General features: G+C 74.3%; 96 protein-coding genes and 3 pseudogenes (2 of these 99 cut by a window edge). 64 read left to right on the forward strand and 35 right to left on the reverse strand.

Features of this window, described 5'->3' with window-relative positions; translation table 11 throughout:
- From AC5L3C_RS34940 to AC5L3C_RS34955, 4 genes are all read right to left on the reverse strand, one after another.
- Positions 1–272, reverse strand: partial view of an alkaline phosphatase D family protein gene (locus tag AC5L3C_RS34940; protein ID WP_493653095.1) — the start only. 1,393 nt of this gene lie to the left of the window's left edge; the window shows 272 of its 1,665 coding nt (coding positions 1–272); it begins with the start codon at positions 270–272; its stop codon lies off the left edge, out of view.
- A 208-nt stretch (positions 273–480) separates the two neighbouring features.
- Positions 481–1,230: a metallophosphoesterase family protein gene (locus tag AC5L3C_RS34945; protein WP_493653096.1), complete on the reverse strand. Its 750-nt coding sequence runs from the start codon at positions 1,228–1,230 to the stop codon at positions 481–483.
- Positions 1,227–1,514: a BON domain-containing protein gene (locus tag AC5L3C_RS34950; protein WP_493653097.1), complete on the reverse strand. Its 288-nt coding sequence runs from the start codon at positions 1,512–1,514 to the stop codon at positions 1,227–1,229. The genes AC5L3C_RS34945 and AC5L3C_RS34950 overlap by 4 nt, the downstream gene beginning before the upstream one ends.
- A 21-nt stretch (positions 1,515–1,535) precedes the next feature.
- Complete coding sequence (locus AC5L3C_RS34955) at positions 1,536–2,231, reverse strand: nucleotidyltransferase family protein (RefSeq protein WP_493653098.1); 696 nt, start codon at positions 2,229–2,231, stop codon at positions 1,536–1,538.
- A 268-nt stretch (positions 2,232–2,499) separates the two neighbouring features.
- On the opposite strand from AC5L3C_RS34955, the gene AC5L3C_RS34960 reads away from it, so the two are divergent.
- Positions 2,500–3,096 carry a hypothetical protein gene (locus AC5L3C_RS34960; RefSeq protein WP_493653099.1) on the forward strand — a complete coding sequence of 199 codons (597 nt, stop codon included), beginning with the start codon at positions 2,500–2,502 and terminating at the stop codon, positions 3,094–3,096.
- 22 nt (positions 3,097–3,118) lie between these two features.
- Positions 3,119–7,438, forward strand: a complete 4,320-nt coding sequence (locus AC5L3C_RS34965) for a cation-translocating P-type ATPase (protein WP_493653100.1) — start codon at positions 3,119–3,121, stop codon at positions 7,436–7,438.
- Between the two features lie 63 nt (positions 7,439–7,501).
- Here AC5L3C_RS34965 and AC5L3C_RS34970 read toward each other — a convergent pair whose 3' ends face one another.
- Positions 7,502–8,698 carry a hypothetical protein gene (locus AC5L3C_RS34970; protein WP_493653101.1) on the reverse strand — a complete coding sequence of 399 codons (1,197 nt, stop codon included), beginning with the start codon at positions 8,696–8,698 and terminating at the stop codon, positions 7,502–7,504.
- Positions 8,699–8,790: 92 nt separating this feature from the next.
- Here AC5L3C_RS34970 and AC5L3C_RS34975 point away from each other — a divergent pair, with 92 nt between their 5' ends.
- The 16 genes and pseudogenes from AC5L3C_RS34975 (at position 8,791) to AC5L3C_RS35050 (ending at position 27,295) form a co-directional block, all read left to right on the forward strand.
- Positions 8,791–9,750, forward strand: a complete 960-nt coding sequence (locus tag AC5L3C_RS34975) for an ABC transporter substrate-binding protein (protein ID WP_493653102.1) — start codon at positions 8,791–8,793, stop codon at positions 9,748–9,750.
- A gap of 86 nt (positions 9,751–9,836) precedes the next feature.
- Positions 9,837–10,802: pseudogene (locus AC5L3C_RS34980) on the forward strand (FecCD family ABC transporter permease); the annotation flags it as partial.
- 518 nt (positions 10,803–11,320) lie between these two features.
- The gene (locus AC5L3C_RS34985) at positions 11,321–12,328 is read left to right on the forward strand and encodes a FecCD family ABC transporter permease (protein WP_493653103.1); all 1,008 of its coding nucleotides are present in this window, start codon (positions 11,321–11,323) and stop codon (positions 12,326–12,328) included.
- 31 nt (positions 12,329–12,359) lie between these two features.
- On the forward strand, positions 12,360–13,181 hold the full coding sequence (locus AC5L3C_RS34990; RefSeq protein WP_493653104.1) for an ABC transporter ATP-binding protein: 822 nt from the start codon (positions 12,360–12,362) through the stop codon (positions 13,179–13,181).
- Positions 13,182–13,240: 59 nt separating this feature from the next.
- The gene (amiA, locus tag AC5L3C_RS34995) at positions 13,241–13,354 is read left to right on the forward strand and encodes a streptamidine family RiPP (RefSeq protein WP_240661371.1); all 114 of its coding nucleotides are present in this window, start codon (positions 13,241–13,243) and stop codon (positions 13,352–13,354) included.
- 93 nt (positions 13,355–13,447) lie between these two features.
- Entirely contained in the window at positions 13,448–14,269 is an 822-nt protein-coding gene (locus AC5L3C_RS35000; RefSeq protein ID WP_493653105.1) for a hypothetical protein, read from the forward strand.
- Positions 14,266–15,750 carry a CocE/NonD family hydrolase gene (locus AC5L3C_RS35005; RefSeq protein WP_493653106.1) on the forward strand — a complete coding sequence of 495 codons (1,485 nt, stop codon included), beginning with the start codon at positions 14,266–14,268 and terminating at the stop codon, positions 15,748–15,750. Before AC5L3C_RS35000 ends, AC5L3C_RS35005 begins: the two co-directional genes overlap by 4 nt.
- Positions 15,747–17,123, forward strand: coding sequence for a YcaO-like family protein (locus AC5L3C_RS35010; RefSeq protein WP_493653107.1), 1,377 nt, complete (start codon positions 15,747–15,749; stop codon positions 17,121–17,123). Before AC5L3C_RS35005 ends, AC5L3C_RS35010 begins: the two co-directional genes overlap by 4 nt.
- Before the next feature lie 7 nt (positions 17,124–17,130).
- Positions 17,131–18,195: a nitroreductase family protein gene (locus tag AC5L3C_RS35015; RefSeq protein ID WP_493653108.1), complete on the forward strand. Its 1,065-nt coding sequence runs from the start codon at positions 17,131–17,133 to the stop codon at positions 18,193–18,195.
- A complete protein-coding gene (locus tag AC5L3C_RS35020; RefSeq protein ID WP_493653109.1) occupies positions 18,192–19,931 on the forward strand; it encodes an ABC transporter ATP-binding protein/permease in 1,740 nt (579 codons plus the stop codon). Before AC5L3C_RS35015 ends, AC5L3C_RS35020 begins: the two co-directional genes overlap by 4 nt.
- Positions 19,928–21,691 carry an ABC transporter ATP-binding protein gene (locus tag AC5L3C_RS35025; RefSeq protein ID WP_493653110.1) on the forward strand — a complete coding sequence of 588 codons (1,764 nt, stop codon included), beginning with the start codon at positions 19,928–19,930 and terminating at the stop codon, positions 21,689–21,691. Before AC5L3C_RS35020 ends, AC5L3C_RS35025 begins: the two co-directional genes overlap by 4 nt.
- A 988-nt stretch (positions 21,692–22,679) precedes the next feature.
- The gene (locus tag AC5L3C_RS35030; protein WP_493653111.1) at positions 22,680–23,753 is read left to right on the forward strand and encodes a zinc-dependent alcohol dehydrogenase family protein; all 1,074 of its coding nucleotides are present in this window, start codon (positions 22,680–22,682) and stop codon (positions 23,751–23,753) included.
- 136 nt (positions 23,754–23,889) lie between these two features.
- Positions 23,890–24,492: an Rv1733c family protein gene (locus AC5L3C_RS35035; RefSeq protein ID WP_493653112.1), complete on the forward strand. Its 603-nt coding sequence runs from the start codon at positions 23,890–23,892 to the stop codon at positions 24,490–24,492.
- Positions 24,493–24,641: 149 nt separating this feature from the next.
- The gene (locus AC5L3C_RS35040) at positions 24,642–26,366 is read left to right on the forward strand and encodes a SulP family inorganic anion transporter (protein ID WP_493653113.1); all 1,725 of its coding nucleotides are present in this window, start codon (positions 24,642–24,644) and stop codon (positions 26,364–26,366) included.
- A complete protein-coding gene (locus AC5L3C_RS35045) occupies positions 26,363–26,785 on the forward strand; it encodes an ATP-binding protein (protein ID WP_125509424.1) in 423 nt (140 codons plus the stop codon). Before AC5L3C_RS35040 ends, AC5L3C_RS35045 begins: the two co-directional genes overlap by 4 nt.
- 147 nt (positions 26,786–26,932) lie before the next feature.
- On the forward strand, positions 26,933–27,295 hold the full coding sequence (locus AC5L3C_RS35050; RefSeq protein ID WP_493653114.1) for an ArsR/SmtB family transcription factor: 363 nt from the start codon (positions 26,933–26,935) through the stop codon (positions 27,293–27,295).
- A 1,018-nt stretch (positions 27,296–28,313) separates the two neighbouring features.
- Here the strand turns inward: AC5L3C_RS35050 and AC5L3C_RS35055 are convergent.
- Positions 28,314–28,967: a class I SAM-dependent methyltransferase gene (locus AC5L3C_RS35055; protein ID WP_493653115.1), complete on the reverse strand. Its 654-nt coding sequence runs from the start codon at positions 28,965–28,967 to the stop codon at positions 28,314–28,316.
- Between the two features lie 144 nt (positions 28,968–29,111).
- Here AC5L3C_RS35055 and AC5L3C_RS35060 point away from each other — a divergent pair, with 144 nt between their 5' ends.
- Positions 29,112–29,564 (forward strand): flavodoxin family protein, encoded by a 453-nt coding sequence (locus tag AC5L3C_RS35060; RefSeq protein ID WP_493653116.1) that lies wholly within the window; start codon positions 29,112–29,114, stop codon positions 29,562–29,564.
- Between the two features lie 83 nt (positions 29,565–29,647).
- Here the strand turns inward: AC5L3C_RS35060 and AC5L3C_RS35065 are convergent, their stop codons facing one another.
- Complete coding sequence (locus AC5L3C_RS35065) at positions 29,648–30,766, reverse strand: YihY/virulence factor BrkB family protein (RefSeq protein ID WP_493653117.1); 1,119 nt, start codon at positions 30,764–30,766, stop codon at positions 29,648–29,650.
- Positions 30,767–30,854: 88 nt separating this feature from the next.
- Here AC5L3C_RS35065 and AC5L3C_RS35070 point away from each other — a divergent pair, with 88 nt between their 5' ends.
- The 3 genes from AC5L3C_RS35070 (at position 30,855) to AC5L3C_RS35080 (ending at position 34,788) form a co-directional block, all read left to right on the forward strand.
- A complete protein-coding gene (locus tag AC5L3C_RS35070; protein WP_493653118.1) occupies positions 30,855–31,487 on the forward strand; it encodes a GNAT family N-acetyltransferase in 633 nt (210 codons plus the stop codon).
- 346 nt (positions 31,488–31,833) lie between these two features.
- A complete protein-coding gene (locus AC5L3C_RS35075; protein ID WP_493653119.1) occupies positions 31,834–32,508 on the forward strand; it encodes a lytic polysaccharide monooxygenase auxiliary activity family 9 protein in 675 nt (224 codons plus the stop codon).
- A gap of 282 nt (positions 32,509–32,790) precedes the next feature.
- Entirely contained in the window at positions 32,791–34,788 is a 1,998-nt protein-coding gene (locus AC5L3C_RS35080; RefSeq protein WP_493654156.1) for a DUF1996 domain-containing protein, read from the forward strand.
- A gap of 59 nt (positions 34,789–34,847) precedes the next feature.
- On the opposite strand, the pseudogene AC5L3C_RS35085 reads toward AC5L3C_RS35080, so the two are convergent.
- Together AC5L3C_RS35085 and AC5L3C_RS35090 are read right to left on the reverse strand one after the other, a co-directional pair.
- Positions 34,848–37,080, reverse strand: a pseudogene (locus AC5L3C_RS35085) (MMPL family transporter).
- Positions 37,081–37,271: 191 nt separating this feature from the next.
- Positions 37,272–38,186 (reverse strand): DUF4232 domain-containing protein, encoded by a 915-nt coding sequence (locus AC5L3C_RS35090; RefSeq protein ID WP_493653120.1) that lies wholly within the window; start codon positions 38,184–38,186, stop codon positions 37,272–37,274.
- A 139-nt stretch (positions 38,187–38,325) separates the two neighbouring features.
- On the opposite strand from AC5L3C_RS35090, the gene AC5L3C_RS35095 reads away from it, so the two are divergent.
- Positions 38,326–38,514, forward strand: coding sequence for a hypothetical protein (locus AC5L3C_RS35095; RefSeq protein WP_493653121.1), 189 nt, complete (start codon positions 38,326–38,328; stop codon positions 38,512–38,514).
- 53 nt (positions 38,515–38,567) lie between these two features.
- On the opposite strand, the gene AC5L3C_RS35100 is transcribed toward AC5L3C_RS35095, so the two are convergent.
- Positions 38,568–41,129 (reverse strand): SpoIIE family protein phosphatase, encoded by a 2,562-nt coding sequence (locus AC5L3C_RS35100; protein ID WP_493653122.1) that lies wholly within the window; start codon positions 41,127–41,129, stop codon positions 38,568–38,570.
- 165 nt (positions 41,130–41,294) lie between these two features.
- Between AC5L3C_RS35100 and AC5L3C_RS35105 the strand changes: the two genes are divergently transcribed.
- Entirely contained in the window at positions 41,295–41,876 is a 582-nt protein-coding gene (locus tag AC5L3C_RS35105; RefSeq protein ID WP_493653123.1) for an AMIN-like domain-containing (lipo)protein, read from the forward strand.
- A 30-nt stretch (positions 41,877–41,906) separates the two neighbouring features.
- Here AC5L3C_RS35105 and AC5L3C_RS35110 read toward each other — a convergent pair whose 3' ends face one another.
- Positions 41,907–42,572 carry a GAF and ANTAR domain-containing protein gene (locus tag AC5L3C_RS35110; protein ID WP_493653124.1) on the reverse strand — a complete coding sequence of 222 codons (666 nt, stop codon included), beginning with the start codon at positions 42,570–42,572 and terminating at the stop codon, positions 41,907–41,909.
- 196 nt (positions 42,573–42,768) lie between these two features.
- On the opposite strand from AC5L3C_RS35110, the pseudogene AC5L3C_RS35115 reads away from it, so the two are divergent.
- The 7 genes and pseudogenes from AC5L3C_RS35115 (at position 42,769) to AC5L3C_RS35145 (ending at position 48,502) form a co-directional block, all read left to right on the forward strand.
- A pseudogene (locus tag AC5L3C_RS35115) lies at positions 42,769–43,564 on the forward strand (restriction endonuclease).
- Between the two features lie 52 nt (positions 43,565–43,616).
- Entirely contained in the window at positions 43,617–43,883 is a 267-nt protein-coding gene (locus AC5L3C_RS35120; RefSeq protein WP_493653125.1) for a hypothetical protein, read from the forward strand.
- An 86-nt stretch (positions 43,884–43,969) separates the two neighbouring features.
- Entirely contained in the window at positions 43,970–44,872 is a 903-nt protein-coding gene (locus AC5L3C_RS35125) for an oxygenase MpaB family protein (RefSeq protein ID WP_493653126.1), read from the forward strand.
- A gap of 60 nt (positions 44,873–44,932) precedes the next feature.
- Positions 44,933–45,439 carry an SRPBCC family protein gene (locus AC5L3C_RS35130; protein ID WP_493653127.1) on the forward strand — a complete coding sequence of 169 codons (507 nt, stop codon included), beginning with the start codon at positions 44,933–44,935 and terminating at the stop codon, positions 45,437–45,439.
- Complete coding sequence (locus AC5L3C_RS35135) at positions 45,432–47,081, forward strand: phytoene desaturase family protein (RefSeq protein ID WP_493653128.1); 1,650 nt, start codon at positions 45,432–45,434, stop codon at positions 47,079–47,081. The genes AC5L3C_RS35130 and AC5L3C_RS35135 overlap by 8 nt, the downstream gene beginning before the upstream one ends.
- A gap of 78 nt (positions 47,082–47,159) precedes the next feature.
- Positions 47,160–47,624, forward strand: a complete 465-nt coding sequence (locus AC5L3C_RS35140) for a hypothetical protein (protein ID WP_125509456.1) — start codon at positions 47,160–47,162, stop codon at positions 47,622–47,624.
- Complete coding sequence (locus AC5L3C_RS35145; protein WP_493653129.1) at positions 47,621–48,502, forward strand: SDR family oxidoreductase; 882 nt, start codon at positions 47,621–47,623, stop codon at positions 48,500–48,502. The genes AC5L3C_RS35140 and AC5L3C_RS35145 overlap by 4 nt, the downstream gene beginning before the upstream one ends.
- 195 nt (positions 48,503–48,697) lie before the next feature.
- Here the strand turns inward: AC5L3C_RS35145 and AC5L3C_RS35150 are convergent, their stop codons facing one another.
- From AC5L3C_RS35150 to crtI, 3 genes are read right to left on the reverse strand one after another with little or no spacing between them, the layout of a single operon-like run.
- Positions 48,698–49,705, reverse strand: a complete 1,008-nt coding sequence (locus tag AC5L3C_RS35150; protein ID WP_493653130.1) for a DUF5914 domain-containing protein — start codon at positions 49,703–49,705, stop codon at positions 48,698–48,700.
- Entirely contained in the window at positions 49,702–50,709 is a 1,008-nt protein-coding gene (locus AC5L3C_RS35155; protein WP_493653131.1) for a phytoene/squalene synthase family protein, read from the reverse strand. Before AC5L3C_RS35155 ends, AC5L3C_RS35150 begins: the two co-directional genes overlap by 4 nt.
- Positions 50,706–52,235, reverse strand: coding sequence for a phytoene desaturase family protein (gene crtI / locus AC5L3C_RS35160; RefSeq protein WP_493653132.1), 1,530 nt, complete (start codon positions 52,233–52,235; stop codon positions 50,706–50,708). The genes AC5L3C_RS35155 and crtI overlap by 4 nt, the downstream gene beginning before the upstream one ends.
- Positions 52,236–52,508: 273 nt before the next feature.
- Here crtI and AC5L3C_RS35165 point away from each other — a divergent pair, with 273 nt between their 5' ends.
- Genes AC5L3C_RS35165 through AC5L3C_RS35175 form a run of 3 tightly spaced genes read left to right on the forward strand, consistent with a single transcriptional unit; the run spans position 52,509 to position 56,122 of the window.
- Positions 52,509–53,750 carry a lycopene cyclase family protein gene (locus AC5L3C_RS35165; RefSeq protein WP_493653133.1) on the forward strand — a complete coding sequence of 414 codons (1,242 nt, stop codon included), beginning with the start codon at positions 52,509–52,511 and terminating at the stop codon, positions 53,748–53,750.
- Positions 53,751–53,801: 51 nt separating this feature from the next.
- Entirely contained in the window at positions 53,802–54,533 is a 732-nt protein-coding gene (locus tag AC5L3C_RS35170) for a class I SAM-dependent methyltransferase (RefSeq protein ID WP_493653134.1), read from the forward strand.
- Positions 54,530–56,122 carry an FAD-dependent oxidoreductase gene (locus tag AC5L3C_RS35175; RefSeq protein ID WP_493653135.1) on the forward strand — a complete coding sequence of 531 codons (1,593 nt, stop codon included), beginning with the start codon at positions 54,530–54,532 and terminating at the stop codon, positions 56,120–56,122. Before AC5L3C_RS35170 ends, AC5L3C_RS35175 begins: the two co-directional genes overlap by 4 nt.
- A 43-nt stretch (positions 56,123–56,165) precedes the next feature.
- On the opposite strand, the gene AC5L3C_RS35180 is transcribed toward AC5L3C_RS35175, so the two are convergent.
- From AC5L3C_RS35180 to AC5L3C_RS35200, 5 genes are all read right to left on the reverse strand, one after another.
- On the reverse strand, positions 56,166–57,248 hold the full coding sequence (locus AC5L3C_RS35180; RefSeq protein ID WP_493653136.1) for a cobalamin B12-binding domain-containing protein: 1,083 nt from the start codon (positions 57,246–57,248) through the stop codon (positions 56,166–56,168).
- Positions 57,245–58,864, reverse strand: coding sequence for a PP2C family protein-serine/threonine phosphatase (locus AC5L3C_RS35185; protein ID WP_493654157.1), 1,620 nt, complete (start codon positions 58,862–58,864; stop codon positions 57,245–57,247). Before AC5L3C_RS35185 ends, AC5L3C_RS35180 begins: the two co-directional genes overlap by 4 nt.
- Before the next feature lie 176 nt (positions 58,865–59,040).
- The gene (locus AC5L3C_RS35190) at positions 59,041–59,721 is read right to left on the reverse strand and encodes an adenosylcobinamide amidohydrolase (RefSeq protein ID WP_493653137.1); all 681 of its coding nucleotides are present in this window, start codon (positions 59,719–59,721) and stop codon (positions 59,041–59,043) included.
- An 86-nt stretch (positions 59,722–59,807) separates the two neighbouring features.
- Complete coding sequence (locus AC5L3C_RS35195) at positions 59,808–60,218, reverse strand: ATP-binding protein (protein WP_493653138.1); 411 nt, start codon at positions 60,216–60,218, stop codon at positions 59,808–59,810.
- An 84-nt stretch (positions 60,219–60,302) separates the two neighbouring features.
- Positions 60,303–60,455, reverse strand: a complete 153-nt coding sequence (locus tag AC5L3C_RS35200) for a hypothetical protein (protein WP_493653139.1) — start codon at positions 60,453–60,455, stop codon at positions 60,303–60,305.
- A 349-nt stretch (positions 60,456–60,804) separates the two neighbouring features.
- On the opposite strand from AC5L3C_RS35200, the gene AC5L3C_RS35205 reads away from it, so the two are divergent.
- Positions 60,805–61,254 (forward strand): hypothetical protein, encoded by a 450-nt coding sequence (locus AC5L3C_RS35205; RefSeq protein ID WP_493653140.1) that lies wholly within the window; start codon positions 60,805–60,807, stop codon positions 61,252–61,254.
- Positions 61,255–61,368: 114 nt separating this feature from the next.
- The gene (gene pgm / locus AC5L3C_RS35210) at positions 61,369–63,009 is read left to right on the forward strand and encodes a phosphoglucomutase (alpha-D-glucose-1,6-bisphosphate-dependent) (protein WP_493653141.1); all 1,641 of its coding nucleotides are present in this window, start codon (positions 61,369–61,371) and stop codon (positions 63,007–63,009) included.
- 58 nt (positions 63,010–63,067) lie between these two features.
- Here the strand turns inward: pgm and AC5L3C_RS35215 are convergent, their stop codons facing one another.
- Positions 63,068–63,583, reverse strand: coding sequence for a hypothetical protein (locus tag AC5L3C_RS35215; RefSeq protein ID WP_493653142.1), 516 nt, complete (start codon positions 63,581–63,583; stop codon positions 63,068–63,070).
- Between the two features lie 262 nt (positions 63,584–63,845).
- Here AC5L3C_RS35215 and AC5L3C_RS35220 point away from each other — a divergent pair, with 262 nt between their 5' ends.
- The 9 genes from AC5L3C_RS35220 (at position 63,846) to AC5L3C_RS35260 (ending at position 73,536) form a co-directional block, all read left to right on the forward strand.
- Positions 63,846–64,931 (forward strand): PP2C family protein-serine/threonine phosphatase, encoded by a 1,086-nt coding sequence (locus tag AC5L3C_RS35220; RefSeq protein WP_493653143.1) that lies wholly within the window; start codon positions 63,846–63,848, stop codon positions 64,929–64,931.
- A gap of 33 nt (positions 64,932–64,964) precedes the next feature.
- Positions 64,965–65,492 carry a MarR family winged helix-turn-helix transcriptional regulator gene (locus AC5L3C_RS35225; RefSeq protein ID WP_493653144.1) on the forward strand — a complete coding sequence of 176 codons (528 nt, stop codon included), beginning with the start codon at positions 64,965–64,967 and terminating at the stop codon, positions 65,490–65,492.
- Positions 65,493–65,633: 141 nt separating this feature from the next.
- Positions 65,634–66,626: an alpha/beta fold hydrolase gene (locus AC5L3C_RS35230; RefSeq protein ID WP_493653145.1), complete on the forward strand. Its 993-nt coding sequence runs from the start codon at positions 65,634–65,636 to the stop codon at positions 66,624–66,626.
- Between the two features lie 60 nt (positions 66,627–66,686).
- Positions 66,687–67,088, forward strand: coding sequence for an AraC family ligand binding domain-containing protein (locus AC5L3C_RS35235; RefSeq protein WP_493653146.1), 402 nt, complete (start codon positions 66,687–66,689; stop codon positions 67,086–67,088).
- A gap of 74 nt (positions 67,089–67,162) precedes the next feature.
- Positions 67,163–68,428, forward strand: coding sequence for a glycosyltransferase family 4 protein (locus AC5L3C_RS35240; protein WP_493653147.1), 1,266 nt, complete (start codon positions 67,163–67,165; stop codon positions 68,426–68,428).
- On the forward strand, positions 68,425–69,246 hold the full coding sequence (locus AC5L3C_RS35245) for a transferase (RefSeq protein ID WP_493653148.1): 822 nt from the start codon (positions 68,425–68,427) through the stop codon (positions 69,244–69,246). The genes AC5L3C_RS35240 and AC5L3C_RS35245 overlap by 4 nt, the downstream gene beginning before the upstream one ends.
- A 97-nt stretch (positions 69,247–69,343) precedes the next feature.
- A complete protein-coding gene (locus tag AC5L3C_RS35250; protein WP_493653149.1) occupies positions 69,344–70,459 on the forward strand; it encodes a substrate-binding domain-containing protein in 1,116 nt (371 codons plus the stop codon).
- 150 nt (positions 70,460–70,609) lie between these two features.
- Entirely contained in the window at positions 70,610–71,641 is a 1,032-nt protein-coding gene (locus AC5L3C_RS35255; RefSeq protein WP_493653150.1) for a hydroxyacid dehydrogenase, read from the forward strand.
- The gene (locus AC5L3C_RS35260; protein ID WP_493653151.1) at positions 71,638–73,536 is read left to right on the forward strand and encodes a DUF2264 domain-containing protein; all 1,899 of its coding nucleotides are present in this window, start codon (positions 71,638–71,640) and stop codon (positions 73,534–73,536) included. The genes AC5L3C_RS35255 and AC5L3C_RS35260 overlap by 4 nt, the downstream gene beginning before the upstream one ends.
- A 16-nt stretch (positions 73,537–73,552) precedes the next feature.
- On the opposite strand, the gene AC5L3C_RS35265 is transcribed toward AC5L3C_RS35260, so the two are convergent.
- Positions 73,553–74,254, reverse strand: coding sequence for a hypothetical protein (locus AC5L3C_RS35265; RefSeq protein ID WP_493653152.1), 702 nt, complete (start codon positions 74,252–74,254; stop codon positions 73,553–73,555).
- 456 nt (positions 74,255–74,710) lie between these two features.
- Between AC5L3C_RS35265 and AC5L3C_RS35270 the strand changes: the two genes are divergently transcribed.
- The 5 genes from AC5L3C_RS35270 (at position 74,711) to arfA (ending at position 80,543) form a co-directional block, all read left to right on the forward strand.
- On the forward strand, positions 74,711–75,565 hold the full coding sequence (locus tag AC5L3C_RS35270; RefSeq protein ID WP_493653153.1) for a L,D-transpeptidase family protein: 855 nt from the start codon (positions 74,711–74,713) through the stop codon (positions 75,563–75,565).
- A 237-nt stretch (positions 75,566–75,802) separates the two neighbouring features.
- The gene (locus AC5L3C_RS35275; RefSeq protein ID WP_493653154.1) at positions 75,803–77,089 is read left to right on the forward strand and encodes an ABC transporter substrate-binding protein; all 1,287 of its coding nucleotides are present in this window, start codon (positions 75,803–75,805) and stop codon (positions 77,087–77,089) included.
- A gap of 10 nt (positions 77,090–77,099) precedes the next feature.
- Positions 77,100–78,116: a carbohydrate ABC transporter permease gene (locus AC5L3C_RS35280; protein WP_125509509.1), complete on the forward strand. Its 1,017-nt coding sequence runs from the start codon at positions 77,100–77,102 to the stop codon at positions 78,114–78,116.
- A complete protein-coding gene (locus AC5L3C_RS35285) occupies positions 78,116–79,006 on the forward strand; it encodes a carbohydrate ABC transporter permease (protein WP_125509511.1) in 891 nt (296 codons plus the stop codon). The genes AC5L3C_RS35280 and AC5L3C_RS35285 overlap by 1 nt, the downstream gene beginning before the upstream one ends.
- A 37-nt stretch (positions 79,007–79,043) precedes the next feature.
- Positions 79,044–80,543 (forward strand): arabinosylfuranosidase ArfA, encoded by a 1,500-nt coding sequence (gene arfA, locus AC5L3C_RS35290; protein WP_493653155.1) that lies wholly within the window; start codon positions 79,044–79,046, stop codon positions 80,541–80,543.
- A gap of 78 nt (positions 80,544–80,621) precedes the next feature.
- On the opposite strand, the gene AC5L3C_RS35295 is transcribed toward arfA, so the two are convergent.
- From AC5L3C_RS35295 to AC5L3C_RS35310, 4 genes are all read right to left on the reverse strand, one after another.
- Entirely contained in the window at positions 80,622–81,671 is a 1,050-nt protein-coding gene (locus tag AC5L3C_RS35295; protein ID WP_493653156.1) for a LacI family DNA-binding transcriptional regulator, read from the reverse strand.
- A 15-nt stretch (positions 81,672–81,686) separates the two neighbouring features.
- Positions 81,687–83,252, reverse strand: coding sequence for a glycoside hydrolase family 43 protein (locus tag AC5L3C_RS35300; RefSeq protein ID WP_493654159.1), 1,566 nt, complete (start codon positions 83,250–83,252; stop codon positions 81,687–81,689).
- Positions 83,253–83,428: 176 nt separating this feature from the next.
- Positions 83,429–84,427, reverse strand: a complete 999-nt coding sequence (locus tag AC5L3C_RS35305) for an MASE1 domain-containing protein (protein WP_493653157.1) — start codon at positions 84,425–84,427, stop codon at positions 83,429–83,431.
- 52 nt (positions 84,428–84,479) lie between these two features.
- On the reverse strand, positions 84,480–85,310 hold the full coding sequence (locus AC5L3C_RS35310; protein ID WP_493653158.1) for a PP2C family protein-serine/threonine phosphatase: 831 nt from the start codon (positions 85,308–85,310) through the stop codon (positions 84,480–84,482).
- Between the two features lie 194 nt (positions 85,311–85,504).
- Between AC5L3C_RS35310 and AC5L3C_RS35315 the strand changes: the two genes are divergently transcribed.
- Positions 85,505–85,855, forward strand: a complete 351-nt coding sequence (locus AC5L3C_RS35315; RefSeq protein ID WP_493653159.1) for a hypothetical protein — start codon at positions 85,505–85,507, stop codon at positions 85,853–85,855.
- Between the two features lie 17 nt (positions 85,856–85,872).
- Here the strand turns inward: AC5L3C_RS35315 and AC5L3C_RS35320 are convergent, their stop codons facing one another.
- On the reverse strand, positions 85,873–86,214 hold the full coding sequence (locus tag AC5L3C_RS35320) for a VOC family protein (RefSeq protein WP_493653160.1): 342 nt from the start codon (positions 86,212–86,214) through the stop codon (positions 85,873–85,875).
- 145 nt (positions 86,215–86,359) lie between these two features.
- On the opposite strand from AC5L3C_RS35320, the gene AC5L3C_RS35325 reads away from it, so the two are divergent.
- Complete coding sequence (locus tag AC5L3C_RS35325) at positions 86,360–88,411, forward strand: discoidin domain-containing protein (protein WP_493653161.1); 2,052 nt, start codon at positions 86,360–86,362, stop codon at positions 88,409–88,411.
- A gap of 8 nt (positions 88,412–88,419) precedes the next feature.
- Here the strand turns inward: AC5L3C_RS35325 and AC5L3C_RS35330 are convergent, their stop codons facing one another.
- Together AC5L3C_RS35330 and AC5L3C_RS35335 are read right to left on the reverse strand one after the other, a co-directional pair.
- The gene (locus AC5L3C_RS35330) at positions 88,420–90,000 is read right to left on the reverse strand and encodes a glycerol-3-phosphate dehydrogenase/oxidase (protein WP_493653162.1); all 1,581 of its coding nucleotides are present in this window, start codon (positions 89,998–90,000) and stop codon (positions 88,420–88,422) included.
- Positions 89,997–90,605, reverse strand: a complete 609-nt coding sequence (locus AC5L3C_RS35335; RefSeq protein WP_493653163.1) for a TetR/AcrR family transcriptional regulator — start codon at positions 90,603–90,605, stop codon at positions 89,997–89,999. Before AC5L3C_RS35335 ends, AC5L3C_RS35330 begins: the two co-directional genes overlap by 4 nt.
- Positions 90,606–90,679: 74 nt before the next feature.
- Between AC5L3C_RS35335 and AC5L3C_RS35340 the strand changes: the two genes are divergently transcribed.
- Both AC5L3C_RS35340 and AC5L3C_RS35345 read left to right on the forward strand, forming a co-directional pair.
- On the forward strand, positions 90,680–92,272 hold the full coding sequence (locus AC5L3C_RS35340; RefSeq protein ID WP_493653164.1) for an FAD-binding oxidoreductase: 1,593 nt from the start codon (positions 90,680–90,682) through the stop codon (positions 92,270–92,272).
- Between the two features lie 62 nt (positions 92,273–92,334).
- A complete protein-coding gene (locus AC5L3C_RS35345) occupies positions 92,335–93,216 on the forward strand; it encodes a YegS/Rv2252/BmrU family lipid kinase (protein WP_493653165.1) in 882 nt (293 codons plus the stop codon).
- 28 nt (positions 93,217–93,244) lie between these two features.
- Here AC5L3C_RS35345 and AC5L3C_RS35350 read toward each other — a convergent pair whose 3' ends face one another.
- Positions 93,245–93,691 carry a hypothetical protein gene (locus AC5L3C_RS35350; RefSeq protein ID WP_493654161.1) on the reverse strand — a complete coding sequence of 149 codons (447 nt, stop codon included), beginning with the start codon at positions 93,689–93,691 and terminating at the stop codon, positions 93,245–93,247.
- A gap of 261 nt (positions 93,692–93,952) precedes the next feature.
- Here AC5L3C_RS35350 and AC5L3C_RS35355 point away from each other — a divergent pair, with 261 nt between their 5' ends.
- The 4 genes from AC5L3C_RS35355 to AC5L3C_RS35370 all read left to right on the forward strand — a co-directional run bounded on the left by AC5L3C_RS35355 (position 93,953) and on the right by AC5L3C_RS35370 (position 97,370).
- Positions 93,953–94,390 carry a Fur family transcriptional regulator gene (locus tag AC5L3C_RS35355; protein WP_125509534.1) on the forward strand — a complete coding sequence of 146 codons (438 nt, stop codon included), beginning with the start codon at positions 93,953–93,955 and terminating at the stop codon, positions 94,388–94,390.
- 32 nt (positions 94,391–94,422) lie between these two features.
- Positions 94,423–96,654, forward strand: coding sequence for a catalase/peroxidase HPI (katG, locus tag AC5L3C_RS35360; protein WP_493653166.1), 2,232 nt, complete (start codon positions 94,423–94,425; stop codon positions 96,652–96,654).
- Positions 96,655–96,783: 129 nt separating this feature from the next.
- Entirely contained in the window at positions 96,784–97,014 is a 231-nt protein-coding gene (locus tag AC5L3C_RS35365) for a hypervirulence associated TUDOR domain-containing protein (protein WP_493653167.1), read from the forward strand.
- A 5-nt stretch (positions 97,015–97,019) separates the two neighbouring features.
- A complete protein-coding gene (locus tag AC5L3C_RS35370; RefSeq protein WP_493654162.1) occupies positions 97,020–97,370 on the forward strand; it encodes a DUF3140 domain-containing protein in 351 nt (116 codons plus the stop codon).
- 62 nt (positions 97,371–97,432) lie between these two features.
- Here AC5L3C_RS35370 and AC5L3C_RS35375 read toward each other — a convergent pair whose 3' ends face one another.
- Positions 97,433–100,687 (reverse strand): family 78 glycoside hydrolase catalytic domain, encoded by a 3,255-nt coding sequence (locus tag AC5L3C_RS35375; RefSeq protein ID WP_493653168.1) that lies wholly within the window; start codon positions 100,685–100,687, stop codon positions 97,433–97,435.
- Between the two features lie 260 nt (positions 100,688–100,947).
- On the opposite strand from AC5L3C_RS35375, the gene AC5L3C_RS35380 reads away from it, so the two are divergent.
- Entirely contained in the window at positions 100,948–101,358 is a 411-nt protein-coding gene (locus AC5L3C_RS35380; protein ID WP_493654163.1) for a hypothetical protein, read from the forward strand.
- A 318-nt stretch (positions 101,359–101,676) separates the two neighbouring features.
- Here the strand turns inward: AC5L3C_RS35380 and AC5L3C_RS35385 are convergent, their stop codons facing one another.
- Together AC5L3C_RS35385 and AC5L3C_RS35390 are read right to left on the reverse strand one after the other, a co-directional pair.
- Positions 101,677–102,744, reverse strand: coding sequence for an aldo/keto reductase (locus tag AC5L3C_RS35385; RefSeq protein ID WP_493653169.1), 1,068 nt, complete (start codon positions 102,742–102,744; stop codon positions 101,677–101,679).
- Between the two features lie 59 nt (positions 102,745–102,803).
- Positions 102,804–103,532 carry an SDR family oxidoreductase gene (locus AC5L3C_RS35390; protein WP_493653170.1) on the reverse strand — a complete coding sequence of 243 codons (729 nt, stop codon included), beginning with the start codon at positions 103,530–103,532 and terminating at the stop codon, positions 102,804–102,806.
- Positions 103,533–103,681: 149 nt separating this feature from the next.
- Here AC5L3C_RS35390 and AC5L3C_RS35395 point away from each other — a divergent pair, with 149 nt between their 5' ends.
- Entirely contained in the window at positions 103,682–104,245 is a 564-nt protein-coding gene (locus AC5L3C_RS35395) for a TetR/AcrR family transcriptional regulator (protein ID WP_493653171.1), read from the forward strand.
- A gap of 59 nt (positions 104,246–104,304) precedes the next feature.
- Here AC5L3C_RS35395 and AC5L3C_RS35400 read toward each other — a convergent pair whose 3' ends face one another.
- The 3 genes from AC5L3C_RS35400 to AC5L3C_RS35410 are packed head-to-tail and all read right to left on the reverse strand — an operon-like array spanning position 104,305 to position 109,484.
- Positions 104,305–106,413 carry a bifunctional serine/threonine-protein kinase/ABC transporter substrate-binding protein gene (locus AC5L3C_RS35400; protein ID WP_493653172.1) on the reverse strand — a complete coding sequence of 703 codons (2,109 nt, stop codon included), beginning with the start codon at positions 106,411–106,413 and terminating at the stop codon, positions 104,305–104,307.
- Between the two features lie 25 nt (positions 106,414–106,438).
- Positions 106,439–108,643: a bifunctional serine/threonine-protein kinase/ABC transporter substrate-binding protein gene (locus tag AC5L3C_RS35405; RefSeq protein WP_493653173.1), complete on the reverse strand. Its 2,205-nt coding sequence runs from the start codon at positions 108,641–108,643 to the stop codon at positions 106,439–106,441.
- On the reverse strand, positions 108,636–109,484 hold the full coding sequence (locus AC5L3C_RS35410; protein WP_493653174.1) for a hypothetical protein: 849 nt from the start codon (positions 109,482–109,484) through the stop codon (positions 108,636–108,638). The genes AC5L3C_RS35405 and AC5L3C_RS35410 overlap by 8 nt, the downstream gene beginning before the upstream one ends.
- A 183-nt stretch (positions 109,485–109,667) precedes the next feature.
- On the opposite strand from AC5L3C_RS35410, the gene AC5L3C_RS35415 reads away from it, so the two are divergent.
- From AC5L3C_RS35415 to AC5L3C_RS35430, 4 genes are all read left to right on the forward strand, one after another.
- Positions 109,668–110,024, forward strand: a complete 357-nt coding sequence (locus tag AC5L3C_RS35415; protein WP_493653175.1) for a hypothetical protein — start codon at positions 109,668–109,670, stop codon at positions 110,022–110,024.
- 184 nt (positions 110,025–110,208) lie between these two features.
- A complete protein-coding gene (locus tag AC5L3C_RS35420) occupies positions 110,209–111,444 on the forward strand; it encodes a lectin (protein WP_493653176.1) in 1,236 nt (411 codons plus the stop codon).
- 208 nt (positions 111,445–111,652) lie between these two features.
- Positions 111,653–112,207, forward strand: a complete 555-nt coding sequence (locus tag AC5L3C_RS35425) for a tellurite resistance TerB family protein (RefSeq protein ID WP_493653177.1) — start codon at positions 111,653–111,655, stop codon at positions 112,205–112,207.
- 87 nt (positions 112,208–112,294) lie between these two features.
- Positions 112,295–113,525 carry the 5' portion of a WGR domain-containing protein gene (locus AC5L3C_RS35430; RefSeq protein WP_125509553.1) on the forward strand. The gene runs 221 nt beyond the window's last position, so only the first 1,231 of its 1,452 coding nucleotides appear in the window; its start codon is at positions 112,295–112,297; its stop codon lies off the right edge, out of view.

Genomic DNA, 113,525 nt, shown 5'->3' on the forward strand with positions numbered 1-113,525 from the left:
AGCCGGGTCCAGATGAGCACCGAGCCGGGCAGCGGATCCCCGGACGCGACCCCGAGGGTGAAGGGGTCCTCGGCGATCCGGGCCGCGTCGAGCCGGGGCGCGGCGAAGGCGCCGCGCGCGGGCAGGTTCGTGGTGAAGGCGAGGGCGGCGGCCGCGGCGGTGACGGTCAGGAAGCGACGGCGGGCCAGATGCCCCGCGGCGGCGCGCAGTTCGGCGTCGTGCGGGGTGGAGGCGAACGCGGACGACGGTCCGGGACGGCCCGACAGCGCCATCTGGGGTCCTCTCCTGGGGCGGATCGCGGGCAGTCCCGTTCTGCGGATGACCTGCCACGAGGCACGGAGCCTGCATGCTAAGCAGATGAAATACCCACAAAAGGCGCGCCGTGCGGGGTGTTCACCTGCAAGGCCCTACGCCGGTACCGCCCCGGACGGACCCGGGCGCCGCCGGTGACACCGACGGCGTCCGGGGCGGCGGGTGCGCTCAGCCGGTGCTCGCGCTCACCCGTTCGCGGACCGGCAGGTGGTAGACGTGGAAGGCACGGCCGATGACGGGCTGTGCGACGTTGCGCACCTTGACCCCAACCGTGGTCATGCCGTGCTCGGTACCGGCGTGCGCGTGCCCGTGCACCGCCAGGTCCGCGCCGGCCGTGTCGATCGCCTCGGCCAGCAGATAGCTGCCCAGGAACGGATAGATCTCCAGCGGCTCCCCGGCCAGGGTCTCCGGCACGGGGGAGTAGTGGGTGAGGGCGATCCGTATGTCGCAGCCCTCCCGGGCCAGGCCCTCGAGCGCGGACCGCAGACCGTCGGCGCAGCGCCGGGAGACCCGGACGAACTCCTTCATCACGGGCTCGCCGAACTCCCCGGCGCTGGCCCCGACGAACCCGCCGCCGAACCCCTTGGTGCCGGCCACCCCGACCCGTACGTCCCCCACCCGGACGACGGCCGACCCTCCCTCCAGGACCTCGGTCCCGGCCTCCCGCAACAGCTGGGTGACCTCGTCCTGCCGGTCGTCGTGGTGGTCGTGGTTGCCGAGCACCGCGACCACGGGCACTCCCAGGTCCCTGATCTCGTCGGCCACCACCCCCGCCTCCTCCAGGGTGCCGTGCCGGGTGAGGTCACCGGCCAGCAGCAGGAGGTCGGCGCACTCGGGCAGGGTGTCGAACGCCGGACGGAGCACACCCCGGGTCTCCGGGGCCATGTGGATGTCCCCGACGGCCGCGACGCGGATCATGACAGCTCCTCCGCGTGGTCGGGCGAGGAGGGCTCGCTGACCACGATGTCGCAGTGCACCTCGAGCCCCGCGAGCTCCTCGCGCACCGCGCTCAGGACGTCCTCGCGGCACCGGGCCGAGGGCACGGTCCCGGTGACCAGCACGGTCCCGCCGCGGACCTCGGCCCGCACGCCGAGCTCGCCCAGTTCGCCCCAGGCGAGCCGGTCCTGGAGGTGGGCGACGCGGTACTCCGGGCTCGGCGCGGCCTGGGGGCCGGCCGGCGAGCCGGCGTCATGGGTGCTCATCGGCGCTCCTTCCGCGGGCGTTCAGATGACCTTCAGGCGTTCCAGGAGGAAGAAGAAGGCGGCGGGCATCGGTTCGTCCCCGGTTTCCCGCCGTACCCGCTCCCAGTCGACCTTCTCCCGCAGGGCGCGGGCGATGGGCAGGACCGCCCCGAAGTCGCAGTGGTGCTCCGAGAACGCGGCCACCAGGCCGGACAGCAGATCCGTGGGGGCCAGGACCGGCATCCGTACCGACTCCACCGGCAGCTCCCGCGCCCGGTGCAGCATCTCGCCGGAGACGGGCCGGTGCGCCAGCTCGAAGATGATGTCCACGTCCTGGCCGAAGCAGGTCGCCTTGATCAGCCAGTCCTCGGGCGGTGTGTAGACCGTCAGACCGGCCTCGCGCAGCGTGGCGGCCACCGCCTCGGCGTCCTCCGGACGGACACAGAAGTCGACGTCGTGCTGGAGGTTCCCGCTGCCGCCGTGGGCGTGCACGGCGACACTGCCGGCCAGCGCGAAGAGGTGCCCGCCGCGCTTCAGCACGGCGCCCACCTGCTTGGCCGCCTCCAGGATGGCCTGATTGCGGTCGCGGGGCAGCTCCGGGCCGTCGTCGTCTGCGCGGGCGCGCGCCTCGCGCCGTACGCCGGGCGGCGGCACCTCGCCGCGCGCGTCCGAGGCCAGACGGAGGTCCGGGGCCGCCGGGCGCCGGGTGGGCGTCGCGTCCTCGCCGTTCTCCGTCATGACCACTCCCTTCGCCGGCCGGACGGTCCGTACGGCCGCTGAGCCCCGTCCTCGTCCCCCCGCGCCCGGGACTGCACCTAGTACCCGGCGTGTCCCTTCCGACACGGACACGGCGGGCAGAGGCGCGCGCTCCGGGCGGGCCCGCGCACCGCGCGAGGAGACCGGCTCGGGCGTACTGGAAAAGCGCGCGGGCCGGTCACCGCCCAAGATGGGGCGAAGGCAGGGAAGCCGATGGGCGGCCCTGAGGGATCCGCTCGTGGAGGTCGACATGGACCAGGACCCGTCTCGCTCGTCGGATCTTCCGCAGCCCCTGCGCACGGCCGTCTCGGGCCTGCGCCGGCTGCCGGGCGGGCACCGGCTGGAGAAGGCGGCCGGCGGCGCCCTCGAGGCCCTCGGCGCGCTGTCCCCGCGCGGGCGCCGGATCGCCGTCTACACGGGCGCCGGCGTGCTCGGCGTGGCCGGTCTCGTGGACTGGCCGGTCGCGGTCACCGGCGCGGCGGTCGCCTGGCTCACCCGGCCCCGCCCCACCGACCGGCCGGACGGCGAGCGCGCGGCCCCGTCGCCGGCCGACGCGCACGACCGGCCCGGAACGGCGGACACCGCCCTGAGGCAGGACGGGCCCGGCACGGCGGACTCCGCCCGGCCGTACGACCGCCGCGACGCGGACCGGCCCGCCGGCCCCGGCGACCGCCTCACCCCGCACCGCAACCGCGACGGCCGCACGGACCGCCCCGTGCACCAGCAGCCCGCGAAGGTGGGCGACACCGCCACGGCCGAGGGCCTCAAGCAGGTCGCCGAGGCCACCTCCCACCACGGCCCGTCCGACGGTCCCGCCCGGCCGCCCGCCGGCCGGCCCACCCGCTGAGCCACGAACACGGGACCCGCAGATGCTCACACGCTTCGACGTCGCCCCGCTCGCCGGTGCCGTCGCGGGAGCCGCCGCCGGCGCCGCCCGCGGCACCGCACAGGGCGTGACGTCCGTCCACGACACCACCCGCCGCCTGGGCCACGTCGCCCGCAACGCCCTCGGCCGGGACCGGCACTGGCGGGCCGGACACCGCGTCCACCTGGCCCTGCGCCACCCGGACGGCGGTGTCGCCCCGCTCGCCCGCAAGGCCGCCGCCGAACTGCTCACGCACCCGGACGTGCTGACCGCGTACTGGGACGAGGGACTGTCCCGCCTGGTGGTGACCGCCGTGACGGACGCGGCCGGCGACCGCGTGAGCGAGCACGCCGTCGCACTCGCCGCCCGCCTCGGCCTGACCGAGGACGCGGGCCCCGAGGAGGACGACGGGACCCCGCACCCCGGCGACCCCCGCGACGTGCGCATCGCCGCCGCCGCGCTGGCCCTGGACGCCGCCGGCGCGGCCGGTGCCCTCGCGGGCCGGGCGCTGCGCCTGCCCCGCACCCCCAAGGCGGTCACCGCCGGCGTGACCCTGCTGCGGGAGAACCCCCGCTTCCGTGCCCTGCTGCGGCAGCGGTTCGGCAGGAGCGGCATGGAGCTCCTCCTCGCCGCCGCCAACGCCGCCGCGCACGGCGCCTCACAGTCCCCGGTGGCCCTCGTCCTGGACGGACTGCTGCGCACCGGCCAGCTCACCGAGGCGACCGCCAGGGCCGCGGCCTTCGAGGCCCTGCACGACGACGTCTGCCTGGAGGACCGCACCAGCGTTCCCGGTCCCGCGGACATCCGCCCGCCCCTGCGGGTCACGCCCGCCCAGGCGTACGCGGCCCACGCCGGCACCGGCAGCGTCGTGGGAGCCGCCGCCACCCTCCTCGTCACGCACGACACCTCGGAGGCGGCAGAAGCGGTCCTGGCCGGATCCCCCAAGGCAGCGCGCTACGGCCCCGCCGCCTTCGACGCCCTGCTGGGCACCCACCTCGCCCGCACCGGCGTCCTGGTCCGCAGCGGGGACCGGCTGCGGCAACTGGAGTTCGCCGACTCCCTGGTGCTCCACGCCGAGGCCCTGCGCGGCCCCGTGCAGCCCGCCGACGCCGTGTTCGAGGACCCCGTCGACCCCTGGGCCGAGGCCGTCCTCGACGCGGCCCGCCGGGCGGGGCTGTATGTCGTGGTCACCGGCGGCTCCGAGCTGAAGGACATCACCCGGCTCGCCGACGAGGTCGCCCCCGCCGACCTGCCGTTCGGCGACGTCGTACGGGCCCTGCAGAACGACGGGCACATCGTGGTGAGCGTCGCCCGTGCGGCCGCGCACGGGGACGGCGACAGCGCGGACGGACTGCCCGCGGGCGACGTGGCGATCGCCCTCACCGACCGGCGCTCGGCCATCACCTGGGGTGCCGACGCGCTCGCCCCGAACGGACTGCCCGACGTGTGGCGCCTGCTGACCGCGATCCCGCCGGCCCGCCGGGTCGGCCGCCGCTCCCAGACACTCGCCCGCGCGGGCGCCGCCCTGTCCGGTCTCCTGGTGGCCCGCGGCGGCACCCCCAGGGGTCCGCTCTGGCAGCGGCTCACCCGGCACGCCCCGGTGAACATCGCCGCCGCGGCCGCCCTGCTCACCGGCTGGACCGAGGCAGTGGGCGTGGCCCGCGCCACGCCGCCCGAGCCCCGGCTGCACGTGCCCTGGCACGCCCTGGAGACGCACCAGGCGCGCGCACTGCTGCGCCACACCCGCACCGACGCCGAGCCCGAAGGACTCGCCCTGCTCGCCGGCCGGGCCCGGCAGCGGGCGGCGCGGCTCGCCCGCACGCCCGCCCTCGCCCCCGCCCGCTGGACCGGTCAGGCGGCGGGTGCCGTCCGCCGCGAACTCGACGACCCCCTCACCCCCGTCCTGGCCACCGGCGCCCTCGCCTCGGCGCTGCTCGGCTCGCTCGTCGACGCGCTGCTGGTGGTCGGCGCCATGGACATCAACGCGGTGGCCGGCGGACTGCAGCGGCTGCGCGCCGAACGGGCCCTGGCCCGGCTGGCCGCCCGGCAGCAGCCCAAGGCGCGCCGGGTCATCCGCGGCGGCACGGTCACCGTCGACGCCGCACGGCTGCGGCCGGGGGACCGGATCGGCATCGGCGCCGGCGACGTCGTACCGGCGGACGCCCGGCTGCTGGAGGCGGACGGGCTGGAGGTCGACGAGTCGTCCCTCACCGGCGAGTCCCTGCCCGTCACCAAGGATGTGGCGCCGACGCCCGGCGCGCCGGTTCCCCGGCGGACCTGCATGGTCTTCGAGGGCACCACCGTGGTGGCGGGCCGGGCCGAGGCGCTCGTGGTCGACACCGGTGACCGCACCGAGGCGGGCCGCGCCGTCGCCCTGGCCGCGCGCACGCCGCCGCCCGCCGGCATCCAGGCGCGCCTGCGGGAGCTGACCCGCAAGGCCCTGCCCGTCACCCTCACCGGCGGCGCGCTGGTGACCGGGCTCTCCCTGCTGCGCGGCAGCCCGCTGCGGCGTGCCGTCAGCGGCGGTGTCGCCGTGGCCGTCGCCGCCGTGCCCGAGGGGCTGCCGCTGGTCGCGACCGTCGCCCAGATGGCCGCCGCCCGGCGGCTCTCCCGGCGCGGCGTGCTGGTGCGCACCCCGCGCACCCTGGAGGCGCTGGGCCGGGTCGACACCGTCTGCTTCGACAAGACCGGCACGCTCACCGAGAACCGGCTCCGCCTGGTCCGGGTGGCCACGGCCGACGGCACCGTCCTCGCCCCGGGTGCCGAGGACGCCGTACCGGTCGTGCGCATGGCCGCGCGCGCCTGCCCCCAGGAGGAGACGGCCGATGGCCGCCGGGTCGCGCACGCCACCGACGAGGCGGTGCTCGACGCCGCCCCGGCCGACGACACCTGGATCCCCGCGGGCGAGCTGGCCTTCGAGGCGAGCCGCGGGTACGCGGCGGCGGTCGGCCGTGACGGCGACGCGGACGCCGGAGCGCTCCTCGTCGTCAAGGGCGCCCCGGAGACGGTCCTTCCCGCCTGCCGGGACCTGCCCGACGAGGCGGCCGGGACGGCCCACAGGCTGGCCGCACAGGGGCTGCGCGTCCTCGCCGTCGCCCGGCGCCCGTGCCGGGCGGCCGACCCGGACGCCGAGCTCGAAGCCGGGCTCGGCGACCTGGAGTTCACCGGGCTGATCGCCCTGGCGGACGTCCCCCGCGACACCTCACAGGAGCTGCTCACCACACTGCGCCGGACCGGCATCCTGCCCGTCATGCTCACCGGCGACCACCCGGAGACCGCCCGCGCCATCGCCCTCCAGCTGGGCTGGCCGGAGGGCACGTCTGTGGTCACCGGCGACGAACTGGTCGCCATGGGCAGGGCCGACCGGGTGCGCGCGCTGCACGGCGCCGGAGTCGTCGCCCGCGTCGCACCCGAGCAGAAACTCCACGTCGTGGAGGCCCTGCAGCAGGCAGGCCGGGTGGTGGCGATGGCGGGCGACGGCGCCAACGACGCCGCCGCCATCCGCGCCGCCGACGTGGGCGTCGGCATCGAGGCCCGCGGTTCCGCGGCCGCCCGCAACGCCGCCGACATCGTGCTCACCACCGGCGACCTCTCCGTGCTGGTGGACGCGGTGGCCGAGGGCCGCGCGCTGTGGCGCAGCGTCGCCGACGCCGTGAGCATCCTCATCGGCGGCAACGCCGGCGAGGTCGGCTTCAGCGTGCTGGGCACCCTGCTGTCCGGGTCCTCACCGCTGTCGACCCGTCAGCTGCTCCTGGTCAACCTGCTCACCGACATGTTCCCGGCCATGGCGGTGGCGGTGACACCGAGCGACGACCCGTCGACCGCCGTGCCCGCCGCGACCGGCCCGATGGGCCTCGACGTGCTCGGTACACCGCTGCTGCGCTCGATCCGCCGCCGGGGCGTGACGACCTGCCTCGGCGCGGTCGCCGCCTATTTGACCGGCCGTCTCACCCCCGGCACGGAACGCCGCTCCACCACGATGGCCCTGTGCGGCGTGGTGGGCGCCCAGCTGGTGCAGACCCTCTCCGGACGCCGCCACAGCCCTCTGGTGTGGGTGACGGCCCTGGGCTCCGCGGCGGTGCTGGCGGCCCTGGTCCAGACACCGGTGGTCAGCCACTTCTTCGGGTGCACCCCGCTGGGTCCGGTGGCATGGCTCGGCGTCGCCCTGGCCATCACCCTGTCGGTCCTGGCCCCGCGCCTGGAACGCCTCGAAGCGGTGCGTCGCCTGTACGACCTCGCGTCCCGTCTCGCCCTGCGCCTCGGCGACTCCGCACGGCAGACCCGCCACCTGCTGGGCAGCGGCATCGCGCGGCCGGTGGCGTGAGGCGTGAGCGGCGGGCCGGTGGGGCTTGAGCGGCGGACCGGTGGGGCCGTGAGCGGCGGGCCGTCACCTGCCCACCGGGTCGCCCTCGGCGCCGTCGGACCGGGTGCGCATCATCAGATGCCCGCCGTGCCGCAGTTCCGTGCCCGCGTGGAGGAGCGCCGCCTCCTCGCCCGTGCGGGCGTCGACGACGTGGACATGGCCGTGGCCGCCCCGTGTGACCGCCACCCAGCCGGCGCCGGGTGAGGCCGCCACCGCGCGGCGCTGGACATCCTCCCAGGGGCTGCCGCCCCGGCGCGGCGCGCCGTCCATGGGGGGCAGCGGGCAGCGGCGCAGGCCCCCGCCGGTGTGCAGCAGGATCAGTTCGTCGCCGTCGGGGTGGATCCGGGCGAACACCGCGTGGTCGCGCGCGAGAGCCAGCCGGAAGACCAGTCCGGAGCCCAGTGCGGTCAGGTCCGTGCGGCCGGACTCCAGGTCGTGGCGCCAGGCGTGGTTGGTCCACTCCGGCCAGCGCACCGGGTCCGGCGGTCCGCCTCGCACGGTCGACCACAGGGCCCGCCGTACCGGGTCCAGGCGCAGGTACCAGCCCCGGCCGGGCGCCTCCCACGGGATCGGCGGACCCGGTACGAGCGTGCCGCCGTCCCTGTGCGCCCGGTGCACGCCCGCTCCCGTGGCCGCGAAGACGGCGCCGTGCACGGGGTCCTGGGCGTCGCCGTGTCCGTCGGACGGCAGCGGCAGTTCGGTGAGCGGCGTGGCCGGCGGGCAGCCGGGCGGGGCGCCGAGCAGGTCGGCGAAGCGGTGGACGGCCAGGGCCCCGGGCGCGCGGTGCCGCAGGACGACCAGGGGCTCCTCGCCGCCCAGCACCGTGGCTCCCGGCTCGTCGGCCCGGGTACGCGCCCGGGCCGCGTCGCCCGTGGCGAGATCCACCACCGTGACCAGGTCCGACCACGGCGTGGAGTTCCTCCCGAGCCCGGTGGTGACGGCAACCCACCGGCCCGAGGGGTCAGCGGCGAGATGTTCGGCGGGGACCGCGACGGGCACCGCGGCGGTGACGAGGTCGCCGCCGAACGGGTCGAGCACCAGGAGCTCGCCCCTGCGGTCGTCCACGCAGGCCACCCTGCCGTGGGGGAGGGCCAGGAACCCGGCGTGCTCGGAGAGGTGACGCCCGGTCAGCCGATGGACCTCGGTGCCGTCCGGCACCGTCAGGACGCGCACCACCCCCTCGACGTGGGCGGAGACGAGCAGCAGCGGAACGTCGGTCATGGGGCCTCCCGGCCGTCAGGGTGAACTTTTGAAAATGATAATCATGTATCTTCATGGCGTTCCGGACCCCCTGAGAAGAAGCGAGGGCTGCCATGCTGCGCTCACGAACCTGGATCGCCGCCGTCCTGGCCGCGTCCGTCCTGGCCGGATGCGGATCATCCGCCGAACCGGCGGCCGAGGCGAAGGCCGGCGAGGCCACCGTCGACGTCACCGTGCAACCCATCGAGCCGGCCCGGCAGGTGACCGACGCGAACGGCGTGAAGATCTCCCTGCCCGAGGAACCCCGGCGCATCGTCTGCCTGTTCGCGCTGTGCGACGACATCCTGACCGAACTGGGCATCGTCCCGGCCGCCACCAACAACGCGCTCCTCGCCCAGGAGGACTTCCTGGGCGAGGAGCGGGCCAGGACGGTCCCCGTCGTCCCGGGCGGGTTCATCGCGCCCGAGGTGGAGGCGATCCTCTCCCATGAACCCGATCTCGTGATCGGCCTGGAGGACACCCACGGCAAGCTCGCCCCGGCGCTGAAGGGCGCCACCACCTTCTGGCCCATGCAGCCGGAGACCTGGCAGGACAGCGTGGCCTATCTGCGCGACGTCGCCGCGCTCACCGGCCGTACGAAGGAGGGGGAGCGGGCCGAGAAGACGTTCCGCACCAAGCTGGCCGCGGCGCAGCGGAACAGCAGCGACCGCACCGCGCTGATCATCTACGGCAGCGACGAGAACTTCGGCGTCGCGACCCCCGAGGGCGACGCCGCCGCCAGCATGTTCCCGATGATCGCCGACTACCCCTGGAAGTCGCGCGGCGTGCAGGGCAGTTACAGCATGGAGGAGATACTCGTCCGGGACGTCGACGTGCTGTTCGTCGAGACCATGAGCTTCGGCGAGACGGACGGCACCCTGTCGGACAAGCTGTCCGAGAACCCCCTGTGGAACAAGATCCCGGCCGTGCGCAACGGCGACGTGCACGAGGTGAACTCCGAGGTGTGGGCCAAGGGGCGCGGGACGCGTTCGCTGGGCATCGTTCTCGACGAGGCCACGGCCGCGCTGCGGTGAGCGCTCCCGCCTCCACGCAGGACGCGCGGCCGGCCCTTCCGCCGCCCGTACGGCACCGGCGGCAACTGCCCGTCGTCCTCGCCCTGCTGGCTGTCGCGTCGGTGTGCGCCCTGACCCTGGGCACCCCGTACATCCCCCTCCACCGGCTCCCCGCCGCACTGTCCGAGGGTGACGGCACACTCGCCGGGATCGTCGTCGGCGAACTCCGGCTGCCCCGGCTCGTGTTGGCGCTGCTCGCCGGTGCGTGCCTGGGCGCGGCGGGGCTGGTGCTCCAGGAGGCGCTGCGCAATCCGCTGGCCGTCCCCGAGATGCTGGGTGTCTCCTCCGGGGCCGCGCTCGGGGTCGCCGCGCCGCTGGTCCTGGCGGTGACGGTGCCGGCCGCGGTGCAGCCCCTGCTGGCCATCGGCGGCGCCGCGCTCGGCGGCGCGCTGACCCTGCTCGCCGCCGGGCTGGGACGGAGCCCGTCGGCGGTGCTGCTCACGGGAGCGGCGGTCGCTGCGGCCCTGCAGGCCGCGCTGCTGGTGCTGATGGTGATGGCCGATCAGCTGGACCTCCAGCTCATCTACCGATACCTCCTCGGCTCGCTGTCCGCCCGCACCTGGGACGACGTGACCGGGCTGTGGCCCTGGCTGCTGGTCGCCCTGCCCGCGCTCGTGCTGTGCGCACCGGTGCTGTCGGTGCTGCGGCTGGGGGACGCCGACGCCGAGGCGCTGGGTGTGCGCGCCGCGCGGGCCCGCTTCGGGGCGCTCGCCATCGCCGTCGTGCTGATCGCGCCCGTGACGGCGGTGTGCGGCCCGGTGGCCTGGGTCGGCTTCCTCGCCCCGCATCTGGCCCGGTGGGCGCTTCCGGCGTCGCACGCGGTGCGGTGGCTGCCCTGGTCTGCGGCATGGGGGGCCGTCGTGGTGGCGGTCGCCGACATCCCGGCCCGGCTGGCCCTCGCCCCCGTGGAGACCCCGGTCGGGGCCTGGACGGCTCTGCTCGGCGTGCCCGCGGGCGTGGCCCTCCTGCGCTCCGGAAACCGCCGCCCGGGCCGACCACGTGGCAAGGGTGCGAGGGGCACGGCCGGACTCTTGCCCGCCCAGCAACTCCCCGCGACTGAGCACCCCCTCACCACGTCCCGGACCGTGCCTCGGGCCGCGTCGGCCGGTGCGGGCGGTGCCGGTGACGGCGGCGCAGCCGGCTCCCCGGAGCGCACGCACACCGCTCCGTCGGCCGGCGGCGACGGGCCGGGCCCCGCTGACGGGACCGGCCTGGCCGACGCCGACGCCGGAGCCGACCGGCCGTCCGTCGGCCGCCTCCCAGTCGCCATGACTGCCGCCGGGCGCCCACCGGCAGGGGCCCATCCGCTCCAGGACGGGCCGGACGAGGCAGCCGTCGTCGGCGACGGCCGGGCGTCCGGCGCCGGTGACGGGCCGGGCGGCTGCGCGAGGAACGCACCCCTCGCACCGCCCGCCGGGGCGGGCGAGGTTGGTGAACCACCGGGTGACGGCGGGGCGGACGGCCGTGCGGAGGGCGCGTCCGCCGCGCAATCGGGCGGGGCGGTCGCCGGACCGGATGCGGAGGGGACCCGGTGACCCGCAGATTCATCGTCGTCGTCGCGCTCGTCGTCGTGTGCGCCGGTGCGGAACTCGTGGCCGGGCGGGGCATGTCGCCGGCCGCCGTCGTGGACGTCGTCACCGGGGGAGGCGGCCCCACCGAGCGGCACATCCTCCTCCAACTGCGCCTGCCCCGCCTGCTGGTGGCCCTCGGGGCGGGAGCGTGCCTGGGCGTCGCCGGACTGGTGCTCCAGTCGGCCCTGCGCAACCCGCTCGCCGGGCCGGAGGTCACGGGCGTGACGCCGGGAGCCGTGCTCGGCGCCGTCACCGCCACCGGCCTGGGGCTCGCCGGCTGGGAGTCGCCCCTGGCCGTGGTCGTCGCGGCCTGCCTGGGCGGCTGTGCCGGCGCGGCGCTCCTGTGGCTGCTCGCCGGGCGCGGCGCCGCCGACCCGGCGCAGACCGCGGTGCATGGCGTGCTCGTCTCCGCCGTGCTGGGCGGTCTCACCGCCATGGTGCTGCTGGTGGCCCCCGGCGAACTGGGCAGCGTCGTCCAGTGGCTGGTCGGCACCACGGAGGGCCGCGTGTGGCAGCACTGGCATCTGCTGTGGCCCTGGGCGCTGTTCTGGACGTCCGCGGCCTGGCTGCTGGCCGGTCCGCTGACCCTGCTGCGCTGCGGCGACGAGATGGCGAGCGCGGCCGGTCTGTCCACCCGCGGGGCCCGCAGGCTCGCCCTGCTGTGCGCGGTCGCGCTGACCTCCGGCGCGGTCGCCGCCGTCGGCGCGCTGGGTTTCGTCGGGCTGCTCGTACCGCATCTGGCGATCGCCGTCTTCGGTGCCGACCTGCGCAGCTCCCTGCCCGGCGCCGCCCTCGTCGGGGCGCTCGTGGTGTGCGGGGCAGACGCGGCGGCCCAGCTGCTCTCCCGGCTGTCGGCGACGGTCCTGGACGCCGCGTCGCTCACCCTGCCGGTCGGCGCGCTCACCACCTGCGCCGGGGCCGCGGTGCTGCTGATCGTCGTCCGCCGCACGCCGGACCGGACGTTCTGATGTCGACCAGAGACGGACGAAGGACACACGCATGACCGAATCCCTGGGGATCCACGTCGAAGGGGTCCATTTCGGCTACCCCGGCCGGCCCGTGCTGCGCGGTGTCGACCTGGTGGTGCGGCCCGGCGAGCTGACCGCCCTCATCGGTCTCAACGGCTGCGGCAAATCCACCCTGTTGCGGCTGGCCGCGGGCCTGTTGCGGCCGGCGCGCGGCCGCGTGCTGCTCGGCGGGGACGACCTCGCCCGGCTGTCGCGCCGGGAGGCCGCCCGGCGGGTCGCGCTGCTGCACCAGTCGGCACCCGCCGTCCCCGGCATGACCGTGGGCCAACTCGTGCGCCAGGGACGGTACGCGGCCCGTGGCCCGCTCGGCATGCTGCGCGAGGGCGACGACGACGTGGTGCGCCGGGCGCTGCGGGACGTGGGCGTGGAGTCGTGGGCGGAGCGCCCGGTGGACGCGCTGTCCGGGGGCGAGCGCCAGCGGGTCCGGCTGGCGACGGCGCTCGCCCAGGACACCCGGATCCTGCTGCTCGACGAGCCGACCACCTACCTCGATCTGCACCATCAGCTCGACGTGCTCGGGACCGTGGTGCGGCTGCGCGAGGAGCGCGGACTGACGGTGGTGATGGTGCTGCACGACCTCGCCCACGCCGCCCGGTTCGCCGAACGGATCGTGGCGCTGCGCGACGGCCGTGTGGTGGCCGACGGGCCACCCGGGGAGGTGGTGACCCCCGGGCTGCTCGCGGACGTGCTCAACGTGGCGGGCCGGGTCGGCCGCGATCCCGAGGGCGGCTGGCCGGTGTGTTACCCAGATCACCCTCTCCCAGGGGTGGAATATGAAAATCATATTCATTAGTGTTCGGTGTGGTGGCGGTCGGCCGGCCGCCGCAATTCCCCCTCTCAGAAGGAGAGTTCATGGACAACGAGCAGGTCTTCGCGCCCATCGCCGACCCGGGTCAGCTGGCCCACGACTCGGCCTCCCACTCCAACGCCCTCGTCGAGAACCCCTTCGACGACACCGAGGAGTAAGCGAGGGGGATCACCCCCGACCGTGGGCCCGCCCGTCACGTTCCGGGCGGGCCCACGCCCTTGCCGAGCCGCTCGCGACCCAGGAGATCCGACATGCATCCCAGCCAGCTCGCCCCCGGTGTCGAACTGGTCGCCGTGCCCGACCGGGGGCTCGCCGTCCGCACGGCCGACGGGGAGTTCCTCACGGTCCGGACCGGAACCGCGGACGAGGGCGCGCTCCTCGACCGGCTCTCCGGCACCGCCCCCACCGGACCCGACCCCGAACTCGACCGGCTCGTCGGCGCCTTCGGCTCCGCCGGATACCTCGCGGACGATCGGCCGCCGCGCGCCTGGCCGGCCCGGCTGCGCGACGTACGGCTGCTCGGCGACCCGGCGCTCACCGGACCCCTGACGGACCTGCTGCGGGCCGCGGGAGCCGAGCCGCGCCCGGGAACACCGCGGGATCCGGCCGCGGGACGTCCCGCCGCCGTCGTGTGGTGCCTGGGCGGGCCCGCACCGGACGGACTGTGGGACGCCGCCGACCGGCTGCCCGGGCAGCGCATCGCCTGGCTGCGCTGCCACCGTGAGGGTTACCAGGCCTACCTCGAGCCGCTCGCCGCCGCACCCGGCGACGTCACCTCCGCCCATGTCCGGGCCCGCCGCCTCGCCGCCACCCCCGCCCACCGCGAACTGGCCGCCTACTGGAGCGGCCCGCGCACCACCGGCGTCCCGGCCCGGCTCACCCCGGCCGCGGCGGCGCTGCTCGCCGCGCTGCTCGCCGACGACCTCACCCGGTGGGCCACCGGCGTCCCCGACCGGGGCCCCGTCCCCGCCCGGCGCCGCCTGAGGCGTGTCGATCTGCGCGACCTGACCGTCACGGAACACCCGGTCCTGCCCGTCCCCGAAGTGGCCCCGACACCGGTGACCACCCGATGACCACGATCACCGAGACCGTCCACGGGCTCGCCACCGACGTGGTGCTCCCCGACGGCGACGGCCCCTTCCCGTCGGTCCTCCTGCGCACGCCCTACGACCGGCGGCGCCACCGTGCCGAACTGCGCGGCTGGGCCCGGCGCGGATTCGCCGCCGTGGCCCAGGACGTACGCGGCCGGCACGCCTCGCCGGGACAGTGGCGCCCGTACGAGGACGAGACGGCGGACGGCACCGCCGCCGTCCGCTGGATCCGCCGCCGGCCCTGGAGCGACGGCCGCCTCGTGGCCGCCGGTGCCTCCTACGCCGCCCACTGCGCCCTCGTCCTCGCGCTCGACGCGCCCGCGGACGGCAGGCCCGACGCCGTCATCGCCGCCGTGCCCGCGCTGGGCACCGCCGACACCGCCCGCGAACCCTCCGGTGCGGAGCGGCTGGCCGCCCGGGCCGGCTGGTGGGCCGCCCACGGCGACCGGCCCGACTCCGACGACGACGCGCTGGCGAAGGCCCGCGCCGCGGACCCCCGCCTGCTCACACACCTGCCGCTGACCGAACTGCCCCGCAGGCTCGGCCGCGACCTTCCCTCCTGGCCCGCGATCTGGCGGCACCGCGAGCGCGGCCGGCTGGTCGCACGGGGCGCGCACGCGCGGATCCCCCTGCTGGCGGTGGGCGGCCACCACGACCACTTCACCGAGGACACCGTGGCCCTCTGGCGGCGCTGGGGCGGCCCCTCCGCCCGGCTGCTGCTCGGCCCCTGGGGGCACCGCCTCGTCGCCGCGCCCGGACCCGACGCCGACCCCGAGGCCCACCGCGTCGCCCTCGGAGACCTCTACGCCCGATGGGCCCACAACGCCCTCGCCGGTGCCCTCGCCCCCGGCGCCCGGGGCGCGACCGCGCTCGGCGGCAGCCCGCTGTGGCTCCCCGCCGGCACCGAGGGGGAGCCGTACGCCCCGGAGCTGCGGCTGCTGCGCGGCGCCGACTTCACCGCCGACCCCGAACACCCCGTCTCCTCGGAACACCTGGCCGTACCCACCCGGGGCACACCCGACCGCTGCGTGTTCGTCACCCCGCCGCTGACCCGCCCCCTGGACGTCGTCGGACCGGCCCGGGTCACCGTCCGCGCCACCGCCGGCACCCCGGCCGCGGACTGGGCCGCCCGGCTCACCCTGCTCACCCCCGACGGCGTGGCGGGACGCCTCGCCGTCGGGGTCGTCCGGCGCACGGACCCGCCCGGCACGGCCGTCGAGTTCACCGTGCCGCTCGGCCGGCTCGCCCGGCGGCTGCCCGCGGGCGCCCGGCTGCGCCTGGAGATCGCAGGCCACCACTTCCCGGCCCACGCCCGCAACCCCCACACCGGCGAGGACGCCGTCACCGCCCGCCGGCTGACCGCCTCCCGGCGCCACGTCGACCCGGCCGCGACCGTCCTCCGGCTGCCCGTCGTCCGGTCCCGTCCCGTAGCCACCGACCCCGCACAGGAGATCCTCCGATGACGCCGCTGCCCCTGGAAGCCCTCGTCGACCCGGTCTGCGGCATCGTCCGCAAGGTCAAGCCCGTGGAGCACCCGCCGGGCACCCCGGCCCGCTACACCGCGCTCACCGCCGAGATATCCGACGCCCGCAGACTCGGCCTGTGGCCGGCCGACCGGGTGTCCCTCGGCACCACGTTCGGCGACCCGGAAGGCGCCCGCATCGCGGCCGTCGCCGAGGGCGTCGAACGCTACTGCGGCAACCGTGTGCCACCGCCCGGCCACCCCGACGCCCCGCTGCGCGCCACCGCCGCCGAACTGACCGGGGCCGGGCTGCGGCTGTACGGACCGCCGGACCTGCCCGCCTACGCCGACTGGCAGTACGACCGTGACGCGTTCCCCTACCGCCGGCTCACCCCCGGCACACCCGCCCTGTGGACCCGCGGCACCGAACGGCTGCCCGGCGGCGACACCGCCGAGGTCTGGGCACCCACCGCCCTCACCCACCTCAACTGGCGCCAGGGGGAGCTGCGTTCACTGCCCCGCACCCACCACCTCAACTACGCCGGCATCGCCACCGGGCAGGGCCTCGACGACGCGGTCGAACGCGCCCTGCTGGAGGTCGTCGAACGCGACGCGCTCGAACTGTGGTGGCACCTCGACGCCCCGGCCCGCGGCATCGACCCGGCCACCGTCCCCGGACTCGTCGACGACCTCGCCGGATCCGGACTCACCGTCCACCTCGTCGAGATGCCCTCCGCGTTCGCCCCCTGCGTCGGAGCCCTCGTCCAGGACCCCCGGCTCGGCCTGTACGCGGCTGGGTTCGCCTGCCGGTACGACCCCTGCGAGGCCGCCCGCAAGGCGGTCCTGGAAGCCGTGCACACCTGGGTCTTCACCCAGGGGCTCACCGAACCCGACGGATGGGTGTTCCAGGCCGTCGAGGCCGGTCTGCTCGCCCGGGGCCTCTATCTGGACCACCGCGCCGACGGCCGCTATCTCGACGACTGCGGCCCGCAGTTCGAACACGTACGGGACCTGGGCGCGCACGTCCAGGTGTGGCTGGACGAGCGGATGGCCCCCGAGGCCCGCCGGTTCACCGAACCCGCGCTCGGCACCGTCCCGGTGCAGGAGGTGCCGGCCGGCAGCCGCGCACGCCTAAAGGACGCGCTCCGCGACGGCGGACACCGCGTCATGACCTTCGACCTCACCACCGAGGACGTGGCCGAGACCGCGCTGCGCGTCGCCCGGGTCCTCGTCTCCGGACTCCTCCCCAACGCCCCCGCCGCCTTCGGCTACTTCGGCTGCCCCCGCCTGACGGACGCCGCCGCCGGACTCGGCCGCACCCGCGGCCCGGGCGCCCCGGAGGACTTCACGCTCGCCCCGCCGCCCCACATGTGAGGACCCCGTGGATCTCGTCGCCGCCCTCGCCCGCGCACGCTCCGCCGCGGAACCCGGTCCCGGCACCTCCGCCGGGCCGGCCGTGCCGGACTGGCCCGGCCCCCCGCTCCCCGTTCCCGCCGCCGGCCCCGGGGAACTGGACCTGGACCGCCTGCTGCGCCTGTCGCTGACCGCCTCGGATCCCGCCGGACGGCTGCGGCCCGCCGCCTCCGCGGGCGCCCTGCACCCGGTCGACGCCCTGCTCGTGGTGGGCGAGGGCTGTCCGCTGCCGCCCGGGCGGTACGGCTACGACCCGCTGCGGCACCGCGCGCACCCCCTCGGCCCGGCACCCCACGGCACCCCGCCCGGCGTGTCCGTGGAGCTGAGGGTCACCGAGCGGCGCACGCGCTCCCACTACGGACACCGCGCCCTGCCGCTGCTCCTCCTCGACACCGGCCACGTGGCCGGTGCCCTGCGGCTCGCCGCCGACGCCATCGGCGCCGGCCCGGCCGGGCTCCGCCTCGACGGATCCACCGAGGACCCCCTGGCCGTCGTACGCATACCGCTCCCCTCGGGTACTCCGGCCCACCACGACCTGCCCACCCGGCGCAGTGTCCCGCCCCCGCCGCACGGCACACCGCCCCCGGACGACCTGTGGGCCCTGCTCGCCGTCGCCGACGAGGCGAGCGCGGGAGAACCGGCCTGGTGCGCCGCCGTCGGACCGCCCCGCCCCGGGCTCGTCGCGGCCGCCCCCGACGGCACCCTGCGCCGGCTCGCGAAGGGAGAGGCCCGGCCCACGCTCGCCGTGTGGGCCGCGCGCCAGGCCTGGATCGCGCGCGCCGGCGCCGTGCTGCTGGGCCACGGCTGCCCCACGGACGCCGACGCCCCGCGGATCCGTCGCACGCATCTGCGCGCGGGACTCGCCGTCCACCTGGCCCAGGTGACCGCCGTACGACGGGGCCTGGCCGCCCGCCCCATCGGGTCCTGGCAGCAGGCCGACCTGGGTGCCGCGCTCGGCGGCCCGCCCGGCCGGGACCTCGTCGTCCACGGCCTGGCCATCGGAACCCGTCCCTCCGAGGAGAGCAACCCGTGATCGTCCACCCCGAACTGCGCCGCGCGGCACGCCACGTCCGGCGCCCGCTGCTCGCGGCCACCCTGCTCCAGGCCGCCGTCACCCTCACCCACCTCGCCCAGGCCGTGCTGCTGGCCCTCGCCCTCGCGGAGGTCGCCCGTGGCGGCACGGACCGGCTGCCCGCGCTGCTCACGGCGGTGCTCGCCCTGGTCGCCGCACGCGCCGGGCTCGGCCGGTGGCAGCGGCGTACCGCCGTCCGCGCGGGAGCGGCGGTCCGGGTGCGGCTGCGCGACGAACTCCTCGCCCACCTGGGGCGGCTCGGCCCCGCGCATCTGACGACCGCCCGCGCCGGAGCCGTACGCGCCACCCTCGTCGACGGGGTGGAAGGCGTCGACGCGTACGTCTCCCGCTACCTGCCGCAGCTCCTCGTCACCCTCGTGGTGCCGCCGCTGCTGCTCGCCGCCCTCCTCCTCGTCGAACCGCTTGCCCTCCTCGGCCTGCTGCCCGCGCTGCTGCTCGCCCTCGCCGGGCCACGCGCCTGGGACCGGCTCCTGGCCCGCCGGGGCACGGAACACTGGGACACCTACGAGGCACTCGGGGCCGACTACCTCGAAGCGCTCCAGGGCATGCCCGCGCTGCGCGCCGCGGGCGCCGTCGGCCGCACCCGGCAGCGGCTGGAGGAACGCTCGGCCCGGCTGCACCGGGCCACCGTCGCCAAACTCCGCGTGTCGCTCGTCGACACCGGACTCACCGACCTGGCCATCCAGGGCGGCACCGTGGCCGCCGCCCTGCTCGCCTGCCACTGCGCGGTCACCGGGTCCGCCACGGCCACGGACACCTACCTGGTGCTGCTGCTCGCCGCCGAGTGCTTCCGGCCCGTGCGCGACCTCTCCCGGGAATGGCACGCCGGGTATCTCGGCGCCTCCGCCGCCGACGGCCTCGCCGCGCTGCGGACCGCCCGGCCCGCCGTCGCCGACACCGGCACCGTCCCGGCCCGCTGGCCCGCCCCGCCCGACATCCGCTTCGAGAACGTCGGATTCACCTACGAGGGCGCCGCCCGGCCGGCCCTGCACGGGGTGAGCTTCACCGCCGAGGCGGGCCGCACCACCGCGCTCGTGGGCCCCTCGGGCGCCGGCAAGTCCACGCTGCTGGGACTGCTGCAACGCCATCACGAGCCCGGCACGGGCCGGATCACCGTGGCCGGACGCGACGTGGCCGATCACACCCTGGACTCGCTGCGCCGGGGCATCGCCGTGGTCTCGCAGCACACCCACCTCTTCCACGACACCGTCGCCGCGAATCTGCGCCTGGCCGCACCCGACGCCACCGACGACGAACTGACCCGGGCGGCCCGCACGGCCGGCGTGCACGACGAGATCGCCGCCCTGCCCGACGGATACGCCACCGTCCTCGGCGAACGCGGCGCCACCCTTTCCGGCGGCCAGCGCCAGCGGCTCGCCCTGGCCCGGGCCCTGCTCGCCGACGCCCCGGTCCTCATCCTCGACGAGGCCACCAGCGCGGTCGACGAACGCCGGGAGGCCGGCATCGTCCGGGAACTCCTCGCCGCCGCCGGCGACCGCACCGTCCTCGTCGTCGCCCACCGCATCGCCGCCGTCCAGGACGCCGACCGCATCGTCGTCCTGGACGACGGCCGGGTGTCCGCCGTCGGCGCCCACACCGCGCTCGTCGCCGCCGGAGGCGTCTACGCGGATCTGGTCCGGGCCGCTCAGGCCCCCGAAGGAGAACTCGTCGCATGACCGCCACCGCCACCGCCGCCCCCGCCCCCGATGCGACGCGGGTGCCGCCGGCACCCGGGCGCGGGGCGCTGCGCGCCCTGCTGCCCGCTCTCGCCGGGCACCGGGCGATGATCGTCCGCACCTGCGCCGCCGCGCTCCTCGAACATGCCTCGCTGGTCGCGCTGCTCACCCTGGCCGCGCACTGCGTGGGCACCGCCGTCATCGACGGGCGCGCCCCCGGTGCCGGCACCGTCGCCGCGCTGGCCGCCCTCGTCCTCGTCCGCGCCCTGACGACCTGGCGCGAGATGGACCTCTCCCACGACCTGGCCTACCGGGTGCTGGCCGCACTGCGCGTACGGATCTTCGACGGTCTCGCCCGCAGCGCCCCGGCCCGCGTGGCCGGCCGGCGCAGCGGGGACCTGGCCGCCACCGCCCTCGCCGACGTGGAGGCCCTGGAGTTCCTCTACGCCCACACCATCGCCCAGCTGTTCGCCTCCGGTGTGGTGTTCACCGCCGCCACCGGGGTCCTGGCCGGGGTGGAACCGTGGCTGCTGGCGGCAGTCCTGCCGGCCGCGGCCCTGCTCGCAGCCGCGCCGTTCGCCGACGCGCGCCGGCGCGCGGAGCGCGGGGCCCGCACCCGGGCCGCCGTCGCACGGCTGTCGGCCGACACCGTCGAGACCGTCGACGGCCTGCCCGAACTGCTCGCCTCCGGCAGGCTGGACGAACGCCGCGACCGGCTGGCCGCGCGGGGCCGCGAGGTGGGGGAGGCACAGCGCGCCGAGGCGGGCGGGGAGGCCGTGGCCGCCGCCGTCCGGGACGCGCTGATCGTGCTGGCGGTGCTCGGCGTGGTGGCCGGCGCCGCCCAGTCCGTGACCTCCGGCCGGCTGCACGGGGCGTGGGCACCGGCGGCGATGGCGCTCGCCCTGTCGGCGCTCGGCCCTGTCGCCGAGTCCGCGCGGGCGCTGAGCCAGGCCATGGGACTGCGGGCCGCGGCGGCCCGCGTCGAGGCCGCCCTCACCGCCCCCGCGCTCGCCCCGCCGCCCGCCGCGCCCCGCGCCCTGCCGCCCGGCCCGCTCGGCGTGCGGCTGCGCGGCGTGGACTTCCACTACGACGGCAGGCCCGTGCTCCGGCAGCTGGACCTGACGGTCCCCCCGGGGCGGACGCTGGCCCTGGCCGGAGCCTCCGGCGCGGGCAAGAGCACCTGCGCGCATCTCCTCGCCAGGTTCTGGGACCCGGCCGCCGGGTCCGTGCAACTCCTGCCGGACGAAGGGGAGCCCGTCGACCTGCGCGACCTGACGGACGCCGATCTGCGCCGGGCCGTCGCCGTCGTCGGCCAGGACGCCCCGCTCTTCCACGGCACCCTCGCCGAGAACCTCCGCCTCGCCGCGCCCGACGCGGACGACGCACGGCTCCTCGCCACCGCCCGGCTGTGCGGCATCGACCGGTTCGCGGCGCCGGACACGGTGATCGGGGAACGGGGCGCCACGCTCTCCGGCGGCCAGCGCGCCCGGATCGCGCTCGCCCGCGCGCTGCTGGCCGAACCGAGGGTCCTCGTGCTGGACGAGACCACCGCCCACCTGGACAACACCGCGGACGCCCGGATCGCCGCCGCGCTCCGCACGGAGGGCCGGACGACGATCGTCATCGCCCACCGCCCGGCCACCATCCGCCGCGCCGACCGCGTCGCCGTCCTGGAATCCGGCCGCATCGCGGAGGAAGGCACCTGGCAAGCCCTCACAGCGCGCCCGGACAGCGCTCTCAACCGCGTACTACGCCGCTGAAACCACCGCGCCGCGCGCATCACGCGGGGTCCTGTCCCACCGGAGCCGATCGGCCCGCCCCGCACGACGACGGCGCCGGTCCCGACCGGCGTCGGTCCGGTCGGCCCGTCAGGCGCGAGTCGTTCCGTCCCCTACGGCGGGATCGTTCGACCGGGACACGAGCCGCCGTCACCGGACTAGGTCTGACCTGAACGACAGCCGGGACGGGGAGGGGAAGCCCCGGAGGGTCCCGACCGTCGCCGGTCCGGTCGGCCGACCCGTTCGGTCCGGGCGCGAGCGGCCGTTGACGGAGTCGGCTGAGCTGGGCGACAGCCCCGGGACCCGGGGACAGCCGTGCACGACCGGTGGACGGTCCCCTCGGGCCACGACCACTGAGCGTGGGGGCATTCGGCTCAGCCACGGGGCGCCGTTCCCCGGAGTCGGACTGATCCGGGGGACAGCTGCCCAGGCCACGAGGGGGAAGCCGGACGTGTGTCCTCGGCGAGCCCCCGGGCCCCGGACATGTGTCTTCGGCGCCGCCGGTCCGGCCCGCCGCGCCCGCCGGGCATGGTGGGGCGTTTCGCTCCGCCTCGGGGCGCCGTTCACCGGAGCCGGGCCGAATCTGGGCGCCCCGGGGGTGCGGGGAAGGCGGGCGGGTGTTCTCGGCGCCGCCCGTCCCGAGCGTGCCGGTCGGCCCGGGCGGACTGCCGGGGCCGGGCCGGCCGGCCATGGTGCCGTGCACCGGAGTCGGTCCGGGCGGGCGACAGACCCGGGGGCCGGCGGGGAGTCCGGGAGGGCGCTTTCGTCGGTGAGGGTCCCGGTCGGTGCAGGGCCGGTCGGGTGGGCCGGCGGGCGCCGCGATGGGGGCGTTCGGCCCGAGCGGATTCCGCGTTCTGCGGCCAGACTGGAAGTGCAGGACGGTCCCGGCCCCCCGGGTCCCTCCGACGCGAGCGGGCGCGGGTGCGCCCGGTGCCGGGGCCCACCGCACAGCGAGAAGGGTGAGATCGGCATGAAGGGCTACGTCTTCCACGGTCCCGGGCAGTCCGCCTGGGAAGAGGTCCCCGACCCGGAACTCAAGGAACCCGGCGACGCGATCGTCCGCGTCGACGCCGTCACCATCTGCGGGACCGACCTGCACATCCTCAAGGGCGACGTGCCCGAGGTCCGTCCCGGAACCGTCCTCGGCCACGAGGCGGTGGGCGAGATCGTCGAGACCGGCAGCGACGTGCGCACCGTACGCCCGGGGGACCGGGTCCTGGTCTCCTGCATCTCCGCATGCGGGCGCTGCGGCTACTGCCGCGAGGGCATGTACGGCCAGTGCCGGGGCGGCGGAGGCTGGGTCCTCGGCCACATGATCGACGGCACCCAGGCCGAGTACGTCCGCGTCCCCTACGCCGACCTGTCCGTGTACCCGCTGCCCGGCGCCGTCGCCAACGAGGACGCCGTACTGCTGGCCGACATCTTCCCCACCGCCTACGAGGTGGGCGTGCTCAACGGGCGGGTGCGTCCCGGTGACACCGTCGTCGTGGTCGGCGCCGGCCCCATCGGACTCGCCTCGATCGCCACCGCCCGGCTGTTCGGGCCCGAGCGGATCGTCGCCGTCGATCTGGCCGCGTCCCGGTTGCAGGCGGCGAAGGAGTTCGGCGCCGACGCCGTGGCCGAGGCCGCCGAGGGCCCCGAGCAACTGGTCGAGGACCTCACCGGCGGACTCGGCGCGGACGTGGTCATCGAGGCGGTGGGTGTACCGGAGACCTTCGAGCTGTGCACCCGCATCGTGCGGCCCGGGGGACACCTCGCCAACATCGGCGTGCACGGCGCGCCCGCCACCCTGCACCTCGAGGAGCTGTGGATCAAGAACGTCACCATCACCACCGGGCTCGTCGACACCCACTCGACCCCCACCCTGCTGCGGATGGCCGCCGCGGGACGGCTTCCCCTGGGCCGGCTGGTGACCCACACGTTCCCGCTCGACCACATGCAGGAGGCGTACGACATCTTCGGCAACGCCGCCGAGACCGGGGCGCTCAAGGTCGTGCTGGGCGTGCCGCAGCACGAGGTGGTCCCCGTGCACCAGACGGTCTGACCGGCCCCGGCGCCGAGCCGGCGCCGTCCCGGGAGCCCCCGCCCGCAGGGCCGTTCGGCCCATGCCGCACCGGGCGCCGAGGGTCCACCCTGGAGACGTGGCGCCGTTCGGCATCCGCGCGAGGAGGTGACCTCCCATGGCGAGGACACACGGTGCGACGCCGCCGCGGAAGGTGCGGCTGTGGCGGTGGCAGAGCAACCCGCTGCGCCGCCGCAGCGATCTCGTCGAGGCCTGGCTGCTGCTCGCCACGCTCGTACTCGCCCTGCTGGGCGGGCTGTTCGCCGGGATGGCAGCGGCCGGCGCGGTCGACGCGGCGCTCGACGAGCGCCGCGAGCGCAGCCGCGCCGTGCAGGCCGTCCTGGTCGAGAACGCCCGCGACGCCGCGCCCGCCCCCGTGTCGCAGGACGGCGACGGTGCAGTCTGGGCGAAGGTGCGGTGGACGGCCCCGGACGGCACCGCCCGCACGGGCCGGGCCGAGGTCGAACCGGGGAGCCGGGCGGGCACCGAGGTCACCGTGTGGAACGACACCTCGGGCCGGCTCGTGTCCGCACCGCCCGAGGGTGCCGAGGCGGGGTTCCAGATCGCCATGGCAGGGATCATGGTCAGCATCGGCACGGGGGGACTGGTCCTGCTCGGCGGACGGGCCGTGCGGTCCCGGTTGCAGCGGCGCGTCCTCGCCGAGTGGGAGGCCGAGTGGCGGCAGGTCGAGCCGACGTGGCGGAAGCGGATGATCGGCTGAGCGAAGGTACGGCGACGGCCACCCCCGATACGCAGGCGGACCTCGGGATCACGGGCAAGGGCATGCATGACCTGCGGAATTGCAAATTTTCGCAATTGCCTACATGCTTGTCCCGTCATCCAGTCGAGAGCGAAGAATGTCGAGGGGCCGTGTCCGTACCGCTGTCACAGGCCGGAGCCCGGTCCCGGATCACCACGCTGCTGCCCTCCCGCGCCGACCTGGACCAGGCGCGGCGCCACCCCCGGCGCGACCTGCTCGCGGGGCTGACCGTCGCGGTGGTCGCGCTGCCGCTCGCGCTCGGCTTCGGCGTCTCCTCGGGGCTCGGCGCCGAGGCCGGTCTGGCCACCGCCGTCGTCGCCGGGGCACTCGCGGCCGTGTTCGGCGGATCCAACCTCCAGGTCTCCGGGCCGACCGGGGCGATGACGGTGGTGCTCGTGCCGATCGTCGCCGACCACGGGCCCGCGGGCGTCCTCACCGTCGGTCTCATGGCGGGCGTGATCCTGGTCGGGCTGGCGCTGCTGCGCGCCGGGGGCAGCATGCGGTACGTCCCGGCGCCCGTGGTGGAGGGCTTCACGCTCGGCATCGCCTGCGTCATCGGCCTCCAGCAGATCCCCAACGCCCTCGGCGTGCCCGTGCCCGAGGGCGAACGCGTCCTGGAGGTGGCCTGGCGGGCGGCGGAGGAGTTCCTCCGCGCCCCCCAGTGGACCGCGCCGGGGCTCGCGCTCGCGGTGGCGGGCGTGATGCTGATCGGGGCCCGCTGGAAGCCCACCGTCCCCTTCTCGGTGCTCGCGGTCTTCGCCGCCACGGCCGTGGTGGAGGTCGCGGGTCCGGACGGGGTCCGGCCCATCGGTGACCTGCCCGCCGGACTGCCCGCTCCGTCGCTCTCCTTCGTCGACACCGGCGCCCTGGGCAGCCTGCTCGCGCCCGCCCTGGCGGTGGCGGCGCTGGCCGCCCTGGAGTCGCTGCTGTCCGCCTCCGTCGCCGACGGCATGACCGTCGGACAGCGGCACGACCCCGACCGCGAACTGTTCGGCCAGGGCCTCGCCAACATCGCCGCCCCGCTCTTCGGCGGGGTCCCCGCGACCGGCGCGATCGCCCGCACGGCCGTCAACGTCCGCACCGGTGCCACCTCCCGGCTGGCTTCGCTCACGCACGCCGGCGTCCTCGCCGTGATCGTCTTCGCGGCCGCCCCGCTGGTCTCGCGGATCCCCCTCGCCGCACTCGCCGGTGTCCTGCTGGCGACGGCGGTGCGCATGGTCGAGGTCGGCTCGCTGCGCGCGATGAGCCGCGCCACCCGCTCCGACGCGGTGATCCTCGTCCTCACCGCGGTCGCCACGCTCGTACTCGACCTCGTCCAGGCGGTGATCATCGGTCTGGCTGTCGCGGGCGTCCTCGCGCTGCGTGCCGTCGCCCGCCAGGCCCGGCTCGAACCCCTGCCGCTGGACCGGGGCGACCACACGGAGGAGGAACACGCCCTGCTGGCGGAGCACATCGTGGCCTACCGCATCGACGGCCCGCTGTTCTTCGCCGCCGCCCACCGCTTCCTGCTGGAACTGACCGAACTCGCCGACGTACGCGTGGTCGTCCTGCGCATGTCCCACGTCAGCGTCGTCGACGCCACCGGGGCCCTGGTCCTGAAGGACGCGGTGACGAAACTGAGACGACGCGGCATCCTCGTCCTGGCGTCCGGTGTCCGCCCCGCCCACCGGCGGGCCCTGGCCTCGGTCGGCGCCCTGGAACTGCTGCGGCACGAGGGACGGGAGTACGCCACCACACCCGAGGCGATCAGCGCGGCCCGCGCTCACCTGGAGCGCGACGGGATCCTGCGGAACCCCGCGCCGCCGGCCGCCGTGCCCGGAGCGGAGCACCGATGACACCCGCGCTGAACACGCTGCCGTACCGGCACGTCCTCACCCTGCCCACCGAGCCCGCCGCCGTGCGCCTCGCCCGCGAGACCGCCGAACAGGCCCTCGCGGAGTGGGGCATCGCCGCCCGCCACCCGGCGGTGGGCCCGGCGCTGCTGATCCTGAGCGAGCTGGTGACCAACAGCGTCCGGCACGCGGCCGAGGCCTCCCCGCAGACCACGGTGGTCTACGCGGCGGGCCCCGACTGCCTGGTGTTCGCCGTGCACGACCGCCACCCCTGCCGGCCCCCGCTGCTGGGGGCGGACGCCGCCGACTCCGGCGGGCTGGCCACCGTCGTTGAACTGACCCACGGCCTGGGCGGCACCGCCGTGGTCCGCGGCGACGCCGACGGCCGGGGCAAGAGCATCTGGATCACGCTTCCCCTGTGACGCCACCGCGCCCGGCCACTGGACGGTGGGGATGTATGAAGTTGCTAATGTCGTAAAACCGTCGAGGTGGGTGTCGACGAACAGATGAGGCGAGGGACCGAGGACCGGCCACCGGGCCGTACTGCCGCGCCGGAAAGGAACGGCACGATGACCACGCCGCTGTACCAGCTGAAGGCCGAGTTCTTCAAAACCCTGGGCCACCCCGCCCGTATCCGGGTGCTGGAACTGCTCAGCGAACGCGAGCACGCGGTCTCGGAGATGCTGCCCGAGGTGGGCATCGAGCCGGCCCACCTCTCGCAGCAACTGGCGGTCCTGCGCCGCGCGAACCTCGTGGTGGGCCGCAAACAGGGCTCGACCGTGTACTACTCGCTCACCAGCCCCCACGTGGCGGAGCTCCTGCGTGTGGCCCGCACCATCCTCTCCGGCGTCCTCGCCGGCCAGGCGGAACTCCTGGCAGACCTCCAGGCCACGGAAAGGCCCCCGGCCCCCGCAACCCACCAGGACACCTGAGCCGGACCCCCTCCACCACGGCGGGAACAGCCCCACCGACGGCTCCGTGCCCACCGGGGCATACACGACCATCTGCCCCGGTGCTGCCGCACTCGGCGGGCAGGAGCCGGCGCGGCCGCGCGGGTGATGGGCCCGCCGTGACGGTCCGGATCGAGGCGTCCGGCGCTTGACGGCGCGGGTTGCCGTGGGTGGCGGTCGGCGCCGTGCGGGTGGTGGTGGCTGTCCGGTGCCGCCTTGCCGTGACGGCGATGCGGTCCGCCGCGACGGTCCGGATCGAGGCGTCCGGGACAGCGACGGTGCCGGTGCCCGTGGGGGGGGCGAGCGGCGGTGCGGGCGGTCGGCGCCGTGCGCGCGCCGGCCCGGCTCGCCGCGATGGCCCGGAATGAGGCGTCCGGCGCTCGACGGCGCCGGTTGTCGTGGGCGGTCGGCGGCCCGCGAGTGGTGGTGGCCCGCCGTGACGGCGATAGGGCGTGGCGCGGGGGCCGACCGTGGTGTCCGGTGCTCGGCGGAGCTGCTTGCCGTGGCCGTGCGCGCGGTGGCCCGGCTCGCCGCGACGGCCGGGAATGAGGCGTCCGGCGCTCGACGGCGCCGGTTGTCGTGGGCGGTCGGCGGCCCGCGAGTGGTGGTGGCCCGCCGTGACGGCGATAGGGCGTGGCGCGGGGGCCGACCGTGGTGTCCGGTGCTCGGCGGAGCTGCTTGCCGTGGCCGTGCGCGCGGTGGCCCGGCTCGCCGCGACGGCCGGGAATGAGGCGTCCGGGCACTTCGGTGAGCGGGTTGCCGCAGAACGCGAACGGCCATGACGGCGGCCGGGTGGAGGGCCGGCGGGGCGATGCGGCACCGGGCCCGTGCGGGCAGTGGTACCTGCGGAGACGGTGCCGGGCGCCGTCCGCTGGGATGGCGTGCGGGGCAGGGTTCCGTGCGGCGGCGCAGCGACCCGCGGGGGAGCGCCGTACTCGGCCGCGTGGACGACGGCCCGTGCGGTGCCTGCCGGCGTGACGGCGAAAGAACGACGGTCCCGTCAAAGGGAGGCGTTCGGGACCTCGCGGCGGCAGTGGAGGAACAGCTGGGGCTCCGGGCGGGCGTCCGGGTGCGTGGGGGTGAACATCACGCTCTCCTCCGACTGCACCGTCAGGCCCGCCTCCTGCACCAGGGCGATGAGATCCTCGCTCGCGAAGCTGGTGACCCGTACCGGCTGCCCCATGAACACGCCGTCGAACTCCTCGACATCCAGCGGCACGGTCGCCAGCGTCAGCAGACCGCCCGGGCGCAGCGCCCGCGCCAGCCGGCCCAGCAGCTCGGACTGCTCCGTCCGGGACATCTGCAGCAGCGCGAAGTACACGCAGACCGCGTCCAGGGAACCGTCCTCGAGCGTCATCCGCCGGATGTCCTCGCAGCGGAACTCCGCCTCGGGCACCTGCCGGGAGGCGATCTCCACCATCACCGGGGAGACGTCCACGCCCAGCACCCGGTGGCCGGCCGCGGCGAGCGCCTCGGCCGTGGGCCTGCCCGTGCCGCTGCCCACGTCCAGCACCCTGCTGCCGGGCGCCAGCCGTTCGATCAGCCAGTCCAGCGACGCCCGGTGGGCTGGCGAGAAGGCGAACGCCTTCTCGTACTCGCTGCCCAGCGCGTCGAACACCGCCGCCGCCGGTGACCCCTGTTCCTCGTCGACCAAGACACACCCCAGCCTCTCCGCGTACCGATGCCGGGCATCGTGCCACCCCGGCACCCCTGTGACAACGGTGCTCCGCACGCGCCCGCGGCGCGACCCGGACCGCCCGGCTTGCGGGCGCGGCGACCCGCACGGCAGGGTCGGGGTGTGCCGACTCTGCTGATCGTCCACCACACGCCGTCACCGAACTGCCAGGCGCTGTTCGAAGCCGTCCTCTCCGGTGCCACCGCCCCGGAGATCGAGGACGTCCGGGTGGTGCGGCGCGCGGCGCTGGCCGCCACCGCCGCCGACGTCCTGGACGCCGACGGCTACCTCCTCGGCACCCCGGCCAACCTCGGCTACATGTCGGGCGCGCTCAAGCACTTCTTCGACCAGATCTACTACCCCTGCCTGGACACCACCCGGGGCCGCCCCTTCGGCTACTACGTGCACGGCGGCAGCGACGTCACCGGCGCGGTCCGGGGTATCGAGTCGGTCACCACGGGCCTGGGCTGGCGCCGCGGGGCGGAGACCGTGAAGGTCACCGGCGCACCCGACAAGGCCGCCCTCGAGCGGTGCTGGGAACTGGGCGCCACCCTCGCGGCCGGGCTGACGCCCTGACATACCGGGAGGGCCCGGCCGTCGGCGCGGTCGGGCCCTCCCGGTGTGCCGGACCGGCGGGGGCCGGGGGCCGGTCCACCTCGTCAGGGCTCGTCCATCCGCCGTCGGTCCTGCTCGTCCCAGGTCCGGGTGTCGCGCGGCTGCGTGTACGGCTCCGCCTCGGGCGGATGGCCACCGGCGATGGCCCGCTGCCGGGCGATCTCCGCGTCGAACTCCAGCCCGAGCAGAATGGCCAGGTTGGTGATCCACAGCCAGATCAGGAAGATGATGACACCGGCCATCGTGCCGTACGTCTTGTTGTACGACCCGAAGTTGGCGACGTAGAGGGCGAAGCCGGCGGAGGCGAGCAGCCAGATGCCCAGCGCCAGGAAGCTGCCCGGAGTGATCCACCGGAACCCCCTGACCCTGGCGTTCGGGGCCGCCCAGTACAGCAGCGCGATCATGATGGTGACCAGGAGGACCAGCACCGGCCACTTGGCGATCGACCACACGGTCAGCGCGGTGTCGCCCAGACCGAGGAGATCACCCGCCTGCCGGGCCAGCCCGCCGGTGAAGACCACGATCAGCGCGCTGATCACGGCCATCACCATCAGCGCGACCGTCACCCCGAGCCGTACCGGCAGCATTTTCCAGATCGGGCGCCCCTCGGGCATGTCGTAGACCGCGTTCGCCGAGCGCATGAACGCCGCCACGTACCCCGACGCCGACCAGATCGCCAGCACGAGGCCGACGATCGCCACGATCGAGCCGACACCGGCGTTGCCCTGCAACTGTTCCACCGCCTGGGTGATGATGTCGCGGGCCGCGCCGGGTGCGGTGAGCTCCTGGATGTTCTCCAGCACCTTGTCCGTGGTGGACTCGCCGGTGAGTCCCAGGATCGACACCAGGGCCAGCAGCGCCGGGAACAGCGACAGCACGCCGTAGTACGTCAGCGCCGCGGCCCGGTCGGTGAGCTCGTCGTCCTTGAACTCGCGCACACTGCCCTTGAGTGCCGCGCCCCACGCGCCCTTCGGGAGCTTGGTCAGGGCGTCCGGTGCCGCCCGCTCCACCTCGTCGCTCGGCCCGGGCTCCTCCGGTTCCGCGCGCCGCGCCCCGTGACCCGTGCGGGTCTCCTCCGGTGCCGCGCGCTGCCCCCCGCGATCCGGACGGGCCTCATCCGTCGTGTTCTCAGGGGACTGCCGCCCCGGGATATGCAGCTTCATGGGCGCCGGGTAACCCGTGTGCGGCGTGTCACGCCCCGTACGTCGAAACCGCTTGTGGGAGCGCTCCCAGGCGGGCAGGATGCCAGGCATGACCGAGTCCCCCAGGATCCGCCCGTACCGCGTCGAGGACCGGCCGGCCCTCGACGACATCTGCGTCCGCACCGCCCACAACGGTCAGGACAGCCGCCCCCATTACGCCGACCCCAGTGTCTTTCCGGACACGTTCGCGGCGCCCTACGTCCATCTGGAGCCCGAACTGGCCTTCGTCGTGGACGACGGGGAGGGCCGGGCGGTCGGCTACATCGTCGGCACCGCCGACACCGTCCGCTTCGCCAGGGCCTTCCGTACGGACTGGCTGCCCCTCGTCGCCGACCGCCATCCCGAGCCGTCCGGCCCGCCGTCCACCCCGGACGAGAACATCGCCGCGCTGCTGCACCACCCGGAGCGGATGGTCCTCCCCGAGCTGGCCGCCTGGCCGGCCCATCTGCACATCGATCTGCTGCCCGAGTGGCAGGGGCGCGGGTACGGCCGGGGGCTGATGCGGACCTTCCTCACGGCGCTGCGGGGCGCGGGCGTCCCGGCCGTGCACCTGGTGATGGCGGTGGCCAACAAGCCGGCCCGGGCCTTCTACGACCGGGTGGGCTTCGAGGAGATCGACGTACCGATGGACGATTCGGTCGTGTGCCTCGGGCGCACGACGGCGGATCCCGGCCGCCCCTGAGGTCGGGGCGGCCGCCGAAAGTGCCGAGCGCGCCGCGAGTGCGGAAGGTGCGGGACGTCGGGACGTGCCAAGCGTGTCGGAGGTGCCGAAAGTGCCGAGCGCGCCGCGAGTGCGGAACGTGCGGGACGGCGGGACGTGCCAAGCGTGTCGGAGGTGCCGAAAGCGCTGAAAGCTCCGGACGTGCCCAACGCGTCGAACGCGCCACCGCCCTCCGGGAAGTGGCGCAAATGCGTGTTGCCGCTGCGCCTCATGAGGCGCAGCCTGGGCATTGGGAGCGCTCCCATGTAGTCGGGCGGGGGGCGCTCACCGGCATCCCCACGACCCCCACAGTGGAAGGAAGGAACCCATGGATTGGCATGGGCATGACTTAAAGTCCCTCCGCACCCGCCTGTCGCTCGCCCTGACCGTCGCGGTGGCCGCGCTGCTCTCCCTGATCCCCTGGAGCGGCACCGCCGTCGCCCACGGCTCCGTGATCGATCCCGCCTCCCGCAACTACGGCTGCTGGCAGCGGTGGGGGAGCGACTTCCAGAATCCGGCCATGGCTCAGGAGGACCCCATGTGCTGGCAGGCATGGCAGGACGACCCCAACGCCATGTGGAACTGGAACGGCCTCTACCGCAACGGCTCCGCCGGCAACTTCCAGGCGGTCGTCCCCGACGGCCAGCTGTGCAGCGGCGGGCGCACCGAGAGCGGGCGCTACAACTCCATGGACACGGTGGGCGCCTGGAAGACGACGGACGTGAACGACGATTTCACCGTCCAGCTGTACGACCAGGCCAGCCACGGCGCGGACTACTTCCTCGTCTACGTCACCCGGCAGGGCTTCGACCCCGCCACCCAGGCCCTCGGCTGGGACGACCTCCAGCTGGTGGCCCGCACCGGCGCGTACGGCCCCAGCCAGAACTACTCGATCCCGGTGAGCACATCGGGCTTCAGCGGCCGCCACGTCGTCTACACGATCTGGCAGGCCTCGCACATGGACCAGACGTACTTCCTGTGCAGTGACGTGAACTTCGGCTGACCAGCCGCGACTTCACAACTGCCGCTCCCGGGTCCCCGCCGGACACCCCCCTTCCGGCGGGGATTCGGCGTGCGCGGGGCGGGAGTTTCCTGAGATTCGGGGAAGAAGTTGTGAGGCGTTTGAACACCGGGCGGCCCGCTTGCGTATGGGGCGTGGGAATCCCATGCCGACCCCCCGCGACAGAAGCGTAGGAGTACTGCCTTGGCACGCAACACACGCAGACGCCCGAAACAGCGCGCGACTCTCGCCGCCTTCGCCCTGATCCTCGGGGGAGGCGGCATGATGGCGGCCAACGTCTACGCTTCCGCGACGGAGGACGGGACGGGCGCCGACCAGGCCCAGGTCCTCTCGGGCGCCACGATCGACTGTCCGGACGTGGCCACCCAGCTGACGTCGGTGCCCGAGGAGGCACGGGCGGAGGTGGACAAGGAACTCGCCGGTCTGGACGCCCAGATCGCCGAGGCCTACAAGCGGCTCGGCGAGTCGGCGGACGCCATCCGGCAGGACCCGGCCTTCGCACAGAACGCGATCGCGGGACCGCTGGAGGAGAAGCGCTCCGCGGCCCTCGCCCGCATCGCCACCGCCATCGACCGGGTCGGTGACCGGCCCGAGGGCCTCGAGGAACTCGCCGCCTGTGCGGTGCGCGAGTCCGGCAACGCCCCCGCCGGGCAGGAGGGCGAGCAGGGCGGCGACGGCAACGGAGGCGACCAGGCCGGCGACGCAGGCGACGGCCAGGACCAGCAGGGCGAGGACCAGCAGGGCGACGAGCAGGGCCAGGAACAGGGCGGCAACGGCGGTCAGGCCGGCAACGGCCCCGTCGCCGGTGACTACGTCGACATCCAGAGCGTCGAGCCCAACGTCTCCCAGCCGAAGCAGACGGCGAACGCCTCCCGCGGCACCTTCGTCAGCGACTGCGGTGTCAACGAGAACGGCCTGTTCAACTCGGACAACGTGATCGCCGCGCCGGGTGTCAGCAACGGCGCCCACCACTTCCACGACTACATCGGCAACCAGGCGACCAACGCCTTCTCCAGCGACGACGACCTGGCGCAGGCGGAGACCACCTGCGTGGACCAGGGCGACAAGTCGGCGTACTACTGGCCGGTGCTGCGTCTGCAGAACGGGACCGAGGAGCAGGACGCCAACTCCCCGGGCGGCGGCATCGAGGGCAACGTCGGTGAGATCGTCACGCCCAAGGAGGTCACCCTGACCTTCGTGGGCAACCCGCAGGGCGAGGTCACCGCCATGCCCCGGCTGCTGCGCATCATCACCGGTGACGCCAAGTCGTTCGTCAACGGCCCCGCCAACGCCAACGCGTCCTGGAGCTGCACCGGCTTCGAGGACCGGCAGCTGACCGACAAGTACCCGCTGTGCCCCGAGGGCAGTGACGTGGTGCGCTCGTTCGACTTCCAGAGCTGCTGGGACGGCCGCAACATCGACAGCGCCAACCACCGTACGCACATGGCGTTCACGGACGAGGCCGGCAACTGCCCGTCCGGCTTCAAGCCGGTGCCGCAGCTGGTGCAGCGCATCGTCTACGACGTGGACGCGCCGAGCCTGGAGGACGGCGGCAAGACCACTCCGCTGTTCGCGGTCGACTCCTTCCCGGAGCAGCTGCACAAGCCGATCACGGACCACGGCGACTTCATCAACGTCTTCGACGAGGACCTGATGAACAAGGTGGTCGACTGCATCAACGAGGGCCGCACCTGCGGCGCCGGCGCGGGCAACGGCGACGGCGGCAATGGTGACGGAGGCAACGGCGACGGCGGCAACGGCGGCGAGGAGCCGGGCGACGAGCCCACCGCCGACCCGGGCCAGGGCGACGACGGCAACCAGAACAACGACGACAACCAGAACGACGGCGGCGACAAGCCCGGCGACGACGGCAAGCAGAACGACGACGGAGGCGACCAGAACAACGACGGCGCCGACCAGGGCGACGGCAAGCAGGAGCAGCCGACGCAGGACCCGGGCGCCGATGAGCCCGGGAAGGGCGACAACACCGCGCAGCCCGACGTCAAGTCCTCCACCCCGGCCGGCAACGGCGGCGACGCCGGTGACCAGGACGGCGACAAGGGCGGCAACGGCGACGGCGGACAGGCGGCCCAGGCCGCCCAGGTGCCCGGCAGCCTCCCCGAACTCGACGACAAGACCGAGGCGCAGGGCCAGTCCGGCAGCCTCGCCGAGACCGGGGCCCAGCTCTGGCCGGCCGCGATCGGCGGAGTGCTGGTGATCTTCGGGTTCTTCGTCCTGCGGAGCGTGCGGCGCAACGCCTGATCCGGTCCGTGGCACACCGACGGCGGCAGGTCCCCTCGCGGGGCCTGCCGCCTCGTGCGTCAGCGGGTGGCCGGCGCGCCCTCCCCCTCCGCGTCGATGTGCGGCAGGATCCTGTCCAGCCACCGCGGCGTCCACCACGCGTGCCTGCCCAGCAGGGTCATCACCGCGGGCACCATCAGCAGCCGTACGACGGTGGCGTCGATGAGCACGCTGACGGCCAGGCCCAGACCGAGCATCTTGACCACGACGTTGTCGCTGACGATGAACGCCGCGAACACACTCACCATGATCAGCGCGGCACAGGTGATGACCCGCGCGGTGATCTCCAGGGCGTGCGCGACCGCCGTCCTGGCGTCACCGGTGCGCAGCCAGGCCTCGTGGACGCGGGAGAGCAGGAAGATCTCGTAGTCCATGCTCAGCCCGAAGATGATGGCGAACATCATCATCGGCACATAGCTCTCGATCGGCACCGTGCCGGAGACGCCCAGCGCCGGCCCGCCCCAGCCCCACTGGAAGACGGCGACGACGACGCCGTACGACGCGGTGATGGACAGCACGTTGAGGACCGCCGCCTTGACGGCGACCAGCAGCCCGCGGAACACCGCCAGAATGATCAGGAAGGCCAGCGCGACCACCACGGCGATGATCAGCGGCAGCCGTTCGGCGACGAGGTCACGGAAGTCGACCTGCGCCGCCGTCGTCCCGGTGACGTAGGTCTGCGCGTCCGTGCCCCGCACGGCCTCCGGCAGGGTGTCGTTCACCAGGCGGTTGGCGAGGTCGGTGGTCGTGGAACTCTGCGGTGAGGCCGACGAGTACACCGTGCCGACCAGCACGTCGCCGTCCTGGGTGGGAGTGAGCGGCGTGACCGCCGCCGCCCCCTCCACGCCGTCCAGGGTCTGCTGCGCCTGCGAGGCCAGTCCGGAACGCTCGGAGCCCGGTACGGAGGACTGGTCGATGACGACGGTGAGCGGACCGTTGGAGCCGGCACCGAACGCGTCGGTCATCAGGTCGTAGGCGCGGCGGTCCGTGAAGGACGTGGGATCCGCGCCGTCCCCGATGTGACCCAGCTGGAGAGAACACCGGGACGGCGAGAACGGCGATCGTGGCCACGCCCGCCGCGAGGAACGTCCATGGACGGCGCGCCACCCGCTGGGCGTACCGGTGCCAGGTGCCGTGCGGCTCGGCACCTGACGCGGCGTCGGTCTCCGCGACGGGACGGCGCACCCGCCAGCGGTCGATGCGCCGGCCGGTCAGACCCAGCAGCGCGGGCACCAGGGTGAGCGCCGCGACGACGGCGGAGACGACGGTGACGGCCGCGGCGATTCCCAGCTTGGAGATGAACGACACCCCGGACGCGGACAGACCCGCCAGCGCGATGATCACCGTACAGCCGGAGACCAGCACCGCACGTCCGCTCGTCGAGGTGGCGTGCCCGGCCGCCCGCACCGGATCCTCGCCGTCCATGACGTCCTGCCGGTACCGGGTGATCAGGAACAGCGCGTAGTCGATGCCGACACCGAGGCCGATCATCGTCGCCAGGGTCGGTGACACCGTGGCGAAGGTGAACGCCGCGGCCAGCAGCCCGAGCACGGCGAGACCGGCGACCACCCCGATCAGTGCCGTCAGGAGGGGGATGCCGGCGGCGAGCACACTGCCGAAGCCGATCAGCAGGACCACGATCGCCACGGCGAACCCGATCAGCTCGCTCACCCGGTCGTCGGGCGTGGGACGGGCCAGCTCGCCCAGCGGTCCGCCGTACTCGACCTGCACGCCCGCGTCCCGCAGCGGCTGTACGGCGTCGTCCACCCCGTGCAGATAGTCGTCGCCCAGGGTCGACGGCTGCACGTCGAAGCGGACCGTGATGTACGCCGTCCGGCCGTCGGAGGACAGGGGCCCGACGTTCGGCCCCGACTGGCCGGAGGCGGAGGGTGCGGACAGCGGGTTCTGCGCGGACAGGACGTGCGGCAGCTTCTCCAGGTCACCGACGGCGGTGGACATCTGGCTGCCGAGGGCCGTGAGCTGCTGCTGGTCGTCGTGCAGGACGATCTGACTGCTGTAGCCGCCGGCCTGCGGATCGTGCTGTTGCAGCACCTCGATGCCCTGCTGGGACTGGGAGTCCGGGAGGGTGAAGTTGTCGCTGTAGGTTCCGCCGACCGAGCGGCTCGCGACCTGGAGCGCCACGAGAGCCACCAGCCAGGCCACGATCACGACGAGGAAGTGCCGTGCGCACCACTCGCCGAGCCGCCGCAGCACACCCGCATTCGGCAGGTCCGTGGTGGCCCTGGACGGCATAGGCGCGTCTCCTCCGCCGGGCCGAGCCGTTCTCGGCCGCCCCCACCATTACAGACGCGCCCGTTCCCCCCCGGCATCCCGACGGCCACCCGCTGAACTTCTGCCCCTCCGGCGTTTGAGGAGCGGGGATCCGGGGGCAGCGCCCCCGGGTCGGGACGGGAAGGGCCGGCGGGGGCGGGATCAGCCCGGCCTCAGCGCTCCACCGCGGACTCCTCCCGCTTCTTCCACGGCCCCACCGCCAGCTTCCCGGTCGTCCCGAGGTCCACCTCGGGCACGACCGTCACCCAGTCCGCCCCGGACTTCACCCGCACCCGCGCATAGGGAGCGTGCACCGGCGTACCCGCCAGCGTCGTGTTGCGCCACACCAGCCCTGCCCACGCACCCTCGCCCGGCTGCACCACCAGCGGCAGGGCGGGCCCGTCCGCCCCCGTGCCGCCGGCGACGGAGCTGCCGTCGCGCAGGATCCGTACGCCGTCCACCGGCTCGTGGTCCTCGTCGTGGAGCCGCACCTCGGGGTACCCGTGCAGCTCGTAGGGCTCGGTGCCGCAGTTCTCCAAGTGCACGGAGACGACCCGCAGCCCCATGGCCGCGTCGCCGTCGTCCGCGTACACCCGCACCCCGGACGCGGGGCACGGCCCGTGGGTGTTCGGCGCCTCGTCGGCCGGGACGCTGCGCACCTTGGCGATCCGTACCCCGCTCACCTTCCGCGAGCCCACCGTCGACTCGGCCGGCGTGAACGTGTCGCGGACCGTACGGCCCGGAGCGACGTCCTCGACGGTCCGCTCGGTGTTGTCCAGCACCGACCCGGCGTCCGAGAGGAGGTCGAACGTGATCGTGTAGGTGAAGGGTTCGGCCCCGGTGTGGGTGACCTCGAACGCGGCGCACCCCTTGTTCCCGCCGGCGAATCCGGTGATCCGGACCCCGTCGTGCTCCGCGTCGGCGGGCCCCGGCGGGGGAGAGGCCGACGCGTTCGAGGGCCGCTCGCCGCACGGGCCCTCCGGTGCGGACGGGCCGGCGGCCGGGTCGCCGGCCCGCCCGGTTCCGCACGCGGTCAGGAACAGGGCGCCGGCCAGGACGGAGGAGAGAGGGAGGATAGCGGTGCGCATGGGCGAAGTGGATCAGTAACCGCCCGCTGTCGGCTGTGACGGAAGCCACGCTTCCGGTGCCCGGTGTGGGAAACTCGTTCAAGAGGCCGCCGTGCTGTCCGACCTGGGGAGCGCCGGCGGGCCGCGGAGGGGAGTTGTCGTGAGCCAGGGGACGGTGCACACGCACGAGGACGCGGACGGAGCCGCCGCCGCACGCCACGCCCGTTTCGGACGTCTCCCGGAGCCGGTCCGGGTGGAGGACATGGTCGAGGAACGGCCGGCCGCGGCGCCCGACCCGGCCCGCCACGCCTACGACCCGGACGAGTGGCTGGTGCGCTACTGCCTGTGAGCCGGGACCTGCGCGGGCCCGGGTGACCAGGGCACCCGCGGCGGGCTCGGGTGTCAGTCGCCGCTGCCCCAGTCGTACGCCGTCAGCAGCAGCGCCACGTCGTCGGGCCGGTCCTCCGCCCTGCGGGCGGTGCGGATCAGCTGGTCGGCCAGCGCCTCCACGGAGCGGGTACCGCTGCGGGCCAGTGCGAGACGGACCTTCTCGATCCCCGTCCCGATGTCATCGCCCGGCGTCTCGACCAGCCCGTCCGTGTACAGGGCGAGCACACTCCCGGGAGCCAGGGTGAGGCTCGTGACCGGGTAGACGGCGTCCGGCTGCACACCGAGCAGCACACCCCCGGGCAGGTGCAGGCTCTCGGTGCGCCCGTCGGGATGCCGCAGCAGCGGCGGGGGATGACCCGCCCGGACGGCCAGGGCACGGCCGGTGTCGGGCTCGAGCTCGATGTAGCAGCAGGTGGCGAAGACGTCCGTCTCCAGCTCCACCAGCAGCCGGTTGGTGTGGGTGATGACCTCCTGCGGCGGCCGGCCGCTCGCCGCGAAGGCGTGCACCGCGCTGCGCAGCTGCCCCATGACGGCCGCGGCGCCCACGCTGTGCCCCTCGACGTCACCGATCACCAGGGCCACCCCCCGCCCCGTCCGGATCACGTCGTACCAGTCCCCGCCGATGGCCATGCCCTGCGTGCCCGGGAGGTAGCGGCCGGTGGTGCGCATCCGGTCGATCGCCGGCAGCCGGTGCGGCAGCAGCCCCTCCTGGAGGCCGCGCGCCACGGCGGACTCCGCGTCGTAGAGCCGGGCCCGCTCCATCGCCTGCGCGGTCAGCCCGCCCAGCGCGGTCAGCGCACTGCGCTCCTCGGGAGTGAACCGGTGCGGTGCGTCCCAGCCGAGGATGCACGAGCCGACCGGATGCCCGGAGGCGATCAGCGGCAGAAACGCCCAGGCGCCCATCGTGTCCAGCGGGATCCCGGGATAGGCGGTCACCAGCGCCTCGGGCGACTCGAAGAAGAGCGGGAGCCGGGTGGTCAGCGCGTGCACGCCGGGCAGGTTGGCGTCCAGGGGGACACCTTCGAACGGCTCGAGGAAGTCGTGCGGGTAGCCGGACTCCCACAGCAGGTACATCCGGCCGTCACGGACCGTGTAGAGGGCGATCTCCCGCGCGCCGAACCCGGGCAGCAGCTGCTCGCCGACGGCCCGGCACACGTCCCTGACGGTGACGGCCTCGGTCAGCACACTGGCCATCTGCACCACGTGGTAGAGCGCCCCCGCGCGGGTCGGCGCGACCAGCTCCGTGGGCGCCCCGGCCGGTGCCAGGGCTCCGCCCGGCTCCGCCCCGGCCGGGGCGTCGGTGCGAAAGACGCGGCCGGTCAGCCCGTGCACACCGGGATGGAGCACGAACCCCAGCCAGACCCCGTCCGGATCGCGCACCAGGTACGACACCGGTTCCTGCGACAGCATCGCCGCCCGGTAGTGGTCCTCGTAGGCGGGGTCGCGCAGCCAGGTGAGCACCTGCCACGGATGGTGGCCGAGCAGCTGTTCCAGCTCGCACCCCAGCAGCTCCTGGCAGCGCCGGTTGGCGTAGATCACCCGGCCGTCCTGGTCGAGGGAGAACAGGCCGTCGGGCAGCCGCTCCGCGGCCTCCGCCGCGGTGACCCCGCCCGCCGCGTCGATCAGGGCGCCCACCAGCGTCCGGGCGGCCCGCTCCACCCGCACGACATGGCCCCACAGCTCCACCGGCCGGTACCGCGGCCGGCCGCCGTCCGCGGGCTCGTCCAGCACTCTGAAGCGCCGGGCCCTGACCTGCCCGGTGTCCTCCGCCTCCCGTCGGCTCGCCCGTAGTTCGTGCTGGTCGTCGGGGCTGACCCGGGCCGCGACCTCCGCCATGGTGCCGCCGAACTCCTCCCGGGTGACGCCCAGCAGGCACAGCGCGTCGTCGTCCCCCGACCAGCGGTCGTGGTCCAGGTCCCACTCGATCATGCCGATCTTCACCGCCCGCCCGGGCGGTGTGGGCAGGCGCACGTTCACCGGCTGGTCGTCGTAGTCGATGCCGTAGGCGACGGCGTCCGGGCCCTCCCGGCCGGGCGCCCGCCGGGCGAACGCGGTGAGCCGCCGCTCCATGTCCCGCCCGGCCTCGCGCAGCGCCGCCCTCACCACGTGCACGTGCGACGGCTCCCGGGTGGCCGAACGCAGCACGGCCAGGACCCCCACGGTCTCACCGCCGACCCGCACCGGGCGGTAGGCATGGGCGAACGAATACGGCAGCGCGGCGGTGAACTGCGGAAAGCGCAGCATCGTCGCCCGCTCGTCCGGCAGCCACAGATCCTCGCCCCTGCGGTACGCCTCGGACATCGGCAGCGCACCGCCCACCGGGATCCGCCACCACGGCCGCAGCAGCGACCGGGGGACACCGGACACCACACAGAGCACCAGGGACCGCCGGTCGCGCGAACGCAGATAGACCAGACCGCCGTATCCGCCGACGCCCTGGACCGCCGCCACCACCGGCTCGGCGAGTGCGTCCTCGATACGGGCCTCCGGGTGCGCGCTCCCCGCCCCTTCCGCCTCCGGCCCGAGCATGCCTGCCGGCCGCTCCCCATGCGGTACGGCGGCTGCGTCATCCATGTCGCGCCCTCCCGGTGCGGACGCACGGGACATCCATTCGTTCGCCTTCCCCCAGGATGTGCCATGACCGCCGGTCCGGCGACCGGCCGGAACTGAACCGCAACCTTCCGGGCATCTCGCTCGTCTCACCCGATATCAGCTGGATGCGAGCCCAGGGGGCCGAAAATGCTTCAACCAAGAACAATCTGCGCCACACTCCTGCTCATGGGTACGGCCCTGGCCACGGCCGCGGTCCCCGCCGTGGCCGCCCCGGCGGCATCCGCCCAGGCCACGGCCTGCCCCACCGGCTGGGGCAGTCTCGCCGAGGCGGACACCGACAGCACCGTCACACCGGTGCGGAACATCCGGACCGGCCGGCACGACTGCTTCGACCGGATGGTCGTCGACGTGCCCGGTGCGGGGCGCGGCGACCTCGGCTACTCCGTGCGCTACGTCGACACGCTGCACCAGGACGGATCGGGCCGGCCCGTGCCCGTCGCCGGCGGCGCCGTCCTGGAGGTGCGGGTGACCGCACCCTCCTACGCCGCCGAGACCGGCGAGCCCACCTACCCCGCCCGCGCCACGCGTCCCCTGCCGGGCGTCGACCTCACCGGGTACCGCACCTTCCGCGACGCGCGCTTCGGCGGCAGCTTCGAGGGCGAGACCCAGGTCGGCCTGGGCGTGCGCGCACGGCTGCCGTTCCGCGTCCTGGAGCTCCAGGACCGCCTCGTGATCGATGTCGCCCACAACTGGACGGGCAGCCGCTGAGCCGTCCGCACGGGGCCGGACGCCGCGCGCTCACTCCCGCGCGGTGCCGGTCTCGCAGACCCGGCGCGCCACGTCCCGCAGCTTGGTGTTGGTGCGCTGGGACTGCGTGCGCAGTATGTCGAAGGCCTGGTCCTCGGTGATGTGATGCCGCCCCATCAGGATGCCCATCGCCTCACCGATCAGATGCCGGGTGGCGATGGCCTCCTGCAACTGGGCGTCGCTCACGGCGGTGGAGAAGGCCACCGCCGCGTGGGAGGCCAGCAGCCAGCCCGCCGTCTCGCTGTCCTCGGTGAACGTCCCCGCCTTGCGGGAGTACATGTTCAGGGCGCCCAGTTCCTCCTCCCGCGTGTAGAGCAGGAACCCCATCATGCTGCCCACCCCGAGCTCCCGGCCGCGGGGCACGAACGACGTCCAGCGTTCCGGCTGCGCGGTGAAGTCGGGGATGCGGAAGACCCGTTCGGAGCGGTCGGGCCGCGCGGCATCGAAGCAGGGCCCCTCGCCCAGGCGCTCCTGGAGCCGGTCGCTCTCGGTCACCATCGGCTCGGTGGGCGCCAGTGAACTCACCCGGTTTCCCCGCAGGACGAGGATCCCGGCCGCGTCGCAGCCGTCCACGAGGTCCACCGCCGAGCGCGTGATCTGCTCCAGGGTGGAGTCGAGGGTGTGTTCCGCCAGAAGATCCCGGGCCATCGAAGCCATCTGCCGAGCGAATCCCCGCCAGTCCACCGTCCGCCTCCCTGATCGACTCTGCCGGCATCCACCGTTTACCCGGAGTGCGTCCGCGGCACGCCGTGAACGCCCCGATCCCGGGCAGACGGCGTACGTGATCTTCGACGGCGCTCCCGGTTCCTCCCGGCGGGCGCCTTCCGCCGCCCCGGAGAAGGGAACCTCCACGGTGACCATGCCCGAGCACCGCACGCGTCCGATGCCCCGCGCACGCCGCTTCGACCTGCGCGCGACCGCCATGTACCTCGGCCTCCTCGCCACGGCCCTGGCCACGGGCGGCCTCGTGGTGCGCGCGCTGGCCGGGGCCGCCCAACGGCGCCCGGTGTGGGCGGTCGTGCTGTGCTGCCTGGCCGCCGCCACCGTCCTGGCCCACGCGCGCAGCGCCGGCGGATGCCGGCGTCCGTGCTCGCCCGCCGGGCGGGCGAGGCCCTGGAACAGGCCACGGTGACCGCGCTCGACGCCCTCGAGACACCGCCGCCCGCCCCCGGCCCGCCCGCCCCCGGGACACCGGCCCCCGGGGGCGACGGCCTCTTCGATGCCCTCAGCCCCGCCGACGCCCTCAGCCCCTTCGACGCGCTGAGCCCCGAGGAGTTCGAGGAGGCGATAGCGGCCCTGTGCGCCCGGGACGGCTGCTCACAGGTGGAGGTCGTCGGCGGCGCCGGGGACCTGGGGGCCGATGTGGTGGCGCTGGCCCCGATGGCCGCCGCCTGGTCGTCCAGTGCAAGCGCTACGGCGACGACAACAAGGTCGGCTCGCAGGACCTGCAGCGCTTCGGCGGCACCTGCTACACCGTCCACGAGGCGGACGTCGCGCTCGTCGTGACCACCGGCGACTTCACCGGACCGGCCGAGGACTACGCCGGCCGGTGCGGCATCGTGTGCGTCGGCCGGGACGCTCTGCTCGCCTGGAGCGAGGGCCGGGAACCGGCACCGTGGACGGCGCCCGCCGACGGCCCGGAGGGCTGAGCACCGCGCCTGCCGGGCGCCGATTGTCAGTGGCGGGTGCCACCCTTCCGACATGGACGAGCTGGAGTTCATGCGCGGCCGGGTCTACGGAGCGGACCACGAGGATCCCGGCCCGCGCGAGGGCAGAGCGTACGTGGAGCTGGCCGGCGGACCGCTGGACGGTCTGCTGCTGGACGTGACGGGCCGCACCGAGACGGAACTGAGGGACGGCGTCGGCCTGCGCACGGAGATAGGCCGCTACGGCGCGGGCGGGCGCTCGGTGTACGTGCCCCGCAGCCCCGGCGGCCGGGTGTACGACTGGTGGGGCGACGTCCCCTGAGCGGTGTGGGCGCGCGGGGGACCGGGGCAGACGTAGCGGTAGGGCGTCCACGGCCGGCGCGGGGCGCGAGGAGGGCGGAGCGAGCCATGGGACTGCTGACGGAAGGCGGCACGGTGCTGCGCGACCGGATCGGGCACGCCATCTTCTCCAGAGTGGCCGGACCGGACGGCCAGGACAGCCGCGCGCGCATCCACGGCACACCGGGACCGCGCTGGTTCGGTCCCGAGCGGCCGGTCAGAAGGGTGCACGGGGACGCCTCGATGTTCATCGGCGGCCTGTCGGCGCTCCTGCTCCAGTCGCTCCACCCGCTGGCCATGGCCGCCGTCGCCGGGCACTCCGGGTTCCGCGGCGACCCCTGGGGCCGGCTCCAGCGGACCAGCACCTTCCTCGCCGTCACCACCTACGGCACCGCCGACGCCGCCCAGCGGGCCGTCGACCGGGTGCGGGCCGTGCACGAGACGGTGCGCGGCACCACCGCGGACGGCGAGGAGTACTGGGCCGCCGACCCCCGCCTGCTGTGCTGGGTGCACATCGCGGAGGTCGACAGCTTCCTGCGCGCCCACCAGCGCTACGGCGCCCACCCCCTGGACGCGCAGGGCTGCGACGACTATGTCGCCGACATGGCGCGCATCGCCACCGCCCTCGGCATACCCGACCCGCCGGTCGACCGTGCCGGACTCGACGAGCGGCTGGCCGCCTACCGCCCCGAGCTGCGCGCCACTCCCGAGGCCCGCAGCACGGCCCGCTTCCTGCTGCTCGACCCGCCCGTCCCGCTGCTTGCCCGGCTGCCGTACGGCATCCTCGCCGCCAACGCCGTGTCCCTCCTGCCGGGCTGGGCCTCCCGCGCCCTGCGGCTGCCCCGCGTGCCCCCGGCCGAGAGCGTGTGCGTCCGCCCGCTGGGCACGGCCGTCACCGCGGGCATCCGCTGGGCCCTCGCGCCGACCCGTCCCGGGACCGCCGGCCCCGCTCCGCGGCCCGCCTCCGGTTGACCCGCGTCAGAGGGGGCACTCAGTGCTGGCCGGCGCCGCTCAGGGACACGGGAGGTCGAAGTGGCCGTACGTCATCGTCTGATTCGAACGAGTCCGCGGGCCGTATGGTCCGTACTGGAGGACGGCACCCGCTACGCGGACTGGGTGGTGGGCACCTCGTCGTCCGAGCCGGTGCGCGGACACTGGCCGGAAGTCGGCTCCGCGATCGGCTACGAGGTGCGGTTCGGCCCGCTGTGCCTGACCAACGAGACCGTCGTACGGCGCTGTGTGCCGGGCGAGGCCCTGGAGCTCGAGGCCAAGGCGGGACCGCTCGGCACGGCGCGGATCGCCATCGAACTGCGCCCCTGGGGCGACCACTGTCTGGTGATCGTGGACGAGCATCCGCTGCGCGGAGCGGGCGGCCTGGTGCACAACGTGGGCGTGGAGGCGCTGATCCAGATCCGCCACCGCGCCATGCTCGCCCGGCTGGCGACACTCTGCGAGGACGAGGCGGCGGAGGAGGAACGGCGCCGGCCCATGGGCCAGGTCGTCGCACCGGAACCCGACGCGGGAGGCGCCCGTGCCTGACGCCGTGGTCATCGGGGCCGGGCCCAACGGCCTGGTCGCGGCCAACCTGCTCGCCGACGCCGGCTGGGGCGTCGAGGTCCTGGAGGAGCAGCCGGAGCCCGGCGGCGCCGTGCGCCACGACCGGGGCGCCGACCCCGGCTTCGTCAGCGACCTCTGCAGCTCCTTCTACCCGCTCGCCGCCGCCTCCCCGGTCGTCTCCGGACTGCGCCTGGAGCGCCACGGGCTGCGCTGGAGCCACGCCCCGCACGTCGTCGCCCACCCGCTGAGCGACGGCCGGTGCGCGGTCCTCGACCGCCGTGTCGACGTCACGGCCGCCTCGCTGGACTCCTTCGCGCCGGGGGACGGGGCCGCCTGGCACCGGCTGCACGACATGTGGGAAAGCCTGCGGCCCGACCTGCTGGACGCCCTGTTCACGCCCTTCCCGCCCCTGCGGTCCGGCATCCGGCTGGCCGTCCGGCTCCGCGGCACCGGCGGTCTGCGCATGGCGCGCACCCTGGTGCTGCCCGTGCGCCGCATGGCGCAGGAGGAGTTCCGCGGTGAGGGCGGAGGCCTGCTGCTGGCCGGCAACGCGCTCCACGCCGACCTGGCACCCGAGGCGGCGGGCAGCGGCGGCTTCGGCTGGCTGATGTCGATGCTCGGACAGACCTACGGCTTCCCCGTGCCGGCCGGGGGCTCCGGTGCCCTCACCGAGGCCCTCGCCCGCCGGTTGGAGGAGCGCGGCGGCGTGCTGCGCTGCGGGCAGCGCGTGGACCGCGTCCTCGTGCGCGACGGACGAGCCGCCGGAGTGCGCACCGCGGGCGGCGAGACGGTGACGGCGGACCGTGCCGTCCTCGCCGACGTGTCCGTGCCCGCCCTGTACGGCGAACTCGTCGGCCCCGAGCACCTTCCCGCCCAGCTGCTGTCCGACCTGCGGCGCTTCCAGTGGGACTTCGCCACCTTCAAGGTCGACTGGGCCCTGGACGGCCCGGTGCCCTGGAGCTGCGAGCAGGCCGCCGGCGCCGGGACCGTCCACCTCGCGGACGGTCTCGACGAGCTCACCCGGTTCGCCGCCCAGCTCGCCACTGGCAGCATCCCGGACCGGCCCTTCTGCCTGTTCGGCCAGATGACGACCGCCGACCCGTCCCGCTCCCCCCGGGGAACCGAGTCCGCGTGGGCGTACACGCACGTGCCCCACGACGTCGCCCGGGACGCGGGCGAGGAGTCCCTCACCGGGGCCTGGGACCCCAAGGAGCAGGAGATCATGGCCGACCGGGTCGAGCGCCACGTGGAACGCTTCGCTCCCGGCTTCCGGTCCCGCATCCGGGCCCGGCGCATCCTGGCGCCGCCCACGCTCCAGTCCCTCGACCGCAACCTGCACGGCGGAGCCATCAACGGCGGCACCGCGGCCATGCACCAACAGCTGTTCTTCCGCCCGGCCCCCGGCACCGGGCGCCCCGAAACGCCCGTCAAGGGCCTGTACCTGGCATCCGCCGGCGCCCATCCCGGCGGCGGTGTGCACGGCGCGCCCGGCGCCAACGCCGCACGCGCCGCCCTGCGCCGGCATCTGGCCCCCGGGCTGGCCGGGGCACAGCGCCTGCTGACCCACCGCGACCGCACCGGCCGCAGGCAGCCGGACAGGGGCCCGCGGCCGGGCACGGGATGACCGGCGCCGCACCCCGGCCGGGAGCCCCACCCCCGGGACCCCGGCACCCCCACGACCACCACCGGCGGAGGCGAGACGATGACCGGACACGAAGACGGACCCGACCGGGCCCACCAACGCCCCGAGGGTGTCAGCGACGAGACGGTGGAGGCACTCGGATCGCTGTCGAAGGCATTGGAGACCACCGAGCGGGCCCGCGGCCACCTCTACAGCTTCCACCAGCTCACCGGCACCGCGGACCTGGAACTGGACCGCACGGTCGAACTGCTGCGCAAGGCCGGGTATCCGGAGTGGGCCGAGACGGTGCGCACCCAGGTGCTGGGCCGCAACGTCATCCCCGGCCACTGGACGTTCCAGATCGTCGAGGCCTACGACCGCACCTACTACCAGCCGTTCCGGGAGCTGGAACAGGCCGCCGTGGAGGAACTGGCCGAGGGCCGGGACCATCTGTACGAGGCCGAGCTGAAGGAGGCCCGCCGCACCGCCGGCCACCCCGACCACACGGCCCGACCCGGCGCGTCCGGCGACGGGGAGGAACGGTGAGGGACTCCCCGCTCCGGGGCCGCACCGTCGTGGTGACGGGCGCCGCGCGGGGCATCGGCGCGGCCCTGGCCCGCGAACTCGCCCGGCGCGGTGCCCGCCTCGCCCTGCTCGGCCACGAGGGGACGGAGCTGAAAGCCGTCGCCGACGCCCTCCCGGTCCGGGCACTCGCCCAGGAGGTGGACATCACCGACGACGCCGCGCTGGAGCGGGCCGCGGAACGGGTCAGGACACACCTCGGCCCCCCGTCCGCCGTCGTGGCCAACGCCGGGGTCGCGGAGAGCGGCCCGTTCGTCACCTCCGACCCCGCCGGGTGGCGGCGGGTGATCGACGTCAATCTGACCGGCAGCGCGGCCACGGCGCGCGCCTTTCTGCCGGATCTGCTGGCGACCCGGGGCTACCACCTCCAGGTCGCCTCGCTCGCCGCGATCGGCGCCGCGCCGATGATGAGCGCCTACTGCGCCTCCAAGGCGGGTGCGGAGGCGTTCGCGCACTGTCTGCGCGCCGAGGTGGCACACCACGGTGTCGCCGTCGGCATCGCCTACGTGAGCTGGACCGGCACCGACATGATCCACGAGGGGGACCGTTACCCCGCGCTGCGGGAACTGCGCGGCAACATGCCCCCACCGGCCCGCCGCGTACACCCGGTGGACCGCGTCGCCCCCCGGCTCGCGACCGCCGTGGAACACCGCAGCAGGGCCGTCTACGTCCCCCGCTGGGTACGCCTGGCCCAACTGGCCCGCCCCGCCCTGCCCCCCGTCGTCCTGCGGGCCACCCGCCGCCGCCTGCCCCAACTGGAAGCCACGACCCCCCTCCACCACACGGGCCTCCTCGGCGCCGGCGGCAGGGCAGACGACAGGGCATCCGGAACCCGCCAGTGACCCTCCGGCACAACTCGGCTGCTCCGGCACAACCCATCCCCTTCGGCAAAACTCGGCCCGTTCGGCACAACTCAGCCCCTCCGGCGTTTGAGGAGCGGGGGTCCGGGGGCAGCGCCCCCGGGGACGGGACGGGAAGGGGCGGCGGGGGCGAAGAAGCCCAGCTCCACAGCCAGGTAGCCCGCCCGGGGTGGCCGGTCACCCCGGGAAGCGCCCCGTGGCGCGCAGGAACCAGCGGCGTTCGGCGTAGGCGAGGTCGTCGCGCCACAGGCGGCCGGAGGCCGCGCGGACGAGGGGGCGGAGGAGCGGGGCCGCGCCCCGGGCCAGGGCGAAACCCGGACGGCCGGAGGCGGCCACCACCGCCTCGACGACCGCCGTACGCGGCCGGCCCCGGTCGTCCGTTCCCAGGGGAGTGGCGTGGGACTCGACCACGGAGCCCGCACCCTCGCCCTCCGCGATGCGCATGACCACCGTGCGCGGCTCCGGCGCGGTGAACTCCGCCCGCACCGGCACCACCAGCCGGCCCGCGACCTTGAAGGACACGTCCACCGTGAAGGCGTCCGCGCTCCCGTCCGAGCCGTCCGGTGCGCCCGTCACCGTGAGGTCGACGAACGAGTACGGGTGGAACCACGCCCCGTGCCAGGGGTCCAGACGGTTGGCCACGACGTCCTCGGGCTCACAGGAGCCCACCGCGGTGTGCACGGCCGTCAGCGCCCGGGCCGGCCGCGTCGGCACCACCGGCGCGTCGAGCGGCTCCTCGCCGCCGGCCTCATCCAGCCGGACCCACAGCAGCACCCCGTCGTCGTGCACCGGGAACGGCTCCCATCCCGCGAACGAGCCGCCGTCCAGGGCGAGTCCGTGCCAGTGGCACACCAGGTTCCCGCAGCGGACGGGGCTGTCCCGCAGCGGCGCGCCCAGGTGCGGGCAGATCCCGGGCCCGGCGACCGGACGGCCCTCGGCGTTCCGCCAGAGCACCACCTCCTGCCCCGCCACCGTCCGGGCCAGCGGACGGCTGTCGCGCAGGCCGCGGGAGTCGCCCACCACGTACCAGTTGCCCGACGGGCGCGCCCGGGCCCGCTTCAGCGCGGCGGCGATGACGGCGGGCCGGGCCTCGCGCCAGGTGGGCCGCTGCCGGTCCCACGGCACCGCACGCCTGCGCAGGGACAGCGGCAGCCGCCGGCGCCCGTCCGCGGATCCGGTGCTCATGCGGCCCCCTCGGAACCCGCTGGGCGGGGAGCGAGCGGAAGGACGTCAGGCCGGCGCCGCCCGGAGGTCCGACGGGCGCTCAGCCGGGCGGCCGCCACCCGGGCGAGCCCGTCGGCGGCGACCACGGCACGCCGCCGACGGGACACGGCCGCCCGGCGGTGCAGCACCGCGTAGCCGTCCTCGGCCACGGCGTCCAGGATCCCGCCGTACAGCACGAACGCCGTACGGATGCACGGCCGGGACACCGGTTCCAGCATCGCGAGCCCCGGCGCCGCCTCCCGGTACACGCCCCGCGTCAGTGCCGCGAACTCCTCGAGCGCCGAGGTGACCCGGGGGTCCCGGCGGCCCGTGTCCCGGCTCCACCGCAGCAGCGCCCGGTCCGCGCCGTGCGCGGCGAGCAGGTCCGCCGGCAGATAGACGCGGCCCCGGTCGAGGTCCTCGCCCACGTCGCGCAGGAAGTTGGTGAGCTGGAACGCCACCCCCAAGGCCGCCGCGTGCGGTTCGGCGACGCCGCGCGGGACGACCGTGCCGAGCACCGGCAGCATCTGCAGACCGATGACCGCGGCGGATCCGTGCATGTACCGGCGCAGCTCCGCGTAGTCGGCGTAGTCGGTCACCACCAGGTCCGCACGCATCGCGGCCATGAAGTCCGCGAAGTGGGCGTGGTCGATGTCGTACCGGCCGGCCGTGTCGGCGAGGGCGCGCACCACCGGCTCCTCGCCGGCGCCGTCCCGCAGACCCTTCTCCAGTTCGCGTTCGAGCGCCGACAGTTCCGCGTCGCGGCGCGCCGTGTCCGCGCCGGTGCCGAGCGCGTCCACGATGTCGTCGGCCCAGCGGGCGAAGCCGTACAGGGCGTGCACGGCGGGGCGCCGCTCGACGGGAAGCAGCCGGGTGGCGAGGAAGTACGTCCGGCCGTGCCGCGCGTTGAGTGCCCGGCAGCGGCGGTACGCCTCGCGCAGCGCCGGATCGGTGACGCCCGCGGCGTCCAGTTCACGCTCGGTCATGCGGAAGCCTCCTGCGTCGCGGCGAGGGTGACACGCGGCCGCCCCGGGCCGCCGGTGATCCGTGCCGCGGCCAGCTTCCCCGACAGCAGCACGGTCGGCACGCCGACGCCGGGGGTCGTGCCGCACCCGGCCAGCACGGCGTTCTCGGTGCCGCGCACCAGGTTCCGGGGCCGGAAGGGACCCGTTTGGGCGAACGTGTGGGCCGTGGCGAACGGAGTACCCGCGGCATGCCCCTGGGCGTGCCAGGCGGCGGGCGTGACGAGGCACTCGGCCTCGATCGCGGACCCCAGACCGGCAAGGCCGCGCCGCTCCAGCTCCCGCAGCAGATCGTCCCGGTAGCGCGGGGCCAGGTCCGTCCACGCGGCGGCACCCGGGCCGATGTCGGTGTTGGGGCAGGGCGCGAGCACGTAGTGCAGATGGCGCCCCGGCGGGGCGAGGCCCGGGTCGGTGGCGGTGGGCCGGCTGATGAGCAGCGACGGGTCGCTCATCAGCCGGCCGGTGCGGGTGAGTTCGTCGAACGTGGTGTGCCAGGCGGCCCCGAAGGAGAGGGTGTGGTGCGCCAGCCGGGGCCAGGTCCGGTCGGTGCCGAGGTGCAGCACCACCGCGGACGGCGAGTGCCGCAGCCGTACCGGCCGCCGTGGCGTGCGTCCCAGGAGCCGGTAGGCGACGGGAAGGTCCGGGGTCAGGACGACCGCGTCGCAGGGCACCCGGTCCCGGTCGGTGACGACGGCGGTGATCCGGCCGCCGGAGCGCTCCAGCCGGGTGACCTCGTGGCCGTACCGCAGCTCGGCGCCCGCCTCGGCGGCGGCGTCCGCCATGGCGCGGGGCAGCGCGTGCATGCCGCCGCGCGGGAAGTACACCCCGGCGACGGTGTCCATGTAGGCGATGACGGCGTACGCGGCCAGCGCCCTGGCCGGCGGGACGCCCGCGTACAGGGCCTGGAAGGTGAAGACCCGGCGCAGCCGCTCGTCGCGCAGGAAGCGCCCGACGCGCGCGTCCAGCCGTCCGAAGCCGCCCAGCGCCGCCAGCCGGGCGAGGTCGCCGTTCAGCAGCCCGAGCGGGGAGTCGAAGTTGGCGTCGATGAAGCGGCGCATCTGGGCCCGGTGCAGCCGGGTCAGCCAGTCGCGCAGCCGCAGGTACCCCGCGGCCTCCCGGGGGCCGGCGAACCGCTCCACCTCCGCCGCCATCGCCTCGGCCCCGGTGTGCACGTCGAGGCCGCTGCCGTCGGCGAACCGGGCCCGGTAGGCCGGGTGCAGCGGCACGAGCTCCACACGCTCGCGCAGACTGCCGCCGACGGCGGCGAACGGCTCGTCGGCCAGGTCCGGCATGGTCAGCACGGTGGGGCCGGTGTCGATCCGGTAGCCGTCGAGATCCAGGCGCCCGGCGCGTCCGCCGGGCCGCGCCGCCCGCTCGACGACGGTGACGCGCCGGCCCGCGCCCAGCAGGTGCAGGGCCGCCGAAAGCCCTGCGAGACCGGCGCCCACGACCACCACGTGGTCCGTACGGCCCGCCACGGTGCGCTTCACCGGCGGTCCTCCGCGCCACGGGCCGCCGCGTCGGACACGTCCCTGTCCTGCATGTCTGTACAGTCCATTCCGGTTCCTCTCGCTATCGCACCGATCGTTCCCCGACCGGTGTGCTTCCGCCCGTGCACGACACGCGACACGCGCACGCCGGGTGCGAGCCGGAACGCGTGGGCGAACCGCCGCAGCAGGCCCTGGACGAGCGCGCCCCGTCCGGGAAGTGGCGGTCCGTCACACATCCGAGTGACCCGGATCGGAACGGGCACACAGCCAGGAATGCCGGCGAGGTGGCTGTGTACCGAGGAGCGGGAGGAGCGTGCCGTCGTGCTGGACGCCGAGGTGGTGATCGTGGGCGCGGGCGCCGCCGGACTGTCCCTCGCCCACCGTCTGGCGAAAACCGAGCCCGGAGGCCGTGTCCCGTCGGCCGTCCTGGTGGACGCCCCGCCGGGCCCGCTGCGCCCCCCGCGCCGCACCTGGTGCTTCTGGGAACCGGTCACGGGCCGCTTCGACGCCGCCGTCACGGCGGCCTGGCGGTACCTGCGAGTGCGTCCCCCCTCCGGCCCGGCGACGGAGGGCGACATCGCACCGCTGCGCTACAAGATGATCCGGTCGGACGACTTCGAGGACCTGGTCGCCCGCGACCTGGCCGGCAGCCCGTCCGTACGCCGGCTCGAGGCGACCGTCGAGGCCGTGGAGGACGTGCCCGGCGGAGCGCTGGTCCACCTGAGCGACCCCGCCGGACGGGCCCGCGCCCTGCGCACCCGCTGGGTGTTCGACTCCCGTCCCGCGGGCAGCCTTCCGGCCGCCCGCACCACCCTGCTGCAGCACTTCCACGGCTGGTTCGTCCGCACCGACCGGCCGGTCTTCGACCCCAGGACCGCGGACCTGATGGACTTCCGCACCCCCCAGCCGGCGACGGGCCTGTCCTTCGGCTACGTGCTGCCCGTCGGCCGGCGCGAGGCGCTGGTGGAGTACACCGAGTTCAACCGGCGCCCCCTCACCGCCGCCGGATACGCCTCGGCGCTGCGGCAGTACACCGAGGAGGTGCTCCGACTGGGCGACCTGCGCATCCTGTCCGAGGAGAGCGGGATCATCCCGATGACCGACGCCCCGATGCCCCGTCAGGCCGGCGCGTCCGTCTTCCGCATCGGCGCCGCCGGCGGCGCCACCCGCCCCTCGACCGGCTACACCTTCGCCGGGATCCAGCGGCAGACGGAGGCCGTCGCCGCCGCGCTGCGCCGGGGCCGCACCCCCGTGCCGCCGCCCGCCCACCCGGCGCGCTCCCGGGCCATGGACGCCGTGCTGCTGCGTGCCCTGGACAGCGGCCGCGCCGACGGCCCCGCCCTGTTCTCCCGCCTCTTCGCCCGCCTGCCCATGCGGCTGCTGCTGCGCTTCCTCGACGGCCGCACCCGGCTGCACGAGGACCTGACCGTGGGCCTGCGCACCCCCGTCGGCCCCATGCTCCGCTCGGCGCTGGAACTGCGCACCCTGCCGCGCCGCCCGTTCGACGGCCCCTGACATGGGCCGCCTCACCCAGCCGTGCCCCCGCTGCCTGCCCCAGGAGACCGCATGACCCTGCTGCGCGACGAGGATCTCACCGCCGCCTTCGACCACGCCGCCCGCGGCTACGACGCCCTGGTGGCCGCCAACCCCGGCTACCACGCCCAACTGCGCCGCTCGGTCCGCCGCCTGGGACTGGCGGGAAAGGGAGAGGGACTGCGCGTCCTGGACCTCGGCTGCGGCACCGGCGCGTCGACCGCCGCCCTCGCCGGCGAGCTGCCCGGCGCCCACGTGGTCGCCGTGGACGCCTCCGCCGGCATGCTGGAACGGGCCGCCGCCAAAGCCTGGCCGGAGCGGGTGACGTTCGTCCGCGCGACGGCGGAGGAACTGTCCACGGCGGGCGTGACCGGCCCGTTCGACGCGGTCTTCGCGGCCTACCTGTTCCGCAACGTCTCCGACCCCGACGCGGTGCTCGCCACCGTGCGGGACCTGCTCGTCCCCGGAGGCAGACTCGGCGTGCACGAGTACACCCTCGGCGGCCGCCGCGCGGACCGCGCGGTGTGGACCCTGGTGTGCCGCGGCATCGTCCAGCCGGCGGCCACCGTGCTCGGGGACGGCGCGCTGTACCGCCATCTGTGGCGCAGCGTGGTCGAGTTCGACACCGCGAGCCGGTTCGCCGGGCGGCTGCGCGACCAGGGCTTCGACGCGGTACGGGTCCTCCCTCTGCCGGGATGGCAGACGGGCATCACCCACACCTTCGTCGGCCGGCGCCCCCGCACCGGGAACGGGGCCGAGGGATGACGCGCCCGCGCCCTCCGCACGCCCGCCGGCCCGGCCGGGACCGCCGCGCGCGGGTCCTCGTGCCCCCGCCCGGGACACCCCGTATCCAGGGGGCCCGCCCGACGACGGCCGTCGTCGGCGGCGGTGTCGCCGGACTGGCGGCGGCGACCGCGCTGGCCGAGCGCGGGGTCGCCGTCACCCTCTACGAGCGTGAGCCCTTCCTCGGCGGGCGGGTCGGCGGCTGGCCGGTCCAGCTCGCCGACGGCACGCCGGCGACCATGAGCCGCGGCTTCCACGCCTTCTTCCGTCAGTACTACAACCTGCGCGGTCTGCTGCACCGTGCCGATCCGGGCCTGGACCGGCTCACCGGCCTGCCGGACTACCCGCTGCGCCACAGCGACGGTCTGCGGGACGGCTTCCGCCACGTGCCGCGCACACCGCCGTGGAGCGCGCTCGGCTTCGTCGCCCTGAGCCCGTCCTTCCGCCCGGGCGACCTGCTGCGCATGAACCCCGTCGCGGCCCTGCCGCTCCTCGACGTGCGCGTGCCCGACGTGTACGAACGCCTCGACGCCGTCAGCGCCCACGACTTCCTGGACGCCGTCCGCTTCCCGGACCGCGCCCGCCACCTCGCGTTCGAGGTGTTCTCCCGCAGCTTCTTCGCCGATCCCCGGGAGCTGTCGGCGGCGGAGATGGTCCTGATGTTCCACATCTACTTCCTGGGTTCCGCCGAGGGGCTGCTGTTCGACGTGCCCGACGCGCCCTTCCCGGCCGCGCTGTGGGACCCTCTGGCCGCCCACCTGCGCCGGCACGGAGCCGACGTCCTCACCGGCACACCGGTGGAGCACGTCGCCCCCACCGGGAACGGCGGCTTCGCGGTCACCACCGCCGCGGGGGAGCGGTGCCACGACACCGTCGTCCTCGCCCTCGACGCCGTGGGACTGCGCTCCCTGGTCGCCCGCTCCGGCCGGCTGGGCGACGGCCCGTGGCGGGAACGCGTCGCCCGCCTGCGCAACGCCCCGCCGTTCCTCGTCACCCGCCTCTGGCTGGACCGGCCCGTCGCGCCCGGCCGCCCCGCGTTCCTCGGCACCAGCGGATACGAGACCCTGGACAACATCAGCGTGCTCGACCGTTACGAGGACGAGGCGCGCCGCTGGTCCGCACGCACCGGCGGCTCCGTGGTCGAACTCCACGCCTACGCCGTGGACCCAGCGGCCTCCCGCGAGACCGAGCAGAAACGGCTGATCGGCCAACTGCACCGCGCCTACCCGGAGACGGCGGGCGCCGCGATCGTCGACGTCCGTCACGTGTGGCGCGCCGACTGCCCTTTGTTCCCCGTCGGCGGCTACGCCGACCGCCCCACGGTGCGCACCCCGGACCCCGCCCTGGTGGTCGCCGGAGACCTGGTCCGCACCGGCCTCCCGGTGGCCCTCATGGAACGCGCGGCAACTACCGGCTTCCTGGCGGCGAACGCCCTCCTGCACCGCTGGGGCGTCCACGGCCACCCCCTCTGGACGGTCCCCACCCGGGGCCGCACCCCCCTGCTACGGGCCCTGGCCCGCCGAACCGCCCGCGGACCGTCCGGGTCGGAGCCGGGTCGTACCCGCCGCTAGGCGGCACCGGGCCGTGAGGCCGCGAGGGCACGCGTGCCGGTGTTCACACCGTCGTGCCGGGGGCGGTCGCGTCGGCCGTGCGGTGGCGGAGCCGGGATGCGCCCCCGTGGACGACGCGCAGGGCGCGGGGGAAGTCGTGGAGTCGTTCCGCGAGGATGTCGAGGCCCGCCAGCAGGGAGCGGGACGGGACGCCGCGTGCCTCGAGGACCTCGGAGGTCCAGCTCAGGAACTCCGTGAAGACCTCCGCGTCGTCCAGGTACAGCGCGGTGGCCAGGAAGTCGAGGATGTGGACCAGGTCCTCCGCGGTCCGCTCCCGCTGCGCGTCGCTGTAGTCGCGCATCGCCGGGAAGCGGCTCTCCAGGTCCCCCAGCACCTGCTTGACGAGCCGGCTGCGGCCCCGGACCACCATCGTGTACTCCTGGTCCGCCAGGTGGGGCAGGTCGTCGACCGCCTGCCGCACCGCCATCGGCCGCGGCAGACCGGCGTCCAGGACGTCGGCCGCCCCCCGGGCGTCCGGGGCCCACGCGTCGGCGCCCAGGGCCCGGGCGAACCTGCCGTCCGCCCCGAAGGCCCGGCCCCCGGCCAGCACGGGCACCCCGATCGCCCGGCAGGCGGTGATCGCCGCGTGGGCGGCCGGGAGGTGGGTGGGGATCGACCCGGAGAGCAGAACGGCGTCGGAGTTGGTGTGGTGCTGATGGGCGACGAGATGCGGTGTCGGCGTCTGGGCGCCCAGATAGTCCACCAGCCAGCCCCGCAGCCGCAGGACCTCGGCGACCAGCCGGGCCGGGAAGGCGTGCCACTCGCCGTCGGCACAGGCGACCGTCACCCGCCCCCGGTGCGGAACGGGCCGGCCCGCCGCCGGCCCGTGGACCAGGGCGGCGATCACCCGCTCGTTGATGGACGTGGCGGCGTGCTCCTGGGCGACGGTGATCCGGTCGGCGGCCCATTCGGCACCGATCCTCTCCTGCACCCGCGCGACCACGTCGAGCAGCAGCTCCTCCTCCTGCCACCCCCTGTCGAGAGCGGCGCGCACACAGTCGACGGCGTCGTACTCGCCGCCCTCGATCACCGCCTGCCAGAGCCTGTCGCGCAGCCCGGCGGCCGAGGGACCGCGGGCCCCGGTCACGGCGTCACCCGCGGCGCGCTGATGGCCAGCGTGGCCATGTCGTCGTGGCTGCCGCCGCCCAGCCACTGCGCGGCCAGCATCTGCACCCGCTCCACGATCGCCTCTCCCGGCATTCCTCCGCACTCGCGCAGTGCCTGCCGCAGCCGGTCCTCCCCGAACAGTTCGTCGCCCAGCGGCCCGCCGCGCGCCTCGGTGATGCCGTCGGTGTACAGCAGGCACGTCTCCCCGGGCGCGAGCACCTCGTCGGCCGTCCGTACGGTGACCGAGGGCAGCGCGCCGACCAGCGAGCCCTGGGTGTCCGCCTCCTCGACGCGGCCGTCCGCGCGGACGATCAGCGGTGGCATGTGCCCGGCGCTGGTCAGCCGCAGCCGGACCCGGCCGTCGTCCGCGCGCCGGACGCAGGCCAGCACCAGCGTGGCGAAGCGGGTGTGGTGGGAGGTGAGCAGCGCCCCGTTGAGCAGGGTCAGCACCTGCTCGTGGTCGGACGCCAGCGGCAGCAGCGCGTGCAGCGTGTTGCGGATCTTCCCGGTCAGGACCGCCGCGTCCAGCCCCTTGCCCGCCACGTCGCCCAGGACGACGAACGTCTCCTGCGAGGCGTCGCCGCCGGGATGGACGTCGTAGAAGTCCCCACCGATCCGCTCGTGGTCGCTGGCGGCCCGGTAGTGCCCCGCGTAGTCCACGCCGTGCAGGCGCCCGAGCGCCGGCGGCAGCAGCTCCCGCATGAGCGTCGCGGTGATCCCGCTCTGCTCGCTGTACAGGCGGGCGGCCGACAGCGCGGCGCCCGCGCGGGCGGCGAACAGCCGGGCGAAGGCCTCCTCGTCCGGGGTGAACGCGCACTCCGCGCTGGAGCGCAGGAGGATCAGGGCGCCTGCGGACACCCCGTGACCGGGAAGCGGCGCGACGATGACGGAGCCGACCGGCCCGGTGAAGCCCGCCGGGAGCACCCACCCGGGAAGGACGTGCGGGTCGATCCACCGCGCGGGGACCGGGGGAAAGCCCTGCAGCGCCTCCGCCAGGCCCGGCACCTCACCGGGATCGATCGGGAGCGAGCTGTGCACGGCCTGCTCGCCGCGCAGGGCGTGGGTCACCGCGTACCGGCGCCCGACCGGGGGCAGGACCAGCAGCGCGGCGTCGGCGAGGTGCTCGGCGGCCAGCTGCGCCGCCACCTCCGCGCAGCGCGGCACGTTCAGCGACGCCAGAAGGGTGCTGGAGACCATGGCGCGTGTCTCGGCCTGCTCCCGGGCGCTGTGCAGGGCGGCCTCCGCCTGACGCCGGCCGGTGGCGTCGACCAGCCACCACGCCGTCCCCCCGCCCGCGACCGGGCTGGGGTGCGCCTCGAAGTACCGGTCACCGACCTCCCCGGCGGCCGACGGGCCCTCGTGGGACAGGTCACCGCCGTCGGCCTGCCCGCGGTGCGCGGCCGCCAGCCAGGACGGCACGTCGACCCGCGCGGCGCCGTGCGGGCGTGCCAGCACCCGCCGGGCGAGCGGATTCGCGTCCACGACCGCGCCGCTCGCGTCGAGCACCAGCACCGGGCAGGGGGCGTCCTTCCACGTCGGAGCGGCACGGACGTCCGTGCCGCGGGGCTGGGCGGGTGTGCCGGGGGAAGGAATCACAGGCGCAGGCACGCGTCGTGCGTACCCCACCACCTCTCTGCCGGGGGAACGGGACTCAGCTGTCACGGTCCCCCATCTCCACCTGCCAAAGCAACCGACCCGGACGGCGGCCTGCCCGCCGGGCGGCTGCGTACCCCGGCGGGCGGGCCCTGCACCCGTGTCCCGCATGTCCGCTGTCACACGGTCGGAAGGGCCGCGTGTACGGCGCGGTGTACGGCACGGGCCAGCCGCGCGCCCCACAGCGAGCGGGGCCCCGCGAAGGCGTGCGTCTCCTCGCCGGGGCCGGGAGTGCGGGCGGCGACGCACACCGCGTCGGTCGGGGTGCCGGAGCAGTCGAGCCCGGCCTCCACGAGGGCCTGCACCTTCGCCTCGGTGACCGTGGCCACCGCGTTCACCAGAGCGGCGTCGCTCAGCGGCACCGGCACGGCGGCCACGATGTTGATCGTGCCCGGCGCCTGGGGCCCGCCCGGACCCGAGCCGGACGCGGCGGCCCAGCCGCGCACATCGATGCCGGCCGTGACGAAGGCCTCCGTGCCCTCGTGGTGCGCGTGGGCGTACACCGAGACGTCCGCCGCCGTCATCAGCCCCACCCCCGGGCCCCGCGCGCCCGCGGCGGCGGCCAGGCCCGCGAGGTGCCGGTCGGGGTCGGTGCGCCGGTAGCCGTGGGACACCTGGGCGTTGAGGACCCAGGCCCGCTCACCGATGCCCCCGCCGAGCACGGCGCTGCTGATCATCCGGTGACCGGGGCCCGCCGGCCAGAGCAGCGCGTGCAGCCGTTCACCGTCCTCGACCCGGGTCAGCCGCCGCGGCGTCGGCAGCGGGCGGTCGGTGCGGGGCGGAGGGAGGACGGCGGTCACCGGGCGGGGCTCCTTGCAGGCGCGGACCGGCCGATCGTACGGCCGCGCGGCACGGCCGGCCGCACCGGGTCGGGACGGGACGGCGCTCACTCGGGCCGGGGGCCGCGGAAGCAGGCGGTGACGGTCTTGCCGTGCGGGCAGGGGTGGGCCTCCCAGGTGTCGGCCAGGGCGTCGACGAGGAGCATGCCGCGCCCGCCGACGCGTTCACTGCTCGGTCCCTGGGGCGCGGGCAGCGCGGCGGAGCGGTCGTGCACCGAGATGTGCAGACACCGCTGGTCCCAGGTCAAGATCAGCTGGGCGGTGCTGTGGGCGTGCCGGTGGGCGTTGGTGACCAGCTCCGACACGGTCAGCAGCACGGCGTCCGCGGTCTCCGGGGCCGTGGTGGTCCAGCCCAGGGCGTCGAGGTGCTCGCGGGCCCAGTCCCGGGCCCGCTTCACCTCGCTGTCCAGCGGCAGCGAGCGCGCCCAGCCCACTGCGCGGACCGACGATCCGGTCATGGCGGTCCTTCCTGGTACGGGTGCGCGGCCCGGCGAGTCGCGGGCCGCGCGGTCAGGACCGGGGGCTCAGCGGTGACCGGGGGCTCAGCGGTGACCACCGCCGCGGAGTTTGCCCAGCAGGCGCTGGGCCTGGGCCCGGCGCCGGGGGTCGGCCGCGGCCCGCCGCACCTGCTCGGTCGTACGCCGTCCCTGAGGGCTCCTGGCGAACTGCTTGATGCGCTCCATCATGCTCGGCATGGATGCTCCTTTCCGCAGGTGTCCGCTGTGGTGCCTGCCTCTACGCCGTCTACCCCCCGCGGCCGGAGTCAGCCCTGCGGCAGACCCCGGCCGCCGGCACGGCCCCGCGCGGCGGCACCCACGTCACGGACGGCCGCGTACCACCGCTCCGTGACGAACGGCAGGGGAGGAGGAGTCTGGCGTTCCCAACTCCGGGCGGAGCCCTGGCCGTTCGGTTCACATCCCGGTCAACTGCCGTGACGGCGGACCTTCTCACCGGGCGCCGTACCGTCGGCGCCGCCCCGGCCGCCCCCGAACGCACGCGGCCCACGGCGTGTTTGCCGGGGGAGTCTGCGGCAAGTCGGTGTCCATGAGCGAACAGAACAAGAATCCGAACCGCAAGACCGCGTCCGCCCGGTCCACCGCGAGCAAGGTGAAGGAGACCACCGGCAAGGCGACCGCCCCCGCCGAGCGGGCCGCCGGAGCCGCGGGCGAAAAGGCGGGTGACGCGGCCGGCAAGACGGGTGACGCGGCGTCGACGGCCGCGTCGGGCGCCGGACGCGCGGCCCAGGCGGCGAGCGGGGCCGCGCAGAGCGCGGCCAAGGGCGTCGAGGCGGGCCGCCGCGCGGTCGTGGCCACCTCGGGCCAGGTCGCCGCCGGGGCCAGGACCGCCTGGACGGTCATCGCCCAGCGCAGGCTCGTCGCCGCCGGTGCCGCCGCCGGCCTGACCGCGCTGACCGCCGCCTCCTACGCGGTGGGCCGTCGCGCGGAACGCCACACCCACGGCCCCCTCACCCGGATGACCGGCGGCCGGATCTGACCCCGGGGCGGCCGGGCGGTACCCGCGGGCGCCGTGCCCACTCGCGCGGTGCGGCCCCGACGGGGAAAGATGTCTCCGCAAGCGAAGATTCAACCCATGCGGAGGAGTGGGCACATGCAGCACGAGCGAGCGGGACGCCCGGCCGGACCCGAGGATCTCGTCGACGTCGCTCGGCTGGTCACGGCGTACTACGCACTGCACCCGGACCTCGACGACCCGGGACAGCGCGTCGCGTTCGGGACGTCGGGACACCGCGGTTCGTCTCTGGCGGCCGCGTTCAACGAGGACCACATCGCCGCGACCAGCCAGGCCATCTGCGAGTACCGCGCCGGGCAGGGGACCGACGGGCCGCTGTTCCTCGGCGCCGACACCCACGCGCTGTCCGAGCCCGCGCGGGTCACCGCCCTCGAGGTGTTCGCCGCCAACGAGGTCACGGTGCTCATCGACACCGCCGACGGCTACACCCCGACGCCGGCGGTCTCGCACGCGATCCTCGCCCACAACCGGGGCCGCACCACGGGCCTCGCCGACGGCGTGGTGGTCACCCCGTCCCACAACCCGCCCGCCGACGGCGGGTTCAAGTACAACCCGCCGAGCGGCGGCCCCGCGGGTTCGGACGCCACCGGCTGGATCCAGGACCGGGCAAACGAGATCATCCGCGACGGCCTCAAGGACGTCCGCCGCATCCCGTACGCCCGTGCCCTCGCCGCACCCGGCACGGGCCGCTACGACTTCCTCGGCACCTATGTCGCGGACCTGCCCCGTGTGCTGGATCTGGACGCGGTCCGCGCGGCCGGTGTGCGGATCGGCGCCGACCCGCTGGGCGGGGCGTCCGTCGCCTACTGGGGCCGGATCGCCGAGGAGCACCGCCTCGACCTCACGGTGGTCAACCCGCTCACCGACCCCACCTGGCGGTTCATGACCCTGGACTGGGACGGCAGGATCCGCATGGACTGCTCGTCGCCGCACGCCATGGCCTCGCTCATCGGCCGACGTGACCGCTTCGACATCGCCACCGGCAACGACGCCGACGCCGACCGGCACGGCATCGTGACCCCGGACGCCGGACTGATGAACCCCAACCACTACCTGGCCACGGCGATCGGCTACCTCTACGCGCACCGCGAGCAGTGGCCGGCGTCCGCCGCGGTCGGCAAGACGCTGGTCTCCTCCGCGATGATCGACCGGGTCGCCGCCGACCTGAAGCGGGACCTGGTCGAGGTCCCCGTCGGGTTCAAGTGGTTCGTGGACGGACTGGTCGACGGCTCCCTCGGCTTCGGCGGGGAGGAGTCCGCCGGCGCCTCCTTCCTGCGCCGGGACGGCTCGGTGTGGACCACCGACAAGGACGGCATCATCCTCGCCCTGCTCGCCTCCGAGATCACCGCGGTCACGGGGAAGACGCCCTCCGAGCACTACGCCGCGCTCACCGCGCGCTTCGGCGAACCCGCCTACGAGCGCATCGACGCCCCGGCCACCCGGGAGGAGAAGGCCCGGCTGGCCAGGCTCTCCCCGGCCCAGGTCACCGCGGACACCCTCGCGGGGGAGGCGGTCACCGCCGTGCTCACCGAGGCACCGGGCAACGGCGCGTCCATCGGCGGCATCAAGGTGACCACGGACAGCGCGTGGTTCGCCGCCCGTCCGTCCGGCACCGAGGACGTGTACAAGATCTACGCCGAGTCGTTCCAGGGCCCCGACCATCTGCGCCGGGTGCAGGAGGAGGCCCGGTCCGTGGTCCTCGCGGCACTGGGCGGCTGAGCCGCGTCCCGTACGTCCCGGTCACCCGTGACGGGTGCCCGGGACGCCCCGATCTGCCTCAACCGGCCTGGACACCGGGGTCGGAAGGGGGCGCAGAGGTGACCCCCGGCGGCTCGGAGGTGGCTGTCGGCAGCTCCGCCGGGGCCACCTCCGACTGCTGCAGCACATTGCCGTCGCCGGGCCCCTCGACCGGGGTTCCGGCCCCCGTGGACAGCTGGGACCACGCGCCCAGGGCCAGGGCGATCGCGGCGGCCGTGCCCGCGACCCGTCCGACGCGGCGCGCCTTGGCGCGGCGGTCCATCTCCCGCCAGGACGGCCCCTCCCACGGATCGTCGGGGCGCCACAGATCACCGACCGCCGCGGTCGCGGACTCCGCCGGGGCCGCACCGGACCGGCCGGTAGGCTCCGGCCAGGCGCCCGGGGTCCGCTGACGCGCCGACAGCTCCTTGGGGGCGGTGGCCCGGATGGCGTGTTCGGTGTCGGTGAGGAACCGCTGCCAGACGTCCTCGGGCACGGACGGCGTACCGTCGTGCTCGTCCGGCGGTTCGCCGGCGCCCGGGCTCTGCGCGGTCACGTGGGTTCATTCCTCTCATGCGCCTCATGCGCGGGAGCCCGCGACGGTCCGTCGGCCGAGGTGCCGGGGCGCCCGCCAGGATCATTGCACAGCACAAAAACGAAACGACAGGGGGCCGGGCCGACGGGACTCGATTGGATAAAGGTCCGTCACGGGGGTCACGACGGCCGCCTGACCTTTGCATAGTCTAAAGGTGGGGGAGGGGGCGTCTGCGGAGGAAACGGGCGGCTCCCGAGTGCCCTCGACACCGCTGGAGCAGTGCATGACCGACGAGAAGCCGCCGCCGGGCCAGCGGGCGCTGGCCTGGATGCCGATCCTGGTGATGGCGGTGATCGCGGTCTTCGACGTCCTTGCGGGGCCCACGATCGGACTGCTGCCGCTGGTGTCGCTCGGGCCGGCCTTCGCCGGGCTGGTCGGCGGCTGGCGCCGCACCGCGGCGGTCGGCGCGCTGGCGCTGCTGCTCTGCGTCGGTCTGGGGCTGTACAACGGGCTGTTCGTGAAGCCCCGCGGGTACACGGCCATGGTGTCGGTGGCCGGCGTGACCGGTGTCGGCATCGCGGCCGCCGTGGCCCGTTCGCGCCGGGAGGCGGAGCTGGCCAGTGTGCGGTCGATCGCCGAGGTCGCGCAGCGGGTGCTGCTGCGGCCGGTGCCGCTGACCGCCGGGCCCGTGCAGGCGGCCGTGTCCTACACCTCCGCCGTCGCGGAGGCCCGCATCGGCGGCGACCTCTACGAGGTGGTGGCCTCGCCGCACGGCGTCCGCGTCATCCTCGGCGATGTGCAGGGCAAGGGCCTGGCGGCCGTCGAGACGGCCGCCGTGGTGCTCGGCGCGTTCCGGGAGGCCGCCTACGACGAGCCCGACCTGGTCGGGCTCGGGGAGCGGGTGGAGCGCAGCGTGGCCCGGGAACTGGAGGGCGAGCGCTTCGTCACCGCCGTCCTCGCCGAGATCGGCGCCGACCACGAGGTCGTCCTCCTCAACTACGGCCATCCGGCGCCCATGCTGGTGCGCCGCGACGGCAGCGTCGACTTCCCCGAACCGCCGGCGTTCGCACTGCCGCTGGGCCTGTCCGCGCACGGGGGCGACGGCCCGGAGCCCTACCGGGTGGCGTTCGCCCCGGGCGAGCAGCTGCTGCTCTACACCGACGGTGTCACCGAGGCCCGCGACCGCGACGGGCGCTTCTATCCGCTGGGCGAGCGCACCCATCTGCTGAAGGAACCCGACGCGCACCGCGCCCTGGAACGGCTCCGCGAGGACCTGGTGCAGCACACGGGAGGCCCGCCCGGGGACGACGCCGCCATGCTGCTGCTCCGCTACCACCGGCACCAGGAGCCGGGCCCCGGTCCCGGATGAGCCGGTGTGCCGTCGGAGAGGTAGAAAGGACACATGCCGGAGCGTGCGGCCCCCGACGGGGCCACGGACGACGTCGAAGCGGTCACCCACGCGGTGCTCACCGCCTCACGGCTGCTCGTGGCCGTCTCCGCGCGGTCCCTGGCCGCCGTCGAGGACCGGGTGACGCTGGCGCAGTTCCGGATGCTGGTGGTGCTCTCCACCCGCGGTGCCACCAAGCTGGTCGCCCTCGCCGGCCTGCTCCATGTCGCCCCCTCCACCGCGATGCGCATGGTCGACCGGCTGATAGCGGCGGGCCTCGCCGACCGGCAGACCAATCCCGCCAACCGCAGGGAGACACTGCTGCGGCTCACCGACGAGGGCCGGCGCACGGTCGAGGACGTCACCGCCCGCCGCCGGACCGAGATCGCCGTGATCGTCGAACGGCTGACCCCGCGGCAGCGCGCCGCCCTGGTCGACGCGCTGGCGGCCTTCAACGAGGCCGGCGGCGAACCACCCGCGGGCGAACCGGAACCGTACCCGCTCGGCTGGGCGCTGGACGGGGCGTTGGCCCACGGCGCCTGAGCGCCGCCGGCGCGGGCCGCCGTTTGCCGGACCGGCAACACCGCTCGTCCCGCCGCGGCCGCCCCGGCCATGCTCGACGGACAAGATCCCGGGACCGCGCGGACACAGCGGCCCGGAGCCGCCGGACCACCTGGAGCGCACATGACACAGCACTCGGCGAACGGCCCCACGCACCGGCTCGTCCCCTCGCCCGCCGGCCGGACCCACGTGGTGGAGCAGGGCAGCGGCCCCCTGGTGCTGCTCGTCCACGGCTTCCCGGAGTCCTGGTACTCCTGGCGCCACCAGTTGCCCGCCCTGGCGGGCGCCGGCTACCGCGCGGCGGCCGTCGACGTCCGCGGCTACGGCCGCTCCTCCCGCCCGGCCGCCACGGACGACTACCGCATGCGGGAACTGGTCGCTGACGCCGTCGCCGTGGTGCACGCCCTGGGCGAGCGGACGGCCGTGATCGTCGGCCACGACTGGGGATCGGCCGTCGCGACGAACGCCGCCCTGATCCGGCCGGACGTCTTCCGCGCGGTCGCCATGCTCAGCGTCCCGTACACCCCGCGCGGGGGCCCGAGGCCGAGCACGCTCTTCGCCTCCATGGGCGGCGACGAGGAGTTCTACGTCTCGTACTTCCAGGACCCCGGCCGCGCCGAGGCCGAGATCGAGCCCGACGTACGCGGCTGGCTCGCCGGGTTCTACGCGGCCCTGTCCGGCGACACCATGCCCGCACCCGGTGACCCCCAGCCCCATTTCGTCGCCCCGGGCGGCACCCTGCGCGACCGCTTCCCCGCCGGCCGCCTCCCGGCCTGGCTGAGCGGGACGGACCTCGACGTCTTCGCCGGGGAGTTCGAACGCACCGGGATGAGCGGGGCGCTGGCCCGCTACCGCGCCATGGACCGCGACTGGGAGGACCTCGCCGAACACGACGGCGCACCCGTCACCCAGCCGTCCCTCTTCATCGGCGGCGCACGCGACGCCTCCACCGCCTGGCTGGCCGACGCGATCGACGCGTTCCCCGTCACCCTCCCCGGCCTGGTCTCCTCCCACATCCTCGACGGCTGCGGACACTGGCTCCAGCAGGAACGCCCCGCCGAGACCAGCCGCATCCTCACGGACTGGCTCACCGCGCTGCCCAAATCTGCATGTTAGATTCCTATTTGAAAGGCGACCGCGGACAGGGCGTCCACACACAGGGCACGGTGACATCTCATGACGTCGGAGAGCAGCACGCCCCCGAGTGACGAGGACCCCCTGCCGCGGATCCTGTGCGACACGGCCGCGCTGGCCGCCGCCGGCGGTACGTCCGCCGGCGCCCTGTGGCGGCTCGCGGAGTCCGGCCGCCAGCTCGACGCCAACGTCGTGCACCTCCCGCCCGGACACCGGGTCGACACCCACCGCGAGCCCGACCTCGACGTCCTGCTGCTCGTCCTCGCCGGCCACGGCACCCTCACCGCCCCCGACGGCCCGCATCCCCTGCCCGCCGGCACGCTGACCTGGCTCCCGCACGGCTCCACCCGGAGCCTCGCCGCCGGCACCGAGGGCCTGACCTACCTCACCGTGCACCGCCGTCGCCCCGGCATGCGCATCCAGAGCCGCCCGCCCGGCAGCTGACCACATGTGATGACCACGGCCACAGAGTGGTAACAACAGACAACGCCCGCACGCCGAATACGGTCTTGTCGGCCATGAAGATCTCTTTCCTGCTCCATAACGCCTACGCGATCGGAGGAACGATCGCCACCACGTTCAACCTGGCCGCCGCACTGGCGGAACGGCACGACGTGGAGATCGTCTCGGTGTTACGGAACCGGGAACGCCCCAGCCTCACCCCGGACCCCCGGGTGCGGCTGCGGGCCCTGGTGGATCTGCGGCACGAGCAGGACCACCCCCTGCACAGCAGACCGGCCAAGGTGTTCCCGGCAGCCGAGTACCGGCACGGCCAGTACAGCGAACTGACGGACGAGCGCATCGGTGCGTTTCTCCAGGACATCGACGCCGACGTCGTCGTCGGCACCCGGCCGGGGCTCAACGTGCACCTGGCCCTCCAGGCCCCCGACCGCGTGCTGCGCGTCGGCCAGGAGCACCTCACCCTCGACAACCATCACGCGGCGCTGCGCACCGTACTGCGCCGCGCCTACCGCCGGCTCGACCTGCTGACCACCGTCACCCGGGCGGACGCGGACTCCTACCAGCGCAAGATGCGGCTTCCCGGGGTCCGGGTGGAGGCCCTGCCCAACAGCGTCCCCGACCCCGTGCTGGCCCCCGCCGACGGCACCGGCAGGATCGTGATCGCCGGCGGCCGGCTGGTCCCGGTCAAGCGCTACGACCTGATCATCGACGCGTTCGCCCGCGTCGCCGCCGAGCACCCCGACTGGCAGTTGCGCATCTACGGCAGGGGCGAGGAGAAGGCGGCGCTGCGCGCCAGGATCGAGCAGCTCGGCCTGTGGAACAACGTTGTCCTGATGGGCGCGGTGACCCCCATGGAAGCGGAGTGGGTCAAGGGTTCCATCGGCGTCTGCGCCTCCGACTTCGAGCCGTTCGGCATGACCATCGTCGAGGCGATGCGCTGCGGGCTGCCCGTGGTCAGCACCGACTGCCCCTACGGGCCAGGGGAGATCATCAAGCACGGCGAGGACGGCCTGCTGGTGCCGCCCGGGGACGCCGACGCCCTCGGCGCCGCCCTCCTGGACCTGGTCCGCGACGACGAGCGGCGCCGCAGCGTGGGCAGGGCGGCCCTGGACAACGCCCGCCGGTTCGCGCCCGGCCCGGTCGTCGCCCAGGCCGAACGCCTCTTCGAGGAGGCGCTGGAGGCCCGCGGCGGCGCCGGACCACAGGACCCCGCGGCCGCCGGACTGCCCCACACCCTGCGCACCGGGGGCTACGCCGCCCGTGACCTCGCCCGCGCCGCCGCCACCGACGCGCTGCGCACCATCCGGAAAGGACGCCGATGAGCACGCCGACGAGCACCGACACCCACGCCGACTGCCGTGCCGACGCCGCCGGAAGGATCACCTTCCGGCTGAGGTCGCCCTCGGCCACCCGCCCCCGGCTGCTGCTGGCGCTCCGCCCCAAGAAGGGCCGCCCCGAGCAGCGCACCCGCACGCTCGACCTGAGACCCGCCGGCGACGACGGCGCGTACGAGGCCGTGCTCGAACCGGACCCCCCGCTCGAGGAGGGCCGCTGGGACGCCTACGTACTGCGCGCCCCCGACGCGGAACGCGAACGGGTGCGCCCCGGTCTGCGCGACCTCCGCGCGCTCGTCGACGGCGGCTCGCGCGACCGGCCCTCACCGGTCGCCGTCAGGGTGCCCTACCGCACCCTGGACGGCTTCCTCTCCCTGCGCGCCTGGCGGCGCACCGCCCACGCCGAGGCGGGTGCCCTCGCCATCGCCGACGGGACGCTGACGGTCCGGGTCCGCCCGCACGGCGCCCGGCTCTCCGCGGCCGCCGTGGCCGTGCTGCGGCTGCGGGGCGACACGGCCACGGTGCGCGAGTGTCCCGTGCGGCCGGCGCAGGGCCGTGACGGTGACTTCGCCTTCACCGTCGCCTACGCGGATCTCGTGGCCGAGGGCGGCGGAGCCCGGGTCTGGAACGTGTTCGTCCGTCCCGCGCCCGGGAAATCCGTGATCAGGGTCGGCCGGATCCTTGACGACCTGGCGGACCGCAAGGGCTCGTTCGTGTATCCCCGGACCACGGTCGGCGCATCGGCCGTGCGCCCGTACTACACGATCGACAACGACCTCTCCGTCGAGGTGACCGCCGCGGGCTGACGTCGCGGCCGCGGCCCACGGCGCAGCTCCCGGCGCTCGGCGATCGTTATGATGCCCCGAACCGATCAAACGAACATCCACGTGCGGGGAGGGCCTCATGCGGGAGCCCGTCGAGGTGAGAAGGCAGCGGATCCTCGCCGCCGTCGAGTCCAGGGGATCGGCACGCGTGAGCGAACTCGCCGACGAGCTGGAGGTGTCGGTGGTGACGGTGCGGCGGGACGTGGAGGAGCTGGCCCGCGAGGGCAGGCTGCGACGGGGCCACGGAGTGGTCCGCTCCGCGCTCGCCGCGCACACCCGGCCGGCGCCCCGGACACCGGCCGGCGACACCGTGGCCGTCGTCGTGCCGGAACGGCACACCTACCTCTACGAGGCCCTGCACGGCGCCCGCTCGGTGCTCGAGGCGGCCGGCCTGCGCATCGCACTGCACATCGCACCCCTGACGGGCGGCTCCGAACGGGCGCTGGCCGGGCGGGCGCTGGCGGACGGCGCGGCGGGACTGCTGCTGGCCCCGCGCTGGCGCACCCGTGCCGACGAGGAGGCCGACCACGCCTGGCTCGCCGCGCTGGACGTGCCGGCCGTGCTGATGGAGCGGCGGCCCGCGCCGGGCACCGCGCTGCACGCGATGGACTCGGTCTGCTCCGACCACGCCCACGGCGTCCGCCTCGCCGTGCAGCACCTGGTGGGCCTCGGCCACCGGCGGATCGTGCTCGCCACCCGGGACGACAGCCCCACCGCGCGCACGCTGCGGGCCGCGTGTGCGCACATCGCCCGGGCCCACCCGCTGGTGGAGAAGTGGGCGTGGACGCTGAGCACGCCCGAGGCCGGCCGGGACGGCCCGTACCCGGACGCACAGACGGCGCCGCTGCACCGCCTCCTGCGCGAGACCGGTGCCACGGCGGCGGTGCTGCACGGCGACGTGGACGCGCTGATGCTCGTTCAGCAGCTCGCGGACCACGGGGTGCGGGTGCCGCAGGACTGCTCGGTCGTGGCCTACGACGACGTGGTGGCCGGGCTCGGGACCACCCCGCTGACGGCCGTCGCCCCGCCCAAGGCGGAGGTCGGCCGGGCGGCGGCGGAGCTGCTGCTCCAGCGGCTCGGCACCGCGGGAGGCGAACGGGCCCCGGTGCGGCGCGTCGAACTGCTGCCCGCGCTGAGCGTGCGCGGATCCACCCGGGCACGGACCGGCGGTCGGGAGACCGGACGCACAGAATGATCGTATGAACGATTACCTTTTGGTTGATCGGTCCATTGACCGTTTGCCACTCGGCCGTTGACGATTTCCCTCGTACCGAACAGGCGCGTCCCGAACCGCGGCGCAGCCGCGGGAGGCGCCCGCCCGCACCCGAGGAGTTGCCTGGCCACCATGACCGAGCCCACGCGCGGCCCGGGCCGCCGCCCCCGCACCGCCCTGGCCATGTCACCCGCCGCCGCCTCCGCGGTCCTCGACGACGACTTCCTGACGGCCCTCGGCGCGCTGTGCGACCTGGCCCCGCTCCCGGTGCTGGACGACCTGACCACCACCCGGGCCCGCGCCGTGCTCGCCGACACCGAGCTGCTGGTCACCGGCTGGGGCTGCCCGCCCCTGGACGCGGACGTGCTGGACGTCGCGCCCCGGCTGCGCGGCGTCGTCCACACCGCGGGCAGCGTCCGCGGCCATGTCACCGACGCCTGCTGGGAGCGCGGCGTCGAGGTGTCCTCCGCCGCCGCGGCCAACGCCGTCCCCGTCGCGGAGTACACCCTCGCCATGATCCTGCTCACCGGCAAGCGGGTGCTGGAGAGCGCGCGGGACCACCGCGCCGCGCGCACCGCGCCCGACTGGCTCGGCACCCCCCGCACGGTCGGCAACCACGGGCGCACCGTCGGCATCCTCTCGGCGTCGCTCATCGGCCGCCGGGTCATCGACCTGCTCCGCCCGCACGACATCGAGGTGCTGCTGCACGACCCGTACGTCGACGACCGCGAGGCCGGCGAACTCGGCGTGGAGCGTGTCGGACTCGCCGAGCTGTTCCGGCGCGGCGACACGGTGAGCGTGCACACCCCGCTGCTGCCCGAGACCCGCGGACTGGTCGGGCGTGAACTGATCGACTCCATGCGGCCCGACGCCGTCCTGATCAACACGGCGCGCGGCGCGCTCCTCGACCAGGACGCGCTCACCGACGCGGTGCTGGCCGGCCGGATCCGCGCCGTGCTCGACGTGACCGAGCCCGAAGTCCTGCCCCCGGACCATCCGTTGTGGACCTGCGACAACGTGCTGATCACCCCTCACCTGGCCGGCTCCCAGGGCAACGAGTGGCACCGGCTGACCCGTCTCGCCCTCTCCGAGATCACGCGCTGGGCCGCCGGCGAGGGCTTCCGTCACCCCGTACGACGCGAAAGGCTGGCGTTCCTGGCATGACCGTCCCCCTCGCACTGCCCGCGGACGACCGCGACGTCAGCCCCCGCACCGGATACACCCGCGCCCACTGGGAGGCGGTGGCGGACGCACTGCTCACCGCGGCCTGGCGCTGGAGCACCCCCGGCCGCGCCCTGCTGGACCTGCCCGGACGGCCCTCCCGCTCGGGGGCGCGCTCCGACGGACTCGAAGGGTATGCCAGGACGTTCCTCGCCGCCGCCTTCCGCGTGGCGGGTGCCGGCGGGGACGACCCCCACGGCCTGCTGGAGCGCTACGCGGACGGTCTCGCGGCCGGCACCCGCACCCCGGGCCGCGACGACACCGAGTCCTGGCCGCTCATCCTCGACCACGACGTCCAGGGCCAGCCGATGGTCGAGTCCGCGTCGGTCGCGCTCGGCCTGCGGCTGACCGCGCCCTGGCTGTGGCAGCGGCTCGACCCCGGTGTGCGGGACCGCGCGGAGGAGTGGCTGCGGGGCGCCCTGCGGCACACCCCCGCGCCCAACAATTGGTATCTGTTTCCGTACACGGTCGCCGGTTTCCTGGAGTCCGTCGGACGCGGTGACGCCGAGACGGCGGCGGCGCGGGCGCGGGCGACGGCCCTGCTGGACACCTGGTACCGGGGCGACGGCTGGTACGCCGACGGGGACGGGCGCGCCTTCGACCACTACAACGGCTGGGCGCTGCACCTCTACCCGGTCCTCGACGCGTTCCTCGCGGGCGACGGGGAGGCACTGGCCCACCACGGCGGACGGCTGCGCGCCCATCTGGAGAGCTACGCCCTGATGTTCGGCGGCGACGGCGCGCCGCTGCACTTCGGCCGGTCCCTGACGTACCGGTTCGCCGCCTCCGCGGCCGTCTCGCTGGGCGCGGTCACCGGGCACACCCCGCTGACACCGGGCGCCTCGCGCCGTATCGCCTCCGGCAGTCTGCGCCACTTCCTGGACCGGGGCACGCTGACCGCCGACGGCCTGCTGAGCCGCGGCTGGTACGGCCCGCACGAGGCCAGTGTGCAGAGCTACTCGGGCCCGGCGTCACCGTACTGGGCGTCGAAGGCGTTCGTGGCCCTGCTGGCCCCCGCCGGCCACGCCTTCTGGACGGCGCGCGAGGAGCCGGCACCGGTGGAGGAGTCCGACAGGGTGCTGGCGCTGCCCGCGCCGGGGCTGCTCGTCCAGGCCACCCGGGCCGACGGGATCGTCCGGCTGCACAACCACGGCAGCGACCATGTGCGCCCGCACGAAGGGGAGGCGGCGGACGAGGACGACCCGCACTACGGGCGCCAGGCCTACTCCACCCGTACCGGCCCCACCGCACCAGGGAACCTCGCCGACAACCACCTGTCGGTCGGGACCCGCGGCCGGTGGAGTGTGCGCCGCCGCATCCACCCTCTGGGCGCGGGCCACGGCGACGGCTGGGGCTGGGCCGCGTCGTGGCACCGGCCCGTGTTCGCCGGCGGCGCGCCGATGGTGCCGGGCCTGCGGGTGGAGAGTGTCACCGTGGCGCACGGCCGGTACGAGCTGCGGGCGCACCGGGTGGTGGGGGCACCGGCGGGATCCCGGGTCAGCCACACCGGCTGGGCGACGGGCCCCGAGAAGTCCCCGGCCTCCGCGCTGTACGGACTGCACGGCTGGGACGACCCGTCGCCGGACCTCGTCCGCGCCCCCCAGGGCACGGCGTGGACACCATGGGCCCGCGTCCCGCGCCTCACCGGCGACTGCGGGGGCACCTCCGTGCATGTCGCGCTGGCGTCCCTGACCGGGGACACCGGCCCCGCGCCCCTGGCGGAGGCGGCCGAGCATGTGCGGGTGGACGACGGGGCGGTGGAGGTCGTCTGGGCCGGCGGCACGGCCCGCACCCGGATCACCTTCGCTCCGGTGGAGGTGCGGCACACGCGGCCGTGAGCGGTGTGAGGCGGCGTCAGGACGCGTCGGCGTCGCCCTTCGCTGCGGTGTCGGCCTTCTTCGGGGACTTGGCGTCGCCCTTCGGGGCCTTGGTGTCGGTGTCGGCCGCGGTGTAGAAGACGGACGACCCCTGCTTGGTGCGCTGGACCTGGTTGCGGGCGACGAGCCCCTCCAGGGTGTTGCGCACCACCGTGGTCCTGATGGTGCGGTCCGGGTGCGCCGCCCCGAGCGCGCCGGCCACCTCCGCCGCCGACCGCGGCTCACTCTGCTCGCCGAGGTGCCGGCGGACGAGTTCGACGAGCTTCGGCCCGTTCGTGCGGGCCGCCTTCGTGGCCGCGGGCCGCTCCGCCTTCGCCTTCACCGGCTTGCGCGGCTGCTTTCCGGGCGCGGTGCGCGCGGCCGCCTTCTTCCCGGGCTTGTCCGCCCGCTTGGCGGTGCCCCTCCCGCGCGGCGCGGGGACGGTCGCGGAGCCGGGCGCCGTCTCCTCACGCGCGGCGGGTGCGGGCGCGGCGGAGGCGGCGGCGGGGGCGAGGCCCAGCGCCTGCTGCATGTTCACCAGGATGGCGTGGTCCTGCTGCAGCACGGTCAGCTGCTCCTGCAGCGCGGCGATCTCCGCGGTGACCCGCTCCTGCTCCTTCACATTGCGCTCCAGGTCGTTGGCGACCTGAGCGGTGTACTGCGACGTGAGGTCGGTGGCGGCGGTCGAGTTCTCGGACATGACGGTGCCTCCTTCTTCCGGTTGGTGTGCCCGGTGGCCAGCCATGGTACGGCCGTGCGGGGTTGACCGTTTCTTCTGGCCGTTTCCTGCCCTTCTCCCCAGCCTCTCCGGCCCGGCCGCACACCACTTCGGCGCCCGGACCACGGGAACACCGTCACGCCACATCCCACGGCCCGCGAGGCGTGTCACATCCGGGCGGAGAGAGACTCAACACCCTGCACAAATAAGGCAGTTGGTGGCCATCGGGTTCTACGGTCACACCCCGGAGCGGCCACTCCCGGACAGCGCCGTCCCGACGCACACCGAACCCATCGAGACCTCCCTGGGGATTCACTCATACGTGGCGACCCGCACCGGCCACCACGCCGGCGGTACGGCACCACCAGACGGGGGACTTCGGAGGACTCGCGCGGGGGAACCGAGGCGAATCCGGCGAGTCGAAGTCAGGCTGAGGACATGGCTTCATCCACCGACTGCCCGCACCGTCCGCCGCACCGAGCGCCGTCCCGGGCCGGGCTGCGGGCCGGAGTCCCCGTCCGCGTCCGTGCACGCGGCCGTGCGGCGTCGCCCGCCGTCGTCCTCGCCATGCTCGCGGTCCTCACCGGATGCGGGGCGGACACCGGGACCTCCACGCGGGAGACGCCCGCCGCCACCGCGCCGGCGGCCGGGCCGCCCGGCAGTGCGGGCACGGCCCGGGGACGGGCCGGGGCCGAGACACCACCGCCCGCCCGGATCCCCGGCCTCGGCCCCCGGACCCGGGCGTGGATTCCCGGCAACGCCGGTCAGGTGCTCGTCGTCACCGGCCGTGCCAGGGACGCCAACCGCTCCGAGGCCGTGCTGTACGAGCGCTCCGGCTCCGGCTGGGAGGCGGGGCCGGCGTGGCCCGCCCGCAACGCCCTCAAGGGCTGGACCGACGACCACTGGGCGGGCGACCTCCGCTCACCGATCGGCGTGTTCACCCTCACCGACGCCGGGGGACTGCTGCCCGACCCCGGCACCGAGCTGCCGTACGACCGCTCGGAGGGGTTCCGCGTCGGGGGTACGGGCTTCGCGGGGGAGCCTTTGGAGGGATCCTTCGACTACGTCATCGCCATCGACTACAACCGTGAACCGGGCACCACGCCCCTGGATCTGACCCGGCCGCGCGGTGCCGACCGGGGCGGCGGCATCTGGCTGCACGTCGACCACGAGGGGCCCACGCAGGGCTGCGTCAGCCTCGAGAAACGTCACATGAAGGAACTGCTGCGCACCCTGGACCCGGACCGGCACCCCGTGATCGTCATGGGGGACGCCGCCTCCCTGGGCGAGTGACACGGACCCGGCGGCGGCCGTCCGAAGCCTGATCCCCCGATGCCGTTCGGCATCGCGAACGCCCTCCCCTGCGCCCGTAACGATTGGGCAACTTGCGAAAACTCTTGGTTGCCTCACCTTCATTTTCGGCGGTACACCTTGCTCCTGCTCTCGCAGATGGCTCATTAATTTGCGCAAAATTTCGGGCAGTGGTCGCTGACAGCCGGATCACTGACACCAGATCAGGGAGTTGCCACGATGATGAGGAGAACCCGCAGGGTGACGGCTGCCGCGGCCGGCCTGTGCATGGCACTCGCCGCCGCCGGCTGCGCCGGGGGCGACGACGGCGGTGCTTCCGGTGGCCAGGGCACGGTGACCGTCTGGACCAACGCGATGGAAGGGCGCGGCGTGGTGTTCTGGAAGGACGCCGCGAAGGCGTACCAGGACCTGCACCCGGACGTCACGATCAAGATCCAGTCGGTCCAGAACGAGGACCTCGACGGCAAGCTGCAGAACGCGCTCAACTCGAACTCGGCGCCCGACATCTTCCTGCAGCGCGGCGGCGGCAAGATGCAGGCCATGGTCGAGGCCGGCCAGATCCAGGCGCTGGAACTGACCGACACCGACCGGAACAACGTGGGCGAGGCGGCCCTGGAAGGCGTGTCGATCGACGGCAAGGTCTACGCGATGCCGCTCGACACGCAGCCGGAGGGCATCTACTACAGCAAGGACCTGTTCAAGAAGGCCGGCATCGAGGCGCCGCCGACGACGATCGGCGAACTCAAGGACGCCGTGACCAAGTTGAAGGCGATCGACGTGGCGCCGATCGCGGTCGGCGCCAAGGACGCCTGGCCGGCCGCGCACTGGTACTACAACTTCGCCCTGCGCGAGTGCAGTCAGGACACCATGCAGGAGGCCGCCAAGTCGCTCACGTTCGACGACCCGTGCTGGACCAAGGCGGGCGACGACCTCGCGGACCTCCTGGAGAGCGAGCCCTTCCAGAAGGGCTTCCTGACGGCGACCTCGCAGCAGGGCGCGGGATCCTCCGCGGGTCTGATCGCCAACCACAAGGCCGGCATGGAACTCATGGGCAACTGGAACCCGGGCGTCATAGCCGACCTGACCCCGGACAAGAAGCCGCTGCCCGACCTGGGCTGGTTCCCCTTCCCCGCGGTGCCCGGCGGCAAGGGCGACCCGAGCGCCATCATGGGCGGCGCCGGCGGATACTCGCTCTCCAAGAACGCGCCGAAGGAGGCCCTGGGCTTCCTCCAGTTCGTCGTCACCAAGGAGCAGCAGGAGGCCTATGCCGAGGCCTTCGACACCATTCCGGTGAACAAGGCGGCGCAGGGCGTCGTCACCGAGCCGTACAACATCTCGGCGCTGGAAGCCTTCAACAAGGCCGCCTATTCGATGCAGTTCCTCGACACCGTCTACGGCCAGAACGTCGGCAACGCCATGAACATCGCCGTCGTGAACCTGCTGGCCGGCAAGGGCTCCTCCGCCGACATCGTCAAGGACGTCAAGGCCGCCGCCGAGAAGGGCTGACCGAGCAGACATGAGCGACACCCTGGGCACCGGCACGGCCGACGGCCGCACGGCGCAGGGCACGCCCGGAGCCGGGGCCACATCCGTGCCCCCGGCTCCGCCGCGAGCGGCTGCGCGCCGCCGGGGCCGTGCCAGGATGCGACTGGAGATCGCGGTCCTGTCGGCACCGGCGGTCATCACCTTCGTGGCATTCGTGATCTTCCCGGTCGCGCTCGCCGCGTACTACGGCTTCTACCAGTGGAAGGGCTACGGAGAGCCCACCGACTGGGTGGGCCTGAACAACTACGAACTGATCCTCACCGACCCCGCGTTCCACGACGTGCTGTGGCACAACGGTCTGATCCTGGTGCTCTCCCTGGTCATCCAGGGTCCGTTGGCGATCGGCCTGGCCCTGCTGCTCAACCAGAGGATCCGCGGCCGCTCGACGATCCGCGTCCTGATCTTCGTGCCCTACATCATCTCCGAGATCATCGTCGGCACCGGCTGGGGCCTGATGCTCCAGAGCAACGGAGCCGTCAACGACGTGCTGCGCGGAATGGGCCTGGGCTCCCTGGAGGCCGACTGGATCGCCGATCCGGACCTGGCGATCTGGACGCTGATGGCCATCATCACGTGGAAGTACATGGGCTTCGCGGTGATCCTGATGCTCGCCGGCCTGCAGTCGATCCCCGACGAGATCTTCGAGGCCGCGCAGATCGACGGCGCCTCCTACTGGCAGATCCAGCGCCGCATCACCCTGCCACTGCTCGGACCGACGATCCGCATCTGGGCCTTCCTGTCGATCATCGGCTCGCTGCAGCTGTTCGACCTCGTCTACATCATCTGGGGCCAGTACGTCTCCGGCACCGCGGGCACCTCGACCATGGCGATCTACATGCTCGCCCAGGGCCGCAACGCGGGCAACTACGGCTACGGCAGCGCCGTCGCGGTCGTGATGTTCGTGATCTCGCTCGTCGTCGCGCTGATCTACCAGCGTTTCGTCCTGCGCCGTGACCTCAGGGGCGCCGTCACCGAAGGGACCGTGTGATGAGCGTGACGACCGCCGCATCCCGGACGTCCTCCGCGGAACCGAAGGCACCCGCCGGCCGCCGCGACCGGCCGCAGAAGTGGGGCAGCCCCGTCACCTACTTCGTCGCGCTGCTCTTCGTCGGCGTCTGCGTGGCACCGGTGCTCTACATCGTGCTCGGCGGCTTCCGCACCAATGCGCAGATCACCACGGAACCGGCCGCCCTGCCGAGCCCCTGGGTGGCCGGCAACTACATCGGCATTCTGAAGTCCACAGTGTTCTGGGGCGAGTTCGCCAACTCCCTCATCGTCGCGGTCGCCAGCACCGTCGGTATCGTCGCCCTCGGCCTGATGGTCAGCTTCGTGATCGCACGTTACGACTTCCGGCTCAAGGGCGCGATGTACTCCCTGTTCGCCGCGGGCCTGATGTTCCCGATGGTCATCGCGATCACCCCGCTGTACCTCGTCATCAAGGACCTCGGCCTCGTCGACAACCTGCTCGGCGTGATCATCCCGCAGATCGCCTTCGGTCTGCCGACAACCGTCATCATCCTCGTGCCGTTCCTCAGGGCCATCCCGAACGAGATCGAGGAGGCCGCCGCGATCGACGGCATGAGCCGGCTCGGCTTCTTCTTCCGCATGGTGGTCCCGCTGTCGCTGCCCGGTGTCGTCACCGTCGGCATCCTCGGATTCATCGGCAGCTGGAACAACTATCTCCTGCCCCTGTACGTCCTCAACTCGCAGGCGAACTACACCCTGCCCCTCGGCGTCCAGGTGTTCTCCTCGCAGTACTCCACGGACACCGCGAAGGTGCTCGCCTTCACCTCACTCGCCATGCTGCCCGCGCTGATCTTCTTCTCGGTCTTCGAGAAGCGCATCGTCGGCGGCCTCACCGGTGCCGTGAAGGGCTGACGGCACCCGCTGCACTCCCCCCGAAAGGACCGCCGCATTGCCCCGCGCCCATATCCAACTCGACCGGCGGGCCGTCATCGCTCCGGTCCGGCGCCGTACCTTCGGCTCGTTCGTCGAACACCTCGGCCGCTGCGTGTACACCGGGCTCTACGAGCCCGGACACCCGAGCGCCAACGACGACGGGTTCCGCATGGACGTCGTCGAACTCGTCAGGGAACTCGGCAGTACGACCATCCGCTACCCGGGCGGCAACTTCGTCTCCGGGTTCCGCTGGGAGGACTCCGTCGGCCCGCGCGGACAACGCCCGGTACGCCGCGACCTCGCCTGGCGCTCGCTGGAGTCGAACCAGGTCGGCCTCGACGAGTTCGCCCGCTGGCTCAAACTCACCGACTCGGAGCTGATGCTGGCGGTCAACGTGGCCACCCGCGGCATCCTGCCCGCCCTCGACCTGCTGGAGTACGCCAACCACCCGTCCGGCACCACCCTGTCGGACCTGCGCATCGCCAACGGCACACCGGAACCGCACGACGTGCGCATGTGGTGCCTCGGCAACGAGATGGACGGCCCCTGGCAGACCGGGTTCATGACGGCGGACGACTACGGCAGGATCGCCGCCCGCACCGCCGCCGCGATGAAACGGGCCGACAAGGATCTCGAACTCGTGGTGTGCGGCTCGTCCGGTTCCACCATGCCGACCTTCGGCGAGTGGGAGCGCACCGTGCTCGAGCACACCTACGACCACGTCGACTACGTCTCCTGCCACGCGTACTACCAGGAGCACGACGGCGACCTCGGCTCCTTCCTCGCCTCGGCGGTCGACATGGACTACTTCATCGACACCGTCGTCGCCACCGCCGACCACGTGGGGAACAAGCGCCGCTCGAACAAGAGGATCAACATCTCCTTCGACGAGTGGAACGTCTGGTACCTGAAGGAGCACCAGGAGACCGAGAAGGTCCACGACGAGTGGCGCCACGCACCGCGGCTCCTGGAGGACACCTACACGGTGGCGGACGCCGTCGTGGTCGGCAGCCTGCTGATGACGCTGCTGCGCCGCAGCGACCGCGTCACCTCGGCCTCCCTCGCCCAGCTCGTCAACGTGATCGCCCCGATCATGACCGAGCCCGGCGGCCCCGCCTGGCGCCAGACCACCTTCCACCCGTTCTCGATCACGAGCCGGCTCGCCTCCGGCGAGGTGCTCCGGCCCCTGATCGACTCGCCGTCCTACGACACGGCACGGTACGGAGACGTGCCGCTCGTCGACGCCGTCGCGACCGCCGACGAGGACCGGGCCGCGGTCTTCCTGGTCAACCGCGGCCTGACGGAACCCACTCGGGTGACGATCGATGTGCGCGACCTCGGCTCCTCCCGCGTCACCGAGGCGGTCACACTCGCCGACACCGACGTGTACGCGAAGAACACGCTCGCCCACCCGGACCGGGTGACGCCCGCCGCGAACAAGAGCGCGGCACTCGCCGACGGTCTGCTCACCCTCGAACTGCCGCCGACGTCGTGGACGGCGGTCGCCCTCCGGTGAGCGCGGCCGACGACACCGTCCTCCGGGACGTCGTGCCGGTCCCGCCCTGACGAGGCGGCCCGGACCCGCCCGCGCGCGTCAGCGGTTCCGCGCCGGGGCGGGTCCGGTGGAGGCGCGGACGACCAGCTCGGTCGCCAGCCTCATCCGGGCCGGGGGCCGGGCACCGCCGTCCTGGCCCCGGGAGACCTCGGCCAGGAGTTTGACCGCCGCTGCGCCCAGCTCGGTGCTGGGCTGGCGGACGGTCGTCAGACCAGGAGTGATGTACTGCGCCTCGGGCAGGTCGTCGAATCCGATGACGCTGATGTCCTCGGGAACCCGCAGGCCCCGTTCGCTCAACGCGTCGTAGACGCCGAGCGCCATGGAGTCCGCGCAGGCGAAGACCGCCGTGATGTCCGGGTCGCCGTCGAGCAGGCTGTGAGTGGCGGTCGCCGCCTTGGCACGGTTCCAGCCGCCGTGCGCCACGGCGACCGTGGCCCCGCCGCCGGTCGCCGTGTCGGCCGCCGCGCGGAAACCGTCCACGCGCGCCCTGCCGAAGAGATGGCGGGCGTGACCGGCCACCACGCCCGTCCGTGTGTGGCCGAGGGACAACAGATGCTCGGCGGCCATGCGGCCGCCTTCCCAGTTCGCCACGCCGACGCTCGCCACCCCGGACGGCGGTGCGCTCATCGGGTCGATCAGCACCACGGGCACCCCCGCGGCGAAGAGCGCGCCGAACTGAGGGGAGGCCGGATCGACCAGCGTCCCGATCACGCCGAGGGTGCGCCGTCGCAGCACCCTCGACACCCAGTCGCTGTTCGGATCGGCGAGGGTGAGGACGACGTCGAGTCCCGCGGCGGCGGCTTCCCGCCCGACCCCCGCGATCAGCAGGTTGGCCCAGGAGCCCTCGAAGTGCGTGACCACCAGGTCGAGCACGTTCGACCAGCCGTTCTCCTCGCGTGGGCCCTCGCCCTTGAGCCCGGCCCGGCGGGTGTAGCCGACGGCCCGCACGGCCTCCATGACCCGCGCGCGCGTCTCCGCCGAGACGTCGGTTCCGCCTCGCAGCACCTTGGACACGGTGGGCACGCTCGTACCGGCGGTCTTGGCCACCAACGACAACGTGGGGCGCGATCCGGCTGGTCGGGGTGGCATGGGGGACAGATTAGCTCAACCGGCGGACACGTCTTCCGGGGGCCGACCAGGCGCGGGCGCCGGGGCCGGCACGTACGCGAACCAGTCGAAGGCGACCGTGCCCTCGGTGGCGTACATGCCGATGACACGGCCGGTGAAGCCGCAGGCGACCTCGGTGGAGAGGTAACGCCCGTCCAGTTCGGCGAGCGGCCGGGCTTCGGGAGCGTCCGGATCGCCGAGCCAGAAGGCGATGGTGTCGGGGCCCGTGGTGCCGCCGTCGGTGAGTTCGGGCGACGCGGGCACGAGGTCCGACGTACGGATCGTCACGGTGAGGGGCAGCGGCCCGGCCGGAACCGGCCCGCGGGCCACGGTCGAACGCAGCGGCCCGATCCGGGCGACGACGCGGACCTCGCCGTCCCCGGCCTCCACCTCGTAGTGGTGGGCCTCGTCCAGGCGCACGCACAGACCGCCGCGTCCTTCGCCCGGCTCGAGCAGGGCGGTGACCCGGCAGTCGTGGTGCTGCTGGCGGCGGCCGACGAAGGTGTATCCGGGACGGTCGAGGGTGGGGCCGGTGGCGTTGAGGACCAGCCGGCCGGGGCGCTCGGTGAGCGACCAGGAGCCCTCCGGGCGGGCGAACGGCGAGATCCAGTGCGGCGCGAGCACGGTCCCGTCGAAGTCGTCGCGGGCGGGCGGACCCGGAACGGGATGCCAGGCACCGGCCGGTGCCGCGTGGCGCTCCGGCACGGGTGCCACGGCCGGCCAGCCGTCCTCGCCCCACTCCACGGGCGTCAGATACGTCTCGCGGCCGAGCACGTGCACGTCGGGCGTGAAGCCGCGGGGGCGGACGCCGAGCAGCACCATCCACCAGCTGCCGTCCGGAGCCTGTATCAGGTCGGCGTGGCCGGTGTTCTGGATGGAACGGGCGCTGCCGCTGTGGGTGAGCAGGGGGTTGGCCGGTGCGCCCTCCCAGGGGCCGCGCGGCGAACGGCTGCGGGCGATGGACACGGCGTGGCCGCGTTCCGTGCCGCCTTCCGCGATCAGCAGGTACCACCAGTCGCCGATGCGGTAAAGATGGGGCGCCTCGGGGTACTTGAGGCCGCTGCCGGACCACGTGGGGAACGGCCCTTCCAGCACCTTGCCCTCGACCGGGTCGATCCTGGCCATGTTGACGCCCCCTTGAGGACCGGAGAAGGCGCACCAGCAGGTGCCGTTCTCCTCCCACGCCAGGTCGGGGTCGATCCCGGTCAGGTCGATCCACACCGGGTCGCTCCACGGCCCCTCGGGCCGCTCGGCCGTGACGACGAAGTTGCCGCCGCCGTCGATGTTGGTGTTGACGACCCAGAAGCGGCCGTCGTGGTGGCGGATGGTGGGGGCGTAGAGACCTCCGGACGCCTTGGCACCGGGGAGGGGCAGCGGCAGTTGCCCGGGCCGGTCGAGCACGTTGCCGATCTGTTCCCAGTGCACGAGGTCCTTGCTGTGGAACAGCGGCAGCCCCGGAAAGTACTCGAAGCTGGAGCACACCAGGTAGTAGTCGTCACCCACCCGGCACACGCTCGGATCGGGGTGGAACCCGCTGATCACCGGATTGTCGTACACAGGCACGGACACGTCCCCCCTCGAGCCGCCGGGCGCGGTGCAGCCGAGTCTAGAGGGTGCGCGCCGACCGGTTCCCGCCCCCTCGGACGCCGGAGGGCCGACCCATCCGGCGCCTGAGGACGAGGCCCGTTCAGGACCCGAGTGGGGCGGGTGCCGGCCCCCTGGCACGGACCGGCACCCCGTCAATCCGCGTCCCGCGGCGGCGGTGGCCGTCCCCCCGCTTCCCCCGCCGTCAGGTGCTCCAGCACCTGCACCAGCTCCTGGCACGCACGCTCCACGGAGCGTCTGGTGTTCTGCTGCTCGGTGATCACCGCCGACAGCAGCAGCGAGGTCAGCGCCATCGCCCCGTTGAACGACTGCAGGTTGAGCATGACCTCGACGTCGTTCAGATGCGCGAACGGCCCGATGCGGTCGGTCGCCGAGACGGTGGCCATCACGGAGGCGAACACCGCACACAGCATGCTTCCGGGCAGCTGGAACCGCAGCGCCGCCCAGATCAGCAACGGGTTGATGCTGAACAGCAGACTCGCCTCGCTGCGCGTGGCCACCGGCACCAGGAAGCCCGCGATCACGACCAGACCCACCGCCTCCTTCCATCTCAGCCAGCTCGACCAGTGCGGCGGGGCGCGCCGGCGGAGCAGCACCAGCAGCACGGGGGTGATCAGCAGCACGCCCATGGCGTCACCCACCCACCAGGCCAGCCACACCGGCCCGAAGTCCTCCCCCGGCAGATCGCCCGTGGCGACGAGCAGCCCGGCACCGGTCAGGGAACTGATCAGCATGGCCGCGAAGGCGCCCAGGAAGACCAGGACGAGACAGTCGCGCAATCGGCTCAGGTCGGTACGGAAGCCCACCCTGCGCAGCAGGAGATATCCGCACACCGGAGCCGCGGTGTTGCCGGCGAGTACACCCAGCGACGACCACCGCAGGGAGGTGAGGTACAGCAGGACCAGCAGGGCGCCCACCGCGATCCCCACCCAGCAGCGCAGCCCGAAGGCCAGCAGGCACGCCATGGCCACCCCGGTCGGCGGCCACACGGGCGAGACCACCGCGCCCGCGACGGTCAGTTCGCGCAGCAGCCCCAGGCGGCCCCCGGCGTAGTAGCACGCGGCGACGGCCAGCGTCTCGAGCACGAAGACGGCCGGTCCGCGAAGATCCTGGCGAGCCACCACACATGCCATCACACACCGGGCCGGCCCGGTCGGCGAGGCGAGAGGCGCGCCGTTGTCGGCCCTATGGATGAGTGTCCAGTCCGTCGTGCCCGATCACCAGGACGGCCGCGTCGTCCTCGTGCCCCACTCGCTCCGCGCCCTTGATGACGGCCGCCGCGAGCGCGTCCGTGTCCATGCGCGCGACCGCCGCGATGCCCGCGAGCCGCACCACCTGGTCCAGGCCCTCGTCGAGCCGCATGGACGGCCCCTCGACCACGCCGTCGGTGACCAGGACGAACACCCCGCCCGTGTCGAGCAGGTACCGGGTGACGGGGTAGACCACGCCGGACTGGACGCCCAGCGGCGGGCCCCCCTCGTCCTCGGTCACCCCGGACCGGCCGTCCGCGGTGGCCCACACACAGGGCAGATGCCCCGCGCGGGCGCTCTCCAGCAGCCGGGTCCGCGGATCGAGCCGCATGAAGGTGCAGGTGGCGAAGAGATCGGAGTGCAGCGACAGCAGGAGTTCGTTCGTCCGGGTGAGCAGCTCGCCCGGATCGCTGTCGACCGAGGCGAGTGCCCGCAGCCCGACCCTGACCTGCCCCATGAACGCCGCCGCCTCGATGTTGTGCCCCTGCACGTCACCGATGGACAAGCCGATCCTGCCGTCGGGCATGGTGAACGCGTCGTACCAGTCGCCGCCCACGTTGAGACCCTGGTAGGCGGGTGCGTAGCGCACCGCCAGCCGCACACCGTCGGCGACCGGCAGCCCTCGCGGCAGCATGCCGCGCTGGAGGGCGACGGCCAGTTCCACCCGGGAGCGCTGCACCTCCGCCTGCGCCCGTGCCTGAGCCGTCAGCGCCCCGAGCCGGGCCAGCAGCTCGTCGCCGTCGTCCGTGGAGCCGGTGCGGGACATGGATCACTCACTCGGGCGAGGGCGCTCACGCGATCGGTGGACGCCACCAGGGGCAAAGCGCGCATTGATGTATGAAAAGGATGATATCCAGCCGGGGGACGGCCGGGCCAGTCGCGCACGGGAGTGGCCGGGGACGCCCGCCGGGGCGCCGCGTTTCCGCCCGGCGCGTCGGTGCGCCTGTCTAGGCTGGGCCCATGGAGCAGCGGGAGATCATGCAGCGGAGCGTCGGCATCCTCACCGAGGCCCTGGAGATGCGGCGCCGGCTGCGGGAGAACCCGGAGGCCGACGTGGCCGGGAGCGGGGCGGTCGCCACGCTTCTGGAAGAGATGCTGCCGCACGTCCAGCTGCCCGCCGACGCGACCGCGCGCGAAGTGGCGGACATCGTCACCGAGAAGCTGGGCCCCGCCATCGTGCAGATCGCGTCCGCGCTCACCTTCGCCTTCGTGCAGCTCGCCGAGGTCCACGACGAGGGCCGCACCGACGTGTCCTCCGCCGACGTCCTGCGCTCCATCTCCCTGCACTACGAGACCGGCGGCAGGGGGTAGCCCCGGCCCGGGGTGACTCAGGCGGGTGCTCCGCCGAGGCCGAACTCGTTCCCGTCCGGGTCCCGGTACACGGCCTTGCGGACGCCGTTCGCGTAGGTCTCCCGCCGCACGGGCTCGATCCCTCGCGCGGTGATCCGGGAGACCCGGTCGTCGAAGTCGTCGGCGAACACCGTGTGCAGGGCGTGGCCCGCGTGCTCGGGGCGGTGCTCCACGGCCACCGACCGGTGTTCCGCGAGCTCCCACACGGCCTCGGTGTCACTCGCGACATAGGTCGGGGGAGTGCCGAGCAGCCGTTCGTACCACGCCAGGGCGGCGGCGTAGTCACTCACCGGGATGCCGGCGAAGAGGTCGAGAGTCATGCGGGAATGCTACGGCCGGTGACGTCCGCGAGGGCGGCCGGGCCGTGGGGCGACGCGGGCCCTTGACGCCCTACCCGTGCGTAGCGATTCTCACCCCAGTGGCTGTACAGGTCATGACAACTCCGTCGGCGGAGGGACGTGCACGGTGACCACGTATCGCACACGCCGGGACCTGGGGATCGTCACGCTCCTCCTGCTCGTGCTGGCCGCGGCCCTGGGACCCACCCCCAGTGCCGCCGCCGGCGGGAACTGGTGGGATCCTCCCGCCCGGCCCGCGCCCGACTCCGGGATCGGCGTCACCGGCGAGCCGTTCACGGGGACCGGAGCCGCCGGTGAGGTCCGCGGCTTCGTCGACGCGCACAACCACGTCATGTCCAACGAGGCCTTCGGCGGCCGGCTCATCTGCGGCAAGGCGTTCTCCGCCGAGGGGATCGCCGACGCGCTCAAGGACTGCCCCGAGCACTACCCCGACGGCTCGCTGGCCGTCTTCGATTTCCTCACCAACGGCGGCGACGGCAGGCACGACCCGGTCGGCTGGCCCACCTTCGCCGACTGGCCCGCCCATGACTCCCTGACGCACCAGCAGAACTACTACGCCTGGATCGAGCGGGCCTGGCGCGGCGGCCAGCGCGTGATGGTGAACGACCTCGTCACCAACGGCGTGATCTGCTCCGTGTACTTCTTCAAGGACCGCAACTGCGACGAGATGACGTCCATCCGGCTCCAGGCCGGGCTGACGTACGCCATGCAGGACCACATCGACGGCATGTACGGCGGACCGGGAAAGGGCTGGTTCCGGATCGTCACCGACAGCGCCCAGGCCCGTGAGGTGATCGCCCGGGGCAAGCTCGCGGTCGTCCTCGGCGTCGAGACCTCCGAGCCGTTCGGATGCAAGCAGATCCTGGACGTCCCGCAGTGCGACCGGGCCGACATCGACGCCGGACTCGACGAACTGTACGCGCTGGGCGTGCGCAGCATGTTCCTGTGCCACAAGTTCGACAACGCGCTGTGCGGCGTGCGGTTCGACTCGGGGGCGCTCGGCACCGCGGTGAACGTCGGGCAGTTCCTGTCCACCGGCACCTTCTGGCGGACCGAGGAGTGCACCGGCCCGCAGTCCGACAACCCCATCGGGCCCGACTCCGCGCCCGCCGCCCAGAAGAGGCTGCCGGAGGGCGTGCGGGTCCCCGCCTACGACGAGGGCGCGCGGTGCAACGTCCGCGGGCTCACCGAACTCGGCGAGTACGCCGTGCGCGGCATGATGAGACGTCACATGATGCTCGAGATCGACCACATGAGCGTCAAGGCCACCGGCAGGGTCCTCGACCTCTTCGAGGCCGAGTCGTACCCCGGTGTCCTGTCCTCGCACAGCTGGATGGACCTCGCCTGGACCGAACGGGTCTACGGCCTCGGCGGCTTCGTCGCCCAGTACATGCACGGCTCGGAACACTTCGTCACCGAGGCGGACCGCACCGGGGAACTGCGCGAGAAGTACGGCGTGGGCTACGGCTACGGCACGGACATGAACGGCGTCGGCGGCTGGCCCGCACCGCGCGGCGCGGACGCGCCCGACCCCGTGACCTATCCCTTCCGCAGCGTCGACGGAGGTTCCGTCCTGGACCGGCAGACCACCGGCGCCCGCACCTGGGACCTGAACACCGACGGCGCCGCGCACTACGGCCTCGTCCCCGACTGGATCGAGGACATCCGGCGCGTCGGCGGCCGGCACGTGGTGGACGACCTCTTCCGGGGCGCCGAATCCTACCTCGGCACCTGGGGAGCCGCAGAGCGGCACCGGCCCGGCACGAACCTCGCCGAGGGTGCGCGGGCGACGGCCAGTTCCACGGAGTGGAACCCGTTCACCAGCTACGCACCCGGCAGGGCGGTGGACGGCGACCGGGGCACCCGGTGGGCAAGCGACTGGAGCGACGGACAGTGGCTCCGCGTCGACCTGGGGGAGACGCGCCGGGTCGGGCGGGTCACCCTGGACTGGGAACGCGCGTACGGGACGGCGTACCGTATCGAACTGTCCGCCGACGGCACGGACTGGCGCACCGCCTGGTCCACCGCCTCCGGCGACGGTGGCCTGGACACGGCCGTGTTCACCCCCGCACCGGCCCGGTACCTACGCATCCGGTTCCTGGACCGGGGGACCGGCTGGGGCTACTCGCTCCACGAGGTCCTCGTCCGCGAACGCTGACGGCCGGCTCAGCCGCCGCGGGAGAACGCCCTGTCCAGGAGCGCCCCGGCCGCCTCCAGCGCCCTGGCCCGGTCGGCGGGGACGAGGCCGATGCGGGTGCGGCGGTCCAGGACGTCCTCCGCGTCGAGAGCTCCCTCGTGCCGTACGGCCCAGAGCAGTTCGGCGCCGGTGACCGGATACCCGGGCAGCACCGGCTCGCCCAGCCCGGGGTCGCGGGCGCCGAGCGCCTGGACGGCGGGTGCCTCGCCGCCGTAGAGCCGCACGAGGCGGCGCGGTGCGGGCAGTGCGGCCAGGACGTGCGGCGGCGCTGCGCCCACCAGCGGCAGGGACGCGGTGAGGGAGGGGCCGGCCGCCAGCGCGCGGACCCGGACGGCGGCGTCGACGGCGTCCTCGGCCATGCGCCGGTACGTGGTGAGCTTGCCGCCGACGACGGTGACGACGCCCTCGCAGGAGGTGAGCACCGCGTGCCGGCGGGAGAGGTCGGCGGTCCTGACCGGCGGGTCGGCGCCCTCCGGCGCCGTGTCCAGCAGCGGGCGCAGTCCGGCGAAGGCGCCGACGACGTCACCGCGGTGGACCGGGACGTGCAGCACGGAGCACAGGACGTCCAGGAGGAACCCGATGTCCGTCTCAGGTGCCTGGGGGACGTCGGGGACGGGGCCCTCCACGGGTTCGTCGGTGAGGCCGACGTAGACCCGGCCGTCCTCCTGGGGGAGGACGAGCACGAAGCGGTTGCTCTCCCCGGGGACGGGGATGTGCAGGCCGGCGGTCAGCGGTCCGAGGCTCTCGGGGCGCAGGACGAGATGGGTGCCGCGCGAGGGCCGTATCCGGACGCCGTCGACGAGACCGCCCGCCCAGACGCCCGCCGCGTTGATTACCGCGCGGGCCCGGATCTCGCCCGTCTCGCCGGTGAGTTCGTCACGGATCCGGGCCCCGGCCGAGGTCAGTTCCAGCGCCCTGACCCGGGTGAGGATCCGCGCGCCGTGCGCGGCGGCCGTCCGCGCGAGGGCGGTCACCAGCCGGGCGTCGTCGGTGAGCCGGCCGTCCCAGGACAGCAGGCCGCCGCGCAGTCCGTCGCGCCGCAGGGCGGGGGCGAGGTGGCGGGTCTCCACCACGGAGAGCCGGCGCGGCGGGGGCAGGGTGGCGCGGGCCGTGCGCGCGGAGAGCCGCAGCGCGTCGCCGGCCCGGAACCCGGCCCGGGCCAGGGCGGCCTGACCGCGCGCGACCAGCGGGGTGAGGGGCAGGACGAACGGCTGGGCCTGGACGAGGTGAGGGGCGGTGCGCTCCATCAGCACCCCGCGTTCGACCGCGCTCTCGTGGGCGACGTCCAGCCGGCCGGAGGCGAGGTAGCGCAGCCCGCCGTGGATCAGCTTGCTGCTGAAGCGGGAGGTGCCGAAGGCCAGGTCGCGGGCGTCGACGGCGGCCACGCTCAGTCCGCGCGCCGCGGCGTCCAGGGCGGCTCCCGCGCCGGTGGCGCCGAGTCCGACGACCAGGACGTCGACGACGGGCCCGCCCACGGTCGCGGTCAGTTCGCGCGAACGCCGGGCGGCGGAGAGGGAGGACGCGGGGGCCGGGCCGGTGCGGGAGGTCATGGCGTGAGGGTCCTCTCCAGGATGCCGTGCAGTTCGCCGAGGAAGGCCTCGGCGGCGAGGCCGGGGTCGTCCTCGTCGGCCATGGTCCGCAGGGACAGGGTGAAGGACTGCACGATCAGCAGCACCGACCGGGCCTGCCGCACCGGATGGGCGGCACGCACCGAGCCGTCGGCGTGCCCCTCGCGCAGAGCGGCGGTCAGCATGTCCAGCAGGGCGTCCTGGCTCGCTCCCCGGCGGTCCAGGACGTAGGGCAGGAGCAGTTCGGGGTCCACGTCGAGGATCTTCCGGAAGAGCGGATGGACGCCGAAGGCGCGCACCGCCGCCACCAGCCCCTCGGTGATCACCCCGCGCACGGGCACCCCCGGCCGGCGCTCGGGCATCGCCCCGGTGGCGACCGCGATCCACTCCCGGGTCATCAGATCGCCGACCAGCGTGCGCACATCGGGCCACCGCCGGTACAGCGTCATACGGGAGACCCCGGCGCGGCGGGCCACGTCGGTGAGCGTGGTGCGGCGGACCCCGACGGCCAGGACACAGTCCCGTACCGCGTCGAGCACCGCGTAGTTGTCCGCACCACCGGAAGCGTTGTGACGAATGGGCGTCATGTGTCACAGTGTAACGCCAGGTGAGGCCGTCGGGTGACGGCATCGCTCATTTCCGACCGGTGAGGACGACAGCCATGGACATGCTGTGGAGCGGCTGGGGCGACCCGGCCAAGGCGACGCCGCTGCCCGACACGGTGATCGGGCTGTTGCGCGATCTGCTCGGTGTGAAGCCGCGCGAGGCCGCCCCCGTCGCCCTCGAGGATCTGGCCGTCCCTCCGAGCCCCCTGGCGCCCGCCGCACGCCGCGCCCTCGCCGAGGCGCTCGGCGACGAGGCCCAGGTGCGCACCGACGCGGAGTTCCGCATCCGGCACACGCGCGGCAAGTCCACCACCGACCTGCTGCGCATCCGCGAGGGCGACACGACTGCCGTCCCCGCGGCCGTCCTGCTGCCCGCCACGCACGAGGAGGTGCTCGCCGTCCTGCGGGTGTGCGCGGAGCACGGCCTGCCGCTGGTGCCCTTCGGCGGCGGCACCTCCGTCGTCGGCGGCCTGGCCCCCGAACGGCGCGGCGCCTTCGTCGCGCTGGACCTGCGGCGCATGGACGGGCTGCTCGACCTCGACCCGGTGTCCCGCACCGCCACCCTGCAGCCCGGCCTGCGCGCCCCCGCGGCCGAGGCACTCCTCGCCGCACACGGCTTCACCCTCGGCCACTTCCCCCAGTCCTACGAATGGGCCACCATCGGCGGCTTCGCCGCCACCCGCTCCAGCGGCCAGGCCTCCGCCGGGTACGGCCGGTTCGACGACATGGTGCTCTCCCTCACCCTCGCGACCCCCGAGGGCACCCTCGACACCGGCCGCGCCCCCCGCTCGGCCGCCGGACCCGACCTGCGCCAGCTCGTCCTCGGTTCGGAGGGCGCCTTCGGCGTCATCACCTCGGTGACCGTGCGCATCCGCCCCGTCCCTCCGGTCGCCGTGTACGAGGGCTGGCGCTTCCCCTCGTTCGACCAGGGCACCACCGCGCTGCGCCGGCTCGCCCAGGACGGGCCGCGGCCCACCGTGCTGCGCCTGTCGGACGAGACCGAGACCCTGATCGGTCTGGCCGACCCCGAGGCGATCGGCTCCGGCGCGGCGGGGGACGCGGGCTGCACGGCCGTCGCCGGCTACGAGGGCACGGAGGAGGACACCGCCCACCGCAGGGAACGCGCCGCGGTCGTCCTGCGCGAGTGCGGCGGCACGCCCCTGGGCGAGGAGCCGGGCCGGCGCTGGGCGCAGGGCCGCTACTCGGCGCCGTACCTGCGCGACGCGCTCCTGGACGCCGGGGCGTTCGCGGAGACGCTGGAAACGGCGACGTTCTGGTCCCGCCTGCCCGGACTGTACGCCGCCGTCCGCGACGCGCTCACCGCGACGCTCACCGGGGCCGGAACCCCGCCGCTGGTCATGTGCCACATCTCCCACGTCTATGAGAACGGCGCCTCCCTGTACTTCACCGTCGTCTCGGACCGGGGCGAGGACCCCGTGGCGCACTGGACACGCGCCAAGCACGCCGCCAACGAGGCGATCCTCGCCGCCGGCGGCACCATCAGCCACCACCACGGCGTGGGCACCGACCACCGGGACTGGTACGTCCGCGAGGCGGGCCCCCTCGGTATCGACGCCCTGCGCGCCGTGAAGCGGCGGCTGGACCCGGCGGGACTGCTCAGCCCCGGCGTGCTGCTGCCCGCCGACTGACCGCGACCCCCGCCCTCCATCCGCCCGTTCCCCGTCCGTCGGCTCGCCCCGGAGGCACCCCGATGCGCCAGTTCACCGCCGTCGTCAACCCCACCGCGGGCGCGGCCACCGGAGCGGCCGCCCTGCTTGCCCTGGCCCGGCACCTCCGCGAGGAGGGCGCCGGACTGCACACCGAGTACAGCCGCAGCCTGGAGCACGCGCGGGAACTGGCCCGCGAGGCCGCAGAGCGGGGACGGATCGTGCTCGCCGTCGGCGGCGACGGCGTGGCGGGCGGCATCGGCGGCGCCCTCAGCGGCACCGGCGCGACGCTCGGGCTCGTCCCCGCCGGCCGCGGCAACGACTTCGCCCGCGCCCTGGGGCTGCCCCGGGACCCGGCGGACCTGGCCCGCATCCTGCTGCACGGCGAGCCCCGGCAGGTCGACACCCTCGAGGTCACCTCGGCGGTCCACGACCGCACCGTCGTGCTGGGCAGCGTCTACGCCGGTGTGGACGCGCTCGCCAACCGCCACGCCAACCGGTCCCGGCTGCTGAAGGGGTCCGCGTCCTACTACGCGGGCGGCCTGCGGGCCGTGGCGGCCTGGCGGCCCGCCCGCTACCGGGTCACCGTCGACGGCGCGGAGCACCCGCACACCGGGTACACGGTGGTCGCCGCCAACTCCGGCTGCTACGGCTCCGGCCGCCTCATCGCCCCCGAGGCCCGCGTCGACGACGGCCTGCTGGACGTCGTGATGATCGAGGAGGCGCCCCGGCTGCTGTTCCTCGCCCTGATGCGGGAACTCACGACCGGCGCACACGTGCGCCGGCCCCAGGTGCGGATCCTGCGGGGCAGGCGGATCCGCATCGAGGCCGACCGGGAGATCCCCTACGGCGCCGACGGGGAGGTCGACGCGGTCCTCCCCGTCACGGTCCGGGTCCTGCCCGGCGCGCTCAGCGTCCTGTACTGACCGCCGGGGCCGGCCGCCGCGGCGGGCGTCAGGACGGCCGGCCGCCGTGGTGGCGCTGGGCCAGCCGCGCCAGCGCCACCGCGCCGAGCAGCAGTCCGAAGTCGCGCAGCGCGACGTCGTAGTAGCCGGACAGCGTGAGCAGATTGACGATGATGCCCGCGAGCCAGCCGGCGACCAGCCAGCCCCCGAACCGCGGCGCGATGCCCACGACGACACCGGCCACGATCTCGATCACCCCCACCGCGTACATCGCCGACTGGGCACTGCCCGGAACGACGTCGTCGATCCACGGCGCGAGGTACCCGGGCCAGTCCACGAGCAGGTTCGCGAACTTGTCCGCCCCGAACAGGATCGGCGCCACGGTGAAGCCGGTGCGGAGGATGACGTACGCCTGGTAGGCGGGGTCGGTGAGCGCGGCCCGCCGAGGCGTGACCGGCGTGCCGCTCGTGGCGTCCTGGGCAACTGCCCCTTCCACGCGCTGGCCCGCGCCCACACGCAGACGGTGTGCGGTATGAACCTGCACCTGATGCGGGGCGTGCTCGAAGGGCTCGGAGCAGCGGGGTACGAGGCCCGTCTCGCGCCCGAACCGGGCCGGTGCTGCGTCCGTCTGGACCCCGCCGCCTGACCCCCGGCACACGGAACAGCCGGGGAGACACCCGCAGTAACCGGACACGCCCCAAGGCTGGACCGGTTCGTTCTCTGGAATTATTCGTGTCTGGGCCTATAGGTTCGGTCCATGACCGCATCCCGGCCGTCGACCACCGCCGAGGAGCTCCGCGGTGCGGGCCTTCGTGCGACGGCGGCCCGCGTCGCCCTCCTGGAAACCGTCCGCGAGGGCGGCCACCTGGGAGCCGAGGAACTCGCCTCCCAGGTGCGCCGGCGCATAGGGCATGTCTCCCTGCAGGCGGTGTACGAGGCGCTCCACGCCCTCACCGAGGCAGGGCTGGTGCGCCGTATCGCACCGGCGGGGGGCCCCGCCCGCTACGGGGGCCGCGTCGGGGACAACCACCACCATCTGGTGTGCCGGTCCTGCGGTCTGGTCGTCGACGTCGACTGCGCGGTCGGCGACGCGCCCTGTCTGACCGCGTCCGACGGTCACGGCTTCGTGATCGACGAGGCCGAAGTCGTCTACTGGGGCCTGTGCCCCGGCTGTTCCACCTCCCGCAGTACGTGACTGCGCGAACGTATCCGCCCGGAAGGATCCCCATGACCGAGAACCATGACGCGATCGTCACCGAGCCCAAGACGGAGGAAGCGGGCGGCTGCCCGGTCGTGCACGGGCGCGCCCCGCACCCCACCCAGGGCGGCGGGAACCACCGCTGGTGGCCCGACCGCCTCAACCTGAAGATCCTCGCCAAGAACCCGGCGGTGGCGAACCCGCTCGGTGAGGACTTCGACTACGCCGAGGCGTTCCAGTCCCTCGACCTGGCGGCGGTGAAGCGGGACATCGCCGAGGTGCTGACCACCTCCCAGGACTGGTGGCCGGCCGACTTCGGCCACTACGGTCCGCTCATCGTCCGGATGGCCTGGCACAGTGCGGGCACCTACCGCATCAGCGACGGCCGCGGGGGCGCCGGCGCCGGCCAGCAGCGCTTCGCCCCGCTCAACAGCTGGCCGGACAACGCCAACCTCGACAAGGCCCGGCGCCTGCTGTGGCCCGTGAAGAAGAAGTACGGCAAGAGCCTGTCGTGGGCCGACCTGCTGATCCTCTCCGGCAACGTCGCCCTGGAGTCGATGGGCTTCCAGACCTTCGGCTTCGCCGGCGGCCGCGCCGACGTCTGGGAGCCGGAGGAGGACGTCTACTGGGGCCCCGAGTCCACCTGGCTCGGCGACGAGCGCTACAGCGGCGACCGCGAGCTGGAGAACCCGCTCGGCGCCGTCCAGATGGGGCTCATCTACGTCAACCCCGAGGGCCCCAACGGCAACCCGGACCCCATCGCATCGGCCCGGGACATCCGTGAGACGTTCCGCCGCATGGCGATGAACGACGAGGAGACCGTCGCCCTGATCGCCGGCGGCCACACCTTCGGCAAGACCCACGGCGCCGGCCCCGCCGACCACGTCGGCCCCGACCCGGAGGCCGCCGGCTTCGAGGAGCAGGGCCTGGGCTGGAAGAACACCTACGGCACCGGCAAGGGCGCCGACACGATCACCAGCGGTCTCGAGGTGACGTGGACGAACACGCCGACGACGTGGGACAACAGCTTCTTCGAGATCCTCTTCGGCTACGAGTGGGAGCTGTTCAAGAGCCCCGCCGGCGCCCACCAGTGGCGGCCGAAGGACGGCGCGGGGGCGGGCACCGTGCCCGACGCCCACGACCCGTCCAGGAGCCACCAGCCGACGATGCTCACCACGGACCTGGCGCTGCGCTTCGACCCCGTCTACGGCCCGATCTCCCGGCGCTTCCTGGAGAACCCGGACGAGTTCGCGGACGCCTTCGCCCGCGCCTGGTACAAGCTGACCCACCGCGACATGGGGCCCAAGTCGCTCTACCTCGGCCCCGAGGTGCCCGAGGAGACGCTGCTGTGGCAGGACCCGCTGCCGGAGCGGACCCACGCGCTCGTGGACGCCGCGGACATCGCCGCCCTCAAGGAGCAGGTGCTCGCCTCGGGCCTGTCGGTGTCCGACCTGGTGTCGACCGCCTGGGCGTCGGCGTCGTCCTTCCGCGGCAGCGACAAGCGCGGCGGCGCCAACGGCGCGCGCATCCGCCTGGAGCCGCAGCGCGGCTGGGAGGCCAACGACCCCGACCGCCTGGCAACGGTGCTGCGCACCCTGGAGGGCATCCAGGAGTCGTTCAACTCCGCGCAGACCGGTGACAAGCGGATCTCGCTCGCCGACCTGATCGTGCTGGCCGGCGCCGCGGGCGTCGAGAAGGCCGCCAAGGACGGCGGCCACGCCGTCGAGGTCCCGTTCACGCCGGGCCGCGTGGACGCCTCCCAGGAGGAGACCGACACCGAGTCGTTCGCCGCGCTGGAGCCCACCGCCGACGGCTTCCGCAACTACGTCGGCAAGGGCAACCGCCTGCCCGCCGAGTACCTGCTGCTGGACAAGGCCAACCTGCTGACCCTGAGCGCCCCCGAGATGACCGCTCTCGTCGGCGGTCTGCGGGTCCTGGGCGCGAACCACCGGCAGACGGCACACGGCGTGTTCACCACCGCGCCGGGCACGCTGACGAACGACTTCTTCGTCAACCTCCTCGACCTGGGCACGACGTGGAAGGCGACGTCGGAGGATCAGACCGTGTTCGAGGGCCGCGACGCCGCCAACGGCGAGGTCAGGTGGACCGGCACCCGCGCCGACCTGGTCTTCGGATCCAACTCCGAACTGCGCGCGCTCGCGGAGGTCTACGCGAGCGACGACGCCCGGGAGAAGTTCGTGCAGGACTTCGTCAAGGCGTGGGACAAGGTCATGAACCTCGACCGGTTCGACCTGGTCTGATCCGCCCGCACCGCTGATCCGGGCCGGCCCGCACGGGCCGGCCCGGACCCGTGTCCGCCCCGAGATGCGCGTGGGCCGTCCTGCCACCAGGGTGGAACCGAGCCGACCGCCACGCGAAGGAGGCCCGGGATGGGCAAGGGCGACGACCGGGGGAAGGATCTCCACGAGGGCGACGAGGTCGCCTGGAGCAGCCACGGCAGCGAGACCACCGGCAAGGTCGAGAAGAAGATCACCGAACGCACCGAGGCGGCCGGACGCACGGTCGCCGCCTCCGAGGAGGAACCGCAGTACGAGGTGCGCAGCGACAAGTCGGGCAAGAACGCGGTCCACAAGCCCTCCGCGCTCAGGAAGAAGAAGTGAGCGCCGTGGACCCGGACCGCAAGGACGAGACCTGGGACGAGTTCCGCGAACTGGTCAACATGAAGCCCGGCGACCTGGAGAAGTGGCTGGAAACGGACGAGTCCCACAGCGCGGGACAGCACAAGGACGGCGGCGAGTCGACCGGCCACGCCTCCGGCCGCCGCATCGCCGGCATCCTCCGCGCCGGCCGCGAGGACCTCTCCGACGACGACTACGAGCACATGCGCAAGGTGATCGGCTACATCCGCCGCCACCTCGCCCAGCGCCCCTCCGGCGACGTGGGCGACACCCGCTGGCGCCACTCGCTGATGAACTGGGGCCACGACCCGCTCGCCGAGGGGTCGCCCCACCGGTGACCGGCGGCCACGACGGCACGGTCGTCCGACCGCCACCGCCGTGACCGCCCCGGGCCCGCGCCCTAGGCGCGTCCGGTGAACTCCCACGTGCCGTGCGGCACCCGGTGGACCACGAACCCCGGTTCGGTGCGCAGGTGTTCGGCGCCCTCGGGAGCGGTCACCCGGGAGCGGCCCCCGCCCGGCACATGGACGTCGGCGGTCGCCCCGACGGGCACCCGCACCGTCAGCCGCAGCCGGCCGTCGATCCGCGTCCAGGAGACCGCGGCCGTGCCGCGCACGGTGCGGATCGAGGTGCGCGCCCAGTCCACGCCCGTGCGGGCGTCGGGCCGCACCACGAAGGCGCGGTAACCGGCGTCGCCCGGACGCAGACCGGCCACGTTCTCGTAGAGCCACTGCACGACCGTGCCCTGGAAGTAGTGGTCGCGGGAGCGGGAGTCCAGCGGCCACATCTCCCACATGGTGTCGGCGCCGTTCTCCCGCCAGTACCCCCAACTCGGATACGTCCGCTGCGTCGCCACGGCGTGTGCCACGTCCGGCCGTCCGTGGGCGCACAGCACCCGCAGCAGCACACTGGTGCCCAGCGCGCCGGTGTTGAGGTGGTTGCCGCGCTCCTCGATGTCCCGCACCAGGCTGTCGAGGACGGAGGCGCGGGCTCCGGGCGGCACCAGACCGAAGGCCAGCGGCACGGCGTTGGAGGTCTGCCGGTACCCGGGGTCCCTCGCCGTGCGGTAGTGCCCCTGCGGGCCGAGGAACGCCGCGTTGAAGGCGTCCCTCAGCGCGTCCGCCGCCTCCCGGTAGCGGGCGGCGGTCTCCCGCTCGCCCAGCAGGTCACCCGTCTCCGCCGTGTGCAGCAGCGCGCGGTGCAGATACGCCGTCGCCGTGAGCCGGGTGTCCTCGGGCGGATTGCCGCCGTAGCCCGGCGGCAGATAGTCGCCCAGCGCGGTGACCGCGAGCCCGCCCTCCAGCCGGTTCAGCTCCCAGTCGAGATACCGCACCAGGGTGTCCCAATGCTCCCGGGCCACCCGTTCGTCGCCGTACACGCGGTACATCTCGCGCACCACGAACGGGTACACCGTGGTCCACTCCGGGGAGGGCGCCGCCTCCCGGTACCCCCAGCCGCCGCTGGGCACGATCACCGGCAGCTGGCCCGCCGACGTCTGACTGTCCGCCAGGTCGCCGAGCCACTTGGACAGGAACCGGTGCATCCCGAAGGCATAGGCCATGACGGGCGCCCCGAGCTGGGCGTCACCGGTCCACCCGTTCTTCTCGTAGATCGGAGTGTCGGTGGGGATGCCGTGCAGGTTGTTCAGCACGGTCCGCCGCATCGCGCCGTCCAGCCACTCGTAGAACGGCTCGGAACACGCGAAGTCGCTCACCTCCTCGACCTCGCTGTGCACCACCCGGCCCAGCACCTGGCCGGGGGAGGGCCGCGCCGGCAGCCCGCTGATCTGCACATACCTGAAGCCCTTGTACGAGAACGAGGGCTCCCAGACCTCCTCGCCGCCGCCCGCGCACACGTACTCGTCGGTCTGGAAGCGCCCCGGCACCAGGTCCGACTCGACGTGCACACTGCCGTCGTCCTTCAGCTTCTCGCCGTGCGCCAGCCGCACCACCGTGCCCGCGGCGGCGTCCCGCACGGTCAGCCGCGTCCAGCCCGCCATGGTGCGGCCCATGTCGACCACGTACACCCCGGGACGCAGCTCGGTGATCTCCGTGGGCCGCACCGTCTCGACGATCCCGACCGGTTCGTGCGCCTGGGCCCGCAGGGTTCCGGCCGGCGCGTCCTGCACGCCCGCGGGGCGCCATGCGCTGTCGTCGAACCCCGGACGGGTCCAGTCGCCGGGGGAGAGCCGGGCGTCGAAGGTCTCACCCGCGTACAGGGAGTCGGAGCGGGTCGGGCCCTCGGTCATCCGCCACTCGCCGTCCGATACCACCGTGGTGCGGGACCCGTCGGGATGGTCGATCTCCAGCTGGGCGATCATCCGCGGCTCACCGTGCCAGGGCGCGCGGTGCCAGTTCCACACGTTCGGGGTGGTCATGCCGTAGAACCCGCGCCCGAGGGTGACACCGAGGGCGTTCTCGCCGCGCTCCAGCAGCCGGGTCACGTCGTGCACCGCGTACAGCACCGTCTCGTCGTAGTCGGTGAAGCCCGGGTCGAGGACTTGCCGGCCGATGCGGCGGCCGTTGAGGTGCGCCTCGTAGTAGGCGAGCCCGCTGATGTACAGCCGCGCGCGGGAGATCCTCTTGCGGACGGTGAAGCTCCTGCGGAGCAGCGGCGCGGGCTGTTCCGGCACCGGCACCGACACGTCGGAGCCCCACGGCCCCTGCCCGTACGGCGCGAGTACGGCGGCCGGTGCCCAGGCGCCGTCGTCGAAGTCGGTCCGCTCCCAGCCCGGTTGCTCGGTCTCGGCGACGCGCCACCCGTCCCCGGTGACCAGCTCGTGGTGCTCCCCGTCGGCCGTGTCCACGAGCAGCCGGACCAGCAGGCCGGCGGGGTTGACGGAGGCTCCCGCCCGGTTGGTGGCGACCGCGGCCAGGACGATGTCTCCGGGCGGGGCGCCGCGGACGAGTCCGGTGACGTCGGCGGTGCGGCCGGTGCGCCAGCCGTCCCGCTGCTCGGGGGCGTGCGCCGCGCGCTGTCCGTCGATGTGGAGCGTGAAGTCGTCGTCGCCGGTCGCGACGAGCACCGCCCGCCGCACCGCCGCCCCTTCGGGCAGGGCCAGCCGGGATCTGAACCACCGGGGGCCCTCGGGCGCGTCGTCGGGGGCGGCGTCCGGTGACCAGATCCACGAGGCGCCCTCGAACGACGGTGGCTGCGGCGGGGCGTCGGCTCCGATCCAGCGGGCCTGCCAGTCGTCGTCCGACAACGTTGTCTCCCACCAGCGGGGCTCGCTCCAGCGGGACGCGCGTCCCCGGGCGTCCCACACCCGCACGCGCCAGTAGTAGCGGGTGCGGGGGAGCAGTGCCGGGCCGTCGTAGGCGACACCGACCGTCCGGTCCGAGTCGACCTTCCCGGAGTCCCAGACCATGCGGCCGTCCCAGCGGGCCCGGTCGCGCACGACCTGGATCCGGTAGGCGCTCTGCCGGGCGCCGCGCCCCGGCGCCGTCAGTTCCCAGGAGAGACGGGGGCGTTCGACGTCCGTTCCGAGCAGCGTCTCGGCGTACTCCACGCCGGTGCGCACGATGCGCAGGCCGCCGGTCCCCGGTCCGCCCGACGGTGCGGCCGTCGCCTGCGAGGCGGCGGTGGCCGCGCCGAGGCCGACTCCGGCGGCCACCGTTCCTTGCAGGAAGACTCTGCGCTTCCATCCTTCAGCCATGTGTGCGTCCCTTGATCGTTTCTGGCAGTTCCCGACAGACGATGCTTGAAACGTTTCAGAGGTGCTGTTCAGCGATCCTATGGACGCCGCGTGAGGGACTACAAGAGGTGTGACGGCAGTGGAAAAACCAGGGGGGAGGGAACGGAACAAACCTCGCGCGCGTTGTCAGTGTGAGGTTGCACAATGATCGGAAAAGGAGATCAACTCCGGCGCGGCACTGGGTAGACGGTCTCGTGTCCGGCTCCGGAAAGGTCCTGCTGATGCTCTCCACCGTCGACCGCACGACGTCCCTCGTCGCCCTGCCGACCGCGCGCCGCCGGCGCTCCGGGGGCCTTGCCGGCCAGGTCCGGGACGGCCGCCCCTCGGCGGCCGCCGCCGACGTACTGCGCATCATCGCCGACCCCCGGACGCCCACGTACGTCACGGTGTACGCCAACGGCCGCCGCAGATACAGCTACTGGCGCCCCCTCGACTCCGCGACCGGCACGGGGGGCTGCTATGCGGCCCTGCCCACGGCCGAGTGCGACGCGCTGCACGCGGCCGGCCGGATCACGCTGGGCGAGCCCGTCGTGGACCCCAACCGCACGACGTACCGGGTCCGGACGGCCGCACGCCCCCAGCCCGCGCCCCAGCGCGGCGCGCCGCAGCAGCCCCGCTCCCGGGTGGCGTGAGGGCGGGCGGTGCGACGGGGGGCACTGCCAGGGCTGTTGCGAAAGCCCCGCCTGCCCGGAGGCGCCATGCACGAGGTCCGGCCGCACCAGGTTGTGAGCCAAGTGCCGCCAGTGCGAGGCCCCGGGGCGGCACACGGACGGCACCCCTGATACGCCGAGCGGCCCGCGGCACGGTCCGGCGTCGCGGGCCGGGAGGGCCCGGCGGTGCCGTGTCCGCGCGCGGGCCCCGGGACACGCCCCGGGTCGCGGGGCGGTGGATCCGGGATCACGTGCCGGCGCCGCCCGGGGGCGGCGCCGGAATGCCGCCCTCATGCGCGCTCAGGGCCTGGCTGCCTGGATCTTCTGGCTGCCGCGGGTCTCCGAGCGGATGTGGTCGCTGGCGAGCAGGGCGTGGGGGAAGCCGGGGTCGATCGCGCTGACCTCGTCCAGGCGTGCCATCTGGGACGGTGTGAGGTCGACCTCCAGGGCCGCCAGGTTCTCCCGCAGCTGGTCGGCGGTGCGCGCCCCGATGATGGGCGCGGTCACCTGCGGCTTGTGCAGGGTCCAGGCCAGGGCGACCTGGGCGGGGGTCCTGCCCAGCTCCGCGGCGATCTCCTTCACGACGTCCACGATGGCGAGTTCGCGCTCGGTCACCGCGCCAAGACCCAGGTTGAAGCTCTTGCGGCCGCTGTCGCCCTGGTCGGCAGCGGGTGCGCTCAGGTCCTGGCGGCTGTACTTGCCGGTGAGGACTCCACCCGCCAGGGGTGACCACAGCACGGTGCCCAGTCCCAGCTCCTGAGCCATCGGCAGAAGTTCGCGCTCCCCGGTGCGTTCCGCCAGGTTGTACTGCAGTTGCAGCGCCGTCAGCGGGGACCAGCCGCGCAGATCGGCGATCGTCTGCATGCGTGCGATCTGCCAGGCCGGGGCGTTGGAGACGGCGACGTAGAGGATCTTGCCCTGGCGCACCAGGTCGTCCAGGCCGCGCAGGATCTCCTCCACCGGGGTGGTGAAGTCCCATACGTGCAGGTAGAGCAGGTCGATGTAGTCGGTGCCGAGCCGGCGCAGACTGGTTTCGACCGAGCCGAACAGATTCTTGCGGCCGGCACCGCCGGAGTTGGGGTCGTCGGGGTGGCGCAGCGTCGTGTACTTGGTCGCGAGGACCAGGCTGTCGCGCCGCTTCCCGACGAAGTTGCCGAGCATGCGCTCGGAGGTGCCGTAGGTGTAGGTGACCGCAGTGTCGATGAAGTTTCCACCTCGCTCGACGTAGAGGTCGAACACGTTCCGTGACTCGTCCTCCTCCGCGCCCCAGCCCAGTTCGTTGCCGAAGGTGGCCGTGCCGAGCGCGAGAGGTGAGACCAGCAGGCCGGAGCGGCCCAGCGGGCGGTAGGTGTCGAGGGTGAGCGCCATCCTGTGCTCCTGTGAGATGTGGTTGAGTGCCGGGCCGATTCCGGGCCCGCGCGTGTTCCTCAGGCGCTGAGCCCGGAGCCGCCGGCCACGGTGACGTCCTGGCCGGTGATGTAGCGGGCGGCGTCCGAGGCGAGGAAGGCGACGGTTTCCGCGATCTCCTGGACGGTTCCGAAGCGCTCGAAGGGAATGTTCGCGCTCATGGCGTCCCGGGCTTCCTGGGGCACCCCCAGCTTGTCCATGAGCGGGGTGTCGGTGGCACCGGGGCTCACGGCGTTGACGCGAATCCTGCGCGGAGCCAGTTCGAGCGCCAGCGACGGCATCATCGCCAGCAGGGCGCCGCGCGTCGCCGCCCCCAGCGTGGCGCCGGGGCTGCCGCGATGGACTCCCATGATGCCCACGGTCATGACGACCGAGCCGCCGTCGTTGAGGAGCGGAAGGGCCTTTTGCAGGGTGAAGTACTGGCCCTTGAAGTTGACCTCGGTGTGCTCGTCGAACGACTCCTCCGTCGCATCGCTCAACGGTGCCGGACGGAAGACCCCGGCATTGAGGAAGAGCAGGTCCAGTGATCCGAACCGCTCCGACACCGCCGACATCAGGGCGTCGGTGTCGGAGAGCACGCGGGCGTCGGACCGTACGACGAGCACGTCGTCGGGGAGCTCGGACTGCGCCCGTGCGACGGAGTCGGGGTTCTGCCCGGTGACCGCGACCCGGTAGCCGCGGGCGTGCAGCAGCTCGGCCGTCGCTTTGCCGATCCCGCTCGTCCCTCCGGTGATGAGAGCTGTAGGCATGGCAACCCTTTCGTTTTCGTTACTGAAGGAAGCAATGGGCGAGACCGCCCGTAACCGGGGAGCTCCCCGTTTCCGCTACCGTACCCTGAACCGGGGAGTTCCCCGAATCCTTCCCGAGCCTTGTCCGCCACTCACGATCGCGAAGGGCCATGACCTCACCACGAAGCACTCTGCGTGCCGACGCGCTGCGCAACCGCGAGCGTCTGGTCGCCACGGCCGCCGAAGCCTTCGCCTCCGGGCGCGCGGTGTCGCTGGACGCGATCGCCAGACGCGCGGGCGTGGGAAACGCCACTTTGTACCGGCACTTCCCCACCCGGGAGGACCTGGTCGAAGAGGTCTACCGGGACCAGATCCGCCCCTTGCGCGAGGACGCGCGCGCCCTGCTGGCCGCCGAACCGCCCTCCCGGGCCCTCCACGCGTGGATGCTCCGGTTCGCCGACTGGTCCAGCGAACGACGCGGCATCTGTGAGGCCCTGGTCGCCATGAGCGCGTCCGGCCGCTTCGGCACCGGACCGGTCTGCGACGAGGTCCAGAAGATCCTGGCGATGATGCTCGAGGCCGGAGTCGCGGCAGGAGAGCTGCGCGACGACATCGACCCGGTCGACGTGGGCGGCATCCTCGCCGGTGTGCTCTCCGTGGCCGGCGCGCCCGAGAAGCGTTCCCGGCTGAACCGCATGCTGGACGTCGTCGTCGACGGACTCAGGACACGCTGAGCGGTACGCGAAGGGACCGGGGGCGGTACCGAGGCGTTCCGTACCGGCCGGGTGCCCCGTCAGGCCTCCTTGCCGATGTCGTCCGCGCGGGCGACGAAGCGGGTGGCGCCGTCGGTGACGCGGTAGAGGAACGCGCCGCCGTCCCGGTCGGTGTCGTAGAACTGGCCGCCCGCGTGGTAGGCGATGCGCCGGGTGATGCCCTGCCAGGGGCGGCGCAGCAGCTCCGAACGGAGTGCGGCGGGGCCGTCGTCGCCGGCGGCCGCCAGGCCGTGGGCGGCGAACCGGACGGCGTCGTAGGCCTCGGTCGCCCACGGTGCCGGGGAGCGGCCGTAGCGGTCGCGGTGCGCCGCGGCGAACGACCGGAGCCGCGGATCCGCCCCGGCGTCGGCGTAGCCGGTGCCGATCATCCACCCCTCCGCCTCGGCGAGGAACCGCGCGCCGAGCACGTGCTCGCCCGCCACCCGCGCGCCGCGGTGCCCCGTCCCGGCGAGCGCGCGGGCGAAGGCGGCGGCGCGTGCGGAGCGCAGCCCCGCGAACATGACCGCGTCGCGCGGTCGTACGGCGATGCGGCGGACGACGTCGGCGAAGTCCCCGCCCGCCGGAACCTCCTCCACCGCGCTCTCGCCGTCGAGCTTGCCGTACACGGTGACGATCCGTACCGACGCGGCGGTCTCCGCGGCGTCGCTGAGATCGTGCACGATCACGGTCCGCCCGGGCTTCACCACCCGGTTGAGATGCCGCAGGATCGCGGGCGGCCCCGCCGTCCGGGTCAGGCGCAGCAGCAAAGCGGTCGTGCCGGTCACGCTGTCGAGGCGGTGGGTGTCCGCGCGGGTGAGCACGAGGGTGACCCGGGCCCGTGTGCACGCCTCGACGGCCGCGAGCACCGTCGCGTTGGTCCCGGCACCGATGACCACCGCCACGCCCGGCGAGGCGGCCAGCCGGGCCGCTGCGGCCGCCGCGCCCTCGGCCGTGCCCCGGTCGTCGGCGGTGCGCAGCACCAGGTCGAAGGCGCGACCGGCGGCGCCGTTGTGCTGTTCCACGGCGAGTCGCGCGCCGCGTTCGTGGGCCGTGACGACGCCGTCCCCGCTCCGGCCGAGCAGACCGACGACATACCTCGGCCGGGCGGCGGACCCGCTCTGCCCGGTGGTGTCGCGAGACCTCAGCCACCAGGCGGCCGCCGCCGCGGTGCCCGCCCCGAGCGCCGCTCCGCCGACGAGCAGCCGCCGCCGGGTGGGGGAGGGGCTCGCCGGTGCCGGACCGGCGGGTTCCGCGCCGGTCACGGTGGGCTCGGGGACGGGCAGCGCGACGATCCGTGCCGCCTGCGCGGCGATCAGCCCGGGCAGCCCCGCCGGCAGCCAGTCGTCCGCCTCGAACTCGCCGAACAGCGCGCGGAGTTCCCCGACGGCCGGCCGTGCCTCGGGCTCCTTCGCGAGACAGCGCCGCACGATCGGCTCGAGGCCCGGGGGCGTGCCGTCCAGATCCGGCTCCTCGTGCACGGTCCGGTACAGCACCCCGGCGGCCGGGCCGCCCCCGAACACCGCCCGGCCGGTCGCCGCGTGGGCGAGCACGCAGCCCAGCGAGAAGACGTCGCTCGCGGGGCCCACGGTGCGGCCTCGGGCCTGCTCGGGTGAGAGATAGCCGGGGGAGCCCACCACGGAGCCGTCGGCGGTGAGCGCGGTCGCCCCCACGGCCCGGGCGATCCCGAAGTCGATCAGGCGCGGGCCGTCGGCGGTCAGCAGGACGTTCGCCGGCTTCACGTCCCGGTGGACGAGCCCGGCCGTGTGCACGTCGTCCAGGGCTTCGGCGAGTGCGGCACCGAGGGCGACGAGATGCCGCTCGCCCCAGGGCCCCTCGCGCGCGACGGCCTCGGCGAGGGAGGGCCCCGCGACGTAGGCGGTGGCCAGCCACGGGGAAGCCGCCTCGGCGTCGGCCGCGAGCACCGGCACCGTCCACCGCCCGCCGAGCCGGGCCGCGAGCTCCGCCTCCCGCCGGAAGCGCGCGCGGAACCCGGGATCAGCGGCGTGCTCGCTGCGGATCACCTTGAGCGCGCACCAGCCTCCGTGCGGGGAACGTGCCAGGTAGACCACGCCCATGCCGCCCGCACCGAGCCGGCCGATCAGACGGTGGCCGCCCGTCTCGGAGGGATCGGACGGCCTGAGCCGCTCCATGCCCGGTGCCCCCTTCCGGGCCGCGTCACGCCGATCCGCCCGCCGCCCGTTCGAGGTCGGTGAGCGAACCCCGCTGCACGAAGCGTCCGCCGCTCACCTGGTGGACGAACGTCCCGTCGGCCCACGCGCGGTCGTCGGCCTCGTACTGGTGGTACTCACCGAAGGCGTAGGGGCGGACGATGCCCTGGTACCGCGCCTTCGCCAGCCGGTCGCCGAGGTCGGCCCGCCGCGGCCGGCGTCCCGCACCGGCGGGCACCGTCCGCGCGAACTCCGCCAGCAGCAGACGCGCCGTGTCGTACGCCTCGGCGGCGTACGGCTCCGGGGCGGTGCCGTGCCTGCGCCGCCACGCCTTCACGAACGCCCTGGCCCGCCGCGTCGTCAGGGCCGTGGTGTCCGCGGCCGCCGTCACGACGTACCAGCCGTCGCCGGCCGCGCCCGCCCGCCGCGGGAACTCCGAGCCGTACAGCTGGTGCTGCATCCACCGCGGTCCCTCGAAACCGGCCGCCGCCAGCTGCCGGGCCGCGCGGACCGTGGCGTCCAGCGGACCGAGATAGGCGAAGGCGGTGACGCCCTCCGCCAGCAGGGAGCGCACGGCCGCCGGGCCGTCGTCCGTCTCCTCGGCCACCACCCTCGGAAGGACTTCGCCCTTGCGCACCGCCCGCCACTGTCTGACCAGCAGGGCGGCCTGGTCCTGGACGCTCGTTCCGGCGGCCCGGTCCAGCACCACGCCGAGCCTGGTCGGCTGCCCGGTGACCAGGGCGTGCAGCACCACCCAGCTCGCGAGCGCCGAATGCGCCGCGCCGGTCTGGAAGGAGAACTTCGGCGAGGCCACGAAGTAGTCCTGCTGGCCCGAGGTGCTGGAGGCGTGGGTCAGGCCCGCCTCGCCGTAGAGGCCGGCCGCCGCCCGCATCGCGATGTCGTCGACCGGTCCGAGGACGGCGACCACGTTCCGGTCGGCGGTGAAGGCACCGGCGACCTCACGGGCACTCTGCGGGGTCCCGCGGTCCCGGAGCACCCGCACCCGCACATCGAACGCACGGTCCGGGTCGGCGTTGTGGCCGGCGACGGCGAGGTGGGCGGCACGCTCGGCCGGACCGGCGAACAGCGCCGCCGACGCCTGGCCGGTGGAGTGGACGCCCAGCACGTAGGTGGGCCGCCCCGGCGCCCTGCCCTCCGGGTCGTCGTCACGGGACGCGAGCACCGCCGCCGTGGCCGCGCCCCCGGCCGTCAGCAGCAGCGCCCCGCCGGCCAGCAGCAGCCGGCGCCGTGCGGGCCGCCGGACGGTGTCCTCCGGTCCGCCCCGGCCGCCGTCGGCGGCCGGCTCGTCCACGGCCGTCGGCTCGACACCGGGCAGCGCCAGACTCTCGGCGGAGCGCGCGGCGACCATCGCGGCCACCGGGCCGGGGAGCCATCCGGCCCCGTCCGGTACGTCCTCGGCGAGTTGCCGTGCGGTCCCGGCGGCCGTGGGGCGCGCCTCCGGGTCCTTGTCCAGACAGCGGGCCACCAGCGGCCGCGACGCGGCCTCCACACCGTCCAGGTCCGGCTCGTCGTGGACCGTGCGGTAGAGCAGCGCGTCCGGCTCCCCTGTGCCGAAGGGCGGCCGGCCCGCCATCGCGTACGCCAGGACGCAGCCCAGGGCGAAGACATCGCTCGACGGGGTGGCCGGTTCGCCGCGCGCCTGCTCCGGGGCGAGGAAGCCCGGGGTGCCGACCACGAGGCCCGACGCGGTCAGCGCGGAGCCGTCGACGGCCCGGGCGATGCCGAAGTCGATGAGCCGGGGGCCGTCCGGTGCCAGCAGGATGTTGCCGGGTTTGACATCGCGGTGCACCAGCCCCGCCTCGTGCACCTCGGCCAGCGCCCCCGCCAGCAGGCCCCCCAGCACCCGTGCCGCCCGGGGCGGCAGGGGCCCGTGCGCGGCGACGGCCTCCGCGAGCGAGGGGCCGGGGACGAACGCCGTGGCCAGCCATGGCGTCGGCGCGTCGGCGTCGGCGCCGAGCACCGGGACGACCCAGGGGTTCGCCACCAGCCGCGCCAGCTCGGCCTCCCGCGCGAACCTGGCCCGGAAGTCGCCGTCCCCCGCGCTCTCGGCGTGGATCACCTTGACGGCGGCCAGTTGTCCGGCGTCGGTGCGCCCCAGGTACACCACACCCATGCCGCCCGCGCCCAGGCGCCGCAGCAGCCGGAACCCGCCGACGCGGGAGGGGTCGGACGGCCGCAGCGGCTCACTCATCGCCGTCCGCCTTCCCGTCCGCCCCGTCCAAGGATCCCCGGCGGTCGACCGCGGCGGCGACGAAACCGACGCCCTTGAGGACGTCCGTCACGACGGCGGCCTGCTCCTCGGCCGTGCGGCCCGCCCCGTACCGCGCGGTCGCCGCGACGGTCACCGGACCGACCCGGAGCTTGAACCAGTCGAACGGACGCGCGGTCCGCTCTCCGTCCACCAGCCACTCCCCGCTCTCCGTCAGGTCGTCCTCGGCGACGGCGTTGCGCTGGTCGCCGAAGGCGCTGGCCTGTGAGTACAGCTCCCGTACCCGCTGGGTGGCGTTCAGCCGCTGCTCCGGGCAGTGCAGTGCCTCCTCCAGCGAGACCGCCATGTCCCGGCGCCCGCCGACGGTGTCGCGGTGCACCGTGACGGTCAGCGAGACGTGCACGGCCTCCTTCTCTGCGGAGGCCGGCAGGACGAACGCCCGGGTGAGGGCGGCCAGTACGTGGTCCGGCAGCGGCTCGCGGCGCCACAGGCAGTCCTCGCCCAGCACGGCCCAGCGCGACGGGTCGCTCTCGTGCGGCCGCTGCGCGCGGAACCCGGCCCCGAAGTAGTCGGGCCGCACGTCGAGTCCGCGGATGAAGGCGCGCGCCTCGGCCCGGGTCCGCGGCGCCCGGTCCTCCGGCAGGCTGTACGGCTCCTCCTCGACGGCGGCCGGGGAGGACGGGCCGGGGCTCGGATCACCGGCCGTGCTCCGCGGCGCCCCGGACGGCCGCTCCGCGCCGGCTCCCTCGTCCGTGCCACCCGTGCACCCCACCACCAGCACTGTTCCCGCCACCGCGGCCACGACCGGTCTGTGCGCGACCATTCCCCGCCCCCGCTCTCCCCGACGGATCGGAACCCCTCGGCAACAGTGTGGCGCAAGGGGGGCCCGGAGGGTAGCAACTCGGCTGCATACAAAGGGACTTGAGTAAGAGTGGCGACGGCGGTCATGTCCGCGCGCATCCGGGGCATCAGACATCCATCGGCCTGAGGAGAAGGGGAACGAGCCATGAGCAGGGGCAGCCGCACTCTCACCGTCCTGTATGCCGCCGCGGCCCTCTGGCTCTCCTTCTGCACGGTGCGCACCTGGGGCACCGTCCCCCTCTGGACCAGCCTCGCCATGGCCGTCGCCGCCCTGGCTCCCGTGACGGGTGTGGTCCGTGAGACCGTCATCGCCGAGGAGCGGCGGGCCGTCGCCGTACTGCGCGAGCGGGAGGGCCGCCGGGCGGCCTGGCGGGACGCGGCGGCCGCGGCACTCGCGCAGGTGGAGGTCGAGGCCGCGTGCTGCGAACGCTGGTGGACGTCGTGCGCCACCGAGCACGACCCCGGCTGCGCACACCGGACCTCGTGGGGCACCACGGCCTGACCGCGGCCGGCGCCCGGCCGAGCAGTGGCCTTTCCGTGGCGCGTCCACGCCGTGAGAAGTTGGTCCGTACCAAGGTCTTGACGCCTTGTTACCCCACCCCTTGAATCAAGGTGCTGCGCACTCACCCCCCACAACCTCGGTCGGCGCACCCGTTCCCTCGGGTGGCCGTACGGAAGGGAGAGCCATGTTCTCTCCGCGCACCCGCCGCAGATGGCTGCTCACCGCCCTGTCCGCCGTGCTCGTCGCCTCCGGCGCGGCCGGCACGACCGCCCGCGCCGAACCGGCGCGCGCCGGCGCCGCGGCGGCCGTGACGTTCTCGGACACCTTCGACGGGCCCGCCGGCGCCGCCGTCGACGGCTCGAAGTGGCAGACCGAGACCGGTGACAACGAGAACAACCACGAGCGGCAGTACTACACCTCCGGCACCAGCAACGCCGCCCTGGACGGCCAGGGCCATCTGGTGATCACGGCCCGCAGGGAGAACCCGGCCAACTACCGGTGCTGGTACGGCACCTGCCAGTACACCTCGGCCCGGCTGAACACCGCGGGCCGGTTCACCGCGCAGTACGGGCACGTCGAGGCGCGGATGAAGATCCCGCGCGGGCAGGGCATGTGGCCGGCGTTCTGGATGCTGGGCACGCCCGTCGACTGGCCCGCCTCGGGCGAGATCGACATCATGGAGAACGTGGGCTTCGAGCCCTCCACCGTGCACGGCACGATCCACGGCCCCGGGTACTCGGGCGCCGGCGGCATCGGCGCCGGTTACACGCTGCCGGGCGGTCAGGCCTTCGCCGACGCCTTCCACACCTTCGCCGTCGACTGGGCGCCGGACTCGATCACCTGGTCCGTGGACGGAAACGTCTACCAGCGGCGCACCCCCGCCGACCTCGGCGGCCGGCAGTGGGTGTTCAACAAGCCGTTCTTCTTGATCCTCAACCTGGCGGTGGGCGGCTACTGGCCCGGCGACCCGGACGGCTCGACCGTCTTCCCGCAGCAACTCCTGGTGGACCACGTCACGGTGACGACCGGTGACGCGCCGGCCGGCGGCGCCATCCGCGGCCTGGCCGGCAAGTGCGTGGACGTGGCCGGGGCGAACACCGCCAACGGCACCCCGGTCCAGCTCTACGACTGCAACGGCACCGGGGCCCAGCGCTGGACGGTGGGCTCCGACGGCACGATCCGGGCGCTCGGCAAGTGCCTGGACGTCGCCTCGGGCGGCACGGCGGACGGCACACCCGTCCAGCTGTGGGACTGCAACGGCACCGGGGCCCAGCAGTGGGTCGTCACCGGGGCGCGCGACATCGTCAACCCGCAGGCCGACAAATGCCTGGACGTGACCGGGAACAGCTCGGCCAACGGCACCCGGCTGCAGATCTGGACCTGCACGGGCGGGGCCAACCAGAAGTGGACGGTGGGCTGAGCCGCCGCCGTACCACACACGGGCCGCCGCCCCGGACCGCCGGGTTTGGGGCGGCCGCGCGCTTCCCCCTCCCCACACACGGGTTCGCGCTTCTCCTGCCAGGGGGGAACATGGCCGGGGCCGCGTCCGTTTGACCGGACGGACCGTGAAGATCCGGGACTGGAGACCAGGACCGGACGGACAGCGACAGAAGCCGAGGTGGCACCGAATGGCGATGTGGGACCGGCTCAAGGACCAGGCGAGGACCCTCCAGCAGTCCCAGGGGGCACGGTCGGGAGGCACCCGGCAGCAGGGACACGGCTCGTCCTCCTCCGGCGGCGGCTCCAAGTCCCAGCTGATGGGACTGTTCAAGTCCCAGCTCGCGTCCGCCAAGGCGGAGCTCAAGAGCGGCGCCTACCGGGACGCGAGCATGGCGATGTGTGCGCTGGTCGCGGCGGCCGACGGCCGGGTGGACCCGGCGGAGCGGCAGCGGGTGGAGGAACTGATCGTCTCCAACGAGGTGCTGCAGAACTTCCCGCCGGACCAGCTCCGCAAGCGGTTCAACGAGCACGTGGACCGGCTCATGGCCAACTTCGAGCAGGGCAAGGCGCGGGCGCTCGAGGATGTCGCCAAGGCGGCGAAGAAGCCGGTCGAGGCGCGGGCCGTGGTGCAGACGGGCATGGTCGTCGCGGGTGCCGACGGCAGCTTCGACGCCTCCGAGCAGCACGCCGTCCGAGAGGCCTGCGCGGTCCTCAACCTCCCGCCGCACGAGTTCGGCGTCTGACGCCGGGTCCGTTGTCAGTGCGGCCCCCTACGGTGTGATCAGTGGGCCCGCCGGAGCGGCCGGGGGCCGTCCGGGGAGGGGTGTGCCATGTCTGCCGGGGCATCGGTGTCGACGACGTATCTGGAGCTGTCGCAGGAGGGCGGCGGCGCGCACAAGTTCTACGAAGTGACCGTCGCCGGCCAGGTGGTGACGGTGCGCTACGGGCGGATCGGCGCGACGGGGCAGACCCAGACGACGACGTTCGCCTCGGCGGCCAAGGCCCAGGCCGCCGCCGCGAAGAAGGTGGGGGAGAAGGTCCGCAAGGGCTACGCGCCGGCGGTGCCGGGACAGCGGGCCCCGCGCGCGGTGACGCGGCGTCAGGTGACCTCGGCGCCGTCCACGGCGCGTGCCGTGGCCCCGGTGCTGTGGCGGTTCGGCACGGGCTCCTCGGCGTTCGGCATCCATGTCGACGACGACCGCTGCTGGGTCGGCAATCAGGCCGGCGACGTCTACACCCTGGACCACGAGGGCGAGGTGCTGGCCCGCTTCAGCCTGCCGGACGGCGTGAAGTGCCTGGTGGCGGACGACTTCTGGATCTACGCCGGCTGTGACGACGGCAGGGTCTACGACCTGTCCTCGAAGCTGCCCTTCGCCGCCTACGACATCGCGGCCGACGTCGACATCTTCTGGCTCGACATCCACGAGGGCGTGCTCGACGTCTCGGACCGCGACGGCCGGCTCACCGTCATCGACCACGAGGACGAGCACCAGTGGACCCGCCGCAGCCAGGGTGACCACGCCTGGATGGTCCGCGCCGACGACCGGGCCGTGTACCACGGCCACCACCGGGGCGTCACGGCCTACGCGCCCGACGGCGGCGGCGAGCTGTGGCACACCCCCACCCGCGGCGGGGTGCTCTTCGGCTGGCAGGAGGACGACACCGTCTACGCGGGGACGGCGCACCGGGTGGTGCAGCGGCTGTCGAAGACGACCGGCGCCATCGAGGCCACCTATGCCTGCGACAGCTCCGTGTACTCGTGCGCGACCGCGCCGGGCGGACGGTTCGTCTTCGCCGGGGACGCCGCGTCGTCGGTCTACTGCTTCGACCGGGACGGCACGCGGCTGTGGAAGCTCGGCACCGGAGGCGGATCGGCGCTGTCCATGCAGTACCGGGACGAGCGGCTGTACCTGGTGACCACGGACGGCTCGCTGGTCTGCGTGGACGCGAGCGAGGCGGCGGTCTCCGCGGCCCAGCAGGGCACGGTGCCGGTCGCGCGGGACGTCAAGCTCGCCGCGGCCCTGCCCACCTACGCACCGGCCACGACGGCGACCTCGGTGG

Source organism: Streptomyces speibonae (assembly GCF_984686075.1).

What these genes read in the sequence shown, in the direction of transcription:
- AC5L3C_RS35380 (WP_493654163.1), top strand. Translation starts at nt 100,948, where the DNA reads ATGCTCTCCACCGTCGACCGCACGACGTCCCTCGTCGCCCTGCCGACC.
- AC5L3C_RS35330 (WP_493653162.1), bottom strand. Translation starts at nt 90,000, where the DNA reads ATGACCTCCCGCACCGGCCCGGCCCCCGCGTCCTCCCTCTCCGCCGCC.
- AC5L3C_RS35070 (WP_493653118.1), top strand. Translation starts at nt 30,855, where the DNA reads ATGACCGAGTCCCCCAGGATCCGCCCGTACCGCGTCGAGGACCGGCCG.
- AC5L3C_RS35410 (WP_493653174.1), bottom strand. Translation starts at nt 109,484, where the DNA reads ATGGTCGCGCACAGACCGGTCGTGGCCGCGGTGGCGGGAACAGTGCTG.
- AC5L3C_RS35030 (WP_493653111.1), top strand. Translation starts at nt 22,680, where the DNA reads ATGAAGGGCTACGTCTTCCACGGTCCCGGGCAGTCCGCCTGGGAAGAG.
- AC5L3C_RS35045 (WP_125509424.1), top strand. Translation starts at nt 26,363, where the DNA reads ATGACACCCGCGCTGAACACGCTGCCGTACCGGCACGTCCTCACCCTG.
- AC5L3C_RS35250 (WP_493653149.1), top strand. Translation starts at nt 69,344, where the DNA reads ATGCGGGAGCCCGTCGAGGTGAGAAGGCAGCGGATCCTCGCCGCCGTC.
- AC5L3C_RS35395 (WP_493653171.1), top strand. Translation starts at nt 103,682, where the DNA reads ATGACCTCACCACGAAGCACTCTGCGTGCCGACGCGCTGCGCAACCGC.
- AC5L3C_RS35265 (WP_493653152.1), bottom strand. Translation starts at nt 74,254, where the DNA reads ATGTCCGAGAACTCGACCGCCGCCACCGACCTCACGTCGCAGTACACC.
- AC5L3C_RS35305 (WP_493653157.1), bottom strand. Translation starts at nt 84,427, where the DNA reads ATGGCATGTGTGGTGGCTCGCCAGGATCTTCGCGGACCGGCCGTCTTC.
- AC5L3C_RS35320 (WP_493653160.1), bottom strand. Translation starts at nt 86,214, where the DNA reads ATGACTCTCGACCTCTTCGCCGGCATCCCGGTGAGTGACTACGCCGCC.
- AC5L3C_RS35150 (WP_493653130.1), bottom strand. Translation starts at nt 49,705, where the DNA reads ATGAGCACCGGATCCGCGGACGGGCGCCGGCGGCTGCCGCTGTCCCTG.
- AC5L3C_RS35105 (WP_493653123.1), top strand. Translation starts at nt 41,295, where the DNA reads ATGCTTCAACCAAGAACAATCTGCGCCACACTCCTGCTCATGGGTACG.
- AC5L3C_RS35315 (WP_493653159.1), top strand. Translation starts at nt 85,505, where the DNA reads ATGGAGCAGCGGGAGATCATGCAGCGGAGCGTCGGCATCCTCACCGAG.
- AC5L3C_RS35035 (WP_493653112.1), top strand. Translation starts at nt 23,890, where the DNA reads ATGGCGAGGACACACGGTGCGACGCCGCCGCGGAAGGTGCGGCTGTGG.
- AC5L3C_RS35125 (WP_493653126.1), top strand. Translation starts at nt 43,970, where the DNA reads ATGGGACTGCTGACGGAAGGCGGCACGGTGCTGCGCGACCGGATCGGG.
- AC5L3C_RS35275 (WP_493653154.1), top strand. Translation starts at nt 75,803, where the DNA reads ATGATGAGGAGAACCCGCAGGGTGACGGCTGCCGCGGCCGGCCTGTGC.
- AC5L3C_RS35155 (WP_493653131.1), bottom strand. Translation starts at nt 50,709, where the DNA reads ATGACCGAGCGTGAACTGGACGCCGCGGGCGTCACCGATCCGGCGCTG.
- AC5L3C_RS35405 (WP_493653173.1), bottom strand. Translation starts at nt 108,643, where the DNA reads ATGAGTGAGCCGCTGCGGCCGTCCGACCCCTCCCGCGTCGGCGGGTTC.
- AC5L3C_RS35415 (WP_493653175.1), top strand. Translation starts at nt 109,668, where the DNA reads ATGAGCAGGGGCAGCCGCACTCTCACCGTCCTGTATGCCGCCGCGGCC.
- AC5L3C_RS35295 (WP_493653156.1), bottom strand. Translation starts at nt 81,671, where the DNA reads ATGCCACCCCGACCAGCCGGATCGCGCCCCACGTTGTCGTTGGTGGCC.
- AC5L3C_RS35400 (WP_493653172.1), bottom strand. Translation starts at nt 106,413, where the DNA reads ATGGAGCGGCTCAGGCCGTCCGATCCCTCCGAGACGGGCGGCCACCGT.
- AC5L3C_RS35345 (WP_493653165.1), top strand. Translation starts at nt 92,335, where the DNA reads ATGCGCCAGTTCACCGCCGTCGTCAACCCCACCGCGGGCGCGGCCACC.
- AC5L3C_RS35225 (WP_493653144.1), top strand. Translation starts at nt 64,965, where the DNA reads ATGCCGGAGCGTGCGGCCCCCGACGGGGCCACGGACGACGTCGAAGCG.
- AC5L3C_RS34970 (WP_493653101.1), bottom strand. Translation starts at nt 8,698, where the DNA reads ATGACCGACGTTCCGCTGCTGCTCGTCTCCGCCCACGTCGAGGGGGTG.
- AC5L3C_RS35075 (WP_493653119.1), top strand. Translation starts at nt 31,834, where the DNA reads ATGGATTGGCATGGGCATGACTTAAAGTCCCTCCGCACCCGCCTGTCG.
- AC5L3C_RS35425 (WP_493653177.1), top strand. Translation starts at nt 111,653, where the DNA reads ATGGCGATGTGGGACCGGCTCAAGGACCAGGCGAGGACCCTCCAGCAG.
- AC5L3C_RS35385 (WP_493653169.1), bottom strand. Translation starts at nt 102,744, where the DNA reads ATGGCGCTCACCCTCGACACCTACCGCCCGCTGGGCCGCTCCGGCCTG.
- AC5L3C_RS35310 (WP_493653158.1), bottom strand. Translation starts at nt 85,310, where the DNA reads ATGTCCCGCACCGGCTCCACGGACGACGGCGACGAGCTGCTGGCCCGG.
- AC5L3C_RS34965 (WP_493653100.1), top strand. Translation starts at nt 3,119, where the DNA reads ATGCTCACACGCTTCGACGTCGCCCCGCTCGCCGGTGCCGTCGCGGGA.
- AC5L3C_RS34975 (WP_493653102.1), top strand. Translation starts at nt 8,791, where the DNA reads ATGCTGCGCTCACGAACCTGGATCGCCGCCGTCCTGGCCGCGTCCGTC.
- AC5L3C_RS35255 (WP_493653150.1), top strand. Translation starts at nt 70,610, where the DNA reads ATGACCGAGCCCACGCGCGGCCCGGGCCGCCGCCCCCGCACCGCCCTG.
- AC5L3C_RS34950 (WP_493653097.1), bottom strand. Translation starts at nt 1,514, where the DNA reads ATGAGCACCCATGACGCCGGCTCGCCGGCCGGCCCCCAGGCCGCGCCG.
- AC5L3C_RS35170 (WP_493653134.1), top strand. Translation starts at nt 53,802, where the DNA reads ATGACCCTGCTGCGCGACGAGGATCTCACCGCCGCCTTCGACCACGCC.
- katG (WP_493653166.1), top strand. Translation starts at nt 94,423, where the DNA reads ATGACCGAGAACCATGACGCGATCGTCACCGAGCCCAAGACGGAGGAA.
- AC5L3C_RS35235 (WP_493653146.1), top strand. Translation starts at nt 66,687, where the DNA reads ATGACGTCGGAGAGCAGCACGCCCCCGAGTGACGAGGACCCCCTGCCG.
- AC5L3C_RS35005 (WP_493653106.1), top strand. Translation starts at nt 14,266, where the DNA reads ATGACCACGATCACCGAGACCGTCCACGGGCTCGCCACCGACGTGGTG.
- AC5L3C_RS35200 (WP_493653139.1), bottom strand. Translation starts at nt 60,455, where the DNA reads ATGCCGAGCATGATGGAGCGCATCAAGCAGTTCGCCAGGAGCCCTCAG.
- AC5L3C_RS34945 (WP_493653096.1), bottom strand. Translation starts at nt 1,230, where the DNA reads ATGATCCGCGTCGCGGCCGTCGGGGACATCCACATGGCCCCGGAGACC.
- AC5L3C_RS35390 (WP_493653170.1), bottom strand. Translation starts at nt 103,532, where the DNA reads ATGCCTACAGCTCTCATCACCGGAGGGACGAGCGGGATCGGCAAAGCG.
- AC5L3C_RS35010 (WP_493653107.1), top strand. Translation starts at nt 15,747, where the DNA reads ATGACGCCGCTGCCCCTGGAAGCCCTCGTCGACCCGGTCTGCGGCATC.
- AC5L3C_RS34960 (WP_493653099.1), top strand. Translation starts at nt 2,500, where the DNA reads ATGGACCAGGACCCGTCTCGCTCGTCGGATCTTCCGCAGCCCCTGCGC.
- AC5L3C_RS35260 (WP_493653151.1), top strand. Translation starts at nt 71,638, where the DNA reads ATGACCGTCCCCCTCGCACTGCCCGCGGACGACCGCGACGTCAGCCCC.
- AC5L3C_RS35100 (WP_493653122.1), bottom strand. Translation starts at nt 41,129, where the DNA reads ATGGATGACGCAGCCGCCGTACCGCATGGGGAGCGGCCGGCAGGCATG.
- AC5L3C_RS35120 (WP_493653125.1), top strand. Translation starts at nt 43,617, where the DNA reads ATGGACGAGCTGGAGTTCATGCGCGGCCGGGTCTACGGAGCGGACCAC.
- AC5L3C_RS35280 (WP_125509509.1), top strand. Translation starts at nt 77,100, where the DNA reads ATGAGCGACACCCTGGGCACCGGCACGGCCGACGGCCGCACGGCGCAG.
- AC5L3C_RS35270 (WP_493653153.1), top strand. Translation starts at nt 74,711, where the DNA reads ATGGCTTCATCCACCGACTGCCCGCACCGTCCGCCGCACCGAGCGCCG.
- AC5L3C_RS35240 (WP_493653147.1), top strand. Translation starts at nt 67,163, where the DNA reads ATGAAGATCTCTTTCCTGCTCCATAACGCCTACGCGATCGGAGGAACG.
- AC5L3C_RS35000 (WP_493653105.1), top strand. Translation starts at nt 13,448, where the DNA reads ATGCATCCCAGCCAGCTCGCCCCCGGTGTCGAACTGGTCGCCGTGCCC.
- AC5L3C_RS34990 (WP_493653104.1), top strand. Translation starts at nt 12,360, where the DNA reads ATGACCGAATCCCTGGGGATCCACGTCGAAGGGGTCCATTTCGGCTAC.
- AC5L3C_RS35065 (WP_493653117.1), bottom strand. Translation starts at nt 30,766, where the DNA reads ATGAAGCTGCATATCCCGGGGCGGCAGTCCCCTGAGAACACGACGGAT.
- AC5L3C_RS35245 (WP_493653148.1), top strand. Translation starts at nt 68,425, where the DNA reads ATGAGCACGCCGACGAGCACCGACACCCACGCCGACTGCCGTGCCGAC.
- AC5L3C_RS35175 (WP_493653135.1), top strand. Translation starts at nt 54,530, where the DNA reads ATGACGCGCCCGCGCCCTCCGCACGCCCGCCGGCCCGGCCGGGACCGC.
- AC5L3C_RS35355 (WP_125509534.1), top strand. Translation starts at nt 93,953, where the DNA reads ATGACCGCATCCCGGCCGTCGACCACCGCCGAGGAGCTCCGCGGTGCG.
- amiA (WP_240661371.1), top strand. Translation starts at nt 13,241, where the DNA reads ATGGACAACGAGCAGGTCTTCGCGCCCATCGCCGACCCGGGTCAGCTG.
- AC5L3C_RS35080 (WP_493654156.1), top strand. Translation starts at nt 32,791, where the DNA reads ATGGCGGCCAACGTCTACGCTTCCGCGACGGAGGACGGGACGGGCGCC.
- AC5L3C_RS35050 (WP_493653114.1), top strand. Translation starts at nt 26,933, where the DNA reads ATGACCACGCCGCTGTACCAGCTGAAGGCCGAGTTCTTCAAAACCCTG.
- AC5L3C_RS35335 (WP_493653163.1), bottom strand. Translation starts at nt 90,605, where the DNA reads ATGACGCCCATTCGTCACAACGCTTCCGGTGGTGCGGACAACTACGCG.
- AC5L3C_RS35285 (WP_125509511.1), top strand. Translation starts at nt 78,116, where the DNA reads ATGAGCGTGACGACCGCCGCATCCCGGACGTCCTCCGCGGAACCGAAG.
- AC5L3C_RS35025 (WP_493653110.1), top strand. Translation starts at nt 19,928, where the DNA reads ATGACCGCCACCGCCACCGCCGCCCCCGCCCCCGATGCGACGCGGGTG.
- AC5L3C_RS35110 (WP_493653124.1), bottom strand. Translation starts at nt 42,572, where the DNA reads ATGGCTTCGATGGCCCGGGATCTTCTGGCGGAACACACCCTCGACTCC.
- AC5L3C_RS35340 (WP_493653164.1), top strand. Translation starts at nt 90,680, where the DNA reads ATGGACATGCTGTGGAGCGGCTGGGGCGACCCGGCCAAGGCGACGCCG.
- AC5L3C_RS35195 (WP_493653138.1), bottom strand. Translation starts at nt 60,218, where the DNA reads ATGACCGGATCGTCGGTCCGCGCAGTGGGCTGGGCGCGCTCGCTGCCG.
- pgm (WP_493653141.1), top strand. Translation starts at nt 61,369, where the DNA reads ATGCAGCACGAGCGAGCGGGACGCCCGGCCGGACCCGAGGATCTCGTC.
- AC5L3C_RS35140 (WP_125509456.1), top strand. Translation starts at nt 47,160, where the DNA reads ATGACCGGACACGAAGACGGACCCGACCGGGCCCACCAACGCCCCGAG.
- AC5L3C_RS35365 (WP_493653167.1), top strand. Translation starts at nt 96,784, where the DNA reads ATGGGCAAGGGCGACGACCGGGGGAAGGATCTCCACGAGGGCGACGAG.
- AC5L3C_RS35090 (WP_493653120.1), bottom strand. Translation starts at nt 38,186, where the DNA reads ATGCGCACCGCTATCCTCCCTCTCTCCTCCGTCCTGGCCGGCGCCCTG.
- AC5L3C_RS35375 (WP_493653168.1), bottom strand. Translation starts at nt 100,687, where the DNA reads ATGGCTGAAGGATGGAAGCGCAGAGTCTTCCTGCAAGGAACGGTGGCC.
- AC5L3C_RS35420 (WP_493653176.1), top strand. Translation starts at nt 110,209, where the DNA reads ATGTTCTCTCCGCGCACCCGCCGCAGATGGCTGCTCACCGCCCTGTCC.
- AC5L3C_RS34955 (WP_493653098.1), bottom strand. Translation starts at nt 2,231, where the DNA reads ATGACGGAGAACGGCGAGGACGCGACGCCCACCCGGCGCCCGGCGGCC.
- AC5L3C_RS35165 (WP_493653133.1), top strand. Translation starts at nt 52,509, where the DNA reads ATGCCGGCGAGGTGGCTGTGTACCGAGGAGCGGGAGGAGCGTGCCGTC.
- AC5L3C_RS35220 (WP_493653143.1), top strand. Translation starts at nt 63,846, where the DNA reads ATGACCGACGAGAAGCCGCCGCCGGGCCAGCGGGCGCTGGCCTGGATG.
- AC5L3C_RS35230 (WP_493653145.1), top strand. Translation starts at nt 65,634, where the DNA reads ATGACACAGCACTCGGCGAACGGCCCCACGCACCGGCTCGTCCCCTCG.
- AC5L3C_RS35205 (WP_493653140.1), top strand. Translation starts at nt 60,805, where the DNA reads ATGAGCGAACAGAACAAGAATCCGAACCGCAAGACCGCGTCCGCCCGG.